This window comes from Bacillus sp. DE0042 (assembly GCF_007680225.1).
GTDB lineage: Bacteria > Bacillota > Bacilli > Bacillales > Bacillaceae_G > Bacillus_A > Bacillus_A wiedmannii.
On record NZ_VEJP01000003.1, the window covers coordinates 1 to 111,010 of the forward strand.

General features: G+C 34.7%; 99 protein-coding genes, 4 pseudogenes and 1 riboswitch. Of the genes and pseudogenes, 18 read left to right on the plus strand and 85 right to left on the minus strand.

The features are described from left to right. Positions 1-744: Gly-Xaa-Xaa repeat protein (locus FS802_RS13985; protein ID WP_144525112.1), on the plus strand; the 744-nt coding region annotated here is incomplete at its 5' end. Between the two features lie 80 nt (positions 745-824). Here the strand turns inward: FS802_RS13985 and hfq are convergent. Both hfq and miaA read right to left on the minus strand, forming a co-directional pair. Then, complete coding sequence (gene hfq / locus FS802_RS13990; protein ID WP_000813896.1) at positions 825-1,049, minus strand: RNA chaperone Hfq; 225 nt, start codon at positions 1,047-1,049, stop codon at positions 825-827. A 21-nt stretch (positions 1,050-1,070) separates the two neighbouring features. Continuing rightward, on the minus strand, positions 1,071-2,024 hold the full coding sequence (miaA, locus tag FS802_RS13995; protein ID WP_098653413.1) for a tRNA (adenosine(37)-N6)-dimethylallyltransferase MiaA: 954 nt from the start codon (positions 2,022-2,024) through the stop codon (positions 1,071-1,073). Positions 2,025-2,205: 181 nt separating this feature from the next. Between miaA and FS802_RS14000 the strand changes: the two genes are divergently transcribed. Beyond that, a complete protein-coding gene (locus FS802_RS14000; protein WP_000814419.1) occupies positions 2,206-2,451 on the plus strand; it encodes a hypothetical protein in 246 nt (81 codons plus the stop codon). A 62-nt stretch (positions 2,452-2,513) separates the two neighbouring features. Here FS802_RS14000 and entD read toward each other — a convergent pair whose 3' ends face one another. The 8 genes from entD to gabP form a co-directional block, all read right to left on the minus strand. Continuing rightward, positions 2,514-3,446 (minus strand): cell wall-binding protein EntD, encoded by a 933-nt coding sequence (entD, locus tag FS802_RS14005; RefSeq protein ID WP_000734617.1) that lies wholly within the window; start codon positions 3,444-3,446, stop codon positions 2,514-2,516. Positions 3,447-3,793: 347 nt separating this feature from the next. After that, entirely contained in the window at positions 3,794-5,650 is a 1,857-nt protein-coding gene (locus tag FS802_RS14010; RefSeq protein WP_144525114.1) for a PTS fructose transporter subunit IIABC, read from the minus strand. A 13-nt stretch (positions 5,651-5,663) separates the two neighbouring features. Further along, on the minus strand, positions 5,664-6,575 hold the full coding sequence (gene pfkB / locus FS802_RS14015; protein WP_098720683.1) for a 1-phosphofructokinase: 912 nt from the start codon (positions 6,573-6,575) through the stop codon (positions 5,664-5,666). Then, complete coding sequence (locus FS802_RS14020; protein WP_000957284.1) at positions 6,572-7,324, minus strand: DeoR/GlpR family DNA-binding transcription regulator; 753 nt, start codon at positions 7,322-7,324, stop codon at positions 6,572-6,574. The genes pfkB and FS802_RS14020 overlap by 4 nt, the downstream gene beginning before the upstream one ends. A gap of 158 nt (positions 7,325-7,482) precedes the next feature. Further along, positions 7,483-8,646, minus strand: coding sequence for an iron-containing alcohol dehydrogenase (locus tag FS802_RS14025; RefSeq protein WP_098720681.1), 1,164 nt, complete (start codon positions 8,644-8,646; stop codon positions 7,483-7,485). Positions 8,647-8,763: 117 nt separating this feature from the next. Beyond that, positions 8,764-9,306, minus strand: a complete 543-nt coding sequence (locus tag FS802_RS14030; protein ID WP_000228316.1) for a DUF420 domain-containing protein — start codon at positions 9,304-9,306, stop codon at positions 8,764-8,766. Positions 9,307-9,623: 317 nt separating this feature from the next. Then, the gene (locus FS802_RS14035; RefSeq protein WP_122974119.1) at positions 9,624-9,962 is read right to left on the minus strand and encodes a hypothetical protein; all 339 of its coding nucleotides are present in this window, start codon (positions 9,960-9,962) and stop codon (positions 9,624-9,626) included. Between the two features lie 133 nt (positions 9,963-10,095). Further along, complete coding sequence (gene gabP, locus FS802_RS14040; RefSeq protein WP_000360102.1) at positions 10,096-11,490, minus strand: GABA permease; 1,395 nt, start codon at positions 11,488-11,490, stop codon at positions 10,096-10,098. 270 nt (positions 11,491-11,760) lie between these two features. On the opposite strand from gabP, the gene FS802_RS14050 reads away from it, so the two are divergent. Further along, positions 11,761-12,843 carry a chitinase gene (locus FS802_RS14050; protein WP_002203602.1) on the plus strand — a complete coding sequence of 361 codons (1,083 nt, stop codon included), beginning with the start codon at positions 11,761-11,763 and terminating at the stop codon, positions 12,841-12,843. 300 nt (positions 12,844-13,143) lie between these two features. On the opposite strand, the gene FS802_RS14055 is transcribed toward FS802_RS14050, so the two are convergent. Beyond that, the gene (locus FS802_RS14055) at positions 13,144-14,037 is read right to left on the minus strand and encodes a metallophosphoesterase (protein ID WP_098653412.1); all 894 of its coding nucleotides are present in this window, start codon (positions 14,035-14,037) and stop codon (positions 13,144-13,146) included. 196 nt (positions 14,038-14,233) lie between these two features. Between FS802_RS14055 and FS802_RS14060 the strand changes: the two genes are divergently transcribed. Beyond that, complete coding sequence (locus tag FS802_RS14060; protein WP_098653411.1) at positions 14,234-15,049, plus strand: formate/nitrite transporter family protein; 816 nt, start codon at positions 14,234-14,236, stop codon at positions 15,047-15,049. A 141-nt stretch (positions 15,050-15,190) separates the two neighbouring features. Continuing rightward, positions 15,191-15,463, plus strand: coding sequence for an HU family DNA-binding protein (locus FS802_RS14065; protein WP_001043904.1), 273 nt, complete (start codon positions 15,191-15,193; stop codon positions 15,461-15,463). Positions 15,464-15,484: 21 nt separating this feature from the next. On the opposite strand, the gene FS802_RS14070 is transcribed toward FS802_RS14065, so the two are convergent. From FS802_RS14070 to FS802_RS14120, 11 genes are all read right to left on the minus strand, one after another. Further along, positions 15,485-15,964, minus strand: coding sequence for a GNAT family N-acetyltransferase (locus tag FS802_RS14070; protein ID WP_000910307.1), 480 nt, complete (start codon positions 15,962-15,964; stop codon positions 15,485-15,487). Positions 15,965-16,125: 161 nt separating this feature from the next. After that, complete coding sequence (locus FS802_RS14075) at positions 16,126-18,546, minus strand: heavy metal translocating P-type ATPase (protein ID WP_144525176.1); 2,421 nt, start codon at positions 18,544-18,546, stop codon at positions 16,126-16,128. Between the two features lie 95 nt (positions 18,547-18,641). After that, positions 18,642-18,848: a copper chaperone CopZ gene (gene copZ / locus FS802_RS14080; RefSeq protein ID WP_000436980.1), complete on the minus strand. Its 207-nt coding sequence runs from the start codon at positions 18,846-18,848 to the stop codon at positions 18,642-18,644. A 190-nt stretch (positions 18,849-19,038) separates the two neighbouring features. Then, a complete protein-coding gene (locus FS802_RS14085; protein ID WP_000349635.1) occupies positions 19,039-19,341 on the minus strand; it encodes a metal-sensing transcriptional repressor in 303 nt (100 codons plus the stop codon). Between the two features lie 291 nt (positions 19,342-19,632). Further along, a complete protein-coding gene (locus FS802_RS14090) occupies positions 19,633-19,860 on the minus strand; it encodes a hypothetical protein (protein ID WP_000849103.1) in 228 nt (75 codons plus the stop codon). Between the two features lie 276 nt (positions 19,861-20,136). Beyond that, on the minus strand, positions 20,137-20,955 hold the full coding sequence (locus FS802_RS14095) for an alpha/beta hydrolase (RefSeq protein WP_001098315.1): 819 nt from the start codon (positions 20,953-20,955) through the stop codon (positions 20,137-20,139). Between the two features lie 15 nt (positions 20,956-20,970). Continuing rightward, positions 20,971-21,792: an ABC transporter ATP-binding protein gene (locus FS802_RS14100; RefSeq protein WP_000025779.1), complete on the minus strand. Its 822-nt coding sequence runs from the start codon at positions 21,790-21,792 to the stop codon at positions 20,971-20,973. 14 nt (positions 21,793-21,806) lie between these two features. After that, positions 21,807-22,829 carry a FecCD family ABC transporter permease gene (locus FS802_RS14105; RefSeq protein WP_000477207.1) on the minus strand — a complete coding sequence of 341 codons (1,023 nt, stop codon included), beginning with the start codon at positions 22,827-22,829 and terminating at the stop codon, positions 21,807-21,809. Beyond that, the gene (locus tag FS802_RS14110; RefSeq protein ID WP_001173056.1) at positions 22,822-23,829 is read right to left on the minus strand and encodes a FecCD family ABC transporter permease; all 1,008 of its coding nucleotides are present in this window, start codon (positions 23,827-23,829) and stop codon (positions 22,822-22,824) included. Before FS802_RS14110 ends, FS802_RS14105 begins: the two co-directional genes overlap by 8 nt. A gap of 27 nt (positions 23,830-23,856) precedes the next feature. Next, the gene (locus FS802_RS14115; RefSeq protein WP_001035514.1) at positions 23,857-24,822 is read right to left on the minus strand and encodes an iron-hydroxamate ABC transporter substrate-binding protein; all 966 of its coding nucleotides are present in this window, start codon (positions 24,820-24,822) and stop codon (positions 23,857-23,859) included. A gap of 298 nt (positions 24,823-25,120) precedes the next feature. Beyond that, positions 25,121-25,879 carry an exodeoxyribonuclease III gene (locus FS802_RS14120; RefSeq protein WP_000767603.1) on the minus strand — a complete coding sequence of 253 codons (759 nt, stop codon included), beginning with the start codon at positions 25,877-25,879 and terminating at the stop codon, positions 25,121-25,123. Between the two features lie 154 nt (positions 25,880-26,033). On the opposite strand from FS802_RS14120, the gene FS802_RS14125 reads away from it, so the two are divergent. The 3 genes from FS802_RS14125 to FS802_RS14135 are packed head-to-tail and all read left to right on the plus strand — an operon-like array spanning position 26,034 to position 28,049. Beyond that, entirely contained in the window at positions 26,034-26,624 is a 591-nt protein-coding gene (locus FS802_RS14125; protein ID WP_000551307.1) for a bifunctional transcriptional activator/DNA repair enzyme AdaA, read from the plus strand. Next, entirely contained in the window at positions 26,611-27,141 is a 531-nt protein-coding gene (locus FS802_RS14130; protein ID WP_144525116.1) for a methylated-DNA--[protein]-cysteine S-methyltransferase, read from the plus strand. Before FS802_RS14125 ends, FS802_RS14130 begins: the two co-directional genes overlap by 14 nt. Further along, positions 27,138-28,049 (plus strand): DNA-3-methyladenine glycosylase family protein, encoded by a 912-nt coding sequence (locus tag FS802_RS14135; RefSeq protein ID WP_000123540.1) that lies wholly within the window; start codon positions 27,138-27,140, stop codon positions 28,047-28,049. The genes FS802_RS14130 and FS802_RS14135 overlap by 4 nt, the downstream gene beginning before the upstream one ends. Positions 28,050-28,086: 37 nt before the next feature. Here FS802_RS14135 and pepT read toward each other — a convergent pair whose 3' ends face one another. Then, positions 28,087-29,319: a peptidase T gene (gene pepT, locus FS802_RS14140; RefSeq protein WP_000807012.1), complete on the minus strand. Its 1,233-nt coding sequence runs from the start codon at positions 29,317-29,319 to the stop codon at positions 28,087-28,089. A 193-nt stretch (positions 29,320-29,512) separates the two neighbouring features. Here pepT and FS802_RS14145 point away from each other — a divergent pair, with 193 nt between their 5' ends. Continuing rightward, entirely contained in the window at positions 29,513-30,151 is a 639-nt protein-coding gene (locus FS802_RS14145) for a YczE/YyaS/YitT family protein (protein ID WP_001241260.1), read from the plus strand. A gap of 91 nt (positions 30,152-30,242) precedes the next feature. Here the strand turns inward: FS802_RS14145 and FS802_RS14150 are convergent, their stop codons facing one another. The 3 genes from FS802_RS14150 to FS802_RS14160 form a co-directional block, all read right to left on the minus strand. Then, positions 30,243-30,560, minus strand: coding sequence for a hypothetical protein (locus FS802_RS14150; RefSeq protein ID WP_000721343.1), 318 nt, complete (start codon positions 30,558-30,560; stop codon positions 30,243-30,245). Between the two features lie 320 nt (positions 30,561-30,880). After that, on the minus strand, positions 30,881-31,456 hold the full coding sequence (locus FS802_RS14155) for a histidine phosphatase family protein (RefSeq protein ID WP_001099573.1): 576 nt from the start codon (positions 31,454-31,456) through the stop codon (positions 30,881-30,883). A 30-nt stretch (positions 31,457-31,486) separates the two neighbouring features. Further along, positions 31,487-32,302, minus strand: a complete 816-nt coding sequence (locus tag FS802_RS14160; protein ID WP_000898677.1) for an alpha/beta fold hydrolase — start codon at positions 32,300-32,302, stop codon at positions 31,487-31,489. A 438-nt stretch (positions 32,303-32,740) separates the two neighbouring features. On the opposite strand from FS802_RS14160, the gene FS802_RS14165 reads away from it, so the two are divergent. After that, on the plus strand, positions 32,741-35,461 hold the full coding sequence (locus tag FS802_RS14165; protein WP_000773535.1) for a sensor domain-containing phosphodiesterase: 2,721 nt from the start codon (positions 32,741-32,743) through the stop codon (positions 35,459-35,461). Positions 35,462-35,560: 99 nt separating this feature from the next. Here FS802_RS14165 and FS802_RS14170 read toward each other — a convergent pair whose 3' ends face one another. The 4 genes from FS802_RS14170 to FS802_RS14185 are packed head-to-tail and all read right to left on the minus strand — an operon-like array spanning position 35,561 to position 38,892. Further along, positions 35,561-36,625, minus strand: a complete 1,065-nt coding sequence (locus tag FS802_RS14170) for an undecaprenyldiphospho-muramoylpentapeptide beta-N-acetylglucosaminyltransferase (RefSeq protein ID WP_001035069.1) — start codon at positions 36,623-36,625, stop codon at positions 35,561-35,563. Positions 36,626-36,666: 41 nt separating this feature from the next. After that, entirely contained in the window at positions 36,667-36,972 is a 306-nt protein-coding gene (locus tag FS802_RS14175; RefSeq protein WP_001014807.1) for a DUF6572 domain-containing protein, read from the minus strand. A gap of 25 nt (positions 36,973-36,997) precedes the next feature. After that, positions 36,998-37,909, minus strand: coding sequence for an SDR family oxidoreductase (locus FS802_RS14180; protein WP_000739074.1), 912 nt, complete (start codon positions 37,907-37,909; stop codon positions 36,998-37,000). Then, the gene (locus FS802_RS14185; RefSeq protein ID WP_000932598.1) at positions 37,906-38,892 is read right to left on the minus strand and encodes a UDP-N-acetylglucosamine 4,6-dehydratase family protein; all 987 of its coding nucleotides are present in this window, start codon (positions 38,890-38,892) and stop codon (positions 37,906-37,908) included. Before FS802_RS14185 ends, FS802_RS14180 begins: the two co-directional genes overlap by 4 nt. A gap of 310 nt (positions 38,893-39,202) precedes the next feature. Between FS802_RS14185 and FS802_RS14190 the strand changes: the two genes are divergently transcribed. Both FS802_RS14190 and FS802_RS14195 read left to right on the plus strand, forming a co-directional pair. After that, complete coding sequence (locus FS802_RS14190) at positions 39,203-40,381, plus strand: DUF2515 domain-containing protein (protein WP_000284921.1); 1,179 nt, start codon at positions 39,203-39,205, stop codon at positions 40,379-40,381. Next, the gene (locus FS802_RS14195) at positions 40,344-40,769 is read left to right on the plus strand and encodes a CBO0543 family protein (protein ID WP_141545923.1); all 426 of its coding nucleotides are present in this window, start codon (positions 40,344-40,346) and stop codon (positions 40,767-40,769) included. Before FS802_RS14190 ends, FS802_RS14195 begins: the two co-directional genes overlap by 38 nt. 45 nt (positions 40,770-40,814) lie before the next feature. On the opposite strand, the gene FS802_RS14200 is transcribed toward FS802_RS14195, so the two are convergent. Next, positions 40,815-41,570, minus strand: a complete 756-nt coding sequence (locus FS802_RS14200; RefSeq protein ID WP_000668603.1) for an HAD-IIB family hydrolase — start codon at positions 41,568-41,570, stop codon at positions 40,815-40,817. Positions 41,571-41,648: 78 nt separating this feature from the next. Between FS802_RS14200 and FS802_RS14205 the strand changes: the two genes are divergently transcribed. Further along, the gene (locus tag FS802_RS14205) at positions 41,649-42,338 is read left to right on the plus strand and encodes a Crp/Fnr family transcriptional regulator (protein ID WP_001169114.1); all 690 of its coding nucleotides are present in this window, start codon (positions 41,649-41,651) and stop codon (positions 42,336-42,338) included. A 63-nt stretch (positions 42,339-42,401) separates the two neighbouring features. Here the strand turns inward: FS802_RS14205 and FS802_RS14210 are convergent, their stop codons facing one another. From FS802_RS14210 to FS802_RS14265, 12 genes are all read right to left on the minus strand, one after another. Beyond that, entirely contained in the window at positions 42,402-42,827 is a 426-nt protein-coding gene (locus FS802_RS14210; protein ID WP_000214625.1) for a YfmQ family protein, read from the minus strand. Positions 42,828-42,848: 21 nt separating this feature from the next. Further along, positions 42,849-43,520 carry an LrgB family protein gene (locus FS802_RS14215; RefSeq protein ID WP_000242959.1) on the minus strand — a complete coding sequence of 224 codons (672 nt, stop codon included), beginning with the start codon at positions 43,518-43,520 and terminating at the stop codon, positions 42,849-42,851. A 23-nt stretch (positions 43,521-43,543) separates the two neighbouring features. Next, a complete protein-coding gene (locus tag FS802_RS14220; RefSeq protein WP_000878494.1) occupies positions 43,544-43,900 on the minus strand; it encodes a CidA/LrgA family holin-like protein in 357 nt (118 codons plus the stop codon). A 30-nt stretch (positions 43,901-43,930) separates the two neighbouring features. Next, positions 43,931-45,364 carry a MocR-like pyridoxine biosynthesis transcription factor PdxR gene (pdxR, locus tag FS802_RS14225; protein WP_000454981.1) on the minus strand — a complete coding sequence of 478 codons (1,434 nt, stop codon included), beginning with the start codon at positions 45,362-45,364 and terminating at the stop codon, positions 43,931-43,933. Between the two features lie 67 nt (positions 45,365-45,431). After that, positions 45,432-46,205, minus strand: coding sequence for an alpha/beta fold hydrolase (locus tag FS802_RS14230; protein WP_000273707.1), 774 nt, complete (start codon positions 46,203-46,205; stop codon positions 45,432-45,434). A gap of 23 nt (positions 46,206-46,228) precedes the next feature. Further along, positions 46,229-46,909 (minus strand): bacillithiol biosynthesis deacetylase BshB2, encoded by a 681-nt coding sequence (gene bshB2, locus FS802_RS14235; RefSeq protein WP_033657741.1) that lies wholly within the window; start codon positions 46,907-46,909, stop codon positions 46,229-46,231. A gap of 53 nt (positions 46,910-46,962) precedes the next feature. Further along, a complete protein-coding gene (locus tag FS802_RS14240; protein ID WP_000575326.1) occupies positions 46,963-47,154 on the minus strand; it encodes a hypothetical protein in 192 nt (63 codons plus the stop codon). A gap of 214 nt (positions 47,155-47,368) precedes the next feature. Further along, a complete protein-coding gene (locus FS802_RS14245) occupies positions 47,369-48,076 on the minus strand; it encodes a GntR family transcriptional regulator (protein WP_001274904.1) in 708 nt (235 codons plus the stop codon). Between the two features lie 30 nt (positions 48,077-48,106). Continuing rightward, positions 48,107-49,516 carry a glycoside hydrolase family 1 protein gene (locus tag FS802_RS14250; protein WP_098653401.1) on the minus strand — a complete coding sequence of 470 codons (1,410 nt, stop codon included), beginning with the start codon at positions 49,514-49,516 and terminating at the stop codon, positions 48,107-48,109. Positions 49,517-49,746: 230 nt separating this feature from the next. After that, positions 49,747-51,462: a methyl-accepting chemotaxis protein gene (locus FS802_RS14255; RefSeq protein WP_098653400.1), complete on the minus strand. Its 1,716-nt coding sequence runs from the start codon at positions 51,460-51,462 to the stop codon at positions 49,747-49,749. A 231-nt stretch (positions 51,463-51,693) separates the two neighbouring features. Next, positions 51,694-52,674 carry a phosphatidylinositol-specific phospholipase C gene (locus tag FS802_RS14260; RefSeq protein WP_048563317.1) on the minus strand — a complete coding sequence of 327 codons (981 nt, stop codon included), beginning with the start codon at positions 52,672-52,674 and terminating at the stop codon, positions 51,694-51,696. A gap of 177 nt (positions 52,675-52,851) precedes the next feature. Further along, positions 52,852-54,693, minus strand: a complete 1,842-nt coding sequence (locus FS802_RS14265) for a S8 family peptidase (RefSeq protein ID WP_098653399.1) — start codon at positions 54,691-54,693, stop codon at positions 52,852-52,854. Between the two features lie 290 nt (positions 54,694-54,983). Here FS802_RS14265 and FS802_RS14270 point away from each other — a divergent pair, with 290 nt between their 5' ends. The 3 genes from FS802_RS14270 to FS802_RS14285 all read left to right on the plus strand — a co-directional run bounded on the left by FS802_RS14270 (position 54,984) and on the right by FS802_RS14285 (position 59,775). Then, the gene (locus tag FS802_RS14270; protein WP_098653398.1) at positions 54,984-55,787 is read left to right on the plus strand and encodes a cell wall hydrolase; all 804 of its coding nucleotides are present in this window, start codon (positions 54,984-54,986) and stop codon (positions 55,785-55,787) included. 265 nt (positions 55,788-56,052) lie between these two features. Continuing rightward, positions 56,053-57,390 (plus strand): NAD(P)/FAD-dependent oxidoreductase, encoded by a 1,338-nt coding sequence (locus FS802_RS14275; protein WP_098653397.1) that lies wholly within the window; start codon positions 56,053-56,055, stop codon positions 57,388-57,390. 465 nt (positions 57,391-57,855) lie between these two features. Further along, a complete protein-coding gene (locus FS802_RS14285; protein WP_048563313.1) occupies positions 57,856-59,775 on the plus strand; it encodes an LTA synthase family protein in 1,920 nt (639 codons plus the stop codon). Between the two features lie 98 nt (positions 59,776-59,873). On the opposite strand, the gene FS802_RS14290 is transcribed toward FS802_RS14285, so the two are convergent. Beyond that, positions 59,874-62,657 (minus strand): dynamin family protein, encoded by a 2,784-nt coding sequence (locus tag FS802_RS14290; RefSeq protein WP_098653396.1) that lies wholly within the window; start codon positions 62,655-62,657, stop codon positions 59,874-59,876. A gap of 482 nt (positions 62,658-63,139) precedes the next feature. On the opposite strand from FS802_RS14290, the gene FS802_RS14295 reads away from it, so the two are divergent. Then, a complete protein-coding gene (locus FS802_RS14295) occupies positions 63,140-63,325 on the plus strand; it encodes a hypothetical protein (protein ID WP_000461129.1) in 186 nt (61 codons plus the stop codon). 502 nt (positions 63,326-63,827) lie between these two features. Here FS802_RS14295 and FS802_RS14305 read toward each other — a convergent pair. The 41 genes and pseudogenes from FS802_RS14305 to spoVFB form a co-directional block, all read right to left on the minus strand. After that, the gene (locus FS802_RS14305) at positions 63,828-64,814 is read right to left on the minus strand and encodes a choloylglycine hydrolase family protein (protein ID WP_098653395.1); all 987 of its coding nucleotides are present in this window, start codon (positions 64,812-64,814) and stop codon (positions 63,828-63,830) included. A 214-nt stretch (positions 64,815-65,028) separates the two neighbouring features. Beyond that, the gene (locus tag FS802_RS14310) at positions 65,029-66,390 is read right to left on the minus strand and encodes a sensor histidine kinase (protein WP_000416690.1); all 1,362 of its coding nucleotides are present in this window, start codon (positions 66,388-66,390) and stop codon (positions 65,029-65,031) included. Continuing rightward, the gene (locus FS802_RS14315; protein WP_064475036.1) at positions 66,378-67,040 is read right to left on the minus strand and encodes a response regulator transcription factor; all 663 of its coding nucleotides are present in this window, start codon (positions 67,038-67,040) and stop codon (positions 66,378-66,380) included. Before FS802_RS14315 ends, FS802_RS14310 begins: the two co-directional genes overlap by 13 nt. 41 nt (positions 67,041-67,081) lie before the next feature. Next, positions 67,082-67,840 (minus strand): lantibiotic immunity ABC transporter MutG family permease subunit, encoded by a 759-nt coding sequence (locus FS802_RS14320; RefSeq protein WP_000279847.1) that lies wholly within the window; start codon positions 67,838-67,840, stop codon positions 67,082-67,084. A gap of 1 nt (position 67,841) precedes the next feature. Beyond that, positions 67,842-68,594, minus strand: a complete 753-nt coding sequence (locus tag FS802_RS14325) for a lantibiotic immunity ABC transporter MutE/EpiE family permease subunit (protein ID WP_001055395.1) — start codon at positions 68,592-68,594, stop codon at positions 67,842-67,844. 3 nt (positions 68,595-68,597) lie between these two features. Then, a complete protein-coding gene (locus FS802_RS14330; RefSeq protein ID WP_000138158.1) occupies positions 68,598-69,302 on the minus strand; it encodes a lantibiotic protection ABC transporter ATP-binding protein in 705 nt (234 codons plus the stop codon). Positions 69,303-69,562: 260 nt separating this feature from the next. Further along, complete coding sequence (gene mutL, locus FS802_RS14335; RefSeq protein WP_000516489.1) at positions 69,563-71,506, minus strand: DNA mismatch repair endonuclease MutL; 1,944 nt, start codon at positions 71,504-71,506, stop codon at positions 69,563-69,565. A gap of 8 nt (positions 71,507-71,514) precedes the next feature. After that, positions 71,515-74,187, minus strand: coding sequence for a DNA mismatch repair protein MutS (gene mutS, locus FS802_RS14340; protein ID WP_076539630.1), 2,673 nt, complete (start codon positions 74,185-74,187; stop codon positions 71,515-71,517). A 181-nt stretch (positions 74,188-74,368) separates the two neighbouring features. Further along, a complete protein-coding gene (cotE, locus tag FS802_RS14345) occupies positions 74,369-74,911 on the minus strand; it encodes an outer spore coat protein CotE (protein WP_001288802.1) in 543 nt (180 codons plus the stop codon). A gap of 125 nt (positions 74,912-75,036) precedes the next feature. Next, the gene (locus FS802_RS14350; RefSeq protein ID WP_000649386.1) at positions 75,037-75,468 is read right to left on the minus strand and encodes a YlbF/YmcA family competence regulator; all 432 of its coding nucleotides are present in this window, start codon (positions 75,466-75,468) and stop codon (positions 75,037-75,039) included. 3 nt (positions 75,469-75,471) lie between these two features. Next, the gene (gene miaB / locus FS802_RS14355; RefSeq protein WP_098653394.1) at positions 75,472-77,001 is read right to left on the minus strand and encodes a tRNA (N6-isopentenyl adenosine(37)-C2)-methylthiotransferase MiaB; all 1,530 of its coding nucleotides are present in this window, start codon (positions 76,999-77,001) and stop codon (positions 75,472-75,474) included. A gap of 429 nt (positions 77,002-77,430) precedes the next feature. Then, positions 77,431-78,297 carry a 2-oxoacid:ferredoxin oxidoreductase subunit beta gene (locus FS802_RS14360; protein ID WP_000190158.1) on the minus strand — a complete coding sequence of 289 codons (867 nt, stop codon included), beginning with the start codon at positions 78,295-78,297 and terminating at the stop codon, positions 77,431-77,433. Further along, positions 78,284-80,041, minus strand: coding sequence for a 2-oxoacid:acceptor oxidoreductase subunit alpha (locus tag FS802_RS14365; RefSeq protein WP_000625416.1), 1,758 nt, complete (start codon positions 80,039-80,041; stop codon positions 78,284-78,286). Before FS802_RS14365 ends, FS802_RS14360 begins: the two co-directional genes overlap by 14 nt. Positions 80,042-80,268: 227 nt before the next feature. Beyond that, a complete protein-coding gene (locus FS802_RS14370) occupies positions 80,269-81,192 on the minus strand; it encodes a dipeptidase (protein ID WP_098653393.1) in 924 nt (307 codons plus the stop codon). A 58-nt stretch (positions 81,193-81,250) separates the two neighbouring features. Beyond that, on the minus strand, positions 81,251-81,511 hold the full coding sequence (spoVS, locus tag FS802_RS14375; RefSeq protein WP_000404341.1) for a stage V sporulation protein SpoVS: 261 nt from the start codon (positions 81,509-81,511) through the stop codon (positions 81,251-81,253). A gap of 149 nt (positions 81,512-81,660) precedes the next feature. Next, a complete protein-coding gene (locus tag FS802_RS14380) occupies positions 81,661-82,455 on the minus strand; it encodes a TIGR00282 family metallophosphoesterase (protein WP_001221093.1) in 795 nt (264 codons plus the stop codon). Between the two features lie 154 nt (positions 82,456-82,609). Beyond that, complete coding sequence (gene rny, locus FS802_RS14385) at positions 82,610-84,172, minus strand: ribonuclease Y (RefSeq protein ID WP_000099774.1); 1,563 nt, start codon at positions 84,170-84,172, stop codon at positions 82,610-82,612. 482 nt (positions 84,173-84,654) lie between these two features. Beyond that, a pseudogene (locus FS802_RS14390) lies at positions 84,655-85,077 on the minus strand (recombinase RecA family protein); the annotation flags it as partial. Between the two features lie 268 nt (positions 85,078-85,345). Beyond that, the gene (locus tag FS802_RS14395) at positions 85,346-85,969 is read right to left on the minus strand and encodes a PDDEXK family nuclease (RefSeq protein ID WP_000301530.1); all 624 of its coding nucleotides are present in this window, start codon (positions 85,967-85,969) and stop codon (positions 85,346-85,348) included. A 97-nt stretch (positions 85,970-86,066) separates the two neighbouring features. Further along, a pseudogene (recA, locus tag FS802_RS14400) lies at positions 86,067-86,675 on the minus strand (recombinase RecA); the annotation flags it as partial. Positions 86,676-86,818: 143 nt separating this feature from the next. Continuing rightward, on the minus strand, positions 86,819-88,057 hold the full coding sequence (cinA, locus tag FS802_RS14405) for a competence/damage-inducible protein CinA (RefSeq protein WP_098653392.1): 1,239 nt from the start codon (positions 88,055-88,057) through the stop codon (positions 86,819-86,821). A gap of 20 nt (positions 88,058-88,077) precedes the next feature. Further along, positions 88,078-88,656 (minus strand): CDP-diacylglycerol--glycerol-3-phosphate 3-phosphatidyltransferase, encoded by a 579-nt coding sequence (gene pgsA / locus FS802_RS14410; protein ID WP_001052975.1) that lies wholly within the window; start codon positions 88,654-88,656, stop codon positions 88,078-88,080. A gap of 63 nt (positions 88,657-88,719) precedes the next feature. After that, positions 88,720-89,631, minus strand: a complete 912-nt coding sequence (locus FS802_RS14415) for a helix-turn-helix domain-containing protein (protein WP_048563303.1) — start codon at positions 89,629-89,631, stop codon at positions 88,720-88,722. Positions 89,632-89,652: 21 nt separating this feature from the next. Continuing rightward, a complete protein-coding gene (locus tag FS802_RS14420; protein ID WP_000574107.1) occupies positions 89,653-90,438 on the minus strand; it encodes a DUF3388 domain-containing protein in 786 nt (261 codons plus the stop codon). 139 nt (positions 90,439-90,577) lie between these two features. Further along, positions 90,578-90,826, minus strand: coding sequence for a DUF3243 domain-containing protein (locus tag FS802_RS14425; RefSeq protein ID WP_000114455.1), 249 nt, complete (start codon positions 90,824-90,826; stop codon positions 90,578-90,580). Positions 90,827-90,923: 97 nt separating this feature from the next. Further along, positions 90,924-91,637, minus strand: coding sequence for an elongation factor P 5-aminopentanone reductase (gene ymfI / locus FS802_RS14430; RefSeq protein ID WP_000759595.1), 714 nt, complete (start codon positions 91,635-91,637; stop codon positions 90,924-90,926). 254 nt (positions 91,638-91,891) lie between these two features. Next, positions 91,892-93,178 (minus strand): EF-P 5-aminopentanol modification-associated protein YfmH, encoded by a 1,287-nt coding sequence (gene yfmH, locus FS802_RS14435; protein WP_000411958.1) that lies wholly within the window; start codon positions 93,176-93,178, stop codon positions 91,892-91,894. Continuing rightward, complete coding sequence (gene yfmF / locus FS802_RS14440; RefSeq protein WP_000772421.1) at positions 93,179-94,453, minus strand: EF-P 5-aminopentanol modification-associated protein YfmF; 1,275 nt, start codon at positions 94,451-94,453, stop codon at positions 93,179-93,181. A 198-nt stretch (positions 94,454-94,651) separates the two neighbouring features. Then, positions 94,652-95,611 carry an ABC transporter permease gene (locus FS802_RS14445; protein ID WP_000008857.1) on the minus strand — a complete coding sequence of 320 codons (960 nt, stop codon included), beginning with the start codon at positions 95,609-95,611 and terminating at the stop codon, positions 94,652-94,654. Further along, entirely contained in the window at positions 95,612-96,670 is a 1,059-nt protein-coding gene (locus tag FS802_RS14450; RefSeq protein WP_098653391.1) for an ABC transporter permease, read from the minus strand. Beyond that, positions 96,663-98,195 carry an ABC transporter ATP-binding protein gene (locus FS802_RS14455; RefSeq protein WP_000456927.1) on the minus strand — a complete coding sequence of 511 codons (1,533 nt, stop codon included), beginning with the start codon at positions 98,193-98,195 and terminating at the stop codon, positions 96,663-96,665. Before FS802_RS14455 ends, FS802_RS14450 begins: the two co-directional genes overlap by 8 nt. 118 nt (positions 98,196-98,313) lie before the next feature. Continuing rightward, positions 98,314-99,390 carry a BMP family lipoprotein gene (locus FS802_RS14460; protein WP_000730596.1) on the minus strand — a complete coding sequence of 359 codons (1,077 nt, stop codon included), beginning with the start codon at positions 99,388-99,390 and terminating at the stop codon, positions 98,314-98,316. 90 nt (positions 99,391-99,480) lie between these two features. Next, positions 99,481-100,206, minus strand: coding sequence for a GntR family transcriptional regulator (locus tag FS802_RS14465; protein WP_000114178.1), 726 nt, complete (start codon positions 100,204-100,206; stop codon positions 99,481-99,483). Positions 100,207-100,438: 232 nt separating this feature from the next. Continuing rightward, positions 100,439-100,540: riboswitch (purine riboswitch) on the minus strand. Between the two features lie 204 nt (positions 100,541-100,744). Beyond that, positions 100,745-103,129, minus strand: a complete 2,385-nt coding sequence (locus FS802_RS14475) for a DNA translocase FtsK (protein WP_098653389.1) — start codon at positions 103,127-103,129, stop codon at positions 100,745-100,747. Between the two features lie 211 nt (positions 103,130-103,340). Further along, positions 103,341-103,544 (minus strand): YlzJ-like family protein, encoded by a 204-nt coding sequence (locus tag FS802_RS14480; RefSeq protein ID WP_098653388.1) that lies wholly within the window; start codon positions 103,542-103,544, stop codon positions 103,341-103,343. Next, positions 103,541-104,290 carry a translocation-enhancing protein TepA gene (tepA, locus tag FS802_RS14485; protein WP_000139827.1) on the minus strand — a complete coding sequence of 250 codons (750 nt, stop codon included), beginning with the start codon at positions 104,288-104,290 and terminating at the stop codon, positions 103,541-103,543. The genes FS802_RS14480 and tepA overlap by 4 nt, the downstream gene beginning before the upstream one ends. A 104-nt stretch (positions 104,291-104,394) precedes the next feature. Further along, positions 104,395-106,065 (minus strand): ribonuclease J, encoded by a 1,671-nt coding sequence (locus tag FS802_RS14490; protein ID WP_000823080.1) that lies wholly within the window; start codon positions 106,063-106,065, stop codon positions 104,395-104,397. Between the two features lie 776 nt (positions 106,066-106,841). Beyond that, positions 106,842-107,720 carry a 4-hydroxy-tetrahydrodipicolinate synthase gene (gene dapA, locus FS802_RS14495; protein ID WP_000564777.1) on the minus strand — a complete coding sequence of 293 codons (879 nt, stop codon included), beginning with the start codon at positions 107,718-107,720 and terminating at the stop codon, positions 106,842-106,844. 11 nt (positions 107,721-107,731) lie between these two features. Continuing rightward, positions 107,732-108,964, minus strand: coding sequence for an aspartate kinase (gene dapG / locus FS802_RS14500; RefSeq protein WP_000692477.1), 1,233 nt, complete (start codon positions 108,962-108,964; stop codon positions 107,732-107,734). A 23-nt stretch (positions 108,965-108,987) separates the two neighbouring features. Next, entirely contained in the window at positions 108,988-110,034 is a 1,047-nt protein-coding gene (gene asd / locus FS802_RS14505) for an aspartate-semialdehyde dehydrogenase (protein WP_098653387.1), read from the minus strand. 150 nt (positions 110,035-110,184) lie between these two features. Next, a pseudogene (gene spoVFB / locus FS802_RS14510) lies at positions 110,185-110,373 on the minus strand (dipicolinate synthase subunit B); the annotation flags it as partial. 191 nt (positions 110,374-110,564) lie between these two features. On the opposite strand from spoVFB, the pseudogene FS802_RS31075 reads away from it, so the two are divergent. Beyond that, positions 110,565-111,010 (plus strand): annotated as a pseudogene (locus tag FS802_RS31075) (excalibur calcium-binding domain-containing protein); the annotation flags it as partial.

Consider the following 111,010-nt stretch of genomic DNA (forward strand, 5'->3'; position numbering starts at 1 on the left):
CAAGGTGTTCAAGGTAACACAGGTGCTACTGGACCTCAGGGTGCTCAAGGTAACACAGGTGCTACTGGACCTCAAGGTGCTCAAGGTAACACAGGTGCTACTGGACCTCAAGGCGCTCAAGGGAACACGGGTGCTACTGGACCTCAAGGCGTTCAAGGTAACACAGGCGCTACTGGACCTCAAGGTGCTCAAGGGAACACAGGCGCTACTGGTGCCACTGGACCTCAAGGTGCTCAAGGGAACACAGGCGCTACTGGTGCCACTGGACCTCAAGGTGCTCAAGGGAACACTGGCGCTACCGGCGCCACTGGTATAGGAGCTACTGGACCTACCGGGCCTACTGGACCTAGCTTCCCTGTAGCAACAATTGTTGTAACAAACAACATTCAACAAACAGTACTACAATTTAATAACTTTATTTTCAGTACTGCAATTAACGTAAACAATATTATCTTTAATGGCACAGATACAGTTACAGTTATCAACGGTGGTATTTATGTAATTAGCGTATCTATTTCTACAACTGCGCCAGGATGCGCTCCTCTTGGAGTAGGCATTTCAATTAATGGAGCAGTCGCAACTGATAACTTCTCTTCAAATTTAATAGGCGACTCACTTTCATTTACTACAATCGAAACGTTAAGAGCTGGCGCAAACATTTCTGTCCAATCTACTCTTAACGAGATTACGATCCCTGCAACAGGTAACACTAACATTCGACTTACTGTATTTAGAATTGCTTAAATTTCACTATTTATTGTTTATGACAAATAAAAAAAGAGCGAGAAACTCGCTCTTTTTTTGTTATGTACAATAATTCATTACTACTCTAATTCAATTGAAACATTTTTTTGTGGTACAAATGTAGAAATTGCATGTTTATAAATAAGCTGTTGCTTACCTTCTGTTTCCAGTAGGACTGTAAAATTATCAAATCCTTTAATTAATCCACGAAGCTGGAAACCATTTAATAAGTACAGCGTAACAAACGTATTTTCTTTACGGAGTTGATTTAAAAACTGATCTTGAATATTGATTGATTGCTTCATGTCGAATCCTCCTCTTTTTCTCTACTTACTATTATTCGACTTTAGTTGTAACTTTCCTTCTATGTATCGTAAAATTTCTGACGTTTTTTCACCGCCGGTAACATCAAACCACGTGACATCCATCTTATTACGGAACCACGTTAATTGACGCTTTGCATAACGACGTGAATTCGTCTTTAATTGTGATACCGCTTCTTCTAAAGAGACACGATCCTCAAAATAATCATATATCTCTTTATACCCAATCGCTTGAATAGATTGACAATCTCGTATCCCTCTATTATACAATCCTTCTACTTCTTCTAATAACCCTTGGTCCATCATTATATCAACTCGTAAGTTAATGCGATCGTATAGCATTTCTCGATCCATTGTCAAGCCAATTAAGGAAACATCGTATAATAACTCGTTTTCTTGTTTTTCAAGTTGATCACTCATTTTTTCACCCGTCGTGTGGAAAATTTCTAACGCTCTAATGACACGACGTACATTATTTGCATGAATACGCTCAGCACTTTCTGAGTCTACTTCTTGTAATTTCTTATGTACATATTCCACACCACGTTCTAATGCTAACTTTTCCATTTGTTCTCGGTACATAGTATCGCCAGCATCATCCGTAAACTGATAATCGAATAAAACAGATTGAATATACAGACCAGTTCCACCAACGATAATTGGCAATTTACCACGCTCTGTAATCTCTCGAATATGCTTACGAACACGTTCTTGAAATTCGGCAACAGAAAATGATTCTTCCGGATTTTTTATATCGACCATATAATGCGGAATTCCATCCATCTCTTCTTTTGTCACCTTTGCAGTTCCAATATCCATCGTACGATAAATCTGCATGGAATCTCCACTTATAATTTCACCATTCAACGCTTTGGCAAGATCAATACTTAACTTCGTCTTTCCAACAGCAGTTGGTCCAATGATGACAGCAACTTTTTCACGTTGCACTTCTCCCATATCATTCAACTCTCTTTATGTAATGTACTCCATCTATTGATTATATCCAATCTTACCAATTTTAACGGCATGATTGCAAGTTCTTTCATTTCGGTACATGAAATTATAAATAAAAAAGAACATAGTTTGTCCAATTCCGCATATACATGATTAAAAATACCTTCGAGAGGATGAGTTGACTATGAAACAATCCACCATTAATTTTTCATCTTTAACAAAAGACCTTATTTTAGCTACTGCTACAAAAGAACAAAATTGTTCACAAGAAGAATTATATTTCGCCTTAAATTGTTTGCTACGTTCTTTTCATTCTACTCTCCAAGAAACAACATTACATCCAGAAAATAAAAATACAGAGTATATACAAAATCAATTTTGCAGTGCCTATAAAATTATTACAGGTAAAACTATTTATCCTTTTCAATAACCCATAAAAGGCGGTTGCTTACATACTTTCAAGCAACCGCCTTTTATATTAATACATATACACTATTTGATCACTTTCACTTTTACAGATTTGCGCCCCCAGCTATTGGCACTACCATCTGAACCGACTAATACATCAATACGATTTCCTTTAATCGCACCACCAGTATCTCCAGCAATCGCTTCTCCATATCCTTCTACCCATACTTTTGATCCAAGCGGAATTACTTTAGGATCAACAGCAATTACTTTCATATTCGGATTTGCTGTTAAATCATGCCCCATTGCAGTTAATACACGACCACCATACGTACCATTCTCACTTGGATGCGCTGTATACGCTGTCGCTTCTACTGTTATTTCACGTCCACCAGCAGGTGCACTTGTTTCAGTAGATTTCGTAACTTGTTTCGTAGTTGACTGCTGTTTTGCCACAGGTTTACTTGATTCTACATTTTTAACAGACTCTTTGCTCTTAACTACTTTATTATTTTTAACCGGCGTATTTACTCTTACTGGCGCCTCTTCTTGCGTTACAACTTCTTTCTTTTCAATTACAGGTGCCGTCCCTGTTAAAAATGGCATGTGAACATATCCCGTTTTTCCATTATAGTCAAATTGTAACCATTCATTTTGAACTTGATTTGTCGTTTCAATTACATCATCTTTATTCAGTTTACCAAGAATTTCAGATTCAGTATTCGCTCCAGCACGAACATTTAACGCGCCCGCCGTTACATAATATGTACTTTTTGTAAATTCAGCACTTACAAACGCTTCTTTACCATTTAATTTAATTTTTGCCCATCCGTTTTCTGTATTTATAACATCTAATTTATTTCCACTTAACATTTTACCTACAAGCTTTGACTCTACAGTTGGGTTTTCTCTAACATTTAATACGTCTGTTGTTACAATCGTTTCTGCTTTCGCAGAACCTGCAAAAATCCCAAGACCAAAAACTGCCGCCGTTGCTATACCTAATAATTTTTTCATGAATAGCCTCCATTTGCTTTGTTTTCGTATTTTCATTATAGCAACAGATTTTTAGGATTTTTAGAAATCACACAATTACAAACCATTCGTAATACACGATTAATGAGTTGTAACATAAATTTCCATATTAATGAATTCCATTTCTAATAGAATTCCCAGTAGTTTTCATATATTTTCCACATACTAGCCCAGAATTTTTTTCCAAAAAAAATTACAGTATTACTTTTTTGTTACAAAAAAACCATATTTCATTACATCTTTTACCAAAATTCATCATTCTCCAATTATTAATCTCCTTTTTTGCAATAAAAAAGAGCAGCTAATAAAAGCTACTCCTTTTTCATGTGTTATTTAACTTTCTTTTTCCAAATCCCCATCATAAGAGCTGAAATAACTGTCCCTATGAATATCGAGAAAATATATAGCACCGGTTTATTTACTAATGCGATAACAAACAATCCACCATGCGGTGCTGGTAATGTAATTTGGAATAACATAGATAATGCACCCGCAATACTTGAACCAACAACACAACTTACTATTACTCGAATCGGATCTGCAGCTGCAAATGGAATCGCACCTTCTGTAATAAACGATGCTCCCATAATATAATTTGTTAAACCAGATTTACGCTCTGCTTCAGTAAATTTTGATTTAAAGAAAGTAGTTGCGAATGCAATCGCTAATGGTGGTACCATACCACCGGCCATAACAGCAGAGTGTACGCCAAAGTTCTGCGCTTCTATTGCAGCAATGCCAAATGTAAAAGCAGCTTTATTAATTGGACCACCCATATCAATTGCCATCATACCACCTAATATAAGACCTAGTAATATAGCATTTGTACCGTTCAAACCATTTAACCATCCTGTTAACATTTCATTCAATGCTACTACAGGCGGAATTACTACTTTTTGCATAACAACTCCTGTAATCAACAATCCAAAGACCGGATATAACAATACAGGTTTAATTCCTTCTAACTGTGCTGGTAATCCTGAAAACAATCTTTTCAATCCTAAAACAACATACCCAGCTAAGAAACCAGCAATTAATCCCCCTAAAAATCCAGCATTCGCATGTGCTGCTAAAAATCCACCGACAACACCAGGCATAAATCCTGGACGATCAGCAATAGAACTCGCAATAAATCCAGCTAAAATTGGTACGAGGAATAAAAACGCACCTGTTTTGCCTCCACCAATAGACATTAACAATTCAGCCAATGGTCCTTCTGCTTTTATGCCACCAATCCAAAATGCTAGTGCAATTAAAATTCCTCCACCAACAACGAATGGAAGCATATTACTTACGCCACTCATTAAGTGCTTATAAATTCCTAATCCTTTTTCTTTCTCTGTACTTTCTGTCTTCCCATCTTCCTTTATTCCTTTAAAGATTGGCGTATCTTGCTTTACAGCTCGATTAAGAAGCGCTTCCGTTTTTCTAATCCCATCAGCGACTGGCACTTGAATGACATGTTTCCCAGCAAAACGGTTCATTTCTACTTGTTTATCTGCCGCAACAATTATAGCCGTTGCGCGTTCAATGTCCTCTTTCGTTAAACCGTTTTTTACACCTGTTGATCCGTTCGTCTCAACTTTAATTGCTATACCTAGCTCTGCTGCTTTTGCTTTCAAGCTATCCGCTGCCATATAGGTGTGAGCGATTCCAGTTGGGCAAGCCGTAACTGCTAGTACGTATGGTTCATTTCCTTCTGGTTTTGCAACTTCAATGTCTTCTTCTTTTTCATTCTCTTTTTCATCAAATAAACGAAGAAGTTCCTCTTCATCCTTTGCTTCTAACAATTGCTTACGAAATCCTTCATCCATTAATAATGTAGATAGGCGCGATAACGTTTCTAAATGAGTATTATTCGCCCCTTCGCTCGCAGCAATCATAAAGAATAAATGCGCTGGCTGTCCGTCAAGCGATTCATAGTTGATACCGCTTACACTTCTACCAAAACAAATCGCTGGTTGCTTAACAGCTTTTGTTTTCGCATGAGGTATTGCAATCCCTTCTCCTATTCCTGTCGTACTTTGTGATTCCCGCTTTAAAATAGCTTCTTTAAATTCAGCTTTACTATTTAAACGATTTGCTCCGTCTAATTTCTCAACTAATTCATCTATGACAGCTTCTTTATTTGAAGCTGTCAAGTTCATAATAACTGTATCCCTTTTTAATAGTTCTGTAATTTTCATATGTTACTTCCCCCTATCGCTTAGTTACAATTACTTGCGACAATAATTCTTCTACTTTTTCTTTTTCACATAAATCAGCTGAAAATGCTGTTGCACTCCCTGTTGCAACGCCATATTGAAATGCCTTTTCAATATCTTTTGTCTGTTCATATTTACCTACAAATCCTGCAACGAGAGAATCTCCGGCCCCAACCGAATTAATTACAACACCTTTTGGAACAGTTGCTTCATATATACCTTCTGCCGTAAATAATAACGCCCCATCTCCAGCCATTGATACGATAACATGCTCTACACCTTGTTCAACTAATTTTCTTCCAAACGGTAAAACATCTTCTACTGTTGAAATCTCTACTCCGAATAACTCACCAAGTTCATGATGATTAGGCTTTATTAAAAATGGTTTATTTTTAATTACATGCTGCAGCGCACTTCCACTTGCATCGACTACTACGCGAATACCTTTCTCAGCTCCGAGCGTTGCGATTGATTCATAAAAAGTAGTTGAGATAGACGCCGGTACACTTCCAGCTAGTACAACACAATCTCCCTGCCTCATACTTTCGATTTGTTTCATTAATTGTTCAAATTGTTCATTTGTCACATTAGGACCTTGCCCATTTAATTCTGTCTCTTCTTGCCCTTTTATTTTCACATTAATTCGGGAATCACCGTCTACTTGGACGAAGTTTGTTGTTACACCTTCCGCCTGTAATACATCTTTAATAAATCGACCGGTAAATCCACCAGTAAATCCAAGCGCTACATTTTCAACACCTAAACGATGAAGAACACGAGAAACGTTAATACCTTTCCCTCCAGGAAATTTCATATCTTCCTCTGCTCGATTTACTGCGCCTAAATCGAAGGAATTAACTTGTACTACATAATCAATAGATGGGTTTAAAGTAACTGTATAGATCATTGTTTATCAGCCTCAATTACATTGGTTTGTCTTTTATATTTTTCTAAATCAATTTCTAAATGGTTTGTAATAATATTCGCTTCTTCAACATTGGCAATTTTCGCAAACGCAACTTCTGAAAACTTACTTTCATCAATTAAGAAATATCCTTCGTTCGCAAATGTTAATGCCATTTGTTTTAAAAGTGCCTCTTCTGGATCTGGAGTTGTAAAACCAAGCTGTTCATGTACACCATTCGCTCCTAAGAAACATTTATCAAAACGGTACTTCTGCATACTTTCCTGTGCCATAGCACCAATTAAAGCTTTCGTCCTACTTTTCATCATTCCGCCTAGTAAATACGCACGAATATTATTTTCAACTAAAGCTTCAATATGCATAAGTCCATTCGTAACGACAGTAACATCTTTATTTATTAAAAATGGAATCATTTCAAATGTTGTACTTCCTGCATCTAAATAAATGCAATCACCTTGTTCAACAATGCTAGCCGCATAGTTAGCAATTTGTTGTTTTATTTGAATGTTTTTGGATGATTTTTCAACCATCGTTGGCTCTTGCCCTTTTCCTGTTAAAACAGCAGCACCACCATGAACTCTTTTTAATAACCTTTGCTTTTCCAATTGCGCTAAATCACGACGAATTGTTGATTCAGAGCTTTCTGTTCTTTCCACTAATTGCTGTAATTTAACAACCTTCTGCTCTTTTACAAGTTGCAATATCATTTGATGACGTTCAGGAGTTAACATTTTATTCACCTCTTCTTTGATTACAGTATAATGAAAACGATCACAAAAATCAACCATAAACATTCACAAATAACCAAAACCAGTCACAAACAGTTATAAACAATAAAAAAGAAACCCATTTGATTGTTATATCAAATGGGTTTCTTTTTTCGATTCACTTATAAAGAAGCTTTATATATACTTAAAACATCGTCTTTATTTAATTTTTTAAAGTTACCAAATTCACCATAAGCCATCGCTTTATCAGCCATTAAATCAATTTCATTTTCCCCAATACCGTAATCCGCTAACGTTACTGGTGCCTCAATTGAAGTCCAAAATTGACGTAACGCCTCAATTCCTTCTAACGCAATTTCTCGATCAGTCTTTTCAGCTGTTTCTACATCGAATACGCGAATAGCGAACTGTTTAAAACGACTTACATTTTCATCTACAACACGCTTCATCCAGTTCGGGAATAAAATCGCAAGGCCACCCCCGTGTGGTATATCATGAACCGCAGAAACTGCATGTTCAATATTATGAGTCGCCCAATCTCCTTTTACTCCCATCGCTAAAATACCGTTTAACGCCATAGTACCGCAATATAAAATAGTTTCTCTATGCTCATAATTTTCTAAATCACTTAAAAGCTTAGGAGCAGTTTCAATTACTGTTTTTAAAACAGATTCACAATAACGATCTTGTAATTCTGTATTTGTTCCATGATGGAAGTATTGCTCTAATACGTGCGACATAATATCTACCATACCGTAAATTGTTTGATCCCTCGGCACAGACACAGTATGAACTGGATCTAAAATCGAAAACTGCGGGAAAGTAACTGGGCTACCCCAGCCATATTTTTCATTCGTTTCCCAGTTTGTAATGACAGAACCAGCATTCATTTCAGATCCTGTTGCCGCAAGCGTAAGTACCGTACCAAATGGTAACGCCTCACTAGCAAATGCTTTTTTCGTTACAATATCCCATACATCTCCATCATATTTGCTACCAGCAGCAATCGCCTTCGTACCGTCGATTACACTTCCTCCGCCAACCGCCAATATGAATTCGACGCCATTATCTTTACAGATTTGAATCCCTTTCTTTACAGTTGATACACGCGGATTCGGTTCAACACCTGTCAATTCAAATATTTCTGCATTTATATCTTTTAAAATAGAAATTACATTATCATAAATACCATTTCTTTTAATACTGCCTCCCCCGTATACGAGAAGAACCTTTTTACCGAACTGTGGAATTTCAGTTTTCAACTGTTCTAATTGACCTTTACCGAAAATAAGTTTCGTTGGATTACGAAATACAAAATTTTGCATATTTCTTTACCATCCCTTCTATATGAAAAGCAACTATACTTTTGTATACCATATTTTTTTCATTTCACAAAAATATTTGCCTAACAAAAAAATCCCAGCCTACAGGCTGAGATTTTTTTATTGGTAATAAGGTGAGATCATTAAGTAAACAATAACACCAGATAAACTTACATATAACCAAATTGGCATCGTCCAACGTACAATTTTACGATGACGTGTTAATTGATTTGTAAAACCAAATACAAGTGCAAACAATGCAAGTGGTACAATAATAGCTGCCAGGATAATATGTGTAATTAAAATAATGAAGTACACATATTTAATGAATCCTTCCCCACCAAAATGTGTTGCCGGCGCCAAGTAATGATACGATAAATAAGAAACACAAAATAGCAACGTCGTTGTAAATGCTGCGAGGATGAAACCACGGTGCATTTTCACATTCTTCTTAATAATAGAGTATAAAGCTGCTAATAAGAATACGAACGTAAAGCTATTAAAAATTGCATTTAACATTGGTAAAATTGTTACATCAAAATGTACTTCTCCTTCATAGCCAACAGGTCCAAAGAACAAAAATAAAATAATCGCATTTACAATTACAGAAAGCGTTATCACAATAGGAGCATAGCTTTTCTGATTAGTTGATTGATCCACCAAAATGGTCACTCCTCTTCCTTCAAATATGTATACGTAACCTCACTATTTTAACATATTATTCACAGTGTAAATGTGACAATAGTTTGACACAGTAAGACAAAGCAAAGAAAAAAATCCTTCTTAATAAAACTTCTTAAGAAGGATTTTATCGCTTTATTATTTAAATAGCAATGTAATTAGTTTTTGTTAAAAAACGTATTGCTATATGCTTGATAAATTTCAGATACTTGATATCCCATTAAAGAAATTGCTGTTAATGAAAAGAAACCAATCATAAGAAATCGAAACCACATATAAATCTCCTCCTTGTATTTAGCTTAAAAAGCAGTCGCTATATTACAAGTTGAGTGGCACTCTTCATCGTCACTTTCCTTTTTCTTTACAATTGCTGTTATAAATCGAATCATAAAGAAAATCACAAAAGGAAATTGTTCGTAATTTACCTTGGCATAGTTTGGCAACGGCTCGCGTTGCACATCGAACGGAGATGCGAAGGAATAGAACATACCTTGCTCTTCCATATATACAATTACAATTTTCATACAAAACATTATTCCTAGAAACGAAACAATATCTTGCCATTCTGTCGTATATAACAAGTTATACAGCTCTAATACGTACTCTTCCATCGTCATCCCCCCTTCCTTTTTTATCATTTTGCTCGCCTTCGTATAAAAAGTCAAGAAAAAAGTTTATATTCACTATGACAATAGTAATTACTTGTTTCTATGATTATATATGATTCTTTTATAGCAATGATTGGGTGTAACTCTCTTCTAAAACAAGAAATTAGAATCGAACAGATTCCTCATTCTTACTTTTAGGATTCAACAATGTACTATTTTTATTTCTATTAAAAATAAAATAAGAAATTATTATAAGAACAGTAACAAGCATTGTTAAAAGCGCTTGTGAACGTAAAGATTCAATTGCGAGCATGGCAACTAAAACTGCTATAATCGCAGCAATTGTAACATATGTTACATATGGAAAAAGCCACATTTTCACTTTCAAATTTTGTTGTTCCGCTTTCCCCATTTTTTTACGTATCTTGAAATGTGAAACTGCTATAACGAGATAAACGAGTAACGCAATCCCGCCAGATGCATTCACTAAAAATAAAAATACTTTATCTGGAGATATGTAACTAAAAACAACTCCAATGTAAGCAAAGAAAGTTCCAAATAAAACCGCCCGAACTGGAACACCACTACTATTCAATTTCAAAAATGCCTTTGGCGCATCTCCTCTTTCTGCCATTGAAAAAAGCATTCTTGAGTTCGTATATAAACCCGAATTTAAACAAGAAAGTACAGCTGTTAAAACGATAAAATTCATAATTTGCGCTGCCGCTGGTATCCCTATATGTTCCAGTACCGCCACAAACGGGCTTTTTAGTATGTTCGCTGAATTCCACGGAAGGAGTGTAACAACTACAGCGATCGATCCAATGAAAAATACGAGAATACGCCAAATTACACTATTTGTTGCAGTTTTGACTGCCTTTACAGGTTCGGCAGACTCTCCAGCGGCTACTGCAACAATCTCTGATCCCATAAATGAAAATATAACGACGGTAATTCCAAGTAGCACCGAACTTATACCATTTGGCATAAATCCTCCTTGCCCTACTAAATTCGAAGTGCCAGGTGCTTCCGTTCCTGGTACAAATCCTAAAATAACAGCTAGTCCAAGACAAAGGAACAAAACAATACTTATTACTTTAATAAATGAAAACCAATATTCAAATTCTCCAAATGATTTCACCGAGAAAACATTCGTCAACGTTAATAAAATCGTTAATATTAAGCTTAATAACCAGAGTGGGATTTCTGGAATCCAGTATTGAATAATACCAGCACCTGCTGTAGCTTCTATTGCAATAACAATTACCCAGAAAAACCAATATAGCCACCCAATTGTATAACCTGCCCATGGACCAATTGCCTCTCTTGCATATGTTGCAAATGAACCACTTGTCGGATTAATAGCTGCCATTTCTCCTAGCATTCTCATAACGAAAATAACTAGAAGTCCTGCTAATGCATATGAAACGATAGAACCTGGTCCGGCTGAATGCACAACCGCACCACTTCCAACAAACAAACCAGCTCCTATTACGCCACCAATGGAAATCATTGTAATGTGGCGTATTTTGAGGTCTTTCTTGAGATTTTTATCCAACTCTTGTACATCCCCCTCCAAACTTAATTTTGAAATTTATGTAAGAGTATTATGCGAAAAATCTTGTCCTATACTTTAAAATATATCAAAATATTCTGAATTTAACAATCGTAATTCGACCTCCTCAAAAAATTATTTCATTAGGTTTAATAATTTCCCATACACAATTGTTGAGAAAATTATAGTCACCTTACAAAAGATAGAATTTTCAGATATTATGAAATAAACAAGATTATACATCTAGACAACTTTTTGTATAGGAGTGTTGATATGTTAAACAAGTTCAAATTTATTTGTTGTACTTTAGTAATTTTCTTACTGCTACCGCTAGCTCCCTTCCAAGCACAAGCTGCAAACAATTTAGGATCAAAATTACTCGTTGGATACTGGCATAACTTCGATAACGGTACTGGCATTATTAAATTAAGAGACGTTTCACCAAAATGGGATGTAATCAATGTATCTTTCGGTGAAACTGGTGGTGATCGTTCCACTGTTGAATTTTCTCCTGTGTATGGTACAGATGCAGAGTTTAAATCAGATATTTCTTATTTAAAAAGTAAAGGTAAGAAAATAGTTCTTTCAATAGGTGGACAAAATGGGGTCGTTTTACTTCCTGATAATGCCGCTAAGCAACGTTTTATTAATTCCATACAATCTCTAATTGATAAATACGGTTTTGATGGAATAGATATTGACCTTGAATCAGGAATTTACTTAAACGGTAATGACACTAATTTCAAAAATCCAACGACTCCTCAAATCGTAAATCTTATTTCAGCTATTCGGACAATCTCAGATCATTACGGTCCAAATTTTCTATTAAGCATGGCTCCTGAAACAGCTTATGTTCAAGGCGGTTATAGCGCATATGGAAGCATATGGGGTGCATATTTACCAATTATTTACGGAGTGAAAGACAAACTAACATACATTCATGTTCAACACTACAATGCTGGCAGCGGCATTGGAATGGACGGCAATAACTACAATCAAGGTACTGCAGACTACGAAGTCGCTATGGCAGATATGCTCTTACATGGTTTTCCTGTAGGTGGTAATACAAATAACAATTTCCCAGCTCTTCGTTCGGATCAAGTCATGATTGGACTTCCTGCAGCACCAGCGGCCGCTCCAAGTGGCGGATATATTTCTCCAACTGAAATGAAAAAAGCTTTAGATTATATCATTAAAGGAATTCCTTTCGGAGGAAAGTATAAACTTTCAAATCAGAGTGGCTACCCTGCATTCCGCGGCCTAATGTCTTGGTCTATTAATTGGGATGCAAAAAACAACTTTGAATTCTCTAATAACTATAGAACATATTTTGATGCGATTCCCTTGCAAAAATAATAAAAAACAACAATAGGTTAAATAACCTATTGTTGTTTTTTATTTATGTAAATTACTTTTTCACTTCTACATGATGAAAAGATTCTTTTCCATCTCTACATAACTATTTACAATACTTAAAAGGAATTTGCCACGAAACCATTTCGTTATATAAACTTTCCAATTCTTTATGCCATGTTTCTACCATAGAAATTCCTCTTTCTTTTTTAACACTTTAAATAAAAATCACATAACATTCTGTATTTATCTAATAAAAAAAGAGAACTTTCTCTGAAAGTCCTGTTACTACTCTAAAATAGTCTAGTTACTATTTTGCTTCAATACAAATACTGAAAGTTCAGGTACACTCCAAAATCTAACAGGCATTCGTGTTGTCCCAATACCACGATTTACGTATAAATGTAACGGCTTATTCTTCCCTTCTAATTCATACATACCTTCAACATGACTCTCAGCTAACTTTGTAGTAATTAATGGACCTATAAAAGGAATTTGAACTTGTCCTCCGTGACTATGGCCTGACATTTGAAAATCAACTGGGTAACGAGCTACTCTATCTACAACATCTGGCTCATGTACTAATAGCATATTGAAATCTTGTTGCTTTATATGTTTTAAAGTCGAGTCTATTTGCGGCTTACCTAATAAAAAATCATCCAAACCTGCTATTGTAATATACTTACCGTTTTCCGCTTTTATTTTCTGCACTTCATTTACTAACACAGAGAAACCAGATTCCTCCATATACTTTTTATAAAATAAACTACCTCCCCCGCCCCTATCATGATTCCCAAACACAGCATATTTCCCTAAAGGCGCATGTATTTTCTGTAAAATACTTTTCGCTTCTTCTCTTTCGGCTTTATACGATCCAAACTTATCTATTAAATCCCCTGTAAAAACTACTACATCTGGATGTAACGCATTCATCTTCTCCACCAAATTTTCTAGTTGTTTCAGTGTAAATTCTGGCCCTAAATGTACATCCGAGAATTGTAATATTTTCTTATTATTAAACTCTTTAGGAATTGTAGAAGCTTCTATTTCATTCCACGTAACTGTTACTAGTTTCCGTTCTATTTCTGTCGCATAGAAATACAAACTTATTGAAATCATTACTATGCTTATGAAACTAATTATAAATATCTTGACGATTGATTTTTTTTGTTCTTTTTTCACATGATGCGTATGCATGTTCTCACCTCTAGAAGTACTTTAAAGCCTTATTGTTACATTAATGTGACAACACGAACAATGTTAGTTATATCCTATTCTATCTCCATTCACTTTGACAAATTTATACAGAAGTCATACCATATTTTTATAATACATAGATTCTTAAAAATGTTACATCTATTCATTTCATCATCTTATTAAGGAGAGATTATTCATGTCTGTATTTACACCAGAAGAAATTACGGAACTTGCTGCGAATTCCGGAAGAAAAAAAGCACATTTATCATTACTCCCTATGTTAATTCTCGGTTTTTTTGGTGGTGCTTTCATAGCATTAGGGTATTTACTCGATATTCATGTTATTGGAACAATGCCAAAGTCTTGGGGATCATTTACTAGTTTTCTAGGTGCCGCTGTATTCCCTATCGGTCTTATACTCGTTATTCTTGCAGGCGGTGAGTTAGTAACTGGCAATATGATGACCGTTTCAATGGCGTGGCTTCACAAAAAAATCGACTTATTTCACTTCATTCGAAATTTAGTTATTGTTACGTTTAGCAACTTCATAGGTGCTATATTCGTTGCTTATTTTTTCGGTCATATCGTCGGATTAACAGAGGGTGCTTTTTTAGCGAAAACTGTTTCTATTGCGCAAGCTAAACTACAAGATACACCACTACAAGCTTTCATTTCTGCAATCGGATGTAATTGGCTCGTTTGTTTAGCTGTTTGGCTCAGTATGGGAAGTAAAGAATTTATCGGAAAGATTATCGGCATTTGGTTCCCAGTTATGACTTTTGTTGCGATTGGATTTCAACACGTTGTAGCCAATATGTTTGTTATCCCAGCTGCAATTTTTGCCAGTCGGTTAACTTGGAGTGAATACTTTCCAAACTTCATTTTTGTTTTCTTCGGAAACTTAGTAGGAGGTATGTTATTTGTAGCACTACCTTATTTTATATCTTATAATAAGAAACTGCCTTCCAATAAAGAGCAAACCGAATTAAAGAAAAAATCTGTATCCGCTTAAATTGAATGTCTGTACAGTGGCTCTAAAAAATATTACAAATTTCATTTTTTTTACGAATATATGTGCGTACACTTGTTCTCGAATGTTTTATACGTTATAATAACAACTTAAATAGCATTATTTACATATGAGGTGAAAAACATGAACAAAACAGAATTAATTAAAAACGTAGCACAAAATGCTGAGATTTCTCAAAAAGAAGCTACTGTAGTTGTACAAACTGTAGTAGAATCAATCACTAACACTTTAGCTGCTGGTGAGAAAGTACAACTTATCGGATTCGGTACATTCGAAGTTCGCGAAAGAGCTGCTCGTACAGGCCGTAACCCACAAACTGGTGAAGAAATGCAAATCGCAGCTTCTAAAGTACCTGCTTTCAAAGCTGGTAAAGAACTTAAAGAAGCTGTAAAATAATGAAAAAAATAGCCCTCTCGTTTACGAGAGGGCTATTTTTTTCATTACATAATTAATAAAAATCTGACCATTATGCTGTTCCTTTTGTTCCTTTATGCAAATAAAACCTTTACTTTCAAAGAAAGGTTTTGCTGTAATACTCGCCTCTGTATATATCTCCCCATGCCCCAAGTTTACTGCTTCTTTTTCTAACTTCTGTAGTATGTAGGAAGCTATCCTTTTTCCTTGATAATCTTTATGTGTAAATAAACGATCTACGTAATGCTCATCATTATAATCCCCAAATCCCACTATCACACCGTTATAATCCGCTACATAACTAATATTCTTCTCTAAAGACTGTAACCAGCTTTCTCTCTCTAGTCGATCTGGTGCCCATGCCTGTAGCTGTAATACGTTATAATCTTTTGCATTAATTGTATGAACTGTTTCATAGAATAACTGTAATACTTGTTCTAAATCCTCTTGATGGAATGTTCTAATGATCATATCTTTTAACATATATGAACCTCCTTACTAAACTATCATTTAACTTTTCTACCATCTAGTATTCAATATTTCTGCTTTATTATATCTTTTTTCTTTCTATATAAACAAAAAACAATACTTATTTCAAAGTATTGTTTTTTTGTTTAAAAGCATATGCAATTCTCTATAGATTTTTATTTTTTTAATTTCACTCTTTGCAGTCGTAATGCATTTAATACAACGGATACAGAACTAAATGCCATCGCGGCTCCAGCAACCCAAGGTGCTAAGAAACCGAACGCCGCAATCGGGATTCCTAAGCCGTTATAAGCTAGTGCCCAGAATAAATTTTGCTTAATATTTCTTATCGTCATCTTACTCATAAAGATTGCATCAGCAATACTATTTAAATCACCACGGATTAACGTAATATCTGCCGCTTCCATCGCTACATCCGTTCCGGTTCCAATTGCCATACCGATATCCGCCGTAGCCAGTGCAGGAGCATCATTTATTCCATCTCCAACCATTGCTACTTTCTTACCTTGCGCTTGCAGTTTTTTCACTTCTTCTGCTTTTCCTTCTGGTAATACTTCTGCAATTACGTGATCAATACCAACTTGCTTAGCGATTGCCTGAGCAGTTTGTGTATTATCTCCTGTAATCATAACAACGTCTAGACCCATTTTCTTAAGTCTTGCGATAGCTGCTTTTGAAGTACCTTTTACAGTATCTGCAACAGCCACTATACCAGCATATTCTTTATTGATCGCAATAAGCATTGCTGTTTTTCCTTCTCGTTCTAGCTCTTCCATCGATTTAGAAACTTCTTCAATATCAATATCGAATTTCTTCATTAATCGACGTGTACCAATTAATAATTGTTTTCCTTCTACGACTGATTCGATACCGAATCCTGGAATCGCTTCAAATGTTTCTGAACTTGGGATATCAATTTTCTTTTCTTTAATTCCTTGTACAATCGCTTCTGCAAGTGGATGTTCAGAATTTTTTTCTGCCGCACCTACTAAACGTAGTATTTCTTCTTTATGAAATCCATCTGCTACAATTACATCTGTTAAAACAGGCTTCCCGTTTGTCACAGTACCTGTTTTATCTAGAATAACTGTATCTAATCGGTGCGTTGCTTCTAAATGCTCCCCGCCTTTAAATAAAATACCATACTCTGCTGATCTTCCTGATCCCGCCATAATAGATGTAGGCGTTGCAAGACCTAATGCACATGGACAAGCGATAACAAGTACGGCTATCATTTTTTCAAGTGCTCCGCCAAAATCACCAGGTGTAACAAATAGCATCCACACTGCAAATGTGATAATAGCAATCACAACTACAACGGGTACGAAAATACCTGAAATTTGATCAGCTACCCTTTGAATAGGAGCTTTTGAACCTTGCGCCTCTTCTACTACTTTAATAATTTGAGCTAATGCAGTATCTCTTCCTACCTTAGTTGCTTTCACTTTTAAAAATCCGTTTTTATTTATTGTAGAACCGATTACTACATCCCCAATTGTTTTATCAACTGGAATACTCTCACCTGTTAACATCGATTCATCTATTGCTGACTTTCCTTCTACAATTTCCCCATCTACCGGGATTTTTTCACCAGGTTTTACATAAACGATATCACCAGCTACCACTTCTTCGATTAAAATTTTTATTTCTGTTCCATCTCGTACAACAGTAGCGGTTTTCGCCTGTAATCCCATTAATTTTTTAATTGCTTCTGACGAGCGTCCCTTTGCTTTCGCCTCAAATAATTTACCTAAAATAATTAATGTAATAAGTACTGCACTCGTTTCAAAATACAAGTCTGTCATATGTTCCGAAGAACCAATCGACCTAATACTTAAATACACACTGTAGAAATACGCTGCAGACGTTCCAAGTGCAACGAGAACATCCATATTGGCGCTTTTATTTCGTAACGCTTTATAAGCCCCAACATAAAACTGCCCACCAATGATAAACTGAACTGGAGTTGCAAGAGCTAGCTGCACCCAAGGGTTCATAAGCATATCAGGTAAATAAATAAATGATGTAAATGAGAAATGACTTACCATTGCCCAAAGTAACGGGAATGATAAAATAAACGAAATGATAAATTTCTTCTTTTGTCGCTCAATTTCTTGTAAGCGATGATCAGTTGATCCATCTTGCTCATCTGATTTCACTTCTAATTTATATCCTAATTTCGTAATTGCACTCTTCATTTCATTTACATTAATTTCATCAGGATTAAAATCTACTGTAGCTGATTCCAAAGCGAAATTTACTATCGCTCCGTTCACACCTTCTAACTTATTTAAACGCTTTTCTACTCTATTCGCACATGCTGCGCATGTCATCCCAGAAACAGTAAACTCAGCTTTATCACTGACAATTCCATATCCTAACGATTCAACTTTTTCCTTAAATTGTTGCGGATTTGTTTTTTGGGGATCATACATTATTTTTGTTTTTTCAAGTGCAAAATTTACATTTGCATCATGAACACCTTCTACTTTTTTTAGACCTTTTTCAATTCTATTTGCACATGCCGCACATGTCATTCCTGATATTTGAAGATTGACCTCTTTCTGTTCATTCATGTCTCTCACCTCTATATACCCCCATAAGGTATAATTATTAACAAAATAAATCGTACTTCCTATAAAGTACGATTTATTTCCATATCTAAAAATAATTATTGAACATCGTACCCTTGATCTTCAATTACAGCAACGATATCTTTTAACGTTACAACTGATGAGTCGATCGTAACTTCAACAGTACCTTCTGCTAATTGAACTTTCACTTGCTCAACACCGTTTAGTTCTTTCACACTGCTTTCAATAGAATTTACACAATGTCCACAAGACATACCTTCAACTTGTAATGTTAACTGTTCCATTTAAAATCCTCCTCTTGTTTCTTCATTGTTTGTTAATCACAACTACATCTTACCATACCCCCCTAAGGTAATCAATGGTTTTGTATCATGATTTTTCAATTATTTTCTAAAAGTTTATTTTACACATCAATACCTCGAAATCCTATATAGAGGTAAACAAAAAACAAGCCAGTTACATACTAGCTTGTTTTTACGCTTTTGAAAAACGTTCAAATACAGTCATTAATTCTTCAATTGCTTCGTCACCATTGCCATCTTTAATAGCACCTGAAACACAATGACTTGTATGGTTTTTTAATACACCCATTCCTACTTTTTTCATCGCTGCATTAATCGCTGAAATTTGCACTAAAATATCCACGCAATAACGATCATTTTCAATCATATTTTGAATACCGCGGACCTGTCCTTCAATTCTCTTTAATCTATTTATAATTTGTTCTTTTTCTTTTTCTGATCTATGTGTTACTGCTTCATGATCTTTATGATCCATATTATCACCTTCTTAAAGTTTCTCTTCATCCAATAAAACAATTGCTTTTACGAGTACACCAATTATAGCATTAATTATCTACGTATGATACCCCATATGAGTATATTTCCGCTCTATGCTTATTCTTAACACCTTATTAGCTTCTCAGACTCAATTATTATGATACCCTTGCCTTTTTTCAAAAAATAATAATAAGCAGGGATTATCCATCCCCGCTTATTATTCATCCAAAAATATAAAAGTCTCAATTTTCACACGTTTAAATTGAGACTTTTTTCTTCCTATATATAATTATTGCTGATCACATACTTTTGTGTCATTCACTACTGAAGTTCCTTCAACGGTTACCGTATGAAAACAGTCATTTACACGAACTGTCACGACATTATCTTGCCGATCAATGATATGATATTCATTAAAATTTTTATTCAGAGCACTGCGAATTTGTTCTCCTTCATAAATTGGAATGCCATGTGATAAAACCCAAATAAGCCCAGCGATAGCAAGAATAGTTTTCATACAATCTACCTCCTTGAGAATATAGTGAACTTTTAATCCATGCTTTTTCAGCTCTACTAATCATAAATGGAATGAATCAAGCCTTTTTGGAAATAAGTTCATTTCGTCTATTTTATGTTTATGCTAATTGTGACCGAATTGTGACAACTTTTTGTCTCTTTAGACGAAAAGTTGAAACAAAACGTTCAAAAAGGACAATTCTACTTGCACAAACAAAAGGCTATGGAGAATTTCCCATAGCCTTTTGTTTGTATTTTATTAGATATTCATTTCAATTTATACGTGACTAATAAATCTTAATCCTTTACTTAAAGAAGTCGGCACGACAGATGCATGATTCTCCCCTTCAGCTTCATAAAACGTAAATCGTAACTGATCGTGTTTTACTAGGAGAAGGCGCTCTGATAATTCATTTGCACCTATAACCATATGCTCTCGTTCTAGTGATCCGACTGTAAGGAACACTCCTGTTTCAAACTTAGCATTGTTTAATTCACTTATAAGGTTCTCTTCTTTTTCAAGTACGGATTGGTTATTCCACCAAATAGATGGGCTACTTATAAAATAATTTTGAAAGGTATTTAAGTTGGTAAATAGTATATGTAAAGCAAATAAGCCACCTAACGAATGCCCAAATAACGTTTGCTTTCCTTTATCAATCTCATAATTATTTTCAATTTGAGGTTTCAGTTCTTCTTCGATAAAAGTAAAGAAGTTATGTGCTCCTCCTGTTTTAGGCCACGGTTTACCGTCTGGTTTTAAAGGTGCATCTTTTGAAATTACACTAGGCGTAAAATCATAGCATCTTTCCTCACCTGAAAATGCCCCTTCAATTGGATAACCAATACCTACTATAATGGCTGGTGAAACACCTGTTTTTTCCGCTCTAACTGATTGTATTTTAACCGCTTCATGGAATGTTTGAAAAAAGGCATTGCCATCTAATACGTATATAACAGGATATCCTGACTCTGGTGCTGGCTGCCTCGGCTTTGAAATATGAATTTGATATTCTTTACCGTCTAATTTTGAATACAGTTTCCACTGTTCTGTATTAGATGTAATAATCTGCTGTTTTTCAATAGTAGTATTCATCTTACATCCCCCTTCTTAACTCGTTACATATATTTCTACTTTCTCATCTTGAGATACAACGCTATCGTAACCGAAACAAACCGGAGACCCATTATACGGATCAATCATGACACGCGCATCAATATGAAATACTTCTTTTAACACTTCATTTGTAATGATTTCTTCTGGGCTACCAGTTGTAACGATTTCCCCTTCCTTCATCGCAATAATTTCATCTGAAAACCTTGCTGCATGGTTAATATCATGTAATACCATAACGACCGTACAATTATGTTCTTTATTTAAATTCTCCACAATTTGTAATACATCTAATTGATGAGACATATCGAGATATGTAGTTGGTTCATCTAGTAGTAACACTTCTGTCTCTTGTGCTAAAGCCATCGCTAGCCATACCTTTTGTCTTTGACCGCCTGATAAATTTGCAATTTGTCTCGTTCGAAATTCAGAAGTTTTCGTTATATCTAATGCCCAATCAATCATCTCTTTATCTTTTGAAGTTAACTTATTTACATTATTTCGATGTGGATAGCGTCCATAGGAAATTAATTCTTCCACTTTAAGTTCTCCTGGTGCAATTGGAGTTTGCGGGAGTAAAGCTAACTGCTTCGCAATTTCTTTCGTTGGAATCGTATTTAAATCCTGTCCTTGCAAATATACTTTACCGCTCTTTTGCTTTAAAATTCTTCCCATTGTTTTTAACAGTGTTGATTTACCGCACCCGTTTGGCCCTATAATTGTCGTTACTTTTCCTTCTTGTATTTCCACATTTAAATCACGAAACACTGTAAGCTTTTCATAACTCGTTTCTAAATTTTTTGCACTTAAAATACTCACTTTTATTCCTCCTCTTACGCTTTCGCCTTATAAAGTAAATATAAGAAATACGGTACACCGACAATAGAAATAACGATCCCAACAGGTAACTCTACAGGGGTGAAAACTGTTTTTGCAATAAAGTCTGAAGCAATTACAAGAAACATTCCGATTACTCCGCACGTAGGAATGATGTACTTATGCTGAATACCAACAAGTCTTTTCGCTATGTGCGGTGCCATTAATCCAATGAAACCAATACTTCCTGAAACAGCAACACAAGCGCTTACAAGTCCGATACTACTTAATAGTAAAATAGATTTCTCTCTTTCTACTGAAACACCTAAACTTGTAATACTCGTTTCTTCCAGTTGAAATAAATCTAATAAATAAGCTTTCTTTTGTATAAGCGGAATTAATATGATAAGCCACGGCAACATAGCAACAATATACTTCCAGTTTGCGCTATATATGCTTCCAGACACCCAAACTGCAGCCATTTCGAAATCAGTTGACTTCATTTTGAGTGATAAGTACATAGAAAATGCTCCAAATCCTGATCCAATTGCAATCCCTGTTAATAAAAGACGTTGCGAGTCTAGCTTACCGTTTTTCCATGAAAACAGATAAATGATGATAGCTGCACCTAATCCGCCGACTAAACCAAACATTGGCATCATCATAATAGACATCCAGTCTGTGCTCTTTAATTGCCCTTGAAAGAAAAACATAAAAATAACGATGGCTGTTCCGGCCCCAGCATTCACTCCTAAAATACCTGGGTCTGCCAATCCATTTCTCGTAATCCCTTGAATAACAGCACCTGCAACGCCGAGGCCTAATCCTACTAACCCAGCAATTACAATGCGTGGAAGACGAAAATCAAAGATAACTAGATCATGTTCTGGTACTGGATCAATTCTAAAAAGTGTTTTAAATACATCCGTAATCGTAATATCAAACGTACCGTTCGTTAAACTAATATAAATAGCACCAAAAATTAAAAATATAATAATCCCCATTGTCATTCCAAAACGTTGACTTGAACTTTTAAACATGTCTCTCTCCCCCTCTTGTACGGATTAAATAAAGGAAGAAAGGAATCCCAATTAAGGAAGTAACGACGCCAATTGGTGTTTCAAATGGATAGTTTACAAATCTACTTAAAACATCACATAACGCTAAGAAAACTCCGCCAATAACACCTGCACATGGCAAAATCCACTTATAATCTACCCCAATTATAAAGCGAGTAATGTGCGGAATAATTAAACCTACAAAGCCAACTTTCCCGACTAAAGCAACTGCTATTCCTGTTAAAAGAATAACGGATAAAATCGCCATCGCTTTAACTAGTTTTGTACGCTGTCCTAGATTAATAGATACCTCTTCTCCTAAAGAAAGAATTGTAATAGATTTTGATATTAATAATGCTAAAGCTATCCCAATTATCCCAAAAGGTATCGTGATTTTAATTACAGTAGGGTCCACTTGATCTAACTTTGCATTAAACCAAAAACTAACATTTTGAGAAATTTGGAAATACGAAGCCATCGCAGCAGATACACTACTTAAAAATGTTCCAATAACTGTTCCGATAATTGCTAACCTAACAGGGGATAAACCATTTTGAAGGAGCGAACCAAAACCAAATACGATACCTGCTCCTAATGCAGAACCAATCATTGAACATAAAACCATACCAATTGATGACATCCCTGGAAGAAAAATCATACAAAGTGTAATAACAAAAGCTGCACCATCCGTCACACCCATAATAGAAGGGGATGCAAGATAGTTTCTTGTCATCCCCTGCATAAGTGCTCCTGATATGGCTAGAAATGCTCCGACTAAAAGAGCTGCAACTACCCTTGGTAAACGTGAAGTAATAATAATATTATGATTTACATCGCTTGAATCAAAATGAAATAATGCATTCCACACTGTTTCAGCATCAATACTTTTCGCCCCATACAAAATAGAAAGTATAACCGTAAATAAAATCAATATGGGTGCTATACATAAAATGGTTACTGGTACTGCATTTGTTTTCTGCATATCATTCAACGCACCTTACTTATTGTATTATTTAGATAAATTTTTCACTGCTTCTTTTAAGAATGCTGTTTTACTCCAAGCTGTACCACCTTGTGCCATTGGATCTACAACGTTTACAAATACTTTCTTTTCTTTCGCAGCATTCATACTTTGCCAAATTGGATTATTTTCAATGTCTTCTAACACTTTCGGTTTATTATTTTCACTTGCCTCGTATTGTAAGAAGATATAATCAGGATTAACTTCAGCTAATTTTTCTAAAGAAATCTTTTCTTGTGCTTTTACCGTTTTAAGTTGTTCTGGAGCAGTTAGTCCAAGATCTTTATAAATTACAGGATTAAAGTATACTCCTTCTGGGTATAGGAATAAGTCGTTTGCTCTTAGTCTAATGACAAGTACTTTTTTGTCTTTTAACTTATCTCCTAATTTTGCTTTTGCTTTTTCAGCATCCGTATTGTAATCTTTAATAATCTTTTCTGCTTTATCTTTTTTACCAGTTAATTCTCCCATTAACTTTAAGTTATCTTCCCAATCTGTTGAAACATGTGATACTGGGAATGTCGGAGCTACTTTCGTGAACTTTTCAGCTGTTTCTGCTGGGAATTTCGTACTTGATGTAATAACATCTGGTTTTAATTGTAGTAATGTTTCAAAATTTGGTTCCATCTTCTCACCAACAGATTTTGCACCTTCTAAATCTTTTTCAAGATACTTCGGTAATTTACCACCAACAGTAATAGCACCTACTGGCTTAATACCAAGTACCGCTGCATCTTCCATTGACTCTAAACTAGCTGTCGCAATTTTATCTACTTTTGCTGGTACTGTATATTCTTTACCTAAATATGTAATTTTTCTTTTTTCGTCTTTTTTCGTTTCCGTAGCTTTTGTCTGTTGCTTTTGTTCTCCTGAAGTTTTATCCGTACTATTGCATGCTGCTAGTCCTACACTTAAAACTGTAACCATCCCTAAAGTAAATAACTTCTTGTTCATCTTTATATAACTCCTCTCGAATTTTCAAACTATATTCTCAATAAAATTTAACTATATGAACCTTGTCTTACATATATATTTTATTAGATTAATAATTCTATCCAGAACTCATTCTCGTTCACTTCCCCTAAACTATAATTCTTTTTACACCTCATCCATTGATAATCTTCCCATTGATAATGATTATCGTTACTAAGTATATATTTAATATGAAATAATTTCAAGAATGATTTGAAAAATTTTAACAAACTGAATCAAAAAAGAAGTACCTCCTATTATCAGGGAGATACTTCTTTTTTTAGAAATTTATATGTAATTCAACTGGGCAATGGTCTGATCCCATTACTTCACTATTAATTTCCGCCTCTGTTATTTGGTTTTTCATTCTTTCGGAAACAACAAAATAATCTAAACGCCATCCAATATTTTTGGCTCTCGCCCCCATACGATACGACCACCACGAATATGCACCTTCCTGATCAGGATACAGATAACGATACGTATCAATAAATCCTTCTTCTAAAATACGTGTGAATTTCTCTCGTTCCTCATCAGAGAATCCAGGATTTTTGCGGTTACTTTTTGGATTTTTTAAATCGATTTCTTTATGAGCAACGTTTAAGTCCCCGCAAAAAACAACGGGTTTTTTTTCATCTAATCGTTTGATATACGCCCTGAAATCATCTTCCCATTTCATTCTGTAATCTAAACGCTCTAATCCTCGTTTTGAATTTGGTGTATATAACGTAATTATGTAAAAATCTTCGAACTCTAAAGTAATAACTCGTCCTTCTTGATCATGCTCTTCAATGCCTAAACCGTATGTAACAGAAAGCGGTTTTTTTTTCGAAAAAATAGCCGTACCTGAATAACCTTTTTTCACAGCATAATTCCAGTATGTATAATATCCCTCTGGATTTAAATCAATTTGTCCATCTTGTAATTTAATCTCTTGTAGACAAAATATATCTGCATTGGATTCCTCGAGATATTCTAAAAATCCACCTTTTGCGATAACAGCTCGCAAGCCATTTACATTCCATGAAATTAACTTCACTTATAGCCCTCCTCTTGATGTTTATTTCCAAATTTCATGCTATCACAAAATAGAAAAACAATCATATTTTCACCTTTGTAATCTTGCTCTTACATTTGTGAGTACATACATACGCACTTTATTCAGGTTATACTAATTTCAGAGGTGATGTTCTTTGCACAATGAAGGGGTTACGTTAACAAATGAGCATTGGCAAGCAATAATTCATAATGATTCTTCCTATGATAACAAATTCTTTTATGCTGTGAAATCAACCGGAATCTTTTGCAGGCCGTCATGCAAATCAAGAATACCGAATAGAAACAATGTACGAATTTTTCATCACGCAGAGCAAGCATTAAGTGAAAACTTTCGCCCATGCAAACGTTGTAAACCAAATGGGATAACTTTACCTAATGAAGAGTGGATCGAACAAATTAAAGATTATATCGAAAAACACTTTGACGAATTATTAACTCTCGACATACTTGCGGAAATGTGCCATGGTAGCCCATTTCATTTACAACGCACTTTCAAAAACATGACAGGAATAAGTCCAATAGAATATATACAGCAGTTCAGGATTGTTAAAGCGGCAGAACACCTATTACAAACAAATCAATCCATTAAAGAAATTAGTACTGCTGTCGGGATAGAAAATCCAGAGTATTTCGCAACTTTATTTAAAAAGAAAACCGGATTTACTCCTACTGAATATCGAAAAAAGAACGAAACGAAAGAGGGATACAATAATGAATTCCTATAAAAATAATTTTATATATTGGACGCTACTTACACATAAAAATTGGCAGTTTCATATTGGTGCAACTGAAAATGGATTATGTTTCATTGGATCCCAAGACGAAAACTTTGAAGAACTAAATATATGGGCTAGAAAAAAATTGCCACAACATATATTGACCTGTAATCCAGATTATCTGCAAACATATGCCAAAGAAATTATCGAGTATTTAGAAAATAAGCGAGGAACTTTTACATTCCCTATCGATGCTTACGGAACTGAATTTCAATTATCTGTTTGGAATACGATACGTGAAATTCCTTACGGGAAGACATATTCCTATTCAGAAATTGCCGACAGAATACAAAAACCTACAGCTGTGCGTGCTGTTGCTTCTGCCATTGCTGCCAACCCTCTTCTTATTACAATTCCTTGCCATCGTGTTATTGGAAAGAATGGTAAACTAACTGGTTTTAGAGGTGGATTAGAAATGAAGAAAGAGTTGCTTACATTAGAAAAGTCGCAGGTAGAATTCATATGACAGCAGAATATACTAACGCATTAACTTTAGCAGTTCCAACAGAATTTAGTTTCCAAGAAAATTTACGCTATCTATCACGTTCTAACAATGAATGTATGTTCCAAATTGAAGATAACAAAATTTATAAAGTTATTCCTGTTCACGATGTAAATCCTTTAGTTGAAATTAGTATGAATACGAATGGTAATATTCAAATACGTTTTTTAGAAGAATTATATACATCTGAAGAATCGGTTTGCGAAGCTGTAGCTACTTATGTGAAGGATTGGTTTGATTTAACTACTGATTTAGCTCCCTTTTATACATTAGCTAAACTTGATGTACTCCTTCAAGGACCAATTGAACAATATTATGGCCTTCGTACTTTAGGTATTCCAGACTTATTTGAAGCACTTTCCTGGGGAATTATCGGTCAGCAAATTAACCTCACATATGCTTATACGCTAAAAAGAAGATTAGTCGAGCAATTTGGTAATTATGTAGAATGGAATGATAGAAAACATTGGATATTCCCTTCTCCTGAAACGATTGCACATTTACACGTAGAGGAACTTAAAAAATTAAAAATGACGACTAGAAAATGTGAATATTTAATCGGTATTGCAAAGCTTATTACAGAAGGAAAACTATCAAAAGAATCTTTACTGCAAATACAAGATGTGAAACAAGCTGAAAAACAATTAACTGCTATACACGGTATAGGACCGTGGACTGCCAACTATGTTTTAATGCGTTGTTTACGATTTCCTTCCGCTTTTCCAATTGACGATGTTGGCTTGCACAATGCAATTAAATATATAACAGGTTCTGAAAGTAAACCGACTAAACAGGAAATAAAAGATTTTGCGGCAAATTGGACCAACTGGGAGTCTTACGCAACTTTTTATTTGTGGCGAGTATTATACTAAAAAACCAAGTAGCGCATCCGCACTACTTGGTTCTTTTTTAAGCTTGTTCCTCGAATCGTCTTGCGATTTCCACAATAACTTGAACAGCTTTTTCCATCGTATCCACCGAAACATATTCAAATTTACCGTGATAGTTTTCACCACCTGTGAAAATATTCGGCGTTGGTAATCCCATATACGATAATTGTGATCCATCTGTTCCACCACGAATCGGATGAATGTTTGGTTCGATATTTAAACTTTTCATCGCTTCATATGCAATATCAACAATTTCTCTCACTGGTTCGATTTTTTCAAGCATGTTATAGTATTGATCATTCATTTCTAAAACGACTGCATTTTGTCCATACTTCTCTTGCATTTGCTTCACAATATTTTCAACGTTATGTTTACGCGCCTCAAAATTTTCACGATCAAAATCTCGAATAATATAATACGCTTTACTTTGCTCAACATCACCATTTAATGAAAGTAAATGATAGAATCCTTCATAGCCTTCTGTATATTCTGGTGCCTCTTCTACTGGTAAATATCCATTAAACTCCATAGCAAGTTTAGTTGCGTTACGCATTTTATTTTTCGCTGTTCCAGGATGTGTATTCGTTCCATTAAACGTTAACTTAGCGCCTGCAGCATTAAAACTTTCATACTCTAAACCACCTAATGGACCGCCATCCATCGTATAAGCACATGATGCACCAAACGCTTCTACATCAAAATGCGCTGGCCCACGGCCAATTTCTTCATCCGGCGTAAATGCAACTCTTATTTTCCCATGCTTAATTTGTGGATTATGTATTAAATAGTTCATTGCAACCATAATTTCTGTAAGACCAGCTTTATCATCTGCTCCTAGAAGTGTCGTACCATCCGTTGTAATAATCGTATGTCCTTTATATAATGGTAATTCTGGAAACTGTTCTGGCGTTAACACAACATTTAGCTCTTCATTTAACGTAATCGCATTGCCATCAAAATTTTCATGAATTTGTGGTTTTACGTTTTTACCTGTAAAGTCTGTTGCCGTATCTAAATGTGCTAAAAAGCCGATTACTGGCACATCCTTATCCGTATTAGCAGGAAGTGTTGCCATTACATACCCATTATCATCCATTGTTACTTCTGTTAAGCCAATCTCTTTTAACTCTTCCACTAATAACTTACCAAACTCAATTTGTCCAGGTGTTGTTGGTACTGTATGACTTTCTTCATTTGATTGTGTATCAATCTTTACATATCTCGTAAATCTTTCAATAAGTTCTTGTTTCAAACTCATTCACTCCCTTTTATGTTTCTCGTTCTATTATAATCCTTAAAACGAAATATTTTAACTTTTTTGACCGCGAATATATATTTCATTTGTATTTTAGCAATTTTAAATAGCAGCTAAAAAGTCGTAATATTTGTACATCAAAACTCTTACATGTAATATACATAATTATACAATATAGGAGGTTTTAAAGATGAGGCTAACTCTCTTTCGCTATTTTCTTTTTTTCTTGGGATTAATTTTTTTCGGCCTTGGAAACGCCCTTGCAGTCAAAGTTAAATTTCTCGGTTTACACCCTTGGGAAGTTTTAAATATGGCTCTCTACCAAAGATTTGGATGGACCATTGGTACGTGGAGTGTCATATGTGGATTATGTCTCGTTCTCATTTCTTTATTAGTAGATCGAAAATATATAAATGTGGGCACATTTTTAAATGCACTACTTATCGGTCCCATTATGGACTTTTTCTTACAATCAAACATTCTTCCAAACGCTAGTGATTATTTATGGATAAACTTACTCATTTTATTTGCTGGTATTGCAATTACAGGTATTGGGGGAGGGATGTATGTTGCGGCTGGGATTGGTGCTGGCCCTCGAGATGGATTCATGCTTACTATTTCCGACAAAACAGGGCTATCTATTAGCCGTGCTAGAATCATAGTAGAATGTGTTGTACTAGTTATTGGATTTATGCTAGGAGGTCCTGTTTTCATCGTAACTTTTCTTTACACCTTTATTCAAAGTCCAATCTTTCAGCAATCATTTAAGATGTTTCAAACCCTCTTACATACTTTACATAACAAAGAGAAAGTTAGTGAACATATTTAAAATACAACTTAATACAAAGTATTCACCCTATTTACGATTCTCACCGCAAATAGGGTGTTTCTTTTTTTATCTCACAATTTAAGAATACATACTATTTATTTACAATAAATGTATATATATCATCATAAATACAACCATTTACTCTAATAACATACTTCCCTGGTTTACTAAAACTAATTGTGTATTTATTTAACTGGATTGCTTCTTTATCTCCAGAAAGAATATCAATACTTCTACCACTCAATACATAAAATTCACTTTGATTCATCGTTACATCAATTGCATTGAAATTTCCTTCTTTCACCTGCTGGGTTTCCGCAGAGCTTACACTTGGTTCTAAAAACAGTAGTCCACTTAATCCAATCGTACCTGCTAAAGCTACTCCCGCAAACTTTTTAATCTTTTTCATTACAATGTCCTCCTTATAAATTTTGTGTAAAGGTGATTTCCCCCCCCCTTACACCACAAAGCCTATATGTAATGAAATGAAAAGTAAACGGGGACCGTAAGACAAAATTCTACATCTTCTTCTCCAATTGAATATAAATCCAGCGTTTGGAGTTTTGTCACATTTAAAATTGTTTCCTTAAACCAACTTCCAATTATATTATTCAGAAATTGAATAATTACTTATTGATTTAAGATTCTAAAAATAGTTGATAAAAATGCTTTCTATAAAAAAAGTATATTTTATAATTACGAATTAAAACACACTCCATATATTCAGTTTCATTCTCCTATCCATAATTTTTCTACATTCAATAATTGTTCATCATTAAATTCCAGCTTATATATGTCAGGCTTTGATGTATGTATTAGAAATTCAAACCCGTATTGCTTATCAAAATAATTCATCATGAGTGTCATTACAAGCCCATGTGTGCCAATTACAATTTTTTGTCCTTGAAAATCCATTAATATTTCCTTTAACACTTTCACTACCCGTCTCTGACAATCCTTATATGACTCTCCTTCCATGAGTGCAAAGTCAGGATTAGAGAACATCTTCTTTACAAGCGGATACACCTCTTTATCTGATATAACTTGATCCCCACTGGAAAATATACACTCTTTAAGGTTTTCATATATTAATATTTCTTTTTCATAGAAATTGGCTGTTTTTTCTATCGTTAACACAGCCCTCGTATATGGACTTGAAATGAAAGTATCGATTCCCTCTGTTTTTAATATGTCTGTTACTCTATGAGCGTCTAAACTTCCCTTTTCAGTTAAACCACGTGTTCTTTCACTCCCTTCTAATTTTGATGATTCACCGTGCCTAACCATATAAATATATGTATTCATACTTCCTCCTTGAAAATATTCATTCGTTTTTTATAAATTTTGTTGTTTTGTTCGTGTAATCCATTCTCCTACTAAACTCTCGAATAGTTCAGGCTGTTCAATTTGCAAATTATGTCCCGCCATATCAAGCACCGCTAATGTTGCTCTTGGATAATCTTCAATAATTTCTATAATATCTCGATAACCTACCGATATATCTTGTCTTCCTGCTAATAAAAGAACGGGTTTCTCATATTTTTTTCGGTGAAACTCCATAGTAAGAGAATAATTTTTTTGCAACCTTTCAATAAATTCATAATTAGCAACATCTAACCCGGGCTTAATTTCTTCTTTAAATCGCTTATATGTATATTCATTTGCTACCACTGCTAACTCGCTAAATTCTTTTCTTTCGGTAGAAGTTAACGTATTTAAAAACTCCTTATCTTGTACAATTATCTGTTTATCCGGTAAACGTCTTTCTTTTTGCAGCGCAACAACCACAGGACATATTAATAATAATCCATTGACTCTCTCAAACATTTTTGAAAGTATCCCTCTAGCTAAATATCCGCCGAAAGACTCTCCTACTAGTAAAAAATCTTTCTTTGGAATGATTTCTTCAATAAATATAGTTAACACTTCTAATATATGATCTGAACTATTTATCCAATCTGGAGCGTTCGACTTTCCCATTCCAGGTAAATCAATATATATTCGTTGATAACCTTCATATTTTTGAAATACTGATTCCATACATTTCATCATTAACCTATGATCCGGCGCACAGCCATGTATGATAAGGACAGGTTTCCCCTCTCCAACAATTTCATAGTATACTTCTGCACCTTTCATTGGAAATAACATAAAAAGTCCTCCCTATTTAGTGAAAATACTATCCACTCTGTAAGAATACATGTTCTTATTTTATATCCTTTTGTAACATTTTTACAAATGTTAATTTTCAGATTAAAAATAAAAACCTTACTTAAAATAGCCTATAACAATCAAAAAATCAGCTCAAAAGAGGATTCTCATCATTTTATATGCAATTGTGCATCTCCACTTACAAATTACTAAAAAACCTTTACAATTCAAAGGATGACTAAATATACAATTTCCATTTAAAATCTTGATGAAGTACATATTATCAAACTCAATATTTTTCAATTTTAAGAATTATTAAACTCTTCAATACTTTCCTTATAAACAAGATTTTTACAAGGAAATCTGATACAATTCTTAAATAATATTATTATGTATAGATATTACGAATATAGTGCATAATTAAAGAAGGTGATTTTATTGAAATTAAATAAAAATTTACAACTATGTATATTAATCGGAACATTAATATGCTATTCAATTTATTTTATATTTTTTTATCTGTTCCCTACTCATTTTTCAAATTCAGATGTACGCTTCGCTTCACTTATCGTTGAAGCCATTACATTTGTATCACTAATTTATTCTATATATTCTAAAAAAGTCAGTTCAAATCCATTTTGGGTATGTATCACAATAGCAATTGGGAGTTTTTTATTAGGAAAAATAGTATATACATATCAAGATAGCTTCTTCGAAATTCCAATACATCGTTTTACTATTTCTGATGTATTTTACATGTTTTTTCTACTCTTTTGTCTTATCGCTTTCAGTTATAAAATTTTAAAAGAATGCGATAAATGGGAAAAAGCGTTCTTTATTTGTGATATATGTATAGTACTTACTTCCATATTCACATTAGAGTGGTATTTATTTAATCAACCAAATTTAAATATATTCTCTCTTTCACTAGGAGATGTTTTCCTTTCATTTCTATATCCAATTGCAGATTTATTATTTCTCCTACTAGGCGTTAGTCTCTTTTTCCGTCCGACAATTTTTAATTCTAAACGGAAGATTTATATCTTTATTTTTGTATTAATAAGTTCTGCAACTTTTAACTATATTTATTTTTACTTAAATAACCATTTATCAACTGAAACGATAACATTATTACGTCTTTTATATAGAATACCTATATTGTTTATTGCAATAGCTGGATCTATTTCAGCAGATCGTAATAGCCATAAAAACTATTTCATTGTTAACCCTATAATAGGAAAAAAGGCTTTAGTTGTATTTCCCTATCTTGCTGTTGCAATACTAATCGGGTTTACATTAAAAGAACAAACAGCATCTTCAACTCTCATTACAGGAAATTGTATTACTTTCATTTTCGTACTCATTCGTCATTCTATTGTACGTATGCAAAACAATTCCCTAACAAAACGTTTACAGGCATTTAATGCGCAACTAGAAGAAAAAGTGACTTTACGGACTTCTGATTTAGTTCATAAATCAGAGGCTCTATCTCAAAAACAACAAAAGTTTAAATCGTTATATGAATATCACCCTGATCCTATTTTTACAATTGATTTACATGGCGTATTCTTAAATGTAAATCAAGCCGGAAGTATACTACTTGGAGCACCAACAGATGAGTTACTCGGTGAAACTTGTTTTTCGATTATTTTAGATGAAGACAAACATAAATTAACATCTGCATTAGAAAAAGTGAAACAACAAGAATCGGCATACTTACAACTAAGTTCTAAATATAAAGATGGCTTTACTTATTTTTTATACGTTACCATCGTCCCTATTATAATAGACGGACAAATTTCAGGAAGCTACATTATGGTAAAAGATATTACCGCACTAAAAAAGCAACAAGAAGAAATAAAATATTTAGCATTCCATGATACTGTAACGAAAATTGGGAACCGTGCCTTTTTCCATAAGAAATTAAAAAAAGTTATAAAACATGCTAAAACGACAGAAAGCGAGTTTGCATTATTATATTTAGATTTAGATCGCTTTAAAGCAATCAACGATACACTTGGACATTCAGCAGGAGATCACATATTAGAAGAAGTAGCGAAGCGATTCCAATCATGTCTTCCCTCACATACTCATCTGTCAAGAATCGGTGGCGATGAATTTACAATCTTAATTGAAAACTATACTGACGAAGATTCCTTATTCGATTTATGCAACCAGTTATTTGAATGCATGGAAAAACCGTTTGTCATACATGAGCATACATTAACTTTATCACTTAGTATCGGCATCGCTATTTATCCACATTCCGGAATCGATACCGCTACACTTTTGAAAAACGCTAATGTTGCCATGTATGATGCGAAAGCAAAAAAACTTAACTCTGTCTCTATTTATGACGATGTAATCGCTAAAAAAATTGAAAGACGATTACGATTAGAAAAAGATTTACCAAACGCAATTCAAAATGAAGAATTGTTCCTTTTGTATCAACCTCAAGTTGATAGTGAATCTAATAAAATTATCGGTGCAGAAGCTCTAATCAGGTGGAATCATCCTGAATTAGGCGTTATTTCTCCATACGAGTTTATTCCGATTGCAGAAGAAACACTACAAATTATTCCAATAGGAAAATGGACGTTACAGCAAGCTTGTGAGCAAATGAAACGTTGGCACACACTCGGATATTCTCATTTAAAAATTGGTGTAAACTTATCTGCTAAAGAATTTGAACAAGAAGATTTCGTAAAGTCTATTTCTTCTACATTAGCAACTACAGGCTTACCAGCAAGTTCTCTCGACCTTGAATTAACAGAGCGCATTGCAATGATGGATGAGCGAGAAACATTGATAAAGCTCCGCACACTAAAGAGTTTAGGAGTTCACATTTCAATCGACGACTTTGGTACAGGTTATTCTTCACTAGCGTATTTACCTTTATATCCAATAGATACGTTAAAAATCCCAAGAGAATTTATTACAATGTCTGAAACGTGTGAAGATGGAATGGAAATTATTAAAACGATTATCACATTAGCACATACATTAGAAATGTCTGTCATTGCTGAAGGTGTAGAAACGAAAGAACATGTGAATTTCCTTCAAAAAAATAAATGTCAGTTTATTCAAGGTTACTATTATAGTAAACCTATCCATACTCATGCATTTACTGAGCTATTAGAAAGTGGGATCCAACCATAATACATAGCTAATATGGATAAGTAATAATGAATTTGAACAACTATAGTAAAAAGGAAAGAAGATACCTTCTTTCCTTTTGTTTTTTTATTTAAATTTCTATTACTTCACCACTTCATTTATTATATCTATTAATTGATGAATCCCCTCATCATTTGTTTTCTTATATCCATTCATGTTTTGAATATATCTCTCCTTATTTGTATGCAACTTATTTACTGCATGTATGAATACATTCGTACTTATTCTGTCTTGGAGTAAAACTTCCGCATATCCTTGCCGAGAAAAATATTCAGCATTTAAAACTTGATCTCCCCTACTGGAACTGTTAGTTAACGGGATAAGCAACATCGGTTTCTTCAAAAATAGCAATTCAGAAATAGCAGTAGAACCCGCTCTAGAAACTACAACACTCGCCATATTTAGTATATGCGGCAACTCGTCCCCTATATACTCAAATTGCATATAACCTTCCATACCAATAGATGAATCTACCTTCCCTTTACCGCACATATGAACAATATTAAAATTCAGCAGTAATGTTTCCAAACTTTTCCTTACCATATCATTTATCCACTTAGCACCTTGACTCCCACCCATAATTAACAATACTGGTTTATCTTGCTGAAATTTACAATAGCTTCTTCCCCGCAATACGTTGCCCTTCTCAATTTCCTCCCTTACAATTGGTCCTACATAAACCTTCTTCTCATTACTTACATTTTCTCCTGTCTGAGGAAATGTTGTGCATAGTTTTGTAGTAAAAGGTAATGCTATTTTATTTGCTAATCCTAACGTACTATCTGGTTCACGTATTATTACGGGTACTTTATTCATCCACGCTCCTATTACTACAGGAACGGACACAAATCCTCCTGCCGAAAAAATAACATCTGGTTTTATTCGTTTCATCAATTTATAACTTTGTATGCAACCTTTTATTATTTTAAAAGGATCTTTAAAGTTTTCCCAATCCCAATATCTCCTAAGCTTTCCCGTTGAAATACTATTGTATTTCACATTTTGAACTATTAGTTTTTCAATTCCATTTTGAGATCCAATATACTCAACTCCCCATCCTTTTTCCATAAATTTAGGAATTAATACCATATTAATCATTACGTGTCCGGCTGTACCGCCCCCAGTAAAGAGAATCTTTTTATTCATAATTTATATCCACCTTTATCATTAAAAATCTTGTTTTATACTTATCTATTATTTATATAAACATTTAACTCAAATCCTATATCTTGCAAAAAATCTTTAATAAGATCATAAAAATCATTTCCATATTCACTACATTCATACTGAGCAAAGACTTGAATTACAGGCCTAGTTCCTGTACCTATTACTGGATTTTTCCTATCATGCTTTTTACCTTCCACATAGGCTCGACATTTATTTATCGCCTCATAGATACACAAAACATGCTCTTCCTCATCTTTCCAATCCAACGTATCAACAATTAAAAGAAATAGCGTATTTTGATTATCTATTGTTTTATAGCCATTCATATATTTCTTACACCCTTTTTATTTTTCATTGAATGCAGATTTCATTACACTTCGCATACTCGAGTACATCTTTTAATGATTGATGGAATTGAATTTTTGGGACCCAACCTAACCTTTTTATATCCTCTATTACTAAACTCTCATTTGATTCGCTCCCACTATGCTCTGCTTCTTTTATGGAAAAATTCAGCTGTGTTAATTCTTTGTATTGTTCTAGTACATCTAATAAAGACCTTTTTATCCCTGATCCAATATTATATTGTTTTCCATTTATTCCATCGCGTAATAACACATGATACGCTTTAACCGCATCACGTACATCTAAAAAATCCCTACTATCTTTCAAACTGTTTACTTCAATAATTGCTTCACTTTTATTCGACTCTATAGTTATCATTTTTTTTGCAAGAATAGAACAAATACCATTCGATACTCCTGGACCAATTAAATTTGAGGGCTTTGCAATGATAATATTTGAATTCATTAATTCACTCCACGCCTCTGCAATATTGACTTGCATCGTTTTACTTAAACTATATGGATTTGAAATTTTTATGTTGTTCATACTATCTGCTTGCAAAGCAGATCCTATAACCAATGTTCTACAGTGAGGTACTTCTTCCTTAATTGCTTCTAATAAATATAATGTCCCTATTACATTAACCTCTACATATTCAAGAGCAGCTGTCCAAGACTCTATGACCGAATTCCTTCCTGCTAAATGCAATACATAATCTGGCTTTATTTGTTTCATTACCTTCATTACTTCGCTCTTATTAGTTAAATCACAAATAATACCATTCCCAATTATTTCTCTATGTGCACGATTTTGAAACATAGGAATTACATGAAAGCCCTGCTCTAAAAAATATTGGCAAGCATGGCGTCCTGTGAAACCATTTGCACCAGTTATTAAAATACTCGCATTTTTTTTCATCGTAAAAACCCTCCTTTTAATAACATTTGTTTCACCTCGTGTTTTGCAAGTAAGTCTTGTTGAGAACTAAAACTCTTCACATCCACAAGCGGATAGCTAGCATAATATTCTTGCAGTCCTTCTATAGGAATAGTCGGTAGTACCACAAAATAATTTTGATCAAAACTTATACTTGTTTTACTCTCTACCTCAGATAAAAGCATTTCACTTAATTTTTCACCCGGTCTTATCCCTACTTCTTTTACCTTCACGTTTTCCTTTTTCGAATCTTCAATTAACACTTCCGCTAAATCTGTTATTTTACATGCCGGCATTTTCATAACAAAGATTTCCCCACCTCTACCTTGATATACGGCTTTAAATAACAATCCAACAGCATCTTCAATCGTTAAGAAAAATCTAGTCATATTTGCATCGGTAATCCCTACTTGTGAAGATTTTTTAATTTGTTTTTTAAAAAGTGGTACCACACTTCCGCTCGTCCCCAAAACATTTCCACCACGAACACAAATGAATTTTGTTTTCTCCGTTTGCATATTCGCATGCACCATTAACTTCTCACCAATTGCTTTTGTCATCCCATACGTATTTGATGGATCGGCTGCTTTATCCGTTGAAACATATATAACTTTCTCAACTTGCATCTGTATAGATGCTTCAATTACATTTTGTGTACCATGTATATTTGTTTTTATAGCTTCATAAGGATAATACTCACATACTGGAACATGTTTTAAAGCTGCAAGATGGAATACATAATGGACACCTTGGCATGCATAGGCTATTTGATCTTTATCACGAATATCTCCAATAATAAATTTTAACCTATCATCATTTATAAACTGTTGCTGCATTTCAAACTGAACCGTTTCATTTCTTGAAAAAACCCTAATTTCTTTCGGTGATTTTTCTAATAGTTGTTTTATAAGTTCATGTCCCCACGAACCTGTACCACCAGTAATTAAAATTATTTTATTCAGCATCTCTTTTCCTCCTACCAAACATTTCAATTAATATAGTATTTATAAAATTTATTGAATTATTTTCAATTGATTTAAATCATAATCGTCGTTTGTTACATTTAATTGACAAAATAAAAAAACAGAAACTATTAAAAATAGTTTCTGTTTTTCATTTCACCTCACAACAGTAAGATTTTTTATACTGTTTGCATAAGAAATAAATTCCTTGTAAAAAACACCGCTCATTTATTTCTTATACTCGTAATAAAATAAATAGAATGATTCTTAGCCAATAATCATGTATAAATTTATGAAAAAGGGAGGGAATGGAATGTACCAAAGCAATTCAAATCATACAGATAACAGACTTTCCAAAGCATTGCCTCTCTCCCTATTCGATGTGAAAAATGAATTGAAACAAAAAAGCAAGCTCGTTCATTCTGGCACGATGTATAAATTAACGAAAGAAGAGCAACTCATCATCAACAACATAAAAATACAAACAGAACAGCTAAATAAAAATAATGTGACAAGAACACGCGCATACTACCAATTTTACATTCAATATCCAGAAATACATTGGGCACTACTTGGGCATATGGTATCACGTAACGGCGGTTGGAATATGACTGATTTAAAGGGCGATTTATATACGAAAATTTTATCAGAGAAAGAGCAAATCACATTTTTTTCTTTTTTAGAAAGAGGGAATTGGCTTATTTTCCAAGATGTATATCCTCAATTTCTGCTTTATGAACAAAGTGTAAAAAGAGCACAAAGGCTATTTCACCTTCTCCCTCACCTAAATGTTTCTACATTTATGGAAACGATGTGGAACGATTTTTGGAAAACAGGTAACAAAAAAACATTAGCCATTGCAACTATTATTAATGAACAAAACTACTTAGAAAAAAGAGTGATTCAAAATATACAATTTAAAAAGACTGTACTTAATAGTATTGGATTTAAACTCTTTGATTTCTTTCAGTTTAATCATATCCTTTTCCCATTCTACGAAAATGATAAGAAACACAAAGTATTACTATTTGGTGATACAATGAAACATTTTACTTCCTTACACGAACGAATCTTAATTGGAAAAAGGTTGTATTCATTATTATTTCGAGACACACATGTTTTATCTCAAATAATAAGCTGGGCCCAGCACCATCCGCATACAGGATCAAGGAAAGATTACTGGCCTCATTTATTCTCAAGTGTAAATGAATCTTTTTCCCGTGAGTTTTATAAACGTCGAATAAAGAAATGCCAGTTGCGTACTGGCGCTTATCGTATATACAGTCCTGCACTCATCTATGCATGGCGAGATATGAAGCACGAAGAAGTTGACAGTGAAGATTGGTTTACGGACTGGCAAGTTGTAAATTACTTAGTAGATAAGGAGGAAAATATAAATGGACAAATTACAGAAGACTACTGTAAAACACTCGAAAAAATTGAGTTGGCAATTCTTGCAAAGAAAAACGTCCTCCTTCGAGAAGAAGAATGATTTTCTAGCATTAGCAGTTACAATCTTACTCTCTTCTATTATCGGCACTTGCTTAGATGCTTTCTTTGTTGCAAAACAAATCTATTCCTTTCCCGTTAGACCATTCTCATCCATATTTTCAGTTAACATTGGCTTTACCTTGTTTGTACTACCGATTTTAACAACGCTTTTCATACAAATTTCAAAAACATTATCTGCAGTTTCTAGAATTTTATTTATTGTTTCAATAGGTATTTTTGCCAGCATTTTTGAACAAGTTGCTGAAAGATTAGGGTTGTTTGTACATAGTGCGAATTGGCGTCATAGTTACTCTTTGTTTGGATATATGTTATTTTTATTTTTCATATGGAAGTTCTATCAGTCAATTATTAATAAAAAAGGGTACTAAAAGGCTAACAATCCTTTTAGTACCCTTTTTTTCACATACACATTATTATGCATATGACTCTGCTAACTCCATAATTTTATTACTAATAGTTTGTTCATTAATCTTTAAACATGTGGAAGCATGATTCATTAATACTTCATGACTCCCAACACATATACTTTCCTTAGCATGTATAAACATTGATAAATCGTTTGAATCATTACCAAATACTACAAATTCTCCCTCTTTTATACCTAATCGTTTTAAACCTTCCCATTTATCAATATGTGGCGGACTTATATCAATAATCCCCTCTTTTGCGTGCTCATATATTCTTATAGGAAGTTCTTCCAACGCATTTATGATTAATTCTTTTTTTATATTATCAGGAAATAAAACCACCTTTACTACTTCATCAATTTCATCAATATTCATATTAATAGCCAATTGATTAGGGTCTATGTTTTTGTAGATAGGGTGATTCTCGCTTCCTGTATAAGCATAATTCCACTGACTATCTATCAAATATGAAAGACTATACTTTTCTATAATTGAACGCATAGCACTTACTGCTTCAATGTCAAAACGTATAACTTCAACAATTTCTCCATCCTTTGCGACAAAGGCACCATTCCCACCAATCATTGAATAATGATGCATATGAGTTGGTAGAACAGGTAATAAATCTCTAATCGGTCTAGCAGATGCAAATATAATCTCATGTCCTTTACTATAACAAACGTCTAGCGCTTGAATGATCTGTCTAGTTACTGCGTTCCCTTTAAAACAAATAGTACCATCGATATCAAAAATAAATTTCATATACATCACTCCTTTCTTTTTAATGTAAATGAATTATTTTATAATAGACAGGACAGATGTCCCAAAAGGAGAAACATTATGCAAAAGATTGCAGATAATACTTTATTACTAAATTACCTAAACAATGAATACATAAAAAAACTGTTCCAACAATTCAATCATCCATTTGAGATTCACAGATATGCAGCAAAAGAAACTGTATTACAAGAAGGCGAGGCTATTGACGGCCTATACATTCAAATGTCAGGTCGTACAAAAATAACTTCAAGTGTAATTACAGGTAAAGCATTATTACTACGATTTTGTTCTGCAGTTTCTATCATGGGAGATATTGAATTAATTCAATCAGTAGACATACAATCTCATGTAACCTCCGAACAGCAGACTGATTTTCTTTTTATTGATAAAAATTATGTAACAAGTTACTTATTACATGATGTAGTCTTTCTTCAAGAACTAATTCATCACGTCACTTATAAACTACAAACCTGCACAACGGCTTCACGTATCAATTTACTAGCTTCTGTGGAGACACGCTTTGCTAGTTATTTATGTACAGCTCGAAACCCATCTAATTTATTTGGACGAGAAATCCATACAAAAGATCATCATGAAATTGCCTCATTAATCGGGACAACTACCCGTCATCTTAATCGAGTTATCGAAAAATTAATAGCTAACAATATAATTCATAAAAATAATAAACAGATTGTTGTTGACGATTGGAAAGCTATTGAAGAACTTTCAAACGGGCTAAGATACGAATAAACAGTTAAATAATTATATACATCCTACCTATAATAAAGAGACCGTTGTAAAAACGGTCTCTCCTTAAGCATACTCTTCAGTTACTACTAATGGTGCCAGAGTTTGAAGACTTTTTGAACGTAAACGATAGGCAACGATTTTCTTCTTATATTGCTTGATTACATCAACATGTTCCTCATGGCTATACAGAGAAAATCTAATCTCTTTATTCCCTTTCTTCGTATTAATAACGATTGGTGTTCCTTCCCCGTGCGGTGGGAAATAATGTTTATCTAAAAATAAAGCCTCATTAAATTCATGAATAACTTGTAGTTTCATTTCTCCCTCTATATTTTTTCCATCTATCGATATAGAGGTATTCTCTTCTTCAAGTTTTTGATGCAATTCAAATCTACTAATAATTGATTCTACAACAGAAGTTGGCATACTAGAAACTAGTACTTTAAGAGCGCCAAAAATAAATAATGTAACTATAAACCATGTTGTCATTTTCATCATCTCCATTACATTTTAAAATATAAATTTCGTTCCATAAGGTATAAATATACTAATGAGTATTCCGGTTACAATCATCGTCACTGAACCGATCGTCGCCTCTTTCTCGCCTTCCTTCACGAGACGGCTCACACCAATAATATGTGATGCGCAGCCCATCCCCACTCCTTTTCCAATCGTACTTGTTATACGGAAAAACTTAAGTACTGTTGGTCCGATAATAGCACCTGTTATTCCTGCAACAACTACAAAACTAGAAGTCATAGATGGAATACCACCAATTTGATCCGCTAATGAAATGGCGATAGGCATCGTCGCTAATTGCGGCAGTGTTGTTAATATGAGTTCCTTATCTATATTTAACATTCCGCCTATCACTACATTCATACTCGTTAAAGCCACTATACCTACCGCTACGCCGATAAGTATCGACAAAAAGTTTTTCATAAGTATATTTCGCTCTTTAAATAAAGGTATCGCTAACGCTACAATTGCAGGACTCAATAAGCCGGAAAGAATGTCTCCCCCATTTGCTCTATACTCATGATGAGAAATACCCAAAATCAGAAATAAGCAAATCATACTTGCTGTAACTGTTAACACCGGTAACGTAAATGGAAACGGAATTTTTTTATATAACTTTGTCGCCAATACATACATTACTACAGTAATAATAATTAAGACCATTTGCATCTTGCACCTTGTCGATTTTATTTTTTTGATGCTACTAATAATTGACTTATATACCCTGAAACAATCAATGTTACTATTGTGCTTGCAACTACTAAAAGGAATATAACACTCCCCTTACTGAAAAGAAAAGACCCATATTCCATCAGCCCTGTTGTCGAAGGAATTAGAAATAACGGTAAAAATATGATTAACTTTTCCGCACCTTCCTCAAACCACTTTAATGGTAAAATACGAGTAGCAAGGAGTAAAAACAGCATTAACATCCCTATTAAACTTCCTGGCATTGATAAATGGAATACTTTCTGAATCCACGTACCAACTAAGCTAAATACATATAGCACGCCTACTTGAAGTAAAAGCGTCACGTACTTCATTTCTTTCCCTCATTTCAATATGCATCACTATTATGAAATCTCGTTTAAGGTTTCCGCAAACCTCGTGATTCCCAGTTGAATTTGTTCGACATCTACTCTCCCAAAAGTAAAACGAATATATTCACTTTTAGTACCTAAAACACTTCCTGGGACAAACGCTACACCATTTCGTATAGATTCACCTAGTAAATGATATTCATCAAACGTTCCTTGCACTTTGCACCATAAATGTATTCCACCCTCTGGAACAAAAAATTCAACCTGGTCCCCTAATATTTCTTCAAGCTTTCTAATTAACACATCTCTTCTGTCTTTCAATTGCTCACGAAGCATTGTAATATGTGCATGAAAATCTTCTGATTCTAAAAATTGATTTGCCACCCACTGCGTAAATACACTATGGCCAAAATCAACTTGCTGCTTCGCATCTGCTAAACGTTCTATTACACGCGTAGGGCCAATTACCCAGCCAATACGTAATCCTGATGCAACAATTTTTGATAATGAACTTATATAAAGAACATTCCCGTTTTGATCCATTGATTTTAATGTTGGATTCACTTCTCCATTAAATGAAGTTAAACTATACGGATCATCTTCTACAATCGGTATTCCAAATTCAGAAGACAGTTCTAAAATCTTTTTACGTCTCGCCAATGAAAGCACAGTTCCAGTTGGATTTTGATAATCTGGATTCAAAAATACCATACGAATACGATGCTTTTTATGCAAATCAATTAAATCATCTGGATTCATTCCATGCTGATCAACAGGTAAATGGAATATTTTTAAGCCAGCGGATTTAAACATCGGCAATGAGAAACAATACGAAGGGTCCTCAATTGCAATCGCATCGCCAGGTTTTAATAAGCATTGAACGATAAGATTAAGTGCCTGTTGTGCGCCAGATGTAATAAGGATAGAATTCGAATCCGCTTCAATTTGTTTATATTGCTGAACATGTGCTGCAATTGTTTTTCTCAACATTTCATTTCCAAGTGGATGGTCATAACCGAGGTTTTCCATAAATGTTTTCTCCGACAAAATCGTTCGGAATCTATCACTCGGAATCAATTCTGGTGACAATTCACCACTCGCTAAATTAATTAAGTCGTCTTTTTGTGTTTCCGTTCTAATTTGTTGAACGAGTGGTACATTAGGTAAGAAAGATCCATCCTCAACGTACCTACCCCAGTTCGGTATTCGTTTATGTGAAACACCCCATATGTCTGTATTTACCCGTGTCCCGCTTCCTTTTTGACGTTCTACTACTCCAAGTGATTTTAATTCTTCATATGCAGCTACTATCGTACTTCGGTTCACCTGTAATTCTTTCGCTAACGTTCGCTCAGAAGGTAACTTGCTGTCAGAAGGAAACTCACCTGAAGAAATACCCCTTTCAATATAATCCGCTATTTGTTTATATACAGGCGTCTTATCTGCACGATTTGGTTTCCATTCCACCTTGTTGCCCCTCTCAAAACGAAATATACTTGATTTCCTAATAACAGTATTGACTGTAATAACAGTATTAATTAAGTGCATGATTTAAAAACATTTTTACAGTCATATTAAAGCTAGTCGGCTGTTCTAAATAAGGTAAGTGCCCACTACTTTTCAACTCAATGAAAGTTGTATTTTTCAAATGTCGTTCAAACTCTCTTACATATTTCTCAGGGACAAAATCATCATTTTCCCCTCTTATAATTAAAGTAGGACATGAAATATTTGATAGAAACGGTCTTTGATCATAGTCCACTAATTCAGCAAATAACCTTTGAATATGCACCGAATTAATAGACTGTAAAGATTGATAAAATCCCCTGACAATTACTTCATTATCTGCTACTCCCATCGCCTTCAATAATGTATCCGCCCATGTTTTTCCGTTATCGTGCAAGCTAAGTAAATCATATACTTCAATTCGTTCTTTTCGATCTTCAGGCTCCAAATAGGGAAATGCATTTACAACAATTAAGCTAGAAGCAAAGCCTGGATATTGAATAGCAAAATCGATACCGACTCTAGCTCCTTTTGAAAGACCACACATAACTACTTTTTGTAGCTTTAAATAACTGCATAACTCATACAAAACATTTGCATATTCTTTAAAAGGAATTTCCAGCCCTTCAGATTTCCCATGCCCCGGTAAATCAAGAGAAATCACCGTCCAATTCTCTTTGAAATATTGCCTTTGATATAGCCAATTGTTTACGTTCCCACCAAGACCGTGTAATAACAATATAACAGGGCCCGACCCTTCTATATTGTAAGAAATTTTCCGATTCTTATATTTAAAATACATATTCATCACCTTCAGCTATAACGTCACTTACTCTTATCTTTGAATGAATATATCCAAAATGGTTCCTTTTCTAACCACTCTACTGTTTCCGGGACACCTTCTTCATACTCTCTTTTTAGTTCCGTTACTTTCGTCGCAAATTGTGATGCATGTGCTTGCAATGCCTCTAACTTTTTGGGAACATATTCTTTCACTTCATTTTTAAAATGTGGAGGACCTATTTCCACTTCATGATTCTTCGAAAAAGCTACCGCATAAAATGTTGGCCTTTTATATTCCGGAATATTAGCCAACGCCTCGGCCACCGCTTCTCCTGTTGCATCGTGATCTGGGTGTACTGCATATCCTGGATAAAAAGAAATGACCAATGAAGGATTCACTTCTTCTACACATTTTTGTATTACACGTCTTAACTCTCCGGGAGTTTCAAATTCAAGGGTTTTATCACGATATCCCATCATACGTACATCTTTAATCCCTAAAATATTTGTAGCCCTCTTTAGTTCCTTCTCTCTTATAACATTTAATGATTCACGTGTTGCAAAAGGAGGATTTCCCATCGTTCTCCCCATTTCACCTAACGTTAAGCAAACATAAGTAAGAGGAACATTTCGCTGCGCATAAGCTAAAATTGTACCTGCCACGCAATATGACTCATCATCTGGATGCGGAAAAACAATTAAAACGTGGCGTTCATTTTTTATCAAAATCATACTCCTCCATCATATACAATATTAACTTTTTTCTTTCAAAACTATTAAATCACTACCGCATACCACGTTACCCCAACAAGTAGTACGAAAAGAAGAAGAATATAAATAGTTGATAAGTTTTTCACATTTCTCTTTGTAGACTTGCCGTAATTCTCCTCCACATTTCGTGCAACTAACACGGTCCCAAACAGGGATCCAATTACAATAATAACCACTAGTGAAATTGCAAAAATCATTGTATTTTCACCTCTCTAAAGACAATCTATTTTAATAAAGAACTTCCTCTTTAAAACTTTAATAACATACTACCTTTCTTCTCTTATCATAATAGATGTTTACAAAAAACGGACCAACCACTTTTGTGTTTTTTTGCTCATCCACTTTAAAAATAAAAAGCAACTGATCACTTTGGACTCAGTTGCTTTTCACACGATAAATTATTTTCTTTTTTTATTTGAAATTAATTCGATTTAAAAGTTTAGTCTTTTCATAATGAAACATCGATTGAGATAGCTCGAAAGCTGTCCCGTTTACAAGACATACTGTATTTTCAATAAGAAGCGCCGGATCACCTTCCTTTAATTCTAACAGCTGCGCGTTTTCTTTATTTACTTTTTCACAACTAATAACTTTATCGGCAAAGCCAATATTTAATCGTAAATCTTCAATGAAATAACTGTATACAGAACTTAATGCTATTTCTTTATTTAAATATGGAATAATATCCTTTTTGAAATAACTTACTTCAATAGAGAACGGTTTACCATCTACAATTCTTAAACGCTTCAAAAAATATATCCTAGTTCCAGCTTCGCATTGCATCCGCTTTGCTATATCTTCGTCCGCATCTATTACTTCAAGCTCTATCACTTTCGTTTCAATATTTTGCGAAACGAGATTTTTCGTTAATCCACGTAAACTTCCTAAATTAATGTAATCTGTTACAGAAGTTTCGCGTAAAAACATACCACTACCTTGCACTTGAAAAATATAACCTCTATTTACAAGCTGACTAATTACTTTACGTATCGTATTACGGCTTACTTCAAATCGATTCATCAACGCTTCTTCTGTAGGTAGTTTTTTCGTTTCATTAAAAAGCCCATCTCGAATGTTTTGCTCTAACACATCTGCAATTTGTTTATACTTTGCACTCATACACTTTCTCCTAAAATACTCTTTTATCTGTTATAACTCTTCTCCTCTCGTTTCGATCACATGTTTATACCAATGAAACGAAAGTTTTTTCTTACGTTTTAAGTTATCATTATGATCAACAAAAATAAAGCCGTATTGCTTTTTATATCCATTTAACCAACTTAATAAATCAATCACTGACCATGCATAATAACCTTTTAAATTGATTCCCTCTTCAATTGCACGCTTTATTACTTTTAAATGCTCTTCAATAAATTTAATTCTCGGAACATCTACAACTTCTCCTTCAATGATTGGATCTGCATCACCAAGTCCATTTTCCGTTACATACATCTTTATGTCACCGTAACGCTCTTTCAACATATGCAATCCATCTAAGAAACCTTCGGGAGATATTTCCCATCCCCATTTTGTATATGTTTTATCATCCATTTTTACTGTTCGATAAAAACCATCAAAAGAAGCATTACCTGGAGCAAGTGTTGAGTTTTCTCGAGAATGCTCATCGCTCTTTATATCCATATCGTATCTTTCTACTCGTATTGGTTGATAATAATTCAAGCCAATAAAATCATTCTTTTCGGCATTTTGTTTAATGATTTCTAATTCTTCAACCGTCCAATTAGGAGTCCACCCTTTTCCCTTTAATTGTTGAACAACATAAGGTGGATACTCACCTTTTAAAACTGGATCATAATACCAATACGTTTCATATTCATTCGCATGATTTGCTGCTAGTATATTTTCTTTTTCATCATCCACACTATAAGCAGGTAAGAAAACATGTGTAATCCCAATCTCCCCATATTGTTTCAGCTGCTTGTACACCGCAACTGTTTTCGCATGCGCATAAAATACATAATGAGTCGCTTGAAAATACTTTGGAACATCATTTTGTATTCCTGGTGGATGTGCACCTTTTAAGTAGCCTAATCCACAAAACATTACTGTTTCATTAAAAGTAATCCAATGTTTCACTCTATCACCAAATGCCTTAAAGCAAATTTCGGCATACTTTACAAAAGCATCTGCTGTTCGTTTATTCGTCCACCCACCATCCTTTTCTAACGGTAATGGTAGATCCCAATGATATAAAGTGACAAACGGTACAATTCCGTACTTTAAACATTCATCAATTAAATTGTTATAAAATTTAATGCCTTTTTCATTTACCTCTCCATCTCCAGTCGGCAATATTCTCGCCCAAGAAATCGAAAAACGATACGATTCCAATCCCATCTCAGCCATTAAACGAACATCTTCCTTATATCGATGATAATGATCAACCGCTACATCACCATTTGTTCCATTGTATGTTTTTCCAGGAATTTTTGAAAACTCATCCCAATTCGTAACACCTTTTCCATCCTCATTCCATGCACCTTCTACTTGATAAGAAGCTGAAGCAGCTCCGAATAAAAAATCATGTGGAAACTTCATAGTATATACCTCAATTTCATTAGAATAAATTAAATTCATTATTACATATAAAATTTATAGGTACAAATTTAAATGATCATTATATAATATGTTTCTGTTTTTCACTATAATTAAACAAAGCATTCACACCATATACAAAAAAAGAACCTATGAAGGTCCTTTTCAAATTTTGCAACGCAGCACTATATTGAGTATCTTAAAGTTTATACTACAGATAAATGTTAACAAACTTATTCTTCAATAATGAATTGTGAAATTAACATTTCTAAATTTTCGACTTTCTTTTTCATTTCATTAGATTTCGTCGTTATTTCTTGAATCAATGTGGCTTGTGCTTGAATTGATTGTACCGTTCGATTCGTTTCTTGTGCGACTTGTGTTGCAGTTTCAGAAACTATTGATAAAGAGGCATTCACTTCTTCTGTCCCAGCAGACATTTCTTCTGTGGCAGCAGACACTTCTTGAATTTGGGACGTTATTCTATTAATATCTTGCATAATAGATGAAAATGCGAGTTCTGCCTTATATGCTGCTTCTTTACCACCACTAGCCTGTTGTTGACCTTTTTTCATTACATGAACTGTATCCTGTGTATCTTCATGTATAAAACGTAATAAATTATTTATATCATTTACAGACGTTTTAGATTTCTCAGCCAGACCTCTTACTTCAGCTGCAACTACTGCAAATCCTTTTCCATTTTCTCCGGCGCGTGCTGCCTCAATTGCAGCATTTAAGGCCAGTAAATTCGTTTGTTCTGCAATATTAGTAATAATATCTAGCGCTTCTTCAATTTGTTGTGTACGTGTAACAAGTCTATCAATGACCTTAGAAGTTTCTTCGACAACTTCATTCACACTATTCATTTGACGAATAGATTGTTTTATAACTTCACTACCAGAATTTGCTTGGTCTATTGTTGCAACAGCAACTTCAGCAACCATCGCTGAAGATTCAGCTACTGTTTGAACTCCAGTTGCAATTTCTTCCATCGCAGTTGAACTTTCTTGAATACTAGTCACTTGTCCCTCTATTTCTTTATTTATTTCAGAAGTAGTTCGAACAACCTCGTTTGATATATGTGCTGCCGTTTTTGTCTCTTGTAACATATTTTCAGTTGAAATAATCACTTCTTTCGCTGTAACCTTCACCTGACCGACTAATTGTTGCAAGTTATCTAACATACTATTAAAGGATTGTACAATATGGCCTAATTCGTTCTCGGATTTATAAGAAGTTCGAATTGTTAAATCTCCAGCAGATACTCGTTCCATATCTTTTTGTAATAATACAATTGGTTTTTTTATAACATTTTTTATTATAAAACCAATAAAAATAATTATTATGATTCCAACAAATGAAATAATTACAAATGTTATTATTGTATTTTTCACACTATTGATATTCTCTTTTTGTAGTTGTTCAGCCGCGGTATTATTATATAAAATAAGTTCACGAATAGACTGAATTGTTTTTCCCATACTAGGCTCAATTTCTTTTAAATAATAGCTATACGCTTCTTCATTATTAGTCAGTCCCAAGTCCTGTGCTTTCTTCATTTGTATTCTTAAATCTTTGAATTGACTTTGAAATGCATTATACAAGCCCTTTTCTTTATGAGAACTAATTCTAGTTTCAAATTGTTTTAATAACTCATCATTTTCTTTCCTAGTCTTATCCATTTCTGTTATTAGTTCTTTCATTCTTTTTTCATCTTTCGATATCATAATCTCCATAAAATTCATATTAACATGGTAAAAATTTGATTCTACAGTTCCTATCCATTCAATTGGTAATAGCCTTTCGTCATACATACTAGAAGATGTATTTTCACCTTTTTGAAGCCCTAAAAACCCCAGAGAAGATAATATGATACAAGCCAAACTCGATATAATGACTAACACATTTAATTTCGTTCCAATTTTACTATTTTTAATAAAAGACAATAAATCCACCTCATCTGTATATTATACTTATATGTTTTATATTACAATAATAATCGACATTTATCGACAATTTTTCGTGTCGATTTTATAACCGCATTAAATTATTATATTAACTATATAAACCTATTCAAAGAACTTTGATTCTCATAATATTAAATACTAAAAAGTCTTATGGGAATTCCACAAGACTTTTAATAGCATTACATTGTTTCTATGAAATTATGGTGAAACTTAAAGTGACTTATTAGTTCTTATAACTTCTTGATAGAGAATCGGTGACCACTTATCACTAACATAATCTTGGATCACCCAACCAACTCTTTTTGGATTCTCTTGTTTAATATATGCCGCAATTTCGGGATTTATATAAGAGGCATAATAATATGGGCTATTCCATGCTGTACCACCAGAAGACAAGCTTGTAAAATTAACATATAGATGATTTAAATCTTCACTATTGTTCATCGTTTCATTGATCGTATCTTTAATCGATTTTACTTTCACATCATAACTCACTTTATATTTATCTTGTACTGTTACATTTACATTTTGATTTACAGTTGTCGTAAACGTCTCATTATCTGGCCAATAAAAATTATTATATCCTCCAGATTCATTACTACCACTATATCTTTTTAGTAGTACAATTTTCCCTCGAGCATCTCCAAGTTTTATATTTCCTTCTGTTTTTAAAAAGATAGGATCAACAAAATAATTTTTTTCAAACGTATTACTAAATGAACCTTCTGCCCCTTTCATATCCTCATACTCTTTTTTTAAAGACATAATAATTGTTTCACTTGGGTTATCTTTTAAAAATTGTTTCGCTTCGTTTATGAATTCATGCAGTGTTACATAAAGATATAATGGCCCATGATGAAGAACTATCGTATTATCATCTGTTAAACGGCCTCTTATATCAAAAATGCGAGCTCCATGATCCATTTGATAACGAAAATCATACTCTTGCGTCATTCCCCATACTTGCTTTATTGGATTTTGTAATTTGAACGTACCACTATCATGTGTTCCTGGAATTGAAATTCGTGCTAACGGGATGTTATCAGGTATAGGTTGCATCCATTTTGACCAATTTTCAAGTTCAATAACAGAGCTAGCTGCAACGACTTGCTTATCATGTAAAGCAAATACAGATGTGATAAATATCATACTACATATGAATAATTTCAAAATAAACTTCTTATTGCTCATTATTATTCCTCCTTTTTCTGTTTTATATCAAACTTATTGAATATAATATAATCTGGTGAGTAAAAAATAAATAACATTTCATCAATATGAAATATTGCATAGAAGTAAAGTTAAAAAATCATTCACATATACTGAATTAGAAAAATTTAAAGGAACTTCATCTGAAGTTCCTTTCGTTTATTTTATATTCAATATATATGAACCATCTTTATTCTCATACTTATAAACATATAAATAATATTTACCTGGCTTTGCATTATAAGTCCCTTTAACTACATTCCCTTCATTTTCACCATATGCTACATAGTTGTTTAAATCTGATTCATGATGAAGTACCCATGTCATTCCAATGTTTTGTTCATTTAGTAGAGAAATATTAATATTTTCTGGTGAGTCAATTTGGAAAGTAAATACATCTACCTTATCACGATTATGTAGTGTTCCTTTCATTGGTGTATGAAAGTTAACTTTATTTGCCTGTCTAGGTTCATTATTTGGTTCATTTTCTGTTACTTGTAACTCATTTCCACCGTTCGGTTCTCTTTGTTCATACCCTAAGTTTACTAGTATAGACTTCAAATCTGGTAAAACACCAATCTTATCTGCATATGGATTTTTAGATTTCGTTCCAGTGTTATGGTTACTTAATATTGTTCTTAATTCCCTTGGTCTATACGGTTGTCCTAAATTTTTTTTAGCAATGCTTTGCACTAAAGTCGCTGCCCCAGCAATAATTGGCGAAGCACTAGATGTTCCACTAAAGCTTGTAGTATAAAGATTTACAGCACTTCTACTTTGCTCGGCTGTAGTTGTATCTACATTTTCTCCCCACCCGTACACATCAATCCGACTTCCATAATTTGAAAACCACATACGCTCATGAGGGAAAGATGAAGAGCCCGCTCCTACCATAATTGCACCTGAATCTTTAAAATCTTTACTACTACGATTTAAGACTCGTTTACCATTTCTATCTTTAAATTGATCTAAATCATTCCACCCATTTGCTCCAGCCTCTATAATTACAACACCTTTATCTGTACCTGCACGAATTGCATCAAAGATATCTGGTTGTACTTCAACAGGTAAATATTTATCACCATATCCATCAAAGGAAGCTTGTGCCTCTAATAATAAAACATCCCCAGCTTCTAAATGATTTACAGCACTTAATATTGCATCAGCTGTATTATACTGTCCGTTATCTCTTATTTGAGAAATCACTTTCGCTTTCGCTTTTGGCGCAATCCCAATATTCCCCACTTCATTATCTTGAGAGGATATAATTCCTAGTACAGACGTCCCATGTCCAACATGCTGATCTATATTTCTTCCAGACATTAATTCAATATTTTGATGTACTAAATCCTCATGATTTAATAGCCATCCATATTCCATATCAACAAAAGTTATACCATTTCCATTACCGCCTTGAACTCCCCAGGCGAAAGGCGCATTAATACCGTATGGTGCTGCTTCAAGATAACCTTGTTGTTTAAATCTAGGATTGTTATTAGGACTAAGAGCTACACTTGATATTTGCACTTCCGGTGGTGTTATTTTTTCTTGCTTCTTCATATACACATCTTCTATTAAAGAAGATGTCTTTAGCTTATCTACTAGTTCTTCTTTCTGCTCATCATTTTGAGTTTGAAGAATATAGTAGTTTAATAAACTTGTAGATACATTATTGGGTGCTTTCACTTCAAGGTCTTGTATTTCTTCTGGACTTACAGATGTGAATAAACGAGTGAATGTTACATCTGGATATTCTACCAAAAGATCTTCTAGTACTTTATCACTTGCTTGAGCTTTTATCTTTCTTTCAATACCATCTTCATATGGTAATTTCAAATCCGCATTGAATTTTACAATAATTTGCTTATCTGTTTCTTGTTCTATCCCTAATTTAATCTGCTGTTCTATAGAATCAGCCTTTACAATATTGACCGTGTCCCCTATTCCTAAAAATATTGAAATAATTACAGCTGAAACAGATATTCTTTTAAATATATTCATTACATCACTCCTCCTATTAATAATATATAACCATTATATTAATCTATAATGATTTTATTTATATAACATATTCCCTTTCTACTAAATAGATTATAGTAATCAGCAATATGAACTTCAATGTATTTTCATATGCAATATTTCATATTCGGACTCTACACTACATAAATAAGAAACTTATGATGATTATTTATTTTATACGTGCTAATATACTTATATTGAAATATTATGTATAGACATTCTGAACTACATTACTTAACAGTTTCACCTTATTTTTGCTAGGAGGATTTACAATGAAATTATTAAAAATAAAACATATAATCCCTATATCTGCAGCTGCAATTACATTCGTATGTCATCAAAGTACAGCTGAAGCATCTACCATTCATACAGTAAAAAAGAATGATACACTTTGGGGCATTAGTAAACAATACGGGGTTTCAATACAATCCATTAAACAGGCTAATAATAAAGGAAACGATCAAACCTTTATTGGTGAACAGTTAAATATTCCAGGGTCCACGAACTCAAATGAAATCATCGTTCGTCAAAATGCCAAACCCAAACCTGCGAACATTTCTAGACAAATTATTTATCAAGTACAACAGGGAGATTCATTAGAAACGATAGCAAAGCGTTACAATGCTACCGTTCAATCTATAAAACAAATTAACAATACAGCCGGAAACAAGCTTTATACAGGACAACATTTAAAAATTAACTCAAGCATTTCAGAAAAAGAAAAAGACTTAATGGCACGCTTAGTTACCGCTGAAGCAGGTGGCGAATCCTATAAAGGTAAAGTAGCTGTAGCAAAAGTTATACTAAATCGTGTAAACGCAAAAGGTTTTCCAAATACAATAACAGGCGTTATTTATGAACCTATTAAATACGGATATGCCTTTACTCCTGTTACAGATGGAAGAATTAATCAACCTGCAAGCCCAGAAGCAAAAATGGCAGTAGAAGAAGCTATCTCCACAAATGGCATACATTCTGATTGGCTTTATTTCTATAATCCAAAAACATCAACAGACAAATGGATTACGACACGTCAAACAGTAGCAGTAATTGGTAACCATGTGTTTGCTAAATAAGATTTGAAATCATTAACAGACCTCTTCACTTGAAAGGTCTGTTTTTTTATATGTTAGATTTTATTAATCATATGACATAGTGTTCATTTAAAACTATTTCTTCTTTCAAATAAAAACATTTGTATTTACCCCACCACTCGGAGAAATTAAAAAAGCATCAAGTTCAAAAACTCCCTCTTTATTAATAAACGCTATTTCTTAACTTCATAAAATTGTTATACACTAGAAAAATAAAAACAAACTATTCGTTAGCAGGTGAAAGAATATGTATGATGTTACAATTATCGGCGCTGGAGTAAGTAGCATTTTTATGGCTTATTCACTAGCTAAAAGTAACAAAAAGGTTTTAATTCTTGATAAAGGTAAAGCGCTAAATGATCGCCATTGTCCTTTAGACAAAGGAAAAGTGTGTACTTGTACTACATGTGATAAATATTTCGGGTTTGGTGGTTTAGGAAAATCTGAAGGGAAATTTAATTATACAAACGGATTCGGCGGAGAACTTGAGAAAAAAGTCGGTAAAGAAGGCTTTATACAACTCATGGCTGAAGTAGATGAAATTCTATGTCAGTTCGGAGGGAGTTCTGTTTCAAAATACTCTACAGAAAATCCAACTCTCAATACGAGAGCTGAAGCGTGTGGTTTACAAATGCTAACAACAGAAGTAAGACATCTTGGTACTACCCTTTCAAGTGACATTTTTCAGCAGCTCTATGAATTTTTACTTACGAAAATAAATATTCAATTTCATATAGATGTACAACATATTATGAAACAGAAAGATTATTTTACAATAGAGACAAATGAAGGAATAGTTCAATCTAAGCAACTAGTATTTGCAACTGGGCGTTCCGGAGCGGATTGGTTAAAAGAAATGTGCACTTCTCTAAATATTTCTCAGGAACAAACTCGTGTAGATTTAGGTATTAGAGTAGAGATGAAAGAACACCAATTACGTTCTATATTAAAAGATACATTTGAGACAAAACTTTCTTATGAGCATGAACACTTCACAGCAACTACGTATTGTATGAATCCAAAAGGACGCATCATTAGAAAGTACGAAGAAGGTTTAGTTATGCCTGACGGTCAAAATTTTCGAGAGAAAGGAACTGGCACACCTAACTTAAATTTCACTTTATTTATCCCGCGCTATTTTTCAACTCTCAAAGAAGCAAATATATACGCAAGTTCAATTATTAAAAGCATTAACCAAGGACGAGATCGGATTGTTATACAGCGCTTAGAGGACTTACTAAATAAACAGCCTACAACAGCGAACGACATGAAACATAACCGTATACAGCCTACACTACAAGGAAGTTATGGAGATTTGAATACAGAAATTCCTCCATTATATATTGAAGGACTTAAAGAATTTTTATTACGCTTAGAACAATTTATCCAAGAACCGATCGATAAAGATACTTTATTATATGGAATTGACGGAAAGTTTTATGCTCCTACGATAAAAATCAATAACCATTTTGAAACAAGTGTACATGGACTATTTTTAGTTGGAGATTGTTCAGGCGTCACTCATTCATTATCTCAAGCTGCTGCAAGTGGGTTGTATGTTGGAAAATATTTATCTCATATTTAATTTCTTTCATTAAGATAGCAATCAAATATTTTAACTTCCATAACGCTTTATTTATGTACCTTGTCTTTCCAACGCTAATGATTATCCCGCCAAGAATCGGGATTTCACGAGATACATATTTAACATAACTATGTATGGTAAAACTATCGACATTCAATTCTAACAAATTGAATGTCAACAGTTTTAAAAGCCTCTATTCATTTCCCCTTTCATTTGTTCGATATTTTGTAACATCATCATAGTGTTTAATATGTTAGGATGTCTATAAGTATTTTTTACTACAACTATGACTTTTTCTGTTCTATTTCAAAAAATAGATTTGCGCTTTAAAATTCCCCATTGTACGTATATGAATACTTCATATTATTACCTTTAGAAACCATTAAATGGTTCATTACACTCTAATAGTTATGAAAATATAATATATAGCACAAGTTAAATAAATTATATAAAGAAGGTGTAAAAATGAAAAATAAAATTAATTTACAAATGCAAAATATAAGCTTTGTTTTAATAATTGCTTTAGCAGTATGGTTAAAAACATATCTTATTACAAGATTCAGTTTCGATTTAAAAATTGAGTCTTCTACACAAGAGCTTATTTTGTTTATTAGCCCTCTCGCTGCATCATTAGCTTTTGTCGGATTAGCATTATTTGCAACTGGGGAAAAACGAAATTATATAGCGCTATGCATTAATCTCTTACTAACAATCGTACTTGTTGGGAATGTAATGTTCTATGATTTTTATAGTGATTTCGTTACGTTACCAGTACTTGGACAAACATCAAACTTTGGCCAATTAGGCGGCAGTATTATAGAAATATTGAACTATAAAATTATACTCGCTTTCGTAGACATTATTTTCTTCTTTATTTTGTTAAAGAAGAAGGCACTCGTCTTCCAAACAGGACGTGTAACTCATCCGGCACGCTTGTTATATTTTCTCTTAACAATTGGTGTATTTTTTGCGAATCTACACCTTGCAGAAAAAGAACGACCTGAACTATTAACGAGATCATTCGACCGAGTCATGCTTGTTAAAAATTTAGGACTATACACTCATCAAGTATATGATTTAACACTACAAGTAAAAGCAGGATCACAAAAAGCACTTGCTGATAGTAGTAAATTACAAGAAACGGAAAACTACGTAAAGGCAAACCAAAGTGAGCCAAACCCTAACATGTTTGGTGCAGCAAAAGGAAAAAACGTAATTGTTGTCACTCTTGAATCCCTACAAACCTTTTTAATAGGCGCATCAGTTAACGGTCAAGAAGTTACACCATTCTTGAATGAATTCATAAATGAAAGCTATTACTTCGATAACTTTTTCCACCAAACTGGGCAAGGAAAAACATCCGATTCTGAATTTCTAATCGATACGTCGCTGTATCCATTAAATCGAGGAGCTGTATTTTTCACGCACGGTAACAATGATTATACTGCGACTCCAGAAATTTTACGTCAGCAAGGTTATTTCACTTCTGTATTCCATGCGAATAACGCAACATTTTGGAATCGTAACATTATGTACTCTGCTCTCGGTTATGATCGTTACTATAATGAACTTGATTACAAAATTACGCCCGAAACAAATTTAAATTGGGGATTAAAAGATATCGAATACTTTGATCAATCAGTAGATATATTAAAAACTGTTGACCAACCCTTTTATGCTCGTTTCCTTACTTTAACGAACCATTATCCATTTACGTATGATGAAGATACAAAATTCATTGAACCATACAACTCTGGTAATGGCGTATTTGATCGTTATATCGTAACAGCACGTTACTTAGACGAATCAATTAAAAAATTTATTGAGCGTTTAAAGGCCGAGGGAATGTATGATGATTCTATTATTGTGTTGTATGGTGATCATTATGGCATTTCTGAAAAACATAATCGCGCAATGGCACAGTTTTTAGAAAAAGATCAAATAACAGAATTTGATACTTTAAATTTACAACGCACACCTTTATATATTCATATGCCTGGACAAACAGAAGGTCAAACGATTTCAAAGCCTACGGGACAAATCGATATGAAACCTACTATTCTAAACTTACTTGGGATTGATACTACGAAAGATATCCGTTTTGGTCATGATATGTTTTCAGATGAATATACCGGTTTTGTTGTTTTACGTGATGGTAGCTTTATTACAGACAAGTATGCATACAAAAACAATATTTTCTATGACCGCATAACAGGTGAAATTGTAGATTTACCAAAAAAAGAAGCACAAGCACTCATTAACCGTGCACAAAATGAATTACGAATGTCTGACAAAATTATTGAAGGTGATTTATTACGTTTCTCAGAAAGTAATAAAATTAAAACTGGCGAAGTACAAACTAAAATTAAAGAGACTGAAAAATAATCTAAATAGTAAAAGGGAGCAACTGTAATAAGTTGCTCCCTTTTACTATCGTATAACATATGATGCAATGTCATATAAAAACCTCGTATATTTTACTTTTATTCTACGCTTGTTTCTAAAGTTACATCTGTATAGGTATGATCATCACCTATATTTAAAATTACTTCACATTGACGTAATCTCAATTCAAAGAGCATGATAGAATCATGATAAACTTCAGGTTGTGATTTCATCTTATGTAACATCTCTTGTTTTTCTTGTATTTCTAAATGAGTGTTTTCTACAGCTTGTTTCAAGGAGTTAAATGGATTCCTAAAGAATATATTAATATCCCGCTCTTGCGTGTTTTCAAATAGCTCAAATTGCAAGAAAAATTTCTTCATAATAGAAGCCGTTACCTCTGTATAATCTTCATTTTCTACATACTGTTTGTATTTGTTATATAGCATACCTTTGTTTTTAGGAAGAACTCCAAATAATTTACCGGCACTTTTCAGTAAAAATTGTGCTGGCGTAAAGCGACGTAAAATATTTACTTCATCCATTTGTATTCTAGTCGTCATTCTGTCAGTATCTCTGCGCCAGTCATCAAGCACTTTAAAATCACATTCTAACTGTATTCGATTTTCTCCAAATAAAGAATTAAGTCCTTCACTAAGTTCTTCTAAGTACGATTGACTTTGAAGGAGCTCATTATTAGAAATCGCAATCCAATTTTTCATAGAAAGAGCAAAATTAGGTAATACAGTTTGTTCTAAATATTTATGTACTCTTTCATTCATCGCTTTATTTAGTTCCGTATCAATGTGCCCGAAATCGCTTTCTTCACTAATTAAATCCGAACAACTCTGTAATATCTTCGGAATATTTTCAGTAAGTTCATTCGTAATTTCCATTTTCATTGTGCGATATGATTTTGTAATGAAATGAATTTTTTCCTTCTCAAAAGTAGTAAGATTATTAATGCTACCATTTAGTTTCACTAGCATATCTTCATTCCAATGAATAGAATCCACTAATTTGTTTTCTTTCTCAACGCGTTTATCCAATAGATATTTAATTGTCTTTCGAATGAAAAACAATAGCTTTTCCGTACGTTCTGCATCGACATTTTTATGATTAAAGTTAAAATGAATAAACTCAGTTAAATCATTTAATTGTTGACTACTTGTATATAACGAAGAGTAAGGGAAAATTCTCGCATGCGGGAAATATGTGTTTATTCTCGCTTGCGTATCATGTAATACTCTTTTCACTTCTGCATCACTGTAAATGTTATCGATTTTATTTAATAAGAAATGAATTTGTAAATTTGGTGTATGTTCTTGAATGCTTAATAGAATATCACGTTCTTTGTCAGTAAAAGGTGAATCCGCATTCAATACGAATAGTAATTCGTCTACAGAATTCAAATATTCGAATACTTCATCTCTAGTATCGTTATTCCTATTAAATCCAGGTGTAACTACACATGTAAGTTTATTTTCACTTAAAAATCTGCATGGTAATTTAAATTCAACACATGCTCTATCTCTATATGTTTGATGGTGCTGAGACATCATATTATGGTAATCCGAGACATCTTCAGTTGTTGTAATTGCTAAGTCTGTTATGACGTTAATTTCTGTATGCGCATCATTTTTTAAAACTACTACATTTGAAATTGATTTTTCTAATATATTTTCTCCTATTATAGAGTTAATAAATGTAGTTTTTCCGTTTCCTGAAGTTCCCGTTACTAAAATGCGATTTGTGCTTAAATCTGCGAGCTCGCCAACTAACCATCTAAATCGGTGACCCATTTCTATATTATGCTTTTGTGCCCACTCTGTAATAGACTCAAAAAGATGCAAACTATACTCTAAGCCGTTCACATGATTAATAGAATATAACAACAGGTTTTCAGCATGTTTTATATTTGCTGAATCTATTTCGGAAGGGAAAATCTCATCCCATGCCAATACAGCTGCAGATGGAAATACAGCATAAGATGGATTGACAACCTTTAACCAATTTGTTAACAAGTTTGGAATGATATCGTGCAATTGTTTAAGGATATATTGACCTTGAATTAATTCAAAGTACGTTCCTTCGTAAAGAGAAGAAATTTTGTCCCATATATCGGACGAATGTATTTCAATATGTAAGAAAAATTCATTTATTGTGTTAAGCCATGATAAGTAATTTTGTTCGTTTTTATAACTATTCCAAAGTGATGAAACCATTTGCGTAAATTGTACTTGATCTACATTATTTAACGTAACTAATACTTCATAAAAATAATCTGGTGAAATATGTTTAGTAAATCTTTTATCGATATATCCTTTTAAAACCTCAAACCACGGATAAGATTCTGTTCGAATTAACTCATTCACAGCAAGCTCTACTGCACTATCAAAATCTTGCTGCTCCTCATAAAAGGAACGGGCAATTTTTGTGACATTTGGATAATCCGGATTTAAAGAAACTGCTTCTTTAATAACAGCGAAAGCAGAGTCAAAATTATTTTGCTCTATGTAAAGAGAAAGTAATTGTAATCTAATCTCCGTCATCAATATTATATTATCAGTAGTAATGGAAGTATAAACATTTTCAGCAACTGGTAATTGATTAAGCTCGAAATAAGCATCGGCAATATTTTTTTGTGCCCATGGTGCTAATTCATTACTAACTTTCTCCCATTTAAAAATAGCTGCTTCAAAATCTTGATGGTGATAATAAAATTCACCTTGTGCAAAACGAATGTAAGATCCATCAGAAATCTCATTTCTTTCTTCGTTTACATAAACTTCTCCAAGTACATCAATAGGTGGTTTTGTTTCATTCTCCATTAGGAATGTTTCATAATACATCTTTTTTATTAATTGTTTTTCTACTCTCATCTTTTCCCCCACTATATCTTGAAAATACATTTTTAAGATATGTCAATACTTTTTGTATGTATGCTTTTTATCTTAACAAAGAATATCTTTTGGAAAATTTCATTTTCCTTTCATTTTTCAAGTTAGATTGAATTTTTATGAGAAAAGTTTCAGTTTTTTTTCATTTTCCTTTCAGTTGTGAAACAGCATTAAATGTTCCTAATAACCTAATAACACTATAATCTCCCGCATTATATTATCAGGAAAAGTCTATATAAACCATATTATAAAAACAATTTATAACGAATATATATGCAATATTTCCTTCCCTAATAAATAAAAGAAGCATTATCATATATTTCTCACATTGTTTTCCTTTGAAAAATTTCAGTAGTTACGTAATTATATTCCATTAACCTATATAAATAACTAGTCCAAAAAAAATCTATATGCATATCATGTTATAGTAAAGAATTCAGGAAATCCTAAAAGGAGGCATTTTCATGTTTGAAGATAAATCTAAAATAAACTACCCATATGAATTTACTGAAACTACAACAATCCCGCTAAAAAATCCCATCAATAAAACTTTCAAAAACGGCTCTGGTACACATACTTTCCCAATTAAAAAACACTATAAAGAACAGGTGTTATATACGGAAAAAATTAATAATAATAAAAATAAATAACCTTATAGACTCTTATAACAATTAATCAAATAAGAATCTATATTAGACCTTGCATAGTTATTATATAAATCTTTCTTATACAACCCACGTATTTTTAAAAAGTGCTGATATACGGCGCTTTTTTATACATAGATAATGGAAGAACAAAAAAGGTATGGATATTTTCCATACCTTTTTGTTCTTTACTATTTATAAATAAAGTACTTCCATGTTTACTTTACCTAATAGCACTTTAATGGACCTTCTAGAAGAAATAAAAGCTAGTTTAATAAAAAATAAGTTTCTTAGCTAATGCTCCTACCAGCAGAATTTTACTGGTTGGAGTCATTGGCTTGAATTTATATAATACCTTGAATATTTTACGTCTATTTTCTCTTAAGGGATATTTATTCAGGTTACTTATTAGATTATCAATTATATCCCTTCCGATCCCTAATTTTTATAGACATTATTGCTCTATTATATATATTTTAAAATTTACCAAACGCAGTTTCAAAGCAACTTAGTTTTCATAAAATATTTTTTGTTTCCGCTGGAACGAATAGGCTTTAATCTCATCTGTATCTAAATTTTCATGAAATAAATGAATAGCTATAATTTGTCTACAATCGTAGGTATGATAATAATATGTTCCGGACTCCATACACATTACGCTTGTATAAATGGTATTATCTAATGCACCTTCTTCTGTTATTACTCCGCCTTTAGGAACCTCGCAATTTGATAAAATATGAAATAGGGCCGATACTCCCTCTTCTTCACTATCTATACCTTGAATGTTTTGTTTGCCATATGCCGCCCGCACAAACCTTGATGGCGGGGTGAAATCCCCTGGAAGTCCCATTGAACCTGAGCCCTGACCAAAAGCACTTAATGGCAAGTTACTCCACTCAGTTGGCACGAATGGCTGCGATTTAAGGCCTATATATTGTCTTAAATTTTGCAAATGCCAATTAAACTCCGGACTATTCGTCATCACTCCTAGTGGGTTGTCATACATTTTTAATCCTTCATTTGTCGGCTCCAGTACAATACAATCTCCCCATTTATCCGCTAAAATCCAATGTAGTGGTGGCGTAAGTCCTAAATCCGGCAATGGTATATCCAAAAAGGTAAGGCTATCCACAGATTTCTTTAACTCTTTGACAGAATTGAATTGTGTCAGACTCCAAGTCACAAAATCAAATGGAGCCAAATTCGTTTTGTTGTCATCTATGTTTTGACTATAAGAAGCGAATCCTGGAAAATAGAGTGTTGCACATGTCATACCTGCTTCATTTACTCCGTCCGCCATAATGACCCTTCCGTGATGATTAATCCCCATTCCGACCGTAGCATGTTTCGTATTAATAATTTCACCAGTTATATTATTCCACTGATAATGTCGAGGAATGACTATTACTTCTTGATTCAAATCTAATGTGAAGTCCATCGTTCTTGCAAAAAGATGCTGACCGTTTTTTGTCTGTAATGTCAAACTAGTACACATAAAGAACACCCCGTTTTATGGTTTTATCTACACTTTACATAATTCTGATAAATCTGTAAATTGAAAACCTCTTTCCTTACAAAAAAATTGAGAAGGCACATATAAAGTACAAATAGGTTGAGGTTATCTCTAGTTTATAAATGAATTTTTAAAATGTAGTTGCAAAAGAATTATATTAAAAAGGAGCGATTTGTTATAATCTGTACCCTCTCTACTACGCTGATATTTCCAAAACAACTTTTGCACCGTGCAGCTTTTCCGAATTACTTAAGTAAAGGTTTCCACCGTGTTGCTTTGCAAAGCTTTTAGCAATGTATAACCCCATTCCATGATGATCTTTGGAGTTTCTACTTTTATCTCCTCTATAAAACTGCTCTGTAGCTGAATGCATTTCCTCTTCTGTAAACCCTCTTCCCGAGTCCTCTACAATAAATTGCAGTTTTTCACTAATCATTTCCACTGAGAACATCAAGTCACCCTTTGTTGGAGAATATTCAATTGCATTCATCATTATATTCATAATTGCTCTTTTCAAAGCGGTCTCGTCAATAGGAATAAAATTTGGTATGTCCTGAACATTTTCAATTAGATTTAACTGTTTGCCTAAAACACAAATTGCACTTTCTTCTATAATATTACGAATAAAGTCGCGGAGATCTGTTTGCTTGAATTGAAGTGAAGCGCCTTCCTCACATTTCGTAATATCGAGCAAAGATTTCATATATATTTCCATCTCATCAATACTTTTCAAAATATGCTCATTACATTTCTTCTGATTTGAATCTAGCATTGATTCATTTAATAGCTCTGCATTCCCTCTCAATATCGTTAATGGCGTTTTAATGTCATGTGCCAAAGCAGCAATCTGCTCTCTTCTATTTGTTTCCATATTCCACTGTGTACGTAACGAATGATTTAATTCATCTTTCATTTTTACTAAAGAAGTTAATACTTCATTCACTTCTTTTATTTTAGATTGTTCCACTTGAAAATCTAAATCTTCCTTTTGAATTTTATCTGTTACATTTCTCAAAATCAGCATTTCCTTTGAAAATGTTTTACCAAAAGAGCGAGATAGAAATATCACTTCGGCAACAAATAATAGAATAAAAAGAACAATTTCACAAACTTCCGGACTTGGTAAATACTTCTTCAAAAAAGGATTTTTAAAAGTAGCATGTAACGTATATAGAATGACACAAATATCTTTATCACGTTCTATAACTGCATAGTAGTACTTACTATCACCTTTTTCATCCTTATGTATGTTATTCCATATTTGTCCCGCATAATCTTTATTAATACTCCCTTGAATAACGTTTCCAGAAAAATCATACACAACATATTTATATTGCTTTAAAATTTGATCATCGTCCTGCTCCGCTTTAACTATAGCATCTCTTTGCGACTCAATCTGCTTTTCATAATAATTTGCTGGCAAGATTACCTCTGCGTTAACTCCAACTTGGAATAGAATCATAAAAAAAGTAACTAATGCAATCGTCCCTATTGAAAATGCAAAAATATACTGTATTAAAATCTTACTAAGATTGACTTGCTTTTTCACTTTCTCCATTTATAACCAATTCCCCATACTGTTTCTATTGGATTCATGTTATGCTTACATAATTTTTGACGGATATTTTTAATATGTTCCACAATTACTTGGTTATCACTTTCTCCCTCATAACCAAAAACATTTTCGTAAATCTTTTCTCTTGAAAATACTTGTCCATGATTCAAAGCTAAATATTCGCAAATTCCATACTCACTTTTCGTAAATGCGATAGATGTATCGTCATGCCATATTTCTTTACATGACAGATGAAATGTAAGACCTGACAGGAAAAATGCATTTTGCTTTTCTCTATGCTCACGCCTTACATGTGCGGATACCCTCGCACGCAGTTCTCCAATTCCAAAAGGTTTTGTAATATAGTCATCTCCACCGAGACTAAGCCCTGTGATCAGATCCTTCTCCATTGTTTTGGCTGTTAGAAATACAATTGGACTATCAACCAAATCCCGTATTTCCTTACAAAGTGTAAAACCATCTATTTCTGGCATCATGACATCTAATAGAATTAAATCATAATGACAAAATTTCTCCTTTGGTATAGTAAGAGGATTACTAACGGCAGTTACCTCATGGCCTTCTTTCTCTAAAGCACTTTTTATAATATAAAGGATGCCTTCTTCATCATCAATTGCTAATATTCTTGCCATATAGAATCCCTCCTCTCACTTCCATTATAATACAAATGCACTTACATTTCTTTACGGCCTTCATAAAAGGAAAACCATACAAGGGAAATAACAAATGCAATGATTGTGAAACAAACGCAAATCACTGCTCCAATTTTCCCCTCTACTTGTAAGACATGAATAGAAGCGGGACTCAATTTGTGCTCCAAAAAATAATTGCATAATCTCACACTCCACGCACATGGCGTGTATTTCCAAATCACATCTCCCATCCCTGTAAGCATTAAAGCTACCAGCAAGCTTTCTATAATTCCAATCCCAATGGAAGCACCTTTACTAAAGCGAAAATTTAAGAACAGATGCCATATATACATAAAGATTTGACAACCAAAAAGAATGAAGGAAATTTCAACATACAAAGCAAATGGAAAGTTATTTTGTCCTAACAGAGAATGAAACCCTGCCGCAAACCCAACGACTGCCAACATAGTTGAACAAAACCCACATATTAAAAGTAAACATACTTTACTAATAAATGCTTTACGCCTTCCGTATTCCGTTGATAAAAGTTCTTTAAAATTCCCTGCCACAGCCTCCTGTTCCACAACAGAAGAACACACAATGCTAATTAGCAACGGAAAAGATATCGATAATACTTGAATATATCCTGAAACCTTATTTATAGAATCAACTTTTGAAATGGAATAATAACTTAAAAAAAGAGCAATACCGATGATTGGCATCGCTATATGTATCCAGAAAAAAATCGTATGTTTCATTTTTATAAAATCAGCTCTTACTATCCTCGACAAAACCGCCATATTATTTTGCCTCCTGCTTTTCAAACCATTTTGCCGTCATATAAGTAAACAAAAAGAACAACACGACAGAAATTGCCACGCCTGGCAAAATTACATCGTAGGAAAGGAGTTCTGGTTTGAACGTTACACTTCCGGTTTCTGCATATAGACCATTTGGTAGTATTTTCAAAATAGGAATCATAAGTCTACTTGGATATGTGTATGGACTAATCATCCAAATATTTTTTGTTGCCAATACAACTCCAAAAATTCCATTTGCCCCTACATTCAACAGAAGCGTCGGAAATAGACCTATTTTGTTACCTAAAAACAAGCAGAGTGGAATTTGCCACATAAAAGTAACGATTAAAAGAACGCTTCCTAATAGCGCATTTACTGTAGGAATGATTCGGAAGTTCTCCTTATTTAATAGTAAACTAGATAACTGGATTCCACAGAAAAAAAGTATGCATGAAAAGCTCAAAATCCCTAAAATTAGTAATACTTTAGAAATCCATACTCGTTTTAATGAAACTGGTAACGATAAGATAGAACGATTATTCATTTTCTTATCTTTCTCCGCAAGAAGTACACAACTTAAAGAAATCATTCCTGGAAGCATCGTAATGTACCACCAATTGTAACTAGATAATTGAAAATAATCCGCCGATAATAAAAAAGCAATTAGTATTGTGGCAAATGGAACTAGCCATATAAGTTTGTTCAAAAAAGTATGTTTAATTTTAATTTTTTCAGATGCAATATATAAATTCATTTCTTATGCCTCCCTTCTATACTTTCCAGCCACTTGTACAAATAAATCTTCCAGGTCATCATCCTTATTCAGTTTCCCCTGATACCCCAATACACCGCCTGAGATAATCCCAACATGATCTGCAATTTGACTTACTTCGCTTAAAATATGACTGGATAAAATGACAGTAATTCCTTTTGTGGGAAAGGAAAGGATTAATTTTCTTAATTCCTGAATCCCAAAAGGATCTAGTCCATTCATCGGTTCATCTAATATTAAAAACTTCGGATGATTCAGCAATGCAATCGCAATTCCCAATCGTTGCTTCATCCCCATAGAGAATTCCCTCGCTTTTTTCCTATCTGTATTCTCTAGCTCCACAACATGCAATACTTCATCAATCCTTGATTTAGGTAATCCTAAAACAGTCGTACGAACCAACAGATTTTCTCTTGCTGTTAAATTTTCATAAAGTGGCGGAGACTCAATTAAAGCACCAATAGAATGTAAATCTTGCCGCGTCCATTTATGACCATCAAAATAAATCTCACCAGAAGTAGGTATAAGCATACCTGTTATCATTTTTAAAGTTGTCGATTTCCCTGCCCCATTAGGACCTAACAATCCATAAATTGCATATTTCGGTACAGAAAGCGAAATATTTTGTACTACACTTTGCTTTCTAAATGTTTTGCAAAGATTTTTTGTTTCTAACATCATCTCAGTCATCCTAAACTTCCTCCTCGTATATTGTAATTCTAGAGTAAACGACAATTATAAGGATTCTATAAGGAAAATGAAAAAACATAGAGAGATAGGAAATGTTTTTCAAATGCTATATGTATGAAACTATGTATTCACATAATTTTTCTATACTTGGCTAGGATTAAGAATTTTTTAAAAGCTCTTAAACTAAATGCAAACAAAAAAAGAAGCGATTTATTTCATCGCTTCTTTTTTATTAAACCATATCCAAAATGACAGTATCCCTACATAACCCTCTTAAACATCTTCTCCAACTCATAAGTAGAATGATGCACAAGAATCGGTCTTCCATGCGGGCATGTATACGGGTTTGTTGTTGTACGTAGTTCTTCCAGTAAAGCAAATATTTGATCGTTCGTTAAATATTGATTTGCTTTAATGGACGCTTTACAGCTCATCATGATGGCTGCTTCTTCACGCAGTTTTTTAATATCAACTTTTTTTAGTTTAACGACTTGTTCCATCATTTCATCGATAATTTCTGTTTCTTGTCCTTTTGGGAACCAAGTTGGATGCGAGCGGACGATAAAGGATTGATGACCGAATTGCTCTAAGAACAGTCCAACTTTTTTCAGTTCTTCTAGTTGCTCTTCGACACGTAAAAATTCAGTAAGAGATAAATCGATACGGTATGGTACAAGTAATTCTTGTACTTCTTGCGCTACTCTTCCTACTTTATCCCGGAAGTATTCATAATTAATACGTTCCTGCGCGGCATGTTGGTCAATCATATATAAGCCTTTATCATTTTGAGCGAAAATATATGTTCCATGCATTTGTCCAATTGGATAAAGTGGTGGTAAGTCATTACCGTTCATTTCAATCTCTTCAATTCCCTGAACTTCTTCTTCCAATTCTTCTAATTCAAAGTCTTCATCGTTACTGTTCCACGATTTCTCTTCTCGAACTGGTTCTTCCATTATCGGTTTAGTAGATGGCTGCCAACTTTGTTCTTCTCTTACTAGCGACTGTGGTGGTTGCCATTCTTGCTTTGGCGGTTGCCACAGTTGTGCTGGCTGTTTCACAGCCAGTGGTTCTTCTCGTTTTTCATTCATGCCTGTCGGTAAAACGATGTCCGGCATAGATGGTTCTTTCGGCTTCGCATGCTCAAACTGGAATTGTTCTTGCACACTTTCATCTTTTTCTTTTTTCTTCGTTGTTACACCTGCATCTGGAATGAGCTGTATTTTTTTGAATGCCGATTGCAATGTTTCTTCGATAAGCTTTAGTAATTCTTGTTCTTTACTAAAACGAACTTCTAATTTCGCTGGATGTACGTTAACGTCAACAAGCATTGGATCCATTTCAATAGATAAGAAGCCGATTGGATATCGTCCGACTGGCAATAATGTATGGTATCCTTGCTGAATGGCTTTCATTAATACGAAATTTCGAACGTAACGGCCATTTACGATCGTTGACATATAATTTCGAGATGCTCTCGTTACTTCTGGTAATGTTACATAACCTTTAATTGTGAAATCTAAAGATTCAGCTTCAATTGGAATAAGCTTCTTCGCAACTTGAATACTGTAAATTGATGCAAGCACTTGTCTTACATCACCATTTCCTGATGTGTGAAGCAATTTCTTTTCATTATGAAACAGCTTTAACGATACTTCTGGGTGTGACATTGCGATACGATACACGATATCTGTAATATTCCCAAGCTCTGTATGAATGGTTTTCATATATTTAAGTCGCGCTGGTGTATTAAAGAATAAGTTTTGTACTGTAATATCTGTTCCTTTTCGACTCGCTGTTTTCTCCTGCTTTATAATGTCTCCACCTTTAATCATAAGGTGTGTACCAGGCGCATCACCTGTGCTAGTGATTAATTCTAATTCACTAACTGAGGCAATACTCGGCAATGCCTCACCGCGAAAACCGAGTGTTCTGATGCGAAACAGATCGTTTTCATCTTTAATTTTGCTCGTCGCATGTCGTTCAAAAGCGACGATACAATCTTCTTCTGCAATGCCATCCCCATTATCAATGATGCGAATTTTTGATAAACCAGCTTCTTCTAAGTGGATTTCAATAGATGTACTATTCGCATCGATAGAATTTTCCACAAGTTCTTTTACGACTGAGGCAGGGCGCTCTACTACTTCCCCTGCCGCAATTAAGTTAGAGAGTTGATCATCGAGTTTGCGAATTTTCCCCATCTACTTACTCATCCTTTCTTTAACTTTTTCTGCAAGCGATACAGTTCGTTCATCGCCTCTAAAGGTGTCATATCAAGTAAATCAATTTTTTTAATTTGCGCAAGTACTGCCGTTTCTTTTGCATCTAGAACTGACTTGTCTTGTTTTTTTGAAGACTGTTCTCCACCAAAGAATGATAATTGCGATTCTTCCTCAGTCTCTACTTTCGTCTCTTGTATTTCTGCTGGTTCTTCTTTTACAACAGCTGGTTCTGGAGCCACTTCTTGTACTTTCACTTCTGTACGCTTTGGAATAATAATTTCTTCTTGTCCTTCTAGTTGCGCTAACACTTCTTTCGCACGAGCGATTAAGCTATCTGGAAGCTCCGCAAGTTGCGCAACGTGAATTCCGTAACTTTTATCAGCTGCTCCATCTTGAATTTTATGAAGGAATACTACTTTTCCGTTCTCTTCAATAGCTGAAACGTGTACATTCTTCAATTGTCCTAAACTTTCTTCTAGCACCGTCAATTCATGATAATGCGTAGAGAATAACGTTTTCGCACCAATTTGGTCATGAATATGTTCAATGATTGCTTGTGCAAGTGCCATACCATCATACGTAGATGTACCGCGTCCAATTTCATCGAATAAAATTAAACTTCTTTCTGATGCATTTGCAATTGCATTTTTCGCTTCTAACATTTCGACCATAAATGTACTTTGACCCGAAATTAAATCGTCCGCTGCACCAATTCTCGTAAAGATTTGATCGAATACAGGTAATACCGCTTCTGTTGCTGGTACGAAACAACCAATCTGTGACATAACAGTTACAAGTGCTAATTGTCTCATATACGTACTTTTACCAGACATGTTCGGTCCTGTAATTAAAAAGACATCCATCTTCTCCGGCATAATACAATCATTCGGTACATACAATTTCCCGTTCAATACTTTTTCAACGACAGGATGACGACCATCTTTAATAAAGATTTCGCGCTTAGTTGTTAAAACAGGTTTTACAAACTGTTCTTCTTCACTAACTGTCGCAAAACTTTGCAGTACGTCTAGTTCACTAATTACTTTCGCTAAATGCTGTAATTTCGGAATGAATACTTTGACTTCTTCGCGAAGCGCTGTAAATAAATCGTATTCTAATTGTACAATTTTCTCTTCTGCTTCTAAGATTAATGTTTCTTTTTCTTTTAATTCATCTGTTATGAAACGTTCAGCATTAGCAAGCGTTTGTTTACGCTCATAGCGGCCTTCTGGAAGTGCTGCAAGATTCGCCTTCGTCACTTCAATGTAGTAGCCGAAAATACGGTTGTACCCGATCTTTAACGATTTAACTCCTGTAATATCACGCTCTCGTTTTTCAAGCTCAGCGATCCACGTTTTCCCGTTTTTACTAACGTAACGATATTGATCAAGCTTGTCATTATAACCGTCTTTAATAATATCTCCATCTTTAATAGAAAGCGGTGGGTTTTCTTGAATACTTCTTCCTAGCAATTCAGTTAAGCTCTCACATGGATCCGCACCTTGAATTAACCTTGCTGCATAAGCATTATCTAACAGACTAATCGCTTCTAAAATAGCCGGTACTTGAAGTAAGGATCGTCTTAACTGTAATAAGTCCCGTGCATTCACATTACCAAATGCAACTTTCCCAGCTAAACGTTCTAAATCATATACTTCTTTTAATTTTTCTTTTAAATCTTCACGTAAGAAGTAATCATTTACAAATGTTTCAACCATTTCTAAACGCTCTTCTACTTTTTCTTTTTGGATCAGTGGACGTTCCATCCACTGTTTTAACATACGACCACCCATAGCTGTTTTCGTTTTATCTAATAGCCATAATAATGATCCTGTTTTTTCTTTCGTTCGAAGTGTTTCTGTCAGCTCTAAATTTCGCTTTGAATGCACATCAATTTTCATAAATTGATTCGTATAATAAATTTCCACTGGTTGCAAATGGTCTAACGAACGTTTTTGCGTTCTTATCACATAGTTAAATAAGCGTCCAACTGCTTTAATTAACTTTGCTTGCGAAACGTTTTTCACAAGATGTTCTAACCCTTCCGGAATCGTTGTTGCATCTTCATACGAAATCGTCATTTTTAATGTTGCAGTTAATTTATTTAATTCATCTTTTGAAAATGTAGAATCTACAACAATTTCTTTTGAACCAGTTGCATACACTTCTAATAAAATATCTTCTACTGAACCTGTTAACAACGTTACTGTATTTTGTCCAGTCGTTAAATCATTACAAGCTAAAGCATACGATCCATCTTCAAAATGTGTTAATGCTGCTAAGAAGTTATTTTCTTTCTCATCAATAGTACGCCCTTCCATCATCGTTCCTGGCGTAATTAGTTGTACGACTTCACGGCGCACTACACCTTTAGCTGTTTTTGGATCTTCCACTTGCTCACAAACAGCTACTTTATATCCTTTTTCAACAAGTTGTTCAATATAATTTTTAGCTGCATGATGCGGTACACCGCACATCGGTATACGATCACTACTGCCACCATCTCGGCTCGTTAATGTAATTTCAAGTTCATGAGCTGCTTTAACCGCATCTTCAAAGAACATTTCATAAAAATCACCTAATCGGAAAAATAAAAAGGCATCTTGATAGTCTGCCTTAACCTTTAAATATTGCTGTATCATAGGGGTATATTGCGTCATACTTTTCCTCCATAATTCTTACATAGTAATCAATTTTCATATATGTCACACTTCACGGACATCCATATCTCCTATTTCAGGAGTCTTTCCTCATTATAGCACATTTCATAAGGAATCATGTTCATTCAAGCATCACTTATGTAAAGTAAAAAGCTAGGAAGAACTTCTCCCTAGCTTTCTATTACTCTTCTTCTGCATCGACGATAAAGTTCGGATCTAATTCTTCAAACTCATCATCATCGACTTGGAAATCCTCGTCTGATTCTACGCAACCTTCAGGATTTACACTTACACAAATTTTCGTTTCCCCAACTACTTCTGTTACAAATTCACGTTCTACAGTTACAACAATTTTATTACCATTTGGTGATACAAGAGCTTCTAAACAATTTGGTGGCTGAATGACACGAGCAATAATTTCTAAATCATCACCAGAAAAGTTTTTATCACGATACCCAATGCTCACTTCATCAGTGTAGTTCACACGTTCTGTTACAACTTCTGTCTTTGTATTACCATCAAATGAATACCAAGTGTTCACATCATAGAAACCTTCAATTTCCACATGCTTTCCATTCTTTCTTGCTTCGTACGAGTGGTTAATTACCCAGCACCCTAAAATACTTGTCGGCTCATTATTCGATTCACATGTATGCGTTGACTTTGTATACTTACGTCCTTTTCCAACCACTGCTTTTGTAATAATCTCTCTAAATTCGGACATTCGTAACCCTCCTCAATCACTATTCACTTAATCATATGCGTGACAATAGCGGAATGTGTCATTATTTTTTCGGGAAGAACTTACGTTTAACCCACTAAAAAAAGAGATGTCAATTCGACATCTCTTTAACAACCACAATTTCCTTTTTTACTTTCTACCGCTGCGCCCGTTTCACCCTTCAATACATCGCCATTAGTTGAAATTAATATTTCATCTGTTACGTTGTTAGAAATCGTACTTGCAACTAGCTGTAGTAAGTCATTTACATATGTTTGTGAAGATTTAAATTCTTGCACAACTGGGATACTATCCAACTTATCTTGCAATGCATCAATGTCAGCTTCTACTTTTTTCAAAGCTTCCCATTTCCCATAATGCTGCAAGTTTACTGCTTGTTTTTGCAGTGCTTTAATTTCATCAATTGCGCGCTTTACATTTTCATTTTTATGAATTTGCGCCTCTGCTTTCTTAAAGAAATCAACTTCTTCTGTTTCAGAAATCATTTTTGCTAATTCTTTCGCTTGTTCAACAATTTCATCTTTCGAATATGCTTTCATCTATTATTCCACCTCAATCGGCTCTTCAACTAATTCCCCGTTAAGAGACCAAGTTTTTGCTTCCGTTACTTTTACTTTCACAAGCTGACCAATTAAAGATTTTGAAGCGACGAAGTTTACAAGTTTATTCGTGCGAGTATAACCTGCGAGTACTTCTGGATTATTTTTACTTTCCCCATCAACTAACACTTCTACAATTTGACCTTTGTAACGATTATTCTTTTCAATTGCCAACGTATTTACTAGTGTATTTAAGCGTTGAAGACGTTCTTTTTTCACTTCCATCGGTACATTATCTTTCATTTTTGCAGCTGGTGTACCTTCGCGCGGAGAATAAATAAAGGTAAAGGCAGTATCAAATCCTACTTCACGATATAACGACATCGTTTCTTCAAATTGCTCATCTGTTTCATTTGGGAAACCAACGATAATATCAGTTGTGAATACTGCATTTGGAATTGCTTCTTTAATTTTTCTTACAAGTTCTAAATAATGCTCACGTGAATATTTACGCGCCATAATTTTTAACATCTCTGTGCTTCCAGATTGAACCGGTAAATGAATATGTTCTACTAAGTTTCCAGCTTTTCCAAGCACTTCAATTAAGTGATCATCGAAATCACGTGGATGGCTCGTTGTAAAACGAATACGGGCAATATCAACTTTACGGAGTTCGTCCATTAAATCGCCAAGTCCGTATTCAAAATCTTCAAAGTCTTTACCATATGCATTTACGTTCTGGCCAAGTAATGTAATTTCTTTATAACCATTCGCAGCTAAATGACGAATTTCTTGGATAATGTCTTCTGGACGTCTGCTTCGCTCTTTTCCACGTGTATACGGCACGATACAATATGTACAGAACTTATCACAGCCATACATAATATTTACCCAAGCTTTAATATCACCACGGCGTACTTTCGGAAGGTTTTCAATTACATCCCCTTCTTTTGACCAAACTTCAACTACCGTCTCCTTCGAGAACATTGCATCTTTTAGAATATACGGCAATCTATGAATATTATGCGTTCCAAACACCATATCTACATGCTGATTTTTTTGCATAATTTTATTTACAACAGATTCTTCTTGAGACATACAACCACATACACCAATTAAAAGGTCCGGATTTCTTCTTTTTAATGACTTTAAATGACCTAGTTCACCGAACACTTTATTTTCAGCATTTTCACGAATTGCACAAGTATTTAATAAAACTACATCTGCATCTTCAGTTGAAAAGGTTGGCTCATATCCAAGTGCGGTGAAAATACCCGCCATTACTTCCGTATCATGCTCATTCATTTGACAACCATATGTACGAATATAGAACTTTCTTCCAGTACCAAAATTGCGAAATTCTTCAGGTAAGCCAAAATCCCGTTCAATTTTAACTTCTTCTTTCCCTCGTTTTTTCGCGTCTTTTAAGGAAGGTGGTTGGTATACACTTTCAAAGTATTTACTATAATCTTTCTCTTCTTTTTTCGTAGAGGAATTTGTTTGTTGACTTGCTAATCGTTGTTGCTCGTTCATCGGTAATCTCCTTTCACCCTTAACTATACACACTCTATAGTCCATTTTAATGCGCTTTGACTCACCTCAAAAATGGTTAGATAGCTTGAGAGATAACTTGTCCTTTGAAACTTGAGTAATCAATCTAATCATTCATAAGAATGAAGTCTTCCCCACACAAATAGACATTCCCTTTTCATACTTCTTTTTGTCCTATCCAAAAGCATATTGCTTTATCCCTATAAACATTACCATAGTATGAAGCGTTGCGCCAATTTTAACAAGAAAGAGGCTCTGTCTGATCTTACATTTCATCAGCAATGAACTCGCCATTTTCATACAACGATTTATATATTATTTTATCATTCTGAATTTTCTAAGTAAATAAGACTACCCTATATTTTTTACTCATAAAAAAAGGTTACCAAATGGCAACCTCCTCTTCTTATATTACATAAATTCAGCAACAAGTTCATCAAACATTTTCTGATCCATATTTAAATCAGCTTGCACTAAAGGCTTCTCACTATAGCCTTTTACAAGTTCTTGATATGAAGGTTGCGCTGTATTTTGATATATTAAACCTGTTACTAATCCGTTATTTTCCATTAACGTTTGCATAGCCATCATGCGATTAGACGGATCATATCCCTCTACTGTACTTAGTTTTGTTAAATTCTCTTTAAACCAATCGTAAGTATTTACTTTATTGTAAGTAACACATGGACTGTATACGTTAATTAATGAAAATCCTTTATGGTTAATACCAGCTTCAATAATTTGTGTTAATTCTTTTAAATCACTTGAAAAGCTTTGCGCCACAAATGTCGCACCAGCTGTTAAAGCCATTTCCATAACATTTAGTGACGGTTCAATTGAACCTTGTGGTGTGCTTTTCGTTTTAAATCCAGCTTCACTGCGCGGTGAAGTTTGCCCTTTTGTTAATCCGTAAATTTGGTTATCCATTACGATATACGTAATGTCGATGTTACGACGAATAGAATGGATTGTATGTCCCATACCAATCGCAAATCCATCACCGTCACCACCTGATGCGATAACTGTTAAATCACGATTTGCCATTTTCACACCTTGTGCAATTGGAAGGGCACGACCATGAATACTATGCACACCATATGAATTAATATAACCTGAAATACGACCTGAACAGCCGATACCGGAGATAACAGCAAGTTCATCTGGATTTAAACCAACGTTAGCTGCCGCACGTTGAATTGCAGCTTGCACCGAGAAGTCTCCGCAACCTGGGCACCAGTTTGGTTTTACGCTGTTACGAAAGTCCTTAAATGTTGCCATTTAATACAACCCCTTTTTTGCATTCGTTGTAAATCTCTTTCGGCAAGAATGGGTTCCCATCATATTTTAAAAGACTAGAAATTTTCTCACCGTTACCAAGATTCATTTTCATAATGTTAGCAAGCTGACCTGTTGCGTTGTTTTCTACCACTACAACACGCTTCGCATTTTTCACAAGTGGATCGATTTCAGCTGTTGGGAACGGGTGAATTAAACGTACATGAGCATGGTTTACTTTCATACCCTCTTGTTCTAAGCGCTCCATTGCCTCTTCGATTGCACCACGAGTTGAGTTAAACCCAACAAGCAATACGTCCGCTTCTTCATGCTTAACATTTTTATAGACAGGGGTGTTAAACTTCAAGTTCTCCATTTTACGGAAACGTTTGTCCATTTGATTTTTACGGTTTATTGCTGATTCAGATGGTTTACCAGTTTCATCATGTTCTACACCTGTAACATGGTGAACACCATTTTTCATACCAGGTAAAACACGTGGTGAAACGCCATCTTCTGTTACTTCATAACGCTTGAAGTATGCTTTATTTTCACGTTCTGGTAATTCCGCTTCTAAATCAAGCTTACCGCGACGGATTTCCACTTTATCTAACGTAAGCGGTTCTACCGTTTGTTTTCCTAAAGAAAGCTGTAAATCTGTTAAGAAAATAACAGGAACTTGATATTCTTCAGCTAGGTTAAATGCTTCTACAATATCATAGAAAGCTTCTTCAACTGTACTTGGCGCCATTACGATTTTTGGAATCTCACCGTGCGTACCGTAAATCATCGCCATTAAATCAGACTGCTCTTGTTTCGTTGGTAATCCTGTACTTGGACCACCACGTTGTGTATCAACAATTACTAATGGTGTTTCTGTAATACCTGCTAAACCAATCGCTTCCATCATTAAAGATAGACCCGGACCAGCAGATGCAGTTAATGTACGAACACCAGCATAATTTGCACCGATTGCCATTGTACAAGCTGCGATTTCATCCTCAGTTTGGATTACTGTCCCGCCAACTTTTGGCAATTTTTTAATTAAGTATTCCATAATTTCAGATGCAGGTGTAATTGGATATGCAGACATAAAGCGAGCACCACCAGCTACCGCACCAAATGCGATTGCATCGTTTCCAATCATAAACATGCGTTTCTTACCATCAGCTTTTTCAAGCTGCATCATGTTTACTTTCTCACCTAGCAATTCTTTCATATATTGAGAGCCGCGCTTAATTGCGTCCATATTCTTTTGAACAACTTGCTCTCCTTTACGACCAAAGATTTCTTCAACAACATCTAAATAAGCTGTTTCATCTAATCCTAATACCGCACTTGATGCCCCAACAGCAACCATGTTTTTCATTAATGATGTGCCTAATTCTGAAGCAATATCTGTAAACGGTATCACATATAGATTTACATCTGTATTATCAGGTATTGTTGGATTAAACTTCGCATCCGCAACTACAATTCCACCTGGACGTAGTTCGTGGAAGTTAAAATCAATTGTTTCTTGATCAAAAGCAATTAGAATATCTAAATCATCTGAGATCGCGCGTACTTCTGTTGTACTTACGCGAATTTTATTATTTGTATGGCCGCCTTTAATACGTGATGAGAAGTGGCGGTAACCGTATAGGTAATAACCTAATCGGTTTAATGCAATACAGAAGATTTCTCCTGTACTTTCAATTCCTTCACCTTGTTGGCCTCCAACTTTCCATGAAAGTTGACTAATCATCTCCTACACCCCTTTTGGCTGCATTCATTGTAGTGTATTTTTTTACAGTAATAGTTTAGCATTTTTTATACAAATAAACTACAACGGACGCAAATTATGCCTCTTCTGATTTCCCTGAATCTTTAGTATAAAGCTATTTTGTTTTTCATTCTAGTATTAGGTCTTAAAAAAAGCAATAATATCAAATGAATTAATTCTAATTTTTCTGGATTTTTAAAACAAAAATCTTAAAAGCTTATATGTTCAACAAAATTATCATATAAAAATCGCTCTACAGTAGATGCAGCATAGTGTTTACAAAGCTCATTAATTACATTTTCATATTCTCCATACGCTGATACATTTACAACTGTTTCTAATATCCCATCAAAATCCGAACCAAATCCTATATTGTTCTCTCCACCTAATGAACAAATATATTCGATATGTTTTACTATATCTGCTATATTCGCTTGTTTTTCACTTGTTAGAAACTGTGGTACGAAAGTAACACCGATCATGCTATTTCGCTTTATAAGAGCTCTAAGTTGTTCATCGTTTAAATTACGTGGGTGCTGACAAAGTTTCGTACAATTTGAATGGGAGGCAATAGGATTTTTTGCAATTTCTATCACATCCCAAAAGCTTCTTTCATTCAGATGCGACACATCAGTCCATACATGTAACGTATTAAGTTCTTGTACAACATGTTTACCAAAGGTCGTTAAACCCGCCCCACGCGTCTCTAGCGCACCATCAGCTAATAAATTGGCATAATTCCATGTTAGTCCAAAAGAACGTACTCCTAGACGATAAAACAACCGTAATTTCATTGCATCTTTTCCAATTGCTTCGCATCCTTCTAGTGTTAATATCGCTCCAACCTCGTCCTGTTTTAACATGTTAATATCATCTTTTGTCTGAATAAACTTTACACCCGGTAATGATAAAATTTCATTATAAAAAATATCTACCATTTGTAATGCCACTTCAAATCGTTTTTCATATAGCACCGTTTCTGGCACATATATAGCAAAACATTGTATACTTCCTTTTCTTTTCTTTAACTGTTCAAATGTAATATGTAATTGCGGATCGTTTTTAAAATCCTTTTTCCCCTGTGCACTCCATAACTGAAAGAGTACATCACAATGAGCATCAAAAATTTTCATTTCCATTCCTCCATTATAAAAACAACCTGTTTGCATACTGCAAACAGGTTGTTTAAACTTAACGAGGTTCTACAATTAATTTTATTGCTGTACGCTCTTCCCCATCAATCATAATATCTGTGAACGCTGGGATACAAATCAGGTCCAAACCACTAGGCGCTACAAATCCTCTTGCAATTGCTACTGCCTTTACCGCTTGGTTCAATGCACCTGCACCAATGGCTTGAATTTCTGCTGTTCCGCGTTCGCGAATAACACCTGCAAGTGCACCAGCTACAGAATTAGGGACCGACGTTGCTTTAACTTTTAATATTTCCATTCCGCGTTTCCTCCTCGTTTCTATAAAAAGTATTAGCAATTATTTCACTTTAACTTATATTCACGAGGAATGACGCGTATTCCTGCTAAATTTCTGTAATTTTTCTAAAAAATTAAAAAATAATAACTTTTCTAAATCTTATCCAGAAATTACTCAAAAAATGGCTGATCATCATTAATTAAGATACGCTGGATTTTCTTAGCTTTTCCTGTATTAGGATCCACATCAACTAGCACTGCACTTAATTGTGTTCTACCACTTGTCACTTCAAATCGTACTGGTAAGTTTGTTAAAAACTTCTTTAATACTGCTTCTCGATCCATACCTAAAATCCCATCGTAAGGCCCTGTCATACCAACATCTGTGATATATGCGGTTCCGCTTGGTAAAATACGATTATCTGCTGTAGGAACATGTGTATGTGTACCCACTACAGCTGTAGCACGACCATCTACATACCAACCTAACGCTTGTTTTTCACTTGTAGTTTCCGCATGAAAATCAATAAAGATAATATTCGTACGTTTTTTTGCAATGTTAATTAATTCGTCCACTTTACGGAATGGACAATCAATTGGAGGAAGGAATGTACGTCCTTGTAAGTTAATAACTGCAACTTCTGTTCCATTGCAGTTCACAAAGATAAGTCCTTTTCCTGGAGTTCCTTCTGGGAAGTTAGCTGGTCTTGCAAGATATTTTGCGTCATCAATAAATTCAAATACTTCACGGTTATCCCAAGCGTGGTTTCCAAGTGTAACCGCTTGTGCCCCGCATTCTAAAAAGTTTCGATATATTTTTTCCGTAATTCCACGTCCACCTGCTGCATTTTCTCCATTAATAATGGTTACTGTAGGTGTATATTTCTTCTTTAATGCCGGTACGTATTGTTGAATCATACCTCTACCAGGAGATCCTACTACATCTCCAACAAATAATATTCTCATATGTCTTACCCTTCCTATGTACTACATTTTTTATTACTATAGCTTCAAGTGATTTCCTTACAATATATTTATTATAAGTTTGTTTCACTTGTATACTAATTCCCTTTATTTTAACCAATTCCAACACAAAAAAATAAAGTGGTGTTTCACCACTTTATTTTGCGTATTCCACTGCACGTGTTTCACGAATAACAGTTACTTTAATATGTCCTGGGTAATCCAGTTCATTCTCAATACGTTTTCGAATATCACGAGCTAAACGATGAGCTTCTAAATCATCAATTGTATCTGGTTTTACCAGAATACGAACTTCTCGTCCTGCTTGAATTGCGAAAGATTTTTCTACGCCTTCATAAGACTCTGAAATCTCTTCCAACTTTTCAAGACGACGAATATAATTCTCAAGTGTTTCACTACGAGCTCCAGGTCTTGCAGCTGATAATGCATCTGCTGCTGCAACTAAAACTGCAATGATAGAAGTTGGTTCTGTGTCCCCATGGTGAGATGCAATACTGTTTATAACTACAGGATGCTCTTTATACTTCGTTGCGAGTTCGACACCAATTTCAACGTGGCTACCTTCTACTTCATGATCAATTGCTTTACCGATATCATGTAATAGACCAGCACGTCTTGCTAGTTTTTCATCCTCACCAAGCTCCGCTGCCATAAGTCCAGTTAAATATGCAACTTCCATAGAGTGTTTTAAGACGTTTTGTCCGTAACTTGTACGGTATTTTAAACGACCTAAAATCTTAATTAAATCTGGATGTAATCCGTGAACACCCACTTCAAACGTTGTTTGCTCTCCGACTTCGCGAATATACTCGTCCACTTCACGTCTTGATTTTTCGACCATCTCTTCAATACGCGCTGGGTGAATACGTCCGTCCTGTACTAGTTTATCAAGAGCGATACGAGCTGTTTCACGACGAATTGGGTCGAATCCAGAAAGGATAACCGCTTCTGGTGTATCATCGATAATTAGGTCAATACCTGTTAACGTTTCTAACGTACGAATATTTCGACCTTCACGTCCGATAATACGTCCCTTCATTTCGTCATTTGGAAGATTTACAACCGAAACGGTTGTTTCAGCAACATGATCAGCTGCACATCTTTGCATTGCAAGAGATAAAATCTCTTTCGCCTTCTTATCCGCTTCTTCTTTCGCACGAACTTCACTTTCTTTTACCATTACGGCAATTTCATGAGAAACTTCACTTTCTACTTTACCAAGAATAATTGCTTTCGCTTGTTCGCGTGTCAGATTGGAAATGCGCTCTAATTCTGTTTGTTGCTTTTGAACTAACTCTCCCACTTTGCTTTCCAACTCTTCAATCTGTTGTTGTCTCGCTACAAGAGAATCCTCTTTCTTTTCTAACTGTTGCTCGCGTTTATCGAGCGTTTCGTCTTTACGATCAAGGTTCTCTTCTTTTTGCATTAAACGATTTTCTTGTTTTTGTAATTCGCTTCTACGGTCACGAATTTCTAATTCAGCTTCTGTACGAAGTGTATGAATTTCATCCTTTGCTTCTAAAAGCGCTTCTTTCTTAAGTGCTTCAGCCTCACGATTCGCTTCGTCTAGAATACGTTTCGCTTCGTTAGCTGCACCATTAATCTTCGCTTCAGCAATAGACTTTCGAACAAAAAAGCCAACAACTGCACCGACTGTTGCAAGCAAAATGGAGATGAGTATCCAAACTGTACTACTCATGATTTCACCTCCCCTTGCTATGAATGAAAAAAGACTGTCGGCATGTACATTGAATACCAACATACAGCAAAGACCGTCGTCCCGCTTTTTTAAGGGACTTTCTTCATTTCACAATTAAAATGTCATATTATTATTTCGGCAAGATTTAAGTCTTACTCCGAATATTACTTCTCTTCTTGAGAAGAGTGTTTCGTATATAAGAAAAAATATACATTCTCATTGTATCTATCGCAATTTTCATTGTCAAGCGTTGTCTACTTTTACTTTCTTTACCTTCAGCTCTAATTCATATATGAATTTAAAAAGAAGACAGCATATTATCCTGGAAAACCTTAGTAAATTCCAGTTTATGCATACAAAACATGCATATATCCCTCTTTATACATAGCCTTTTAGGCAGATTAATTATTTTATCTCCAACGATATACAACGCTTTCATAATGATTAAAAAATAAAAGACACGGAACCGTGTCTTTTATTTTTTAATCTTGAAGATTTGAATCTTCCGTGTCTTCAGCACCAGAGTCTTCACCAATTCCGTGATGGTCACGAACAAAGAAGGCAATTTCCTCTCTTAAATCCGTATTCTCTTTTAAGAATTGCTTCGAATTTTCACGACCTTGACCTAAACGCTCTTCATTATAAGAGTACCAAGCACCACTCTTTTGAACGATATCAAGTTCAGAAGCCATATCTAAGATTTCACCTTCTCTTGAAATACCTTCTCCGTACATAATATCAACTTCAGCAACACGGAATGGTGGTGCCACTTTATTTTTAACTACTTTTACTTTTGTTTTATTACCAACGATGTCGTTACCTTGCTTTAATTGCTCCGCACGACGCACTTCAAGACGAACTGTTGAATAGAATTTCAACGCACGACCACCTGGAGTTGTTTCTGGCACTATCTATAGATTTTCCATCTCTATAGTCCGGACTATCTCTTCATCTCTTTACAGAGAGCCTTGCACTTCCAGCAGTAGCCTATCATCTGCCGTACCCTACTCAGTTAACTAAAAGTCCTTTTCGGTAGTCTCTACACCTTCCCCATATAAATATGAAGCTTGGCACGGTATTACCCTAAATAATGGTGGGCTTCACCGTTAGCAACTATATAAATAGTTACACCCTTAGGCAATAAGGTTCACAAGGTTTTTTAACATGCTATCACTAGCAAGGGAAACCCATGGTAAACTCCTTAATCTTTTGTGCGACTTTTTCTTTATTTACTAACTCTTCTTCATGTATAACAAGATATTTATAGCAGCTCTCTTCCATAAATAAAAGTTTTCTTTTATCTCGTTCTTTTATTTTTTTGAGTGAGTGTGCCCATTTCCCATGGACATCTAAACAATATTTTCTACCTAAGTAGAAATCAATAGACCACTTATCGATTCTTTTTTGCTTAATGAACGCCAGATCTAAGCTTAATAATATCTGTTCAACCTGTTGTTCCAGTAAAGTATCATAATTTTTCTTTCTGACCTTTACATTAAGCTCTTTTCTCCTTTTAGCAACACATGTATCGGATACGCCATACTTAACGGCAATTTCAACATGTGATAAATATGGATTTTTTAACTCTTGTTCAACTTCTGCGGTTTTAGGTAAATAAATCTTCCTATGTCTGGTTCTTTTAATTCCGAGTAACTTTAATATTTCACCTACTCGCCTTTCATCAAGATTAATTTCTTTACCTATATCTTTTAATTTTCTCTCCGCATGTGTCGCGATAAAATCCACTTGCCATTGTTCTATGTTTCGATAAGTTCTATTTCCAATTGTCACTGCCACCTTAATCTCTCCTTATAAGAAATCCCTTATAAAGACTTAAATGAAGAAGACAAATAAAGATTCAAGTACTACGCTCTGATTAAGCAACTTGTGGTTGATTTCCGAACATAACCCCAACTTTTTCACGAATTTGGTTAATAAAGATTGCGATTGTTTTTGATTTATTGATTGCACCTGACAGCTTACGAAGTGCTTGAGACATTAAACGAGCTTGTAGACCTACGTGTGAGTCACCCATGTCTCCTTCAATCTCAGCTTTCGGTACAAGAGCTGCTACAGAGTCAATTACGATAATATCAACCGCGCCACTTCGTACAAGTGCTTCTGCGATTTCTAGTCCTTGCTCCCCTGTATCAGGTTGTGATAATAGTAATTCATCTATGTTAACGCCTAATTTTTGTGCATATACAGGATCCATTGCATGCTCCGCATCAATAAACGCTGCTTGTCCACCTTGACGCTGTACTTCAGCGATTGCGTGTAATGAAACTGTTGTTTTACCTGAACTTTCTGGTCCATAAATTTCGATAATACGGCCACGTGGGTATCCGCCTACCCCTAGTGCTACATCAAGTGCTAAAGAACCACTTGAAATTGTAGAAATTCTACGCTCCGCTTGTTCTCCTAATTTCATAATTGAACCTTTACCGAATTGCTTCTCTATTTGTTTTAACGCCATATCTAACGCCGCTTGACGATCACTCATTCAAAATTCCTCCTTAACTGAATTGCTAATCTTATTATACCTATTTTCAATTCAATTTGCCAACAAAAATCGAACATTTATTCGATTTTTTTATTTTCCATTAAATAAAACTGAGTTTAACCATAAAAAAAGCTAGAAGAAACTTATATCTCTTCTAGCTTTTTATATAAATGATAAAATCCATATTTCACCGAACGTTCCCTAATTTGTTGACGACTTCCACTTAAATTAAGAGGAAAGACTACAGTTGGTTCATCCTTCATCGCCAATCCAACGAATACTGTTCCCGGCTCTTTATGTTCTGAAGCATCCGGTCCTGCTACCCCAGTGAAACTAATTCCGATATCCGCTTTTAATAAGCCCTTAACATTTTCAGCAAGATAACGAGCACATTCTTTACTAACTGCACCATCAGTAGACAACACTTCCCCAGGTACATGTAAAACATGTTGCTTCACATCATTATGATAACAAATGACACCGCCTTTAAATACTGAAGACACACCAGCACTTTCTGTTACTTGATTGCCGAAGAGACCACCGGTTAAACTTTCTGCACACGCTAAAGTTAATCCTTTTTTCTTCAATAACTCTATCGCCTTATCATGCAGAAACTCTTGATCATACCCGTAGAAAAATTCTCCTACTCTTTCTAAAATCAAATCTTCCATATGCTGAATGAGTTTCGCCGCTTCATCAGCATTTTGATGTTTGGCAGTTAAACGTAGTGTCACTTCTCCATCATTCGCAAGGGGGGCGATTGTCGGGTTCGTTTGTCCATCAATTAAATCTTGAACTTTCACTTCTAATTGTGATTCCCCAATCCCGAAAAAGCGAAGCACACGAGAATAAATGTTTTCTCCTGTTGTAAAGTTACGTAAAAAAGGCTCTACATAACTTATATACATCGGCTTCATCTCTTTCGGTGGTCCTGGTAATAAAATATAAACTTTCTCGTTCTTATTTAGCCCCATACCAGGTGCCATGCCGTGATCATTCGCAAATACAGTTGCTCCATTCAAAACGAGCGCTTGCTTTTTATTATTCTCTGTGAACTCGCGACCTGTACGCTTAAAGTACTCGCTTATCGATGCTAATGCCTTTTCATCATACACAAGCTCTTCACCCAAACTAGAAGATATCGTTTCTTTCGTCAAATCATCTTTTGTCGGGCCTAATCCACCTGTGAAAATAAGTATATCAGCACGTTCTTCTGCAACTTCAATCGCCTGCTGTAATCGCTTGTTATTATCTCCAACTACAGTATGGTAGTACACATTAATTCCGATTGAAGCTAACTTTTCAGATAAAAACTGGGCATTTGTATTTGCAATTTGTCCAAGTAATAATTCAGTTCCAACCGCAATAATTTCAGCATTCATCCTAATTCCCCCATAAACTTCTATTTTGAGTTTACAAAAGCAGCTCTATTTTTCCAGAAATAATCCCACCCTGAAATAACAGTAAAGATTAATGCAATCCATATGAAAATATCAGCAACTGGGATATGGATTAAATTTAAAGGTACATCGTGTAATAAATACGCCGCAATTGCAATAATTTGTGTCCACGTCTTAATTTTCCCTAACTGATTTGCTGCCACTACTTCTCCTGTTCCAGCAAGTACAAGGCGTAAACCAGTTACTGCAAACTCACGGCTGATAATCACAATAACGATCCAAGCAGGTACGTATTGCATCTCAACTAATGTAATAAGTGCTGCTGAAACAAGTAATTTATCAGCTAACGGGTCAAGAAACTTCCCTAAATTCGTTACAAGATTATACTTTCTTGCGTAATGTCCATCAATCCAATCTGTAGCCGAAGCAACAATAAAGATAAGTGCTCCCACTAAATGTTGAATTGGCAAATCAACATCACCAATTGTGTATGAACCCCAATCAAAGGGCGCTAACATAATTACCATAAAAATTGGAATTAAGAAGATTCTAGATATTGTAATTTTATTTGGTAAATTCACAGCTATTCCTCCATCGTATCAAAAACATTTGTTCATTGAAAAAAGTCATCGAAGCGATGACTGTTATTGTGCAGGTTGCTCTATCCCTTGGTTTTTTATCACCAATCTTTGGTGAAGTTCTTTTTCTGGATCCAATGGGAAAGCGACCACTTGGCCATTCAGTTTAACTTCAACATTCGTTGCATTTCCAATATTAAGTCGCACTTCTTTTACTGTTGATACATCATGTTTTTCTATTTGGCCCTCTTGTACTGTAGTGTTTAAAATTACTTTACCAGTATCATCTTTAACATCTACATAACTCGCACCTTTACCCGATATTTCCAGTTCTAATGTTTTATTATTATGAATTTCCAAAGTAGATACTTTACCAGCTGTTCCAACTACTTTCACTTCTTCTTTTCCAGTTGGTTGTGCTGGTTGTTCCTCTTTCTTTGGCTCTTCTTTCTTTGGTTCCTCTTTTTTCGGCTCTTCCGCTTTCACTTCATCTTTCTTCGTATCTAACGGAGAGTTTTCCGCTTTTTTAACTTCAATTTTCTCACTTTGAGCATTCGGAACTTTCTCATCACCTTTTCCAGTTAACGCTTGGAAAACAAACCAAATCACCACTCCAAATGCAATTACTAATAGCGCAACTAAAACTTTCGGCATATGATCTGCAATTGGCCATGATGAAGATTTTTGCATTGTTTCTTGTGTTTTTTGTCCTGTTGATACTTGTGGAACGTCGCGTTTTTCAGATTGTGGTATCGTACTCTGATATTCTACAAGCAGTTCCTCTCCATTTAACCCAACCGCATCTGCGTATTGTTTAATGAATGCACGCGCATAAAAAGCTCCTGGCAATACATCATAATTGCCTTCCTCAATCGCTACTAAATGGCGTTTTTGAATTTTTGTAATCTCATGCAGCTGATCCATAGACAAGCCCTTCGTTCCTCTTGCTTCTTTCAGCTTTTGTCCTAATTCTGTCACTACTAACACCTCAATATTTCTTTAAAAGTCAAACATAGAGAAATTATTTTGCGTACCTTGCTCAATTTCATCTACTAAATTATATTGAATTTCTTCATCATAATCGTTACGCAACTCGATAATATAATCAAAATCATCCAATGTGTATTCTGACTGACTCACAAATACGTCAGGATGTTCCACAACTTTCGTTGCAGGTAATCTCATAATTTCACGAACAAGCTGCCAATGCCTTTCGTTAGCACGCTTTGTTGACACGATTCCATCTAAGATAAAAATATTGTCGTCGCTATACTCATCTTCAATCAATTGACTACGAACAGTTTGCTTAATAAGAGTAGATGATACAAATAACCATCTTTTATTTGCACAAACACTTGCGGCAACTATGGATTCTGTTTTTCCGACACGAGGCATTCCTCGTATCCCGATTAGTTTATGACCTTCTTTTTTCATTATTTCAGCCATAAAGTCTACAAGTAACCCTAATTCATCACGTACAAATCGAAATGTCTTCTTATCATCTGCATCTCGTTGTATGTACCTACCATGTCTAACCGCTAGCTTATCTCTTAGCTTTGGCGGACGATATTTCGTTACCGTTATGTTATCCATCGTATTTAAAATTGATTCAAGTCTAGAGATTTGCTCTTGATTATCACACATAAGGAGTAATCCACGGCGTGCATTATCTACACCATTAATTGTGACAATATTAATGCCGAGCATACCGATTAACGAAGAAACGTCACCAAGCAAGCCAGGTCGGTTTTTATGTATTTCATATTCAAAATACCATTCAATCATCCAAGATCACTCCCCTTGCTTACTTTACACCTACGTACTATATTATATGATTTCACCTTAATAGGGAAGCTAAATGTATAATCTATCCCGCGTTATTATTATACAAAAAAAATAGAGAGGAGATTCTCCTCTCTATTTTTTACTTATGCTGTACAAACTTCACCATTAAGTTTGCGATTGTATGTTGCTCTTGTTCATCAGCGACTTTCCAAAGCTCAGACAATAATTTCTCTTGGTCGTTGCGCGCTTCTACTTCATTTGCTAAATAATCTCCAACACGAAATGCCATATCTGATACAGCACCACCATCAAGACCTTTTCCTGATGCCTGTTCTAAACGTTCTCCTAAAAAGCTCTTCCATTGATCAAAATTATCTAAAACTGACATATTTAAGCACCTCACTACTTAATAATAGAATCATGCTTAATTTGTACAGTTTTTTATTTTTTATGTAAGAGTTTTTTATTTTTTATGTAAGAATTTTTTAGCAATGCCAACCGCCATTCACTCCGATAATTTGTCCCGTTATGTAAGATGCACCTGGTGACACGAGAAATGACACTGTTTTCGCTACTTCTTCTGGTAATCCTAATCGTCCTAACGGAATCTCTTCAGCAATTTCATTCTTATCCTCTTCTGAAAATACGTTTAACATTTCCGTTTCAATTGCACCTGGTGCTACCGCGTTCACTCTTACTCCACTTAATGAAACTTCTTTTGCTAATGCTTTCACATATGAATTTTGTGCACCTTTTACCATCGAGTAAAGCACTTCACATGATGCACCAATTTGTCCCCATATAGACGAAACAAGTACAATATTACCGCTTCTCCGCTGAATCATTGATGGCAGTGCCATTGATAATAGTTTATAGATGCTCTTCACTTGAAGTTCTACCATATAATTTAATTCATCGTTCGTTACATCTGTTACGAGCCCAAAGATACTCTTCCCAGCTGCATATACGATAACATCAAGAGGATGTTCAATTTGTTTCCACAATTGCTCTGCTCCATCACTAGAAGCTAAATCCGCTTGAACAGGAATCACTTCCCCCCACTCTTTCTGTAGCTCATTCACTTGCCCTTCACCGTTATTATAATGAACATATACTGTATATCCGTCTTGAATTAATTGTTTTGAAATAGCAGAGCCAATCCCTCCGCTTCCTCCAGTTACTAATGCATACTTTTTCATATAATTCCTCTCTTATCTCAACAAAATCTTTTTCCTACAAATAAAGTGAAACTTTAATCAGTGGGTGGATGAACATCCCCCACTGATTATTAGTTGAACCAATCGGGCTTTTACGGGCAGTTGATCCCCCCACCTACTTCTGTGCTTTCACTGAATTTTTAAGTGGGGGTCTTACTGCCCGTTAATGCGGGGTAAATAATACCCTCATCTTACAATTTATCAATGATAAGATGAGGGTATTATTATGAAACCTTTTATTTTTTCGGTAAAACTTGACAAACACTCATTCTTTCTTCTGATAATAATAATTTGGCTACTTCTTGTAAATCTTGAACAGTTAGACTTTCTAATACAGTCAATGCCTCAAACAGACTAGATTCATTAAACGCATATCGTGTAAATTGATTTGCAATATATTCCGGCGAATTCAACGATCGTAAAAAGCCACCTATTTTCTTTTTCTTTACTCGTTCTAATGCCACCTCATCTAATTGATCATAATTTGTATTTAGTAAAATGCTTTTCAAACGCTCTTCCAACTCATCAGGTTGCTTCGTATCGCCGCCAACCATTGCAAAACCGAAGTTATTCTCTTCCGTATAATCATACGAGAACGAATCATCAATAAGACCTTCATTATATAAAGATTCGTAATGGACGGAGCTTTTCCCAAATAAATAATCTAAAAGTAACGTAAGCGCAATTTCTTGTTTTAAAAGGGCTTTCCCTTTTTCTTTTAAATTTGTCGCTTTAATACCAACTAAACATTTCGGTGTTTGTACAGGCATGGAAATAATTTTCTTCTTTTCATTTACCTCATCTGGTTCTTCCTCAAATGAACGTACAATTTCTGGCTGGTTTTTATAATCTTTTTTCGCTTGATTTTCACGTACTAAATCCATTGTTTTCTCTGGATCAATTGCCCCCACAACGAACAATAACATATTGCTCGGATGATAAAATGTTTCATAACATTCATATAATAAGTCTTTCGTAATTTTACTAATAGACTCGATTGTCCCTGCAATATCAATTTTAATTGGGTGCTTTACAAACAAGCTATCAATTAATCCAAAGTATAAGCGCCAATCTGGATTATCTTGATACATTTGAATTTCTTGCCCAATAATCCCCTTCTCTTTTTCAACTGTTTTTTCAGAGAAGTAAGGCTCTTGTACGAAGTTTAACAATGTATTTAAATTTTGTTCTACATTTGATGTACATGAAAACAGGTAAGCTGTTCTTGTGAAAGATGTGAAAGCATTTGCTGATGCTCCTTGCTTACTAAACAATTGGAAAGCATCGTGATCTTCTTTTTCAAATAATTTATGCTCAAGAAAATGAGCAATTCCATCAGGTACACGAACCATTTCTTCTTTACCTAGTGGCACGAATGTATTATCCACAGAACCATATTTTGTCGTAAACGTTGCAAATGTTTTATTAAATCCTTGCTTCGGTAAAATATATACATCTAATCCATTAGGAAGTTTTTCATAATAGAGTGTCTCTTTTAATTGCTCATAAACAATTTTCTCCATTTATTCTCCCTCCGTTCCATGTAAAAAGTAAATTGTATCTAGTTCAATATTTTTAGCAACTTTCACAATCTCTTCTTTCGTCACACTTTCAATACCTGAAAGCCATTCTTCAACCGGACGCGTACGGTCTGAAATAATACCATGATACAGCATTTCCACAAATCCGCGCGGTGTATCAATCGCCTCTAATATTTGATTTTGAATAACACTTTTCGTTTGATGCATCTCTTCTTCTGAAAAATCACCATTTTGCATCGCCAACATTTGTTCTTTAATAATTTCAACAGCTTTTTCATAATTTTTCGCTTCGATTCCTGACATGACAAACAATAAGCCTTTATGACTTTCAAAGCGGGACGCTGCATAGTACGCTAAACTATTTTTTTCACGAACATTAACGAATAACTTTGAATGAGAAAATCCTCCAAACAATCCATTGAACAATTGCAGCGCAAAATAATCTTCGTCTTTATACGTAATAAACGTACGATAACCGATGTGTAATTTACTTTGTTTTAATTCTTGTTTTTCAACAACTTCTTTTTCTTCATTATTTCTCTTATGAAGAAGTACATTTCTTTCTCTCACAGGACGCGCTGAAATAGAAAAATACTTACTTACAAGATCAACTGCGTTTTCTGAAATATCACCAATAATGTATAGATCCATTTCATCTTCCGCTAACACTTTTTGATAATATTGATACAAACTTTCATTTGTAATAGATGCAACACTCTCTTTTTTTCCATTTGCACTTAATCGATACGGTTCTACTTTGCACATTTCTTCAATTAAACGCTCGTTTGCATAGCGCATTTTATCATCGTACGTAGCTTCAATTCGTTGCAAGAGCGCTCTCTTTTCACTTTCTACGATAGAAGGTAGAAAACTATTCCCCTCTGTTGCTGGATGTAAAACTATATCCGATAACATAGAAAGTGCTTTTTCAAATAACGGTGGTGCATCATGTAAATACACTTCATTTGCAATGTCTACATAAATAGAGATGATATGGTCTTCTCCTTTTTTACTTACATCTACTGCCAAAGAAGATCCGTATAATTCTTCTAAATATTGACGAAGACGAATTACAGAAGGAAGCTTTTCTGTCGCACTTTGCAATACGTATGGCAATAGGGCACGCTCTGTCACCGTCTCCTCATTTAAAGGTGCTTTAAAACGAAATACAAAAGTATTTGTTTTATATTTATCAGTCGGAATAATATGTACTCGTAAACCACCTAACTCATGTAACTGTTGTTCCATTAGTTTCATTTATAGCCCTCCTTTACGTATATAGGAATATTCCTCTTCAATATACAGTTTTTAGAAATGAAAAATCAACTTTTCTTCCTCACTATACTTACATCAGGCTCTTTCTAAAAACTTTTATATGTAAGGAACATAGTAAAATTCCGTATTACATATATTCTATGTAAAAAAGCCCACACTAATGTGCGAGCTTTTTTATACTTATCGTTTTCCTTTTTCATACGGCGTTCCTAACGCTTTCGGAGCTTCAGAACGACCTACAAAACCAACAAGTGCTAATATTGTGAATACATATGGTAATATCGTTAATAAAACACTTGGGATTTGATCTAATACAGGAATTGTTCCACCTGTTACACTAAGAGATTGCGCAAAACCAAAGAATAGAGCTGCACCTAGTGCGCCTAGTGGATTCCACTTTCCAAAAATCATAGCAGCTAAAGCTAAGAAACCTTGTCCTGTAATCGTTGCCCCTGAGAAGTTATTAGAAATTGACATTGCAAAAATCGCTCCACCAATTCCAGCAAACACTCCTGATATACAGACTCCAATATAGCGCATTTTATATACGTTAATCCCCATCGTATCCGCTGCCATTGGGTGTTCACCAACAGCACGTAGACGAAGACCAAACGGTGTTTTATAAATAACATACCAAACAACGAATGCTAAAATAATGGCAATATACGACGTTATCGGTACGTTCGAGAAAAATATTTTCCCTAAAACCGGAATATCCGAAAGGCCTGGAATATCAATCTTTTCAATACGATACTGAATAAAGTCAGTCTGTCCTTTATCAAAAATCTTCTTAATTGCAAATACTGTTAAACCAAGAGATAAAAAGTTAATTGCTACACCACTCACAACTTGATCCGCTCGGAATGTAATAGAGGCTACCGCATGAAGTAATGCAAATAATCCACTACCAATTGCCGCAAATAATAACGCAATCCATGGAGTCATCGTTCCCCAAGTATCACCCATTAATAAATTTGTAACTACTCCAATAAATGCACCAAATAGCATTAGTCCTTCTAATCCGATATTTACAACACCCGATCGTTCACTAAATACACCACCTAATGCTGTGAAAATTATAGGTGCTGATGTATATAACGTACCCGTCACAAGAATGGCTAATATATCTAAAAAGCTCATTTATTTCCCCTCCTTGCTCATGCGTGTAAGCGCCCATCTTAACACATAACTACATGCAACAAAGAAGATGATACATGCAATAATTACATTAATAAGCTCTGATGGTACATCTGCCTCAAAGTTCATTTGAGGGGAAGCACTTTTCAAACCACCAAATAATAAAGCTGAAAGGATTATACCAAACGGATTATTCCCTCCAAGTAATGCTACAGCAATCCCGTCAAATCCTACTCCTGTAAACGAAGACATCGCTGTCATACTCTGGAATGTTCCTAATCCTTCCATCGCTCCACCAATCCCCGCAAATGCACCAGCAATTGTCATGGAGAATACTACATTACGAGAAACTTTCATACCTGCATATTGAGAAGCATGCTGATTAAATCCTACCGACTTTAATTCGTAACCTAAAGTTGTTCTATCTAATAAGAACCACATTAAAATAGCGATTAAAATCGCTACCATAATTCCCCAGTGTAGACGTGAACCATCAGTAATAGAAGCAAGCCAGTCTGAAGATAGTGACGCACTCTCTTTAATATCATACGTTTTGTCATTACCCGCATGTAAGAAACGCTTAATAATGTCATATGTTACATACAACGCAATATAGTTCATCATAATGGTTACAATAACTTCATTCACTTGAAACTTCCCTTTTAAATATCCCGGAATGAAGCCCCAAATTCCGCCTACCAATGCTGCAAATAAAATAGATAATGGAATATGAAGGAAAGCCGGTAGTGAGACTGCATAACCGAACCAAACCGCCGCAAGCCAACCAACTAACAATTGACCCTCTACCCCGATATTAAATAAACCTGTACGAAATGCAAACGCCACCGATAAACCAGCAAGAATAAGCGGTATCATTGTACGAAGCGTTTCACCAATGGCACTTGCGCTACCGAACATACCTGTCCAAAGTGCACTATAACCAACAATTGGGTCATAGCCACTAACTAGCATTACAATTGCTCCTACAAGTAAGCCGAAAATAACGGATAGTACTGGGACTAAAATATTTATCGTTCGCTCTGTTAAAAGTTTTTTAGCCATTTGTACCCACCTGCTCCTTCTTTGTTCCTCCAGCCATTAACAATCCAAGCTGTTGTTCATTCGTTTCTTTCGCATCAACTATTGCTACAATTTTCCCTTCATAAATAACAGCAACTCGATCGCTAACATTTAAGATTTCATCTAACTCTAGTGATAAAAGTAATACACCTTTTCCTTTATCCCTTTGCTCTATTAATCTCTTATGAATAAATTCAATTGCTCCTACATCTAAACCACGTGTTGGCTGTGCCGCGATTAATAAATCTGGATCACGGTCTACTTCACGTGCAATAATTGCTTTTTGCTGATTCCCCCCAGATAGAGCGCGTGCTAACGTTTGCTCACTAGGTGTACGTACATCAAACTGTTCAATAAGAGCCTTTGCTTTTTCTGTAATTTTGCTGAAATTTAAAATCCCTTTCTTTGAAAACGGATTTTTATAGTACGTTTGCAGAACTATATTATCTCTAACAGAAAAATCAAGAACGAGTCCGTGTTTATGACGATCTTCTGGAATATGACCAATTCCCTCTTCTGTTATTCTTCTAACAGGCCAATTTGTTATTTCTTTTCCTCTAATTGCAATAGAACCTGACTCAACTTTTCGTAAACCAGTAATTGCTTCTATTAATTCACTTTGTCCGTTTCCATCAATTCCTGCAATCCCAACAATTTCCCCCGCACGAACAGTTAAGTCAAGGCCTTTTACAGCAGGTAGTTGACGTGCATCGTGAACAACAAGATTTGCAATTGAAAGTACCTCTTCTTTTGGCTTCGCGTCTATTTTTTCTGTTTTAAAATTCACTTGACGTCCGACCATTAATTCTGCAAGTTTATTTTCATCCGTATTTGCAACGTCAACCGTTCCAATCCCTTTTCCTTTACGAATAATCGTACAACGATCGCAAACTTCCATAATTTCTTTCAACTTATGTGTAATAAGAACAATAGATTTTCCTTCTTGCACAAGCTTTTTCATAATTTGAATTAGCTCATGAATTTCTTGTGGTGTTAACACAGCTGTCGGTTCATCAAATATTAAAATTTCTGCACCGCGGTAAAGAGTTTTCAAAATCTCAACACGCTGTTGCATACCAACTGAAATATCCTGTATTTTCGCATATGGATCTACAGCTAAGCCGTATTGTTCAGACAGTTTTTGAATTTCTTTCGCAGCTTCCTCAACAGCAATTTTCCCTTTTTTCTTCGGTTCATTTCCGAGAATAATATTCTCTGTAACTGTAAAATTATGAACAAGCATAAAGTGCTGATGAACCATTCCAATACCAAGGTCATTTGCCACATTCGGATTGGTAATGTTTACAGACTTTCCTTTAATTTTAATTTCACCTTGTTCTGGTTGGTACAAACCAAATAGTACATTCATCAATGTGGATTTCCCTGCACCATTTTCTCCAAGTAAAGCATGTATCTCACCCTGCTTTACTTGCAGCGTAATATCATCATTCGCTACAATGCCTGGGAATACTTTCGTAATATTATTCATTTCAATTACGTATTCCATTGTGTTCCTCCTTTTAACAGGGAACATTCCCCTATTACACTATTAACTTATTAAGCAATTCGGAAGTTTTATACATACAAAGGTTAGTTCTATGAACTAACCTTTGCTATTTCTCTATTTATTTTTTTAGAGAAGCTTCATATTCTTTATACTCTTTATCTGTAGCCGGTACTTTAATTTCACCGTCTGTAATTTTCTTTTCAAATTCTTCTACTTTTGTTAAAATTTCAGGGTTAACTTTTTTCACGTTATCAGTTGTTTTTGAAATACCAATACCGTCATCTTTTAAGCCAAACGCTTCAATTTTTCCACCTTTTAACTTTCCATCTTTTGCTTCTTTAGCTACTTTTTCTACAGCTACATCAACGCGTTTTATCATTGAAGTTAATGTTACATTTTCAGGCATACCTTCTTGATGTTGGTCACGGTCAACACCGATTACCCAAACATTTTCACCTTTTTTCTTACGGTTTTTCGCTTCAGTGAACACACCGTTACCTGTACCACCAGCAGCATGATAAATTACATCTACACCTTGACCGTACATTGCTGAAGCAAGAACTGTACCTTTTTCAGGTTTATCAAATGCTTCTGCATATTCAGATACGATTTCAATGTTTGGATTTACTGCCTTTGCACCAGCTTTAAATCCATTTTCAAATTTACTAATTAAATCACTCTTCATTCCACCAACAAATCCTACTTTATTCGATTTTGTTGACATAGCTGCTACCGCACCTACAAGGAATGATCCTTCATGATCTTTAAATGTAATGCTTGTTACGTTCGGTGCATCTACAACCGTATCAACAATTGCGAATTGCTGTTTTGGAGATTCTTTTGCTACTTCTTTAATTGCACCTTCTAATTTATAACCAATTCCGAAAGATAAATCATACTTATCTTTTGAAAATTTCTTTAAGTTTGGAATATAATCTGCTTCTTTTTCAGACTGTAGGTAACGATAATTTGTCTTTTCTTTTAATCCATTATCTTTACCAAACTTTTTTAATCCTTCCCAAGAAGATTGGTTGAATGATTTGTCATCAACGCCCCCAACATCTGTAACCATACCAACCTTAAACTCTTTATCCCCTTTTTTGTCACTACTCGCTTTATCCGAGTTACCACATGCACCTAAAACCGCACTTGCTGCTAATGTTAATGATAATAAAAGACCTGTTTTTTTCTTCATACTAGAAACCCCTCCTGAAATGATTTGTCTATTTTTTTATACGCTGCTGTCCCTAACTTCTTGCTGTCACCTCCCTAAAATGGAACTTACCTACATACGTTTTCTTAATACGTGGAAGCTAAACTTATCAGCTCTAAAGTAATTAATAGAATATAAGATTGGCTCATCATTTTGATCATAGTGCATTTGTTTTAAAACTAGCAGTGCCGTTTCCGGTTCACATTCTAAAATCGGTGAAATTTTCGAATGATAGCCAATTGGCTCAATGTGAGCAACTGCGTATGTGATACGTTTGTGCGTATTGTTATGTATCACTGTAAGCAATGATTCTTCGTTGTATCCCGATAAATCCGGCAATATTTCTTTTGCAAGTTTATCGATACAATATACAACAGGTTCCCCATCTGCTGTACGTACACGTTCAATCATCACTGCATTAAAACCATCTTCACTATTAAACTTCTCTTTTTCTTCTTCTGTTAAACTTGTTGTAGATGATGATAAAAAGATAGTTCCTGGTGTTTTCCCCACACTTGAAATCATATCTGTAATACTAGAAAGTTGTTCAATCCCTGAAGAAAATAACGGCTTGGCATTTACAAATGTTCCTACACCATGTCTACGAATGACAACATTTTCTTCTTCTAAAATACGCAGCGCTTCCCTTAAAGTCGCTCTACTTACGCCAAGTTCTTTCGCTAAATCAAACTCTGATGGTAGCTTCTGTCTTTCTTTGTAAGCTCCATCTTTAATTTTTTCTTTGATGTGATCAATCACCCGTAAATATAGGTGACGACTATCGGATTTTACTGACATAAGACTCCCCCGCATTTCAATTATTCGACCTCTGATGTAAGACTTCTTTTCTCTTTTTTCAACTTACAACATAATAAAATCACTAAATACTAAAAATAAGCATAATTGTCGAATAAATATTAATAATTTTTTAAGATGAAATTTTCACTCTTTACTGCATAAAAAAAACTTTGCACCATAAACATTCCTCATTTCGAGAAAAAGTTCGGCACAAAGATCTCTTACATCCTTTGTTACACACTTTTCCCCTCATAGTCCAGCAATTCATGGTTGCCGGGTAGAAACTTATGGACCTTATCTCCAAGATTATATGAGGCAGTGATTCTTTTCGAAGTAATCTTACCACTTGCTCCCATACGTGTCAACAAAATTTAACATTTTTCTACATTAAATATCGAACATTTATTAAAAACATAATCAAAGTATTCGTATTCTAAAGAATCGCTTTAGATGTAAGCCCTTTCTTTATTGCTGAATATAGTATATAACAAAACTAGCATATAAAAAAGCCTAATTGTAAAAAACAATTAGGCTTTTTTTATGAACTTTTTTCTTGTACATCATTAATGAGCACTTCTCGTGGTTTACTACCTTCATACGGACCTACTACTCCATTCATTTCCATTGCATCAATTAAACGGGCAGCTCGCGTATAACCTACTCTAAACCTACGTTGCAACATAGAAACAGATGCTGTTTGCATTTCCACTACGAGCTGAACTGCTTCATCATATAATTCATCTTCTACTTCCTGCTTCGTATCAGGAACATCTTGTGGAATCATATCTTCTTGATATTGCGCTTTTTGCTGACCAATAACATACTCTACAACTCTCTCAACTTCATCATCGGATAAAAATGCACCTTGTACACGTACTGGCTTCGATGCACCAATTGGTATAAACAGCATATCTCCACGACCTAGCAGTTTCTCTGCACCACCACCGTCAAGAATTGTACGAGAGTCCGTTTGAGAAGATACAGCGAATGCAATACGTGATGGAATATTCGCTTTAATAACTCCCGTAATAACATCAACCGATGGACGCTGCGTCGCAATAATTAAATGAATACCAGCCGCACGAGCCATTTGTGCTAAACGCATAATCGCATCCTCTACATCTGATGAAGCAACCATCATTAAATCAGCTAACTCGTCCACTATTACTACAATATAAGGTAATTCCGGTTGTTTCGCTTCTGATTGACTATTATGTTCTTTAATATGATCATTATATCCTTCAATATTACGCGTGCCACTATGAGCAAATAACTCATAACGTCGTTCCATTTCACTTACGACTTTTTTCAAAGCTTGTGATGCTTTTTTCGGATCAGTTACAACTGGTGTTAATAAATGCGGAACACCGTTATATACATTTAACTCTACCATTTTCGGATCAATCATCATTAATTTTACTTCATGTGGTTTTGCACGCATTAAAATACTAACAATAATACCATTAATACATACACTTTTCCCGCTACCTGTCGCACCAGCTACTAGTAAATGGGGCATTTTATTTAAACGGGCTAATACAGCTTCACCTGTAATATCTCGTCCAAGACCAATTAACAACTTCTCTTCCGGATGATTATTAGCCTTAGAATCAAGAACTTCTCTAAGCGTTACCATAGATACTTCTGAGTTCGGAACTTCAATCCCTACAGCTGATTTCCCGGGAATAGGTGCTTCAATACGAATGTCTTTCGCAGCTAAAGCAAGTGCTAAATCATCACTTAAACTAACGATTTTGCTTACCTTTACTCCCATATCAGGATACACTTCATATTTTGTAACTGCAGGACCTCTATGTACTTTTGTTACTTTCGCTTTCACTCCAAAACTTTGGAATGTACGTTCTAATTTACGAGCATTCTCATAAATTTCTGCATTTTCATTTGTAACTTGCTTATTCTTAGGAAATTTCAATATATCAATTGCAGGAAGCTTATAATCTTTATTTTCTACATTTGAAAATTGCATTGGCGGGGCACTTGTTTCCGCCTCTAAAGATTCTACAATCTTTTCTCCACGCTTTTTCTTAGATTCTTCAACAGGCGGAGCCTCTTCAATAGACGGTGAAGTTATTAACTCTGCTTCCTGTTCTTCGCCAATTCGTTTATCCTCTTGTTCATTTACTGGATAATTCTCAGTGAAATTCGAAATAATGGGAGGATCAATTGAAATTTCTTCCATCGGCTCAACAATTTCTTCTTGTTCCACAACACGTTCGCGCCTCGTACTTCTTGTTGTTTTTTTCTTTTCTGTTTGTTCAGCTGCCCTTTTGGATCTCCAATCTTTATAATCCCCTTGCATTACTTCAAATTGACTTCTAAGGATTCTTCCTACAGGGGCAAGCACTTCCCCAATATGCTTATTTGTTATACAAAGTATGCCGAGAATAACTAAAATAATACCAATGATATAAGCTCCTACTTCGTCAAATAAGAAGTAACAAGTCGCGAACATAAGCGCACCAAACATGCCACCACCTAAATGAACGCTATCTGGACCCTTTTTCATTTCAAGAAAGAAGTTATCTTTCGTACTCACGATAACAGAAGTATTTTGCACTGCTCCATCTTTCGTAAGAAGGTTAAATAATGTAATATGACTAAACATTAATATCGCCAATACTATTAAATAAAAACCGATTAACCGTTTATTTAATAGGTTCGGCCATCCGCGTTTGATAACAAACGAAACCGATAAAGCTATTACACCTAACACACCAATTATGTACCACTCACCAAAGAAGAAGCGAAAAAATAACACAAACGATTTCCCTACAACGCCTAGCTGTAAAATCGTAATGATTGAAAGTGCAAAAAGAGTTAAACCGACGATTTCATAATACAAAGTTGGCTTTATCGTGCGTCTTGCTTTTGCCTTCGTCCCTCTTTGCTTTTGTTTTGCCATTTCTTCACCTCGTGTTCTACATGTAAGTAGAGCTTCCTTAAAAAAGCTCTACTTATATGTCTGTTTTCTCTATTTTTCAGGTCTTATATCTTCTATTTTTACACTTCTTGTAAATTGTTAAATAAACAGAAGAAAGCAGCCCTCTCATGGCTGCTCAACCGTCTTGTTTTTTATATTATACCATAGCTTCTAAACAAAATCCTTCTTTTTGCTAAAAGGTTATTTTCTGGCCGGGCTCAAACTCTAAGTAGTGTAGCGGATCCGTACTTAACACACGTACAATAGAATAACACCCATGTTCTTCTTCAGAAACCATTAATTCAACACCGTTTATATTTACAACTCTTTGGCTTTCACATTGCGAATAATCAGTTGGATATACAAGTTGCTCTGGCATAATTGTGTATAAAATCATTGTAACATTTTCCCTTCTGCACTATCATCCATGCGAGCATCTATTAATTCATTCAGCTTTCGAATCGCATTCCCAATACCACCGACATCATCTATAAGACCATATTTTACTGCATCGCCACCAATTACATTCGTCCCAATATCTCGCGTCAAGTTCCCTTTCGCAAACATAAGTTCTTTAAAACGATCTTCGGTTACTTTCGAATGCTTCGTCACAAATCGAATGACTCTTTCTTGCATTTTATCTAAATACTCAAATGTTTGCGGCACACCTATAACAAGGCCTGTTAGACGAATGGGATGAATTGTCATCGTCGCAGTTTCCGCAATAAATGAATAATCCGTAGAGACGGCGATTGGTACACCGATAGAATGCCCTCCGCCCAGAACAAGTGATACCGTTGGCTTTGAAAGCGAAGCTACCATCTCAGAAATTGCTAATCCTGCTTCAACGTCACCTCCGACCGTGTTTAATATTAAAAGCAAACCTTCAATTTTCGGATTTTGTTCTATCGCAACAATTTGCGGAATAATATGCTCATATTTTGTTGTTTTATTTTGCGGCGGCAACTGAACATGACCTTCCACCTGCCCAATGATTGTTAAACAATGAATACTCGATTCATTCATTTGTGGTACATTCGTTTGCCCTAGCTGTTGAATTTTTTCCACTATCGAGGCTTCTTTCCCAGTTTCTTTCGGCTCAGCCTCTTTCCCTTCATTTGTATAACGATCACGTTCTGTCATATCGCATCCCCTTTCACTCGTATATAACTATTATTTCTTAAGTTATAAATTTCATTCGATAGAGTTTAAAAAGAAAAAAAGATCACCCGTAAAGGTGATCTTTTTTATACTTCCATAATAATCGGTAAAATCATAGGTTTTCTCTTTGTCTCTTCGTACAAGAACTGCCCTAATAATTCACGAATATTTTGTTTTAACATAGACCATTCAATTGAATACTCTTTAATCGATTGCTCAACAATCATACGTACAATCTCTGTAGAGCGGTCAATTAACGCTTCTGATTCACGAACATACACAAAACCACGTGAAATAATTTCTGGACCAGAGATAATTTTCTTTTCATCTTTACCAAGTGTTACAACAACTACTAATATTCCATCTTGAGATAACATTTTTCTATCTCGAAGAACGATATTACCAACGTCACCTACACCTAATCCATCAATTAACACATTACCAGCTTGTACTTTGCCAACTAAGTTTGCTTCATCGTCACCAAAAGCAATCACATCACCTTTTTCTACGATAAAGATATTCTCTCTTGCAATACCTACATCTTCAGCTAAATATGCATGTGCTTTTTGCATACGGAACTCACCATGTACGGGTACAAAATATTTCGGTTTCATTAAATTTAACATTAACTTTAATTCTTCTTGGCTACCGTGACCTGAAACGTGAACTTTTCTTTCACCGTAATAAATAACATCAGCTCCAGCTCTAAATAACAAGTCAATAATTTTCGATACAGATATTTCATTACCCGGAATTGGAGAAGCCGCAATAATAACCGTATCACCTTTACGAATTGAAATTTGTTTATGAGCTTGCTTCGCCATTCTAGAAAGGGCTGCCATCGGTTCACCTTGGCTACCTGTCGTTAAAATAGCTACCTTTTTCTCTGGGAAATTGTCTACTTCTTGTAGTGAAATAACCATACCTTCTGGAACATCTAAATAACCAAGACGTCTTGCGATATCTACTACTTTCACCATACTACGTCCTACAACCGCTACTTTTCGTCCTGTTTCAGCAGCTGCATCAAATACTTGTTGAATACGATGTACATTCGATGCAAATGAAGCAACGATAATACGTCCTTCTGCGCCGTAGAACACTTTAGAAATTTCTACACCAACTTCTTTTTCAGAACCTGTATAGCCTGGACGCTCAGCATTTGTACTATCAGATAATAAGCACAGTACGCCTTCATTTCCGATTTGTGCCATTTTTCCAAGGTCTGCTCCACTATTTCCAATTGGAGTTTGATCGAATTTAAAGTCTCCCGTATATACGATAGCACCTTTTGATGTATGGAAACAAACACCAACAGAATCTGGAATACTATGTGTCGTTCCAAAGAATGACACCGTTGTAGTATTAAACTCTACTGTTGAATTTGAATCGATTGTTTTTAAGTCTACACGGCCTAACATACCCGCTTCGCCAAGTTTTTCTTGTATAAGTCCTACTGTTAATTTCGTTGCATACACAGGAATTGATAATTTACGAAGTACGTAAACAATTCCACCAATATGATCTTCATGACCGTGAGTAATAAATAAACCTTTTACTCGCTCTTGGTTTTCCACTAAATATGTAATATCCGGAATAACGATATCAATTCCAAACATTTCATCTCCCGGGAACATTAACCCTGCATCTACAATAAAGATTTCAGAATCAATTTCAACACAGTACATGTTTTTCCCGATTTCACCTACTCCACCAAGAGCAAATACTTTAACAGACTCATTCTCTTTTCTCTTCATGTTGTTGCCTGGTTTAAAAATCTTTCAAACACTGATTTCACTAAAATTGCAGAGACACCAGGGGAAACTCTACAACCACCATATATTCACCGTCCAAGACGAATGTCCTTACCGTTATGCGATATCATGTCCTTGTTTATTTTTTAAACCAGGTTTCACCTCTCTTTCATTATATAAATCAAATATCTTATTCGATATGATATGAAAATGTAATCAAATTATAATTTTTACCAATTTTGCTAAGCATACCCGTACTAAGCTACTTAGCCATATTATACCTGATACAAGAAATAGAACACAAGTTAAATCGTGCGAAAGAAGAAGTAAAAGAACGGAATTACAACAAAAATATCGAACGTATTTCCTTTATATTTACTCCGATTTTATACTCCATATTATTTTGAAGAAATAGCCATACATACGCTAAATTAATTTCATAATATGGATTTTCAAGACTTATTTTTCTAGAATCGAACAAAAACACTTATAAAATGAAGCTTTTTTATGAATCACGTCACATTTGAGACAATCCCTCTACAAAACAGAATCGATAGTTTATTACGTTTATACAAATGTTTATCCTATAATAACTATGATTTTTTGATTCATTTAAAGGTGTACGATTATTTTCTTATACATGTTGCAACACATAATGAAGAAGCGGTTAAACAAGTGGCATAATATGATCTTATAAGAACACATGTAGGTGAGAAACGAGAGGCAAAGATTTTTATAACATAAAAAAATAACCTAGTTCTACACTAGGTCATTTTTTATTAACGAGGGATAGATTGCATAACAGATTGTAACGTTACTCTTTCTTCTTCTGTTAATGGAAGAAGTGGTAAACGTACAGAACCTACATCTAATCCAACCATTTGTAACGCTGTTTTTACTGGCGTTGGGCTTGGCGCCATAAATAATGAATCCGTTACTCTTACAAGTAATTGATGTAATTTTTGCGCCTTTTTAAATTCTCCTGCTTGGAATGCTGCAATCATTTCTTGCATTTCATTTCCAATCACATGAGATGCTACAGAAACGATACCTTTCGCTCCAACTGCCATAGCTGGTAACGTTAAACCATCATCACCGCTGTATACTGCAAAGTCGTCCGCTGTTTTTTCAATGATTTCTGTCATTGTTAGCACATCGCCGCCTGCATCTTTAATCGCAACAATGTTTTCTATTTCTGATAAACGAACAACTGTATCAACGGAGATTTGTACAATAGATCGTCCTGGAACGTTATATAGCATAACCGGAAGCGGCGTGCTTTCAGCAATTGCTTTAAAGTGCTGATACATTCCTTCTTGACTCGGTTTGTTATAATACGGTGCTACTAGCATTACTGCATCAACACCAACCTCTGTTGCCTTTTTAGTTAAGTCAATAGAAGCATGCGTATTATTACTACCTGTTCCAGCGATTACGGGCACCCTTTTATCGACAACAGATACGACATGGCGATATAACGCTACTTTTTCTTCTGAAGTTAATGTAGGAGATTCTCCTGTCGTTCCTCCTACCACGATTGCTGTTGTACCGTTATCTATTAAATAATTTACCAATTTCGTTGTCTTCGCAAAATCGATATTTCCGTTTTTATCAAACGGAGTTACCATCGCGGTTGCAATTGTCCCAAAATCTATCATGGTCTCACTCCTTATTGTTCCAGTTGCTTTTCTTTTGAAAGCTCAAACGCACTATGTAATGCATTTACAGCCTCCACTAAATCAGTTTCTTTTACAAGAACCCAAATTGTCGTATGGCTATCTGCCGATTGCAGAATTTGAATACCTTTTTCCGCTAAAGCTGTAACGATTTTTGCAGTAACCCCTGGGTATCCTGCCATTCCAGCTCCTACAATAGATACTTTTGCACAATGCTCTGTCACAATTGGCTCATATCCAAGGTTTTTTAATAATTCAACTGCACGACTTGATACACTATCACTCACCGTATAAGCTACCCCAGTAGGTGAAATGTTAATTAAATCGACACTGATTCCTTCATTCGCCATTTCTTTAAACACATGCTGTTGTAAATCATATGCTGTTTCTTTTGCCAGCACTTTAATTTGCGTCACATTTGATACATGAGCGATACCTGTAACAGGACGTTCTTCTACATCACGGCCTTTTGTCGCACCGTCCGATGCTGAAATAAGCGTACCTTCACTATCAGAATACGTAGAACGTACACGAAGTGGTACTTTTGCATGCATCGCAATTTCAACTGCACGTGGATGCACGACTTTTGCACCTTGATATGCCATGTTACAAATTTCATTGTATGTTACCGTTTGAAGATGACGTGCATCTTTTACAATGCGAGGATCCGCAGTCATAACACCTTCTACATCTGTAAAGATATCAATAAATTCAGCATGAAGCGCAACACCTAATGCAGAAGCTGAAGTATCGCTACCTCCGCGTCCAAGTGTTGTCGTATCACCTTTTTTCGTTTGTCCTTGGAATCCTGTAACGACGATTACATCTAGATTTTCTAGCTCTTCATGTATACGATCGCAGTTCATTTCAATAATCTTAGCATTTGTAAAATCATCATTTGTTACAAAACCAGCTTGTGCACCATTTAATGCTGCTGCTTTTATACCGTTCTCATTTAACATGTTAGAGAAGACGATTGCTGAGATTAATTCTCCGCATGATAATAATAAATCTTGCTCACGATTAGAAATGCGAGATTCCTCTTGATTTACAAGACTTAACAAAGTATCAGTTGCATATGGTTCACCTTTACGGCCCATAGCAGATACGACAGTAACTACTTTATAACCCGCATCTAGCGATTTTTTTATATGATGAAGCGCATGCTTACGTCCATTTTCATCACGTACGGATGTGCCACCAAATTTTTGAACAATAATTTTCATATTTTGCACCTTCTCTTAGCCGTTTACACTAATTGTAATTTTACTAAGCGCTCTGCAATTTGAACAGAATTCCATGCAGCGCCTTTTAATAAGTTATCAGATACGACCCAAAGATGGAATCCTTTTTCGTTATTTAAATCTTTACGGATTCTTCCAACGAATACTTCGTTTTTACCTACTGCAGTAGCTGGCATTGGATATAACTGCTCTTCTGGATTATCTTGCAGAACAATACCTTCCGCATTTGCAAGTAAACTCTTGAATTCTTCTACTGTTACACCTTCTTTTTCTACTTCGATGTAAACAGACTCAGAGTGACCTGATACAACTGGTAAACGTACACATGTTGCCGCCACTTCTAATTCAGGCATATGCATAATTTTTTTCGTTTCATTAATCATTTTCATTTCTTCAAACGTAAATCCATTATCTTGGAATTTATCAATCTGTGGAATCGCGTTGAAAGCAATTTGGAAATGTTTCTTATCACCTGATACAGGTAAAACATTTGCCTTCACTTCTTCACCATTTAAGATTGCTTGTGATTGTTCATGAAGTTCTTCAATCGCTGCCGCACCAGCACCTGATACAGCTTGATATGTGGAAACGATTACTCGTTTTAAACCATATTGCTGACGAACTGGCTCAAGAGCTACTACCATTTGAATTGTAGAACAGTTTGGATTTGCAATAATACCATTATGTTCTTTTAAGTCGTTTTCATTTACTTCAGGTACAACAAGTGGCACGTTTTCTGTCATACGGAATGCACTTGTATTATCAACAACAATCGCACCGCGCTTTGCTGCTTCTGGCGCTAATTGTTTTGATACAGATCCACCAGCACTAAATAGTGCGATATCTACTCCTTCAAAACTTTCAGGAGTTGCCTCTTGAACTGTAAATTCTTCGCCTTTAAATACAAGTTTCTTACCTGCAGATCGTTTAGATGAAAGTAACGTTAACTTCCCGATTGGAAATTCTCGTTTCTCTAAAGTATTTAACATTTGTTCACCAACTGCGCCGGTTGCTCCAACTACAGCGACATGAAAAGTTTTTTGCTTTTCCATCACTATGCCCCTTTCTAGATACCAATCCTTCTATAACTTAGAATCAGAAGGAGTATACAATACCCCTTCTAATCTTAATAACGTTAATTTTATCATATTCTACAGTAAGAATGATGGTTTCATCAAAAATTGTCCGTTTTTTTTCGTTTTTTAATTCATATATCTGAATTTTTCTACGACAACCGGTTGCAATTGCTTCCCTTGCAGCGCTTCTAATACTGTATCTTCAAGCAGCTCCATACGAGCTACCATCGAGTTCGGTTTTTTCTCTGGTGCATCTTGACCGAATGGGACGAAGTAGATGTTTTTTGTAGTCATTAGGCGCATGAGGTTGACTCCAACATGGTGACAACAAAGAAGGTGTTTTTTATTTCTTCTATTATATATAAATCATGATTAGTTAAATTGTTATAACTTTATATGGAAGCAAAAATTCCTAAGCATATATTTTATTATTTCATAAACAACCTTTATATACCTAAATTCTGATATAATAATATTGTTATTATTTCATTTAGGAGGTTTTTTATTTGTTTAATGTATTAACATTTTTATTTTTATTATTATCAGTGCTAGCAATAATTGCATTGATTATAGGTCTAATTAAACCGGGGAAAGTAATTCGTTTTGGCAACAAAAAAACAAGAGGTCTAGTTATATTAATTTTCTTACCCGTATTATTCATTTCGTTTATTTTAGCAGGTGTATTTGCTAATAAATCAATGACTCCAGAGCAACAAGCTGCAATTGATAAAAAAAGTGCTGATGAGAAAGTATTAAAAGAAAAACAAGAGCAAGAGAAGAATGAAAAGGAAAAAGATAAGAAAGCTGAAGAGCAAGAGAAAAAAGAGAAGGAAAAAGAAGATCAGGAAATAAAGGCTCAAGAAGAGAAAAAGGCTGCTGAAGAAAAACGCAGACAAGAAGAAGCTCAAAAACAAGAGGAGCAACGTAAACTTGTGGAAGCTCAAAAACAAGA

Bases quoted from the DNA above. Each gene is read 5' to 3' on its own strand.
- FS802_RS14185 (WP_000932598.1), bottom strand. From the start codon at position 38,892: ATGCTGAATAAAATAATTTTAATTACTGGTGGTACAGGTTCGTGGGGA.
- FS802_RS14000 (WP_000814419.1), top strand. From the start codon at position 2,206: ATGAAACAATCCACCATTAATTTTTCATCTTTAACAAAAGACCTTATT.
- FS802_RS14095 (WP_001098315.1), bottom strand. From the start codon at position 20,955: ATGAATACTACTATTGAAAAACAGCAGATTATTACATCTAATACAGAA.
- asd (WP_098653387.1), bottom strand. From the start codon at position 110,034: ATGGAAAAGCAAAAAACTTTTCATGTCGCTGTAGTTGGAGCAACCGGC.
- FS802_RS14465 (WP_000114178.1), bottom strand. From the start codon at position 100,206: ATGTCAGTAAAATCCGATAGTCGTCACCTATATTTACGGGTGATTGAT.
- dapG (WP_000692477.1), bottom strand. From the start codon at position 108,964: ATGAAAATTATTGTTCAAAAATTTGGTGGCACATCCGTACGTGATGAA.
- FS802_RS14190 (WP_000284921.1), top strand. From the start codon at position 39,203: ATGTACCAAAGCAATTCAAATCATACAGATAACAGACTTTCCAAAGCA.
- FS802_RS14450 (WP_098653391.1), bottom strand. From the start codon at position 96,670: ATGGCTAAAAAACTTTTAACAGAGCGAACGATAAATATTTTAGTCCCA.
- FS802_RS14360 (WP_000190158.1), bottom strand. From the start codon at position 78,297: ATGGCAACATTTAAGGACTTTCGTAACAGCGTAAAACCAAACTGGTGC.
- hfq (WP_000813896.1), bottom strand. From the start codon at position 1,049: ATGAAGCAATCAATCAATATTCAAGATCAGTTTTTAAATCAACTCCGT.
- FS802_RS14150 (WP_000721343.1), bottom strand. From the start codon at position 30,560: ATGAAAAAGATTAAAAAGTTTGCGGGAGTAGCTTTAGCAGGTACGATT.
- ymfI (WP_000759595.1), bottom strand. From the start codon at position 91,637: ATGAAAAAGTATGCATTAGTAACTGGAGGAAGCGGAGGGATTGGCTCT.
- FS802_RS14135 (WP_000123540.1), top strand. From the start codon at position 27,138: ATGACAGCAGAATATACTAACGCATTAACTTTAGCAGTTCCAACAGAA.
- pfkB (WP_098720683.1), bottom strand. From the start codon at position 6,575: ATGATCTATACAGTTACTTTAAACCCATCTATTGATTATGTAGTACAA.
- mutS (WP_076539630.1), bottom strand. From the start codon at position 74,187: ATGACGCAATATACCCCTATGATACAGCAATATTTAAAGGTTAAGGCA.
- FS802_RS14475 (WP_098653389.1), bottom strand. From the start codon at position 103,129: ATGGCAAAACAAAAGCAAAGAGGGACGAAGGCAAAAGCAAGACGCACG.
- spoVS (WP_000404341.1), bottom strand. From the start codon at position 81,511: ATGGAAATATTAAAAGTTAAAGCAACGTCGGTCCCTAATTCTGTAGCT.
- FS802_RS14025 (WP_098720681.1), bottom strand. From the start codon at position 8,646: ATGCAAAATTTTGTATTTCGTAATCCAACGAAACTTATTTTCGGTAAA.
- FS802_RS14230 (WP_000273707.1), bottom strand. From the start codon at position 46,205: ATGTATTTTAAATATAAGAATCGGAAAATTTCTTACAATATAGAAGGG.
- tepA (WP_000139827.1), bottom strand. From the start codon at position 104,290: ATGACAGAACGTGATCGTTATACAAATGAAGGGAAAGAGGCTGAGCCG.
- FS802_RS14105 (WP_000477207.1), bottom strand. From the start codon at position 22,829: ATGTTTAAAAGTTCAAGTCAACGTTTTGGAATGACAATGGGGATTATT.
- FS802_RS14010 (WP_144525114.1), bottom strand. From the start codon at position 5,650: ATGAAAATTACAGAACTATTAAAAAGGGATACAGTTATTATGAACTTG.
- FS802_RS14425 (WP_000114455.1), bottom strand. From the start codon at position 90,826: ATGTCAGTTTTAGATAATTTTGATCAATGGAAGAGCTTTTTAGGAGAA.
- FS802_RS14055 (WP_098653412.1), bottom strand. From the start codon at position 14,037: ATGCATACGCATCATGTGAAAAAAGAACAAAAAAAATCAATCGTCAAG.
- FS802_RS14050 (WP_002203602.1), top strand. From the start codon at position 11,761: ATGTTAAACAAGTTCAAATTTATTTGTTGTACTTTAGTAATTTTCTTA.
- FS802_RS14445 (WP_000008857.1), bottom strand. From the start codon at position 95,611: ATGAGCTTTTTAGATATATTAGCCATTCTTGTGACGGGTACGTTATAT.
- FS802_RS14085 (WP_000349635.1), bottom strand. From the start codon at position 19,341: ATGGATCATAAAGATCATGAAGCAGTAACACATAGATCAGAAAAAGAA.
- FS802_RS14035 (WP_122974119.1), bottom strand. From the start codon at position 9,962: ATGATAAAAAAGGAAGGGGGGATGACGATGGAAGAGTACGTATTAGAG.
- FS802_RS14090 (WP_000849103.1), bottom strand. From the start codon at position 19,860: ATGAAAACTATTCTTGCTATCGCTGGGCTTATTTGGGTTTTATCACAT.
- copZ (WP_000436980.1), bottom strand. From the start codon at position 18,848: ATGGAACAGTTAACATTACAAGTTGAAGGTATGTCTTGTGGACATTGT.
- mutL (WP_000516489.1), bottom strand. From the start codon at position 71,506: ATGGGGAAAATTCGCAAACTCGATGATCAACTCTCTAACTTAATTGCG.
- FS802_RS14460 (WP_000730596.1), bottom strand. From the start codon at position 99,390: ATGAAGAAAAAAACAGGTCTTTTATTATCATTAACATTAGCAGCAAGT.
- FS802_RS14180 (WP_000739074.1), bottom strand. From the start codon at position 37,909: ATGAAAAAAAATGCGAGTATTTTAATAACTGGTGCAAATGGTTTCACA.
- miaA (WP_098653413.1), bottom strand. From the start codon at position 2,024: ATGGGAGAAGTGCAACGTGAAAAAGTTGCTGTCATCATTGGACCAACT.
- FS802_RS14455 (WP_000456927.1), bottom strand. From the start codon at position 98,195: ATGGAATACGTAATTGAAATGAATAATATTACGAAAGTATTCCCAGGC.
- FS802_RS14305 (WP_098653395.1), bottom strand. From the start codon at position 64,814: ATGTGTACTAGTTTGACATTACAGACAAAAAACGGTCAGCATCTTTTT.
- FS802_RS14245 (WP_001274904.1), bottom strand. From the start codon at position 48,076: ATGAGTGCAAAGTATAAACAAATTGCAGATGTGTTAGAGCAAAACATT.
- rny (WP_000099774.1), bottom strand. From the start codon at position 84,172: ATGAGTAGTACAGTTTGGATACTCATCTCCATTTTGCTTGCAACAGTC.
- FS802_RS14490 (WP_000823080.1), bottom strand. From the start codon at position 106,065: ATGAAGAGAAAAGAGAATGAGTCTGTTAAAGTATTTGCTCTTGGTGGA.
- entD (WP_000734617.1), bottom strand. From the start codon at position 3,446: ATGAAAAAATTATTAGGTATAGCAACGGCGGCAGTTTTTGGTCTTGGG.
- FS802_RS14365 (WP_000625416.1), bottom strand. From the start codon at position 80,041: ATGATTAGTCAACTTTCATGGAAAGTTGGAGGCCAACAAGGTGAAGGA.
- FS802_RS14175 (WP_001014807.1), bottom strand. From the start codon at position 36,972: ATGAATGGCTATAAAACAATAGATAATCAAAATACGCTATTTCTTTTA.
- FS802_RS14315 (WP_064475036.1), bottom strand. From the start codon at position 67,040: ATGGCAAGAATATTAGCAATTGATGATGAAGAAGGCATCCTTTATATT.
- FS802_RS14215 (WP_000242959.1), bottom strand. From the start codon at position 43,520: ATGGTCTTAATTATTATTACTGTAGTAATGTATGTATTGGCGACAAAG.
- FS802_RS14295 (WP_000461129.1), top strand. From the start codon at position 63,140: ATGTTTGAAGATAAATCTAAAATAAACTACCCATATGAATTTACTGAA.
- cinA (WP_098653392.1), bottom strand. From the start codon at position 88,057: ATGAATGCTGAAATTATTGCGGTTGGAACTGAATTATTACTTGGACAA.
- FS802_RS14115 (WP_001035514.1), bottom strand. From the start codon at position 24,822: ATGAACAAGAAGTTATTTACTTTAGGGATGGTTACAGTTTTAAGTGTA.
- FS802_RS14110 (WP_001173056.1), bottom strand. From the start codon at position 23,829: ATGCAGAAAACAAATGCAGTACCAGTAACCATTTTATGTATAGCACCC.
- FS802_RS14075 (WP_144525176.1), bottom strand. From the start codon at position 18,546: ATGAATGAACAGAAAGAGGTCAATCTTCAAATATCAGGAATGACATGT.
- FS802_RS14060 (WP_098653411.1), top strand. From the start codon at position 14,234: ATGTCTGTATTTACACCAGAAGAAATTACGGAACTTGCTGCGAATTCC.
- yfmF (WP_000772421.1), bottom strand. From the start codon at position 94,453: ATGAAACTAATGGAACAACAGTTACATGAGTTAGGTGGTTTACGAGTA.
- yfmH (WP_000411958.1), bottom strand. From the start codon at position 93,178: ATGGAGAAAATTGTTTATGAGCAATTAAAAGAGACACTCTATTATGAA.
- FS802_RS14070 (WP_000910307.1), bottom strand. From the start codon at position 15,964: ATGTTAAAAGATATGATCATTAGAACATTCCATCAAGAGGATTTAGAA.
- cotE (WP_001288802.1), bottom strand. From the start codon at position 74,911: ATGTCCGAATTTAGAGAGATTATTACAAAAGCAGTGGTTGGAAAAGGA.
- FS802_RS14250 (WP_098653401.1), bottom strand. From the start codon at position 49,516: ATGAAGTTTCCACATGATTTTTTATTCGGAGCTGCTTCAGCTTCTTAT.
- FS802_RS14275 (WP_098653397.1), top strand. From the start codon at position 56,053: ATGTATGATGTTACAATTATCGGCGCTGGAGTAAGTAGCATTTTTATG.
- FS802_RS14420 (WP_000574107.1), bottom strand. From the start codon at position 90,438: ATGATTGAATGGTATTTTGAATATGAAATACATAAAAACCGACCTGGC.
- FS802_RS14130 (WP_144525116.1), top strand. From the start codon at position 26,611: ATGAATTCCTATAAAAATAATTTTATATATTGGACGCTACTTACACAT.
- miaB (WP_098653394.1), bottom strand. From the start codon at position 77,001: ATGAACGAGCAACAACGATTAGCAAGTCAACAAACAAATTCCTCTACG.
- FS802_RS14145 (WP_001241260.1), top strand. From the start codon at position 29,513: ATGAGGCTAACTCTCTTTCGCTATTTTCTTTTTTTCTTGGGATTAATT.
- FS802_RS14290 (WP_098653396.1), bottom strand. From the start codon at position 62,657: ATGAGAGTAGAAAAACAATTAATAAAAAAGATGTATTATGAAACATTC.
- FS802_RS14220 (WP_000878494.1), bottom strand. From the start codon at position 43,900: ATGAAGTACGTGACGCTTTTACTTCAAGTAGGCGTGCTATATGTATTT.
- FS802_RS14170 (WP_001035069.1), bottom strand. From the start codon at position 36,625: ATGAATAAAAAGATTCTCTTTACTGGGGGCGGTACAGCCGGACACGTA.
- FS802_RS14380 (WP_001221093.1), bottom strand. From the start codon at position 82,455: ATGAGAATATTATTTGTTGGAGATGTAGTAGGATCTCCTGGTAGAGGT.
- FS802_RS14240 (WP_000575326.1), bottom strand. From the start codon at position 47,154: ATGATTTTTGCAATTTCACTAGTGGTTATTATTGTAATTGGATCCCTG.
- FS802_RS14205 (WP_001169114.1), top strand. From the start codon at position 41,649: ATGCAAAAGATTGCAGATAATACTTTATTACTAAATTACCTAAACAAT.
- FS802_RS14330 (WP_000138158.1), bottom strand. From the start codon at position 69,302: ATGACTGAGATGATGTTAGAAACAAAAAATCTTTGCAAAACATTTAGA.
- FS802_RS14160 (WP_000898677.1), bottom strand. From the start codon at position 32,302: ATGTTATTTCCAATGAAAGGTGCAGAAGTATACTATGAAATTGTTGGA.
- FS802_RS14285 (WP_048563313.1), top strand. From the start codon at position 57,856: ATGAAAAATAAAATTAATTTACAAATGCAAAATATAAGCTTTGTTTTA.
- FS802_RS14020 (WP_000957284.1), bottom strand. From the start codon at position 7,324: ATGTTAACTCCTGAACGTCATCAAATGATATTGCAACTTGTAAAAGAG.
- FS802_RS14065 (WP_001043904.1), top strand. From the start codon at position 15,191: ATGAACAAAACAGAATTAATTAAAAACGTAGCACAAAATGCTGAGATT.
- FS802_RS14270 (WP_098653398.1), top strand. From the start codon at position 54,984: ATGAAATTATTAAAAATAAAACATATAATCCCTATATCTGCAGCTGCA.
- FS802_RS14320 (WP_000279847.1), bottom strand. From the start codon at position 67,840: ATGGCGGTTTTGTCGAGGATAGTAAGAGCTGATTTTATAAAAATGAAA.
- FS802_RS14350 (WP_000649386.1), bottom strand. From the start codon at position 75,468: ATGAAAGCATATTCGAAAGATGAAATTGTTGAACAAGCGAAAGAATTA.
- FS802_RS14260 (WP_048563317.1), bottom strand. From the start codon at position 52,674: ATGAGCAATAAGAAGTTTATTTTGAAATTATTCATATGTAGTATGATA.
- FS802_RS14200 (WP_000668603.1), bottom strand. From the start codon at position 41,570: ATGAAATTTATTTTTGATATCGATGGTACTATTTGTTTTAAAGGGAAC.
- FS802_RS14325 (WP_001055395.1), bottom strand. From the start codon at position 68,594: ATGAATTTATATATTGCATCTGAAAAAATTAAAATTAAACATACTTTT.
- FS802_RS14265 (WP_098653399.1), bottom strand. From the start codon at position 54,693: ATGAATATATTTAAAAGAATATCTGTTTCAGCTGTAATTATTTCAATA.
- FS802_RS14310 (WP_000416690.1), bottom strand. From the start codon at position 66,390: ATGGAGAAAGTGAAAAAGCAAGTCAATCTTAGTAAGATTTTAATACAG.
- FS802_RS14155 (WP_001099573.1), bottom strand. From the start codon at position 31,456: ATGAATACATATATTTATATGGTTAGGCACGGTGAATCATCAAAATTA.
- FS802_RS14480 (WP_098653388.1), bottom strand. From the start codon at position 103,544: ATGATTTTATACACAATTATGCCAGAGCAACTTGTATATCCAACTGAT.
- FS802_RS14370 (WP_098653393.1), bottom strand. From the start codon at position 81,192: ATGAAAATTTTTGATGCTCATTGTGATGTACTCTTTCAGTTATGGAGT.
- FS802_RS14210 (WP_000214625.1), bottom strand. From the start codon at position 42,827: ATGACAACATGGTTTATAGTTACATTATTTATTTTTGGCGCTCTTAAA.
- dapA (WP_000564777.1), bottom strand. From the start codon at position 107,720: ATGATAGATTTTGGGACAATTGCAACCGCGATGGTAACTCCGTTTGAT.